At 60.8% G+C, this 114,145-nt stretch carries 107 protein-coding genes, 3 tRNA genes and 1 pseudogene (2 of these 111 running past the window's edge); 47 read left to right on the top strand and 64 right to left on the bottom strand.

Annotation, left to right across the window (positions count from 1 at the left end; all coding sequences use genetic code 11):
• Positions 1-173, top strand: partial view of a vanadium-dependent haloperoxidase gene (locus tag QQJ98_RS10230; protein ID WP_284325233.1) — the 3' portion only. 1,126 nt of this gene lie to the left of the window's left edge; 173 of the gene's 1,299 nt are visible here — the last part of the coding sequence; the start codon falls outside the window, past its left edge; its stop codon occupies positions 171-173.
• A gap of 2 nt (positions 174-175) precedes the next feature.
• Positions 176-1,735, top strand: coding sequence for a CRTAC1 family protein (locus QQJ98_RS10225; protein ID WP_284325232.1), 1,560 nt, complete (start codon positions 176-178; stop codon positions 1,733-1,735).
• Here QQJ98_RS10225 and QQJ98_RS10220 read toward each other — a convergent pair.
• The 11 genes from QQJ98_RS10220 to QQJ98_RS10170 all read right to left on the bottom strand — a co-directional run bounded on the left by QQJ98_RS10220 (position 1,732) and on the right by QQJ98_RS10170 (position 15,060).
• Positions 1,732-2,739: an aldose epimerase family protein gene (locus QQJ98_RS10220; protein WP_284325231.1), complete on the bottom strand. Its 1,008-nt coding sequence runs from the start codon at positions 2,737-2,739 to the stop codon at positions 1,732-1,734. The two genes, QQJ98_RS10225 and QQJ98_RS10220, sit on opposite strands and share 4 nt — an antisense overlap.
• Entirely contained in the window at positions 2,740-3,474 is a 735-nt protein-coding gene (locus QQJ98_RS10215) for a FadR/GntR family transcriptional regulator (RefSeq protein WP_284325230.1), read from the bottom strand.
• A gap of 1 nt (position 3,475) precedes the next feature.
• The gene (gene yjfF / locus QQJ98_RS10210; protein WP_284325229.1) at positions 3,476-4,453 is read right to left on the bottom strand and encodes a galactofuranose ABC transporter, permease protein YjfF; all 978 of its coding nucleotides are present in this window, start codon (positions 4,451-4,453) and stop codon (positions 3,476-3,478) included.
• On the bottom strand, positions 4,450-5,448 hold the full coding sequence (locus QQJ98_RS10205) for an ABC transporter permease (protein ID WP_284325228.1): 999 nt from the start codon (positions 5,446-5,448) through the stop codon (positions 4,450-4,452). The genes yjfF and QQJ98_RS10205 overlap by 4 nt, the downstream gene beginning before the upstream one ends.
• Positions 5,445-7,013 carry a sugar ABC transporter ATP-binding protein gene (locus QQJ98_RS10200; protein ID WP_284325227.1) on the bottom strand — a complete coding sequence of 523 codons (1,569 nt, stop codon included), beginning with the start codon at positions 7,011-7,013 and terminating at the stop codon, positions 5,445-5,447. Before QQJ98_RS10200 ends, QQJ98_RS10205 begins: the two co-directional genes overlap by 4 nt.
• A gap of 68 nt (positions 7,014-7,081) precedes the next feature.
• Complete coding sequence (ytfQ, locus tag QQJ98_RS10195; protein ID WP_284325226.1) at positions 7,082-8,050, bottom strand: galactofuranose ABC transporter, galactofuranose-binding protein YtfQ; 969 nt, start codon at positions 8,048-8,050, stop codon at positions 7,082-7,084.
• 511 nt (positions 8,051-8,561) lie between these two features.
• Complete coding sequence (locus tag QQJ98_RS10190; protein ID WP_284325225.1) at positions 8,562-10,088, bottom strand: indolepyruvate oxidoreductase subunit beta family protein; 1,527 nt, start codon at positions 10,086-10,088, stop codon at positions 8,562-8,564.
• Complete coding sequence (locus QQJ98_RS10185; RefSeq protein WP_284325224.1) at positions 10,085-12,229, bottom strand: thiamine pyrophosphate-dependent enzyme; 2,145 nt, start codon at positions 12,227-12,229, stop codon at positions 10,085-10,087. The genes QQJ98_RS10190 and QQJ98_RS10185 overlap by 4 nt, the downstream gene beginning before the upstream one ends.
• Positions 12,230-12,700 carry a MarR family winged helix-turn-helix transcriptional regulator gene (locus tag QQJ98_RS10180; RefSeq protein WP_284325223.1) on the bottom strand — a complete coding sequence of 157 codons (471 nt, stop codon included), beginning with the start codon at positions 12,698-12,700 and terminating at the stop codon, positions 12,230-12,232.
• Positions 12,697-14,268, bottom strand: a complete 1,572-nt coding sequence (locus QQJ98_RS10175) for a phytoene desaturase family protein (protein ID WP_284325222.1) — start codon at positions 14,266-14,268, stop codon at positions 12,697-12,699. Before QQJ98_RS10175 ends, QQJ98_RS10180 begins: the two co-directional genes overlap by 4 nt.
• 3 nt (positions 14,269-14,271) lie before the next feature.
• Entirely contained in the window at positions 14,272-15,060 is a 789-nt protein-coding gene (locus QQJ98_RS10170; RefSeq protein ID WP_284325221.1) for a cyclase family protein, read from the bottom strand.
• Between the two features lie 99 nt (positions 15,061-15,159).
• On the opposite strand from QQJ98_RS10170, the gene QQJ98_RS10165 reads away from it, so the two are divergent.
• The 6 genes from QQJ98_RS10165 (at position 15,160) to QQJ98_RS10140 (ending at position 21,917) form a co-directional block, all read left to right on the top strand.
• Positions 15,160-16,725, top strand: a complete 1,566-nt coding sequence (locus tag QQJ98_RS10165; RefSeq protein ID WP_284325220.1) for a phytoene desaturase family protein — start codon at positions 15,160-15,162, stop codon at positions 16,723-16,725.
• Between the two features lie 33 nt (positions 16,726-16,758).
• On the top strand, positions 16,759-18,279 hold the full coding sequence (locus tag QQJ98_RS10160) for an ABC transporter substrate-binding protein (protein WP_284325219.1): 1,521 nt from the start codon (positions 16,759-16,761) through the stop codon (positions 18,277-18,279).
• A 109-nt stretch (positions 18,280-18,388) separates the two neighbouring features.
• Positions 18,389-19,399, top strand: a complete 1,011-nt coding sequence (locus QQJ98_RS10155; RefSeq protein ID WP_284325218.1) for an ABC transporter permease — start codon at positions 18,389-18,391, stop codon at positions 19,397-19,399.
• Positions 19,392-20,243 (top strand): ABC transporter permease, encoded by an 852-nt coding sequence (locus tag QQJ98_RS10150; protein ID WP_284325217.1) that lies wholly within the window; start codon positions 19,392-19,394, stop codon positions 20,241-20,243. The genes QQJ98_RS10155 and QQJ98_RS10150 overlap by 8 nt, the downstream gene beginning before the upstream one ends.
• Positions 20,240-21,109 (top strand): ABC transporter ATP-binding protein, encoded by an 870-nt coding sequence (locus QQJ98_RS10145; protein WP_284325216.1) that lies wholly within the window; start codon positions 20,240-20,242, stop codon positions 21,107-21,109. The genes QQJ98_RS10150 and QQJ98_RS10145 overlap by 4 nt, the downstream gene beginning before the upstream one ends.
• Positions 21,102-21,917: an ATP-binding cassette domain-containing protein gene (locus tag QQJ98_RS10140; protein ID WP_284325215.1), complete on the top strand. Its 816-nt coding sequence runs from the start codon at positions 21,102-21,104 to the stop codon at positions 21,915-21,917. The genes QQJ98_RS10145 and QQJ98_RS10140 overlap by 8 nt, the downstream gene beginning before the upstream one ends.
• Before the next feature lie 59 nt (positions 21,918-21,976).
• On the opposite strand, the gene QQJ98_RS10135 is transcribed toward QQJ98_RS10140, so the two are convergent.
• The 4 genes from QQJ98_RS10135 to QQJ98_RS10120 form a co-directional block, all read right to left on the bottom strand.
• A complete protein-coding gene (locus QQJ98_RS10135; RefSeq protein WP_284325214.1) occupies positions 21,977-22,432 on the bottom strand; it encodes an RbsD/FucU family protein in 456 nt (151 codons plus the stop codon).
• Positions 22,433-23,365, bottom strand: coding sequence for a carbohydrate ABC transporter permease (locus QQJ98_RS10130; RefSeq protein WP_284325213.1), 933 nt, complete (start codon positions 23,363-23,365; stop codon positions 22,433-22,435).
• Positions 23,362-24,468 carry a carbohydrate ABC transporter permease gene (locus tag QQJ98_RS10125; RefSeq protein WP_284325212.1) on the bottom strand — a complete coding sequence of 369 codons (1,107 nt, stop codon included), beginning with the start codon at positions 24,466-24,468 and terminating at the stop codon, positions 23,362-23,364. Before QQJ98_RS10125 ends, QQJ98_RS10130 begins: the two co-directional genes overlap by 4 nt.
• A 91-nt stretch (positions 24,469-24,559) precedes the next feature.
• A complete protein-coding gene (locus QQJ98_RS10120; protein WP_284325211.1) occupies positions 24,560-26,197 on the bottom strand; it encodes an ABC transporter substrate-binding protein in 1,638 nt (545 codons plus the stop codon).
• Positions 26,198-26,449: 252 nt separating this feature from the next.
• On the opposite strand from QQJ98_RS10120, the gene QQJ98_RS10115 reads away from it, so the two are divergent.
• The 3 genes from QQJ98_RS10115 (at position 26,450) to QQJ98_RS10105 (ending at position 29,208) form a co-directional block, all read left to right on the top strand.
• Positions 26,450-27,502: an ABC transporter ATP-binding protein gene (locus QQJ98_RS10115; protein WP_284325210.1), complete on the top strand. Its 1,053-nt coding sequence runs from the start codon at positions 26,450-26,452 to the stop codon at positions 27,500-27,502.
• Between the two features lie 313 nt (positions 27,503-27,815).
• A complete protein-coding gene (locus QQJ98_RS10110; RefSeq protein ID WP_284325209.1) occupies positions 27,816-28,271 on the top strand; it encodes an RbsD/FucU family protein in 456 nt (151 codons plus the stop codon).
• A gap of 1 nt (position 28,272) precedes the next feature.
• Positions 28,273-29,208 carry a ribokinase gene (locus QQJ98_RS10105; protein WP_284325208.1) on the top strand — a complete coding sequence of 312 codons (936 nt, stop codon included), beginning with the start codon at positions 28,273-28,275 and terminating at the stop codon, positions 29,206-29,208.
• Between the two features lie 156 nt (positions 29,209-29,364).
• Here the strand turns inward: QQJ98_RS10105 and QQJ98_RS10100 are convergent, their stop codons facing one another.
• Complete coding sequence (locus tag QQJ98_RS10100; protein ID WP_284325207.1) at positions 29,365-30,096, bottom strand: GntR family transcriptional regulator; 732 nt, start codon at positions 30,094-30,096, stop codon at positions 29,365-29,367.
• 66 nt (positions 30,097-30,162) lie between these two features.
• Here QQJ98_RS10100 and QQJ98_RS10095 point away from each other — a divergent pair, with 66 nt between their 5' ends.
• The gene (locus QQJ98_RS10095) at positions 30,163-31,686 is read left to right on the top strand and encodes a UxaA family hydrolase (protein ID WP_284325206.1); all 1,524 of its coding nucleotides are present in this window, start codon (positions 30,163-30,165) and stop codon (positions 31,684-31,686) included.
• A 102-nt stretch (positions 31,687-31,788) separates the two neighbouring features.
• Here QQJ98_RS10095 and QQJ98_RS10090 read toward each other — a convergent pair whose 3' ends face one another.
• Entirely contained in the window at positions 31,789-33,162 is a 1,374-nt protein-coding gene (locus tag QQJ98_RS10090) for a phosphohexomutase domain-containing protein (protein ID WP_284325205.1), read from the bottom strand.
• A gap of 127 nt (positions 33,163-33,289) precedes the next feature.
• On the opposite strand from QQJ98_RS10090, the gene hisB reads away from it, so the two are divergent.
• The 3 genes from hisB to QQJ98_RS10075 are packed head-to-tail and all read left to right on the top strand — an operon-like array spanning position 33,290 to position 35,492.
• The gene (gene hisB / locus QQJ98_RS10085; protein ID WP_284325204.1) at positions 33,290-33,877 is read left to right on the top strand and encodes an imidazoleglycerol-phosphate dehydratase HisB; all 588 of its coding nucleotides are present in this window, start codon (positions 33,290-33,292) and stop codon (positions 33,875-33,877) included.
• Positions 33,878-33,935: 58 nt separating this feature from the next.
• Positions 33,936-34,586: an imidazole glycerol phosphate synthase subunit HisH gene (gene hisH / locus QQJ98_RS10080; protein ID WP_284325203.1), complete on the top strand. Its 651-nt coding sequence runs from the start codon at positions 33,936-33,938 to the stop codon at positions 34,584-34,586.
• Positions 34,587-35,492 carry a glutaminase gene (locus QQJ98_RS10075; RefSeq protein ID WP_284325202.1) on the top strand — a complete coding sequence of 302 codons (906 nt, stop codon included), beginning with the start codon at positions 34,587-34,589 and terminating at the stop codon, positions 35,490-35,492.
• An 89-nt stretch (positions 35,493-35,581) separates the two neighbouring features.
• Here the strand turns inward: QQJ98_RS10075 and QQJ98_RS10070 are convergent, their stop codons facing one another.
• The 3 genes from QQJ98_RS10070 to hisA all read right to left on the bottom strand — a co-directional run bounded on the left by QQJ98_RS10070 (position 35,582) and on the right by hisA (position 37,461).
• Positions 35,582-35,890 (bottom strand): phosphoribosyl-ATP diphosphatase, encoded by a 309-nt coding sequence (locus QQJ98_RS10070; RefSeq protein ID WP_284325201.1) that lies wholly within the window; start codon positions 35,888-35,890, stop codon positions 35,582-35,584.
• On the bottom strand, positions 35,887-36,648 hold the full coding sequence (gene hisF, locus QQJ98_RS10065; RefSeq protein WP_284325200.1) for an imidazole glycerol phosphate synthase subunit HisF: 762 nt from the start codon (positions 36,646-36,648) through the stop codon (positions 35,887-35,889). Before hisF ends, QQJ98_RS10070 begins: the two co-directional genes overlap by 4 nt.
• Positions 36,649-36,741: 93 nt before the next feature.
• Positions 36,742-37,461: a 1-(5-phosphoribosyl)-5-[(5-phosphoribosylamino)methylideneamino]imidazole-4-carboxamide isomerase gene (hisA, locus tag QQJ98_RS10060; RefSeq protein ID WP_284325199.1), complete on the bottom strand. Its 720-nt coding sequence runs from the start codon at positions 37,459-37,461 to the stop codon at positions 36,742-36,744.
• A gap of 132 nt (positions 37,462-37,593) precedes the next feature.
• On the opposite strand from hisA, the gene QQJ98_RS10055 reads away from it, so the two are divergent.
• From QQJ98_RS10055 to QQJ98_RS10045, 3 genes are all read left to right on the top strand, one after another.
• Positions 37,594-37,986: a DUF2147 domain-containing protein gene (locus tag QQJ98_RS10055; protein ID WP_284325198.1), complete on the top strand. Its 393-nt coding sequence runs from the start codon at positions 37,594-37,596 to the stop codon at positions 37,984-37,986.
• 79 nt (positions 37,987-38,065) lie between these two features.
• The gene (locus QQJ98_RS10050) at positions 38,066-38,938 is read left to right on the top strand and encodes a DMT family transporter (protein ID WP_284325197.1); all 873 of its coding nucleotides are present in this window, start codon (positions 38,066-38,068) and stop codon (positions 38,936-38,938) included.
• Positions 38,929-39,183 (top strand): Ada metal-binding domain-containing protein, encoded by a 255-nt coding sequence (locus QQJ98_RS10045; RefSeq protein WP_284325196.1) that lies wholly within the window; start codon positions 38,929-38,931, stop codon positions 39,181-39,183. Before QQJ98_RS10050 ends, QQJ98_RS10045 begins: the two co-directional genes overlap by 10 nt.
• Positions 39,184-39,303: 120 nt before the next feature.
• On the opposite strand, the gene QQJ98_RS10040 is transcribed toward QQJ98_RS10045, so the two are convergent.
• The gene (locus QQJ98_RS10040; RefSeq protein WP_284325195.1) at positions 39,304-39,738 is read right to left on the bottom strand and encodes a CoA-binding protein; all 435 of its coding nucleotides are present in this window, start codon (positions 39,736-39,738) and stop codon (positions 39,304-39,306) included.
• Positions 39,739-40,008: 270 nt separating this feature from the next.
• Positions 40,009-40,794: a 23S rRNA (guanosine(2251)-2'-O)-methyltransferase RlmB gene (gene rlmB, locus QQJ98_RS10035; protein ID WP_284325194.1), complete on the bottom strand. Its 786-nt coding sequence runs from the start codon at positions 40,792-40,794 to the stop codon at positions 40,009-40,011.
• Between the two features lie 142 nt (positions 40,795-40,936).
• On the opposite strand from rlmB, the gene QQJ98_RS10030 reads away from it, so the two are divergent.
• The 3 genes from QQJ98_RS10030 (at position 40,937) to QQJ98_RS10020 (ending at position 43,180) form a co-directional block, all read left to right on the top strand.
• Positions 40,937-41,020 (top strand) — tRNA-Tyr (locus QQJ98_RS10030).
• A 122-nt stretch (positions 41,021-41,142) separates the two neighbouring features.
• A complete protein-coding gene (locus QQJ98_RS10025; protein WP_284325193.1) occupies positions 41,143-41,934 on the top strand; it encodes a dimethylarginine dimethylaminohydrolase family protein in 792 nt (263 codons plus the stop codon).
• Positions 41,935-42,178: 244 nt separating this feature from the next.
• A complete protein-coding gene (locus tag QQJ98_RS10020) occupies positions 42,179-43,180 on the top strand; it encodes a hypothetical protein (protein ID WP_284325192.1) in 1,002 nt (333 codons plus the stop codon).
• Positions 43,181-43,258: 78 nt separating this feature from the next.
• On the opposite strand, the gene cydX is transcribed toward QQJ98_RS10020, so the two are convergent.
• From cydX to QQJ98_RS09975, 9 genes are all read right to left on the bottom strand, one after another.
• Positions 43,259-43,384: a cytochrome bd-I oxidase subunit CydX gene (cydX, locus tag QQJ98_RS10015; protein WP_284325191.1), complete on the bottom strand. Its 126-nt coding sequence runs from the start codon at positions 43,382-43,384 to the stop codon at positions 43,259-43,261.
• A gap of 19 nt (positions 43,385-43,403) precedes the next feature.
• Complete coding sequence (cydB, locus tag QQJ98_RS10010) at positions 43,404-44,567, bottom strand: cytochrome d ubiquinol oxidase subunit II (protein WP_284325190.1); 1,164 nt, start codon at positions 44,565-44,567, stop codon at positions 43,404-43,406.
• Between the two features lie 4 nt (positions 44,568-44,571).
• Complete coding sequence (locus QQJ98_RS10005; protein ID WP_284325189.1) at positions 44,572-46,182, bottom strand: cytochrome ubiquinol oxidase subunit I; 1,611 nt, start codon at positions 46,180-46,182, stop codon at positions 44,572-44,574.
• A gap of 121 nt (positions 46,183-46,303) precedes the next feature.
• A complete protein-coding gene (locus QQJ98_RS10000) occupies positions 46,304-47,941 on the bottom strand; it encodes an amino acid ABC transporter ATP-binding/permease protein (RefSeq protein WP_284325188.1) in 1,638 nt (545 codons plus the stop codon).
• Positions 47,938-49,641 (bottom strand): thiol reductant ABC exporter subunit CydD, encoded by a 1,704-nt coding sequence (gene cydD / locus QQJ98_RS09995; protein ID WP_284325187.1) that lies wholly within the window; start codon positions 49,639-49,641, stop codon positions 47,938-47,940. The genes QQJ98_RS10000 and cydD overlap by 4 nt, the downstream gene beginning before the upstream one ends.
• 74 nt (positions 49,642-49,715) lie before the next feature.
• Positions 49,716-50,873: an OpgC family protein gene (locus tag QQJ98_RS09990; protein ID WP_284325186.1), complete on the bottom strand. Its 1,158-nt coding sequence runs from the start codon at positions 50,871-50,873 to the stop codon at positions 49,716-49,718.
• Positions 50,866-52,650, bottom strand: a complete 1,785-nt coding sequence (gene mdoH / locus QQJ98_RS09985; protein WP_284325185.1) for a glucans biosynthesis glucosyltransferase MdoH — start codon at positions 52,648-52,650, stop codon at positions 50,866-50,868. The genes QQJ98_RS09990 and mdoH overlap by 8 nt, the downstream gene beginning before the upstream one ends.
• A gap of 4 nt (positions 52,651-52,654) precedes the next feature.
• Positions 52,655-52,870 carry a hypothetical protein gene (locus tag QQJ98_RS09980; RefSeq protein ID WP_284325184.1) on the bottom strand — a complete coding sequence of 72 codons (216 nt, stop codon included), beginning with the start codon at positions 52,868-52,870 and terminating at the stop codon, positions 52,655-52,657.
• A gap of 8 nt (positions 52,871-52,878) precedes the next feature.
• Positions 52,879-54,501, bottom strand: coding sequence for an OpgD/OpgG family glucan biosynthesis protein (locus QQJ98_RS09975; RefSeq protein ID WP_284325183.1), 1,623 nt, complete (start codon positions 54,499-54,501; stop codon positions 52,879-52,881).
• 156 nt (positions 54,502-54,657) lie between these two features.
• On the opposite strand from QQJ98_RS09975, the gene QQJ98_RS09970 reads away from it, so the two are divergent.
• Positions 54,658-55,038: a hypothetical protein gene (locus QQJ98_RS09970; protein ID WP_284325182.1), complete on the top strand. Its 381-nt coding sequence runs from the start codon at positions 54,658-54,660 to the stop codon at positions 55,036-55,038.
• Between the two features lie 417 nt (positions 55,039-55,455).
• Here the strand turns inward: QQJ98_RS09970 and QQJ98_RS09965 are convergent, their stop codons facing one another.
• A complete protein-coding gene (locus QQJ98_RS09965; RefSeq protein WP_284325181.1) occupies positions 55,456-57,213 on the bottom strand; it encodes an FAD-dependent oxidoreductase in 1,758 nt (585 codons plus the stop codon).
• Positions 57,214-57,238: 25 nt separating this feature from the next.
• The gene (locus QQJ98_RS09960) at positions 57,239-58,312 is read right to left on the bottom strand and encodes a maleylacetate reductase (RefSeq protein ID WP_284325180.1); all 1,074 of its coding nucleotides are present in this window, start codon (positions 58,310-58,312) and stop codon (positions 57,239-57,241) included.
• An 89-nt stretch (positions 58,313-58,401) separates the two neighbouring features.
• On the opposite strand from QQJ98_RS09960, the gene QQJ98_RS09955 reads away from it, so the two are divergent.
• A complete protein-coding gene (locus QQJ98_RS09955; RefSeq protein ID WP_284325179.1) occupies positions 58,402-59,352 on the top strand; it encodes a LysR family transcriptional regulator in 951 nt (316 codons plus the stop codon).
• On the opposite strand, the pseudogene pcaF reads toward QQJ98_RS09955, so the two are convergent.
• The 11 genes and pseudogenes from pcaF to mhpA all read right to left on the bottom strand — a co-directional run bounded on the left by pcaF (position 59,349) and on the right by mhpA (position 69,587).
• A pseudogene (gene pcaF / locus QQJ98_RS09950) lies at positions 59,349-60,538 on the bottom strand (3-oxoadipyl-CoA thiolase). The gene QQJ98_RS09955 and the pseudogene pcaF sit on opposite strands and share 4 nt — an antisense overlap.
• A 12-nt stretch (positions 60,539-60,550) precedes the next feature.
• Positions 60,551-61,216, bottom strand: coding sequence for a 3-oxoacid CoA-transferase subunit B (locus tag QQJ98_RS09945; RefSeq protein WP_284325178.1), 666 nt, complete (start codon positions 61,214-61,216; stop codon positions 60,551-60,553).
• A complete protein-coding gene (locus tag QQJ98_RS09940) occupies positions 61,213-61,947 on the bottom strand; it encodes a 3-oxoacid CoA-transferase subunit A (RefSeq protein WP_284325177.1) in 735 nt (244 codons plus the stop codon). The genes QQJ98_RS09945 and QQJ98_RS09940 overlap by 4 nt, the downstream gene beginning before the upstream one ends.
• 9 nt (positions 61,948-61,956) lie before the next feature.
• On the bottom strand, positions 61,957-62,292 hold the full coding sequence (locus tag QQJ98_RS09935) for a hypothetical protein (RefSeq protein ID WP_284325176.1): 336 nt from the start codon (positions 62,290-62,292) through the stop codon (positions 61,957-61,959).
• Positions 62,293-62,298: 6 nt separating this feature from the next.
• Positions 62,299-63,138, bottom strand: a complete 840-nt coding sequence (locus tag QQJ98_RS09930; RefSeq protein WP_284325175.1) for a dioxygenase family protein — start codon at positions 63,136-63,138, stop codon at positions 62,299-62,301.
• Positions 63,135-64,175 (bottom strand): branched-chain amino acid ABC transporter permease, encoded by a 1,041-nt coding sequence (locus tag QQJ98_RS09925; RefSeq protein WP_284325173.1) that lies wholly within the window; start codon positions 64,173-64,175, stop codon positions 63,135-63,137. Before QQJ98_RS09925 ends, QQJ98_RS09930 begins: the two co-directional genes overlap by 4 nt.
• Positions 64,176-64,184: 9 nt before the next feature.
• Positions 64,185-65,048, bottom strand: coding sequence for a branched-chain amino acid ABC transporter permease (locus QQJ98_RS09920; RefSeq protein WP_284325172.1), 864 nt, complete (start codon positions 65,046-65,048; stop codon positions 64,185-64,187).
• Positions 65,045-65,758, bottom strand: coding sequence for an ABC transporter ATP-binding protein (locus QQJ98_RS09915; protein ID WP_284325171.1), 714 nt, complete (start codon positions 65,756-65,758; stop codon positions 65,045-65,047). The genes QQJ98_RS09920 and QQJ98_RS09915 overlap by 4 nt, the downstream gene beginning before the upstream one ends.
• The gene (locus QQJ98_RS09910; RefSeq protein WP_284325170.1) at positions 65,755-66,474 is read right to left on the bottom strand and encodes an ABC transporter ATP-binding protein; all 720 of its coding nucleotides are present in this window, start codon (positions 66,472-66,474) and stop codon (positions 65,755-65,757) included. The genes QQJ98_RS09915 and QQJ98_RS09910 overlap by 4 nt, the downstream gene beginning before the upstream one ends.
• A 47-nt stretch (positions 66,475-66,521) precedes the next feature.
• Entirely contained in the window at positions 66,522-67,799 is a 1,278-nt protein-coding gene (locus QQJ98_RS09905) for an ABC transporter substrate-binding protein (protein ID WP_284325169.1), read from the bottom strand.
• Positions 67,800-67,961: 162 nt separating this feature from the next.
• The gene (mhpA, locus tag QQJ98_RS09900) at positions 67,962-69,587 is read right to left on the bottom strand and encodes a bifunctional 3-(3-hydroxy-phenyl)propionate/3-hydroxycinnamic acid hydroxylase MhpA (RefSeq protein WP_284325168.1); all 1,626 of its coding nucleotides are present in this window, start codon (positions 69,585-69,587) and stop codon (positions 67,962-67,964) included.
• A gap of 228 nt (positions 69,588-69,815) precedes the next feature.
• Between mhpA and QQJ98_RS09895 the strand changes: the two genes are divergently transcribed.
• Positions 69,816-70,457, top strand: a complete 642-nt coding sequence (locus QQJ98_RS09895; protein ID WP_284325167.1) for a TetR/AcrR family transcriptional regulator — start codon at positions 69,816-69,818, stop codon at positions 70,455-70,457.
• Between the two features lie 137 nt (positions 70,458-70,594).
• Here QQJ98_RS09895 and QQJ98_RS09890 read toward each other — a convergent pair whose 3' ends face one another.
• From QQJ98_RS09890 to QQJ98_RS09850, 9 genes are all read right to left on the bottom strand, one after another.
• Positions 70,595-70,798, bottom strand: coding sequence for a hypothetical protein (locus QQJ98_RS09890; protein WP_284325166.1), 204 nt, complete (start codon positions 70,796-70,798; stop codon positions 70,595-70,597).
• Between the two features lie 31 nt (positions 70,799-70,829).
• Positions 70,830-72,824: an RNA polymerase sigma factor RpoD gene (gene rpoD / locus QQJ98_RS09885; protein ID WP_284325165.1), complete on the bottom strand. Its 1,995-nt coding sequence runs from the start codon at positions 72,822-72,824 to the stop codon at positions 70,830-70,832.
• 118 nt (positions 72,825-72,942) lie between these two features.
• Positions 72,943-74,913 (bottom strand): DNA primase, encoded by a 1,971-nt coding sequence (dnaG, locus tag QQJ98_RS09880; RefSeq protein WP_284325164.1) that lies wholly within the window; start codon positions 74,911-74,913, stop codon positions 72,943-72,945.
• 204 nt (positions 74,914-75,117) lie between these two features.
• Positions 75,118-76,266, bottom strand: coding sequence for an amidohydrolase (locus QQJ98_RS09875; protein WP_284325163.1), 1,149 nt, complete (start codon positions 76,264-76,266; stop codon positions 75,118-75,120).
• Positions 76,266-76,805, bottom strand: coding sequence for a sarcosine oxidase subunit gamma (locus QQJ98_RS09870; protein WP_284325162.1), 540 nt, complete (start codon positions 76,803-76,805; stop codon positions 76,266-76,268). Before QQJ98_RS09870 ends, QQJ98_RS09875 begins: the two co-directional genes overlap by 1 nt.
• Positions 76,798-79,719 carry a sarcosine oxidase subunit alpha family protein gene (locus QQJ98_RS09865; RefSeq protein WP_284325161.1) on the bottom strand — a complete coding sequence of 974 codons (2,922 nt, stop codon included), beginning with the start codon at positions 79,717-79,719 and terminating at the stop codon, positions 76,798-76,800. The genes QQJ98_RS09870 and QQJ98_RS09865 overlap by 8 nt, the downstream gene beginning before the upstream one ends.
• Before the next feature lie 2 nt (positions 79,720-79,721).
• The gene (locus QQJ98_RS09860; RefSeq protein ID WP_284325160.1) at positions 79,722-79,988 is read right to left on the bottom strand and encodes a sarcosine oxidase subunit delta; all 267 of its coding nucleotides are present in this window, start codon (positions 79,986-79,988) and stop codon (positions 79,722-79,724) included.
• Between the two features lie 11 nt (positions 79,989-79,999).
• Entirely contained in the window at positions 80,000-81,250 is a 1,251-nt protein-coding gene (locus tag QQJ98_RS09855) for a sarcosine oxidase subunit beta family protein (protein WP_284325159.1), read from the bottom strand.
• 212 nt (positions 81,251-81,462) lie between these two features.
• The gene (locus QQJ98_RS09850) at positions 81,463-82,896 is read right to left on the bottom strand and encodes a Glu/Leu/Phe/Val family dehydrogenase (RefSeq protein ID WP_284325158.1); all 1,434 of its coding nucleotides are present in this window, start codon (positions 82,894-82,896) and stop codon (positions 81,463-81,465) included.
• 364 nt (positions 82,897-83,260) lie between these two features.
• Between QQJ98_RS09850 and QQJ98_RS09845 the strand changes: the two genes are divergently transcribed.
• From QQJ98_RS09845 to QQJ98_RS09770, 15 genes are all read left to right on the top strand, one after another.
• Positions 83,261-84,913, top strand: a complete 1,653-nt coding sequence (locus tag QQJ98_RS09845) for a pilus assembly protein TadG-related protein (protein ID WP_284325157.1) — start codon at positions 83,261-83,263, stop codon at positions 84,911-84,913.
• A 408-nt stretch (positions 84,914-85,321) separates the two neighbouring features.
• The gene (locus tag QQJ98_RS09840; protein WP_284325156.1) at positions 85,322-87,007 is read left to right on the top strand and encodes a TadE/TadG family type IV pilus assembly protein; all 1,686 of its coding nucleotides are present in this window, start codon (positions 85,322-85,324) and stop codon (positions 87,005-87,007) included.
• Positions 87,004-87,549, top strand: coding sequence for a TadE/TadG family type IV pilus assembly protein (locus QQJ98_RS09835; protein WP_284325155.1), 546 nt, complete (start codon positions 87,004-87,006; stop codon positions 87,547-87,549). Before QQJ98_RS09840 ends, QQJ98_RS09835 begins: the two co-directional genes overlap by 4 nt.
• Positions 87,550-87,559: 10 nt before the next feature.
• A complete protein-coding gene (locus tag QQJ98_RS09830; RefSeq protein ID WP_284325154.1) occupies positions 87,560-88,126 on the top strand; it encodes a TadE/TadG family type IV pilus assembly protein in 567 nt (188 codons plus the stop codon).
• Between the two features lie 120 nt (positions 88,127-88,246).
• Positions 88,247-89,158 (top strand): pirin family protein, encoded by a 912-nt coding sequence (locus QQJ98_RS09825; RefSeq protein ID WP_284325153.1) that lies wholly within the window; start codon positions 88,247-88,249, stop codon positions 89,156-89,158.
• 205 nt (positions 89,159-89,363) lie between these two features.
• Entirely contained in the window at positions 89,364-89,585 is a 222-nt protein-coding gene (locus QQJ98_RS09820) for a hypothetical protein (RefSeq protein WP_284325152.1), read from the top strand.
• Positions 89,586-89,703: 118 nt separating this feature from the next.
• Positions 89,704-91,008, top strand: coding sequence for a homoserine dehydrogenase (locus QQJ98_RS09815; RefSeq protein WP_284325151.1), 1,305 nt, complete (start codon positions 89,704-89,706; stop codon positions 91,006-91,008).
• Between the two features lie 1,356 nt (positions 91,009-92,364).
• Positions 92,365-94,107: a single-stranded-DNA-specific exonuclease RecJ gene (gene recJ, locus QQJ98_RS09805; protein ID WP_284325150.1), complete on the top strand. Its 1,743-nt coding sequence runs from the start codon at positions 92,365-92,367 to the stop codon at positions 94,105-94,107.
• A gap of 49 nt (positions 94,108-94,156) precedes the next feature.
• Positions 94,157-94,231 (top strand) — tRNA-Glu (locus QQJ98_RS09800).
• 105 nt (positions 94,232-94,336) lie between these two features.
• Entirely contained in the window at positions 94,337-95,131 is a 795-nt protein-coding gene (locus QQJ98_RS09795; RefSeq protein WP_431307812.1) for a lytic murein transglycosylase, read from the top strand.
• A 54-nt stretch (positions 95,132-95,185) separates the two neighbouring features.
• Positions 95,186-95,260: transfer RNA gene (locus QQJ98_RS09790), tRNA-Glu, on the top strand.
• 121 nt (positions 95,261-95,381) lie between these two features.
• Positions 95,382-96,278, top strand: a complete 897-nt coding sequence (locus QQJ98_RS09785) for a LysR family transcriptional regulator (protein ID WP_284325148.1) — start codon at positions 95,382-95,384, stop codon at positions 96,276-96,278.
• Between the two features lie 79 nt (positions 96,279-96,357).
• Entirely contained in the window at positions 96,358-96,771 is a 414-nt protein-coding gene (locus QQJ98_RS09780) for a DoxX family protein (protein WP_284325147.1), read from the top strand.
• A gap of 22 nt (positions 96,772-96,793) precedes the next feature.
• On the top strand, positions 96,794-97,603 hold the full coding sequence (locus tag QQJ98_RS09775; protein WP_284325146.1) for a VOC family protein: 810 nt from the start codon (positions 96,794-96,796) through the stop codon (positions 97,601-97,603).
• Between the two features lies 1 nt (position 97,604).
• On the top strand, positions 97,605-98,546 hold the full coding sequence (locus tag QQJ98_RS09770; RefSeq protein WP_284325145.1) for a glutathione S-transferase family protein: 942 nt from the start codon (positions 97,605-97,607) through the stop codon (positions 98,544-98,546).
• Between the two features lie 28 nt (positions 98,547-98,574).
• On the opposite strand, the gene QQJ98_RS09765 is transcribed toward QQJ98_RS09770, so the two are convergent.
• Positions 98,575-99,048, bottom strand: coding sequence for an Lrp/AsnC family transcriptional regulator (locus QQJ98_RS09765; protein WP_284325144.1), 474 nt, complete (start codon positions 99,046-99,048; stop codon positions 98,575-98,577).
• Between the two features lie 277 nt (positions 99,049-99,325).
• Here QQJ98_RS09765 and QQJ98_RS09760 point away from each other — a divergent pair, with 277 nt between their 5' ends.
• From QQJ98_RS09760 to QQJ98_RS09740, 5 genes are all read left to right on the top strand, one after another.
• The gene (locus tag QQJ98_RS09760; RefSeq protein ID WP_284325143.1) at positions 99,326-99,550 is read left to right on the top strand and encodes a hypothetical protein; all 225 of its coding nucleotides are present in this window, start codon (positions 99,326-99,328) and stop codon (positions 99,548-99,550) included.
• A 71-nt stretch (positions 99,551-99,621) separates the two neighbouring features.
• The gene (locus tag QQJ98_RS09755; RefSeq protein ID WP_284325142.1) at positions 99,622-100,743 is read left to right on the top strand and encodes a sulfate ABC transporter substrate-binding protein; all 1,122 of its coding nucleotides are present in this window, start codon (positions 99,622-99,624) and stop codon (positions 100,741-100,743) included.
• A gap of 4 nt (positions 100,744-100,747) precedes the next feature.
• On the top strand, positions 100,748-101,581 hold the full coding sequence (gene cysT, locus QQJ98_RS09750) for a sulfate ABC transporter permease subunit CysT (RefSeq protein ID WP_284325141.1): 834 nt from the start codon (positions 100,748-100,750) through the stop codon (positions 101,579-101,581).
• Entirely contained in the window at positions 101,574-102,443 is an 870-nt protein-coding gene (gene cysW / locus QQJ98_RS09745; protein WP_284325140.1) for a sulfate ABC transporter permease subunit CysW, read from the top strand. The genes cysT and cysW overlap by 8 nt, the downstream gene beginning before the upstream one ends.
• A gap of 11 nt (positions 102,444-102,454) precedes the next feature.
• A complete protein-coding gene (locus QQJ98_RS09740; protein ID WP_284325139.1) occupies positions 102,455-103,174 on the top strand; it encodes a sulfate/molybdate ABC transporter ATP-binding protein in 720 nt (239 codons plus the stop codon).
• Between the two features lie 13 nt (positions 103,175-103,187).
• Here QQJ98_RS09740 and QQJ98_RS09735 read toward each other — a convergent pair whose 3' ends face one another.
• The 5 genes from QQJ98_RS09735 to QQJ98_RS09715 form a co-directional block, all read right to left on the bottom strand.
• Complete coding sequence (locus tag QQJ98_RS09735) at positions 103,188-104,180, bottom strand: diguanylate cyclase domain-containing protein (RefSeq protein WP_348523131.1); 993 nt, start codon at positions 104,178-104,180, stop codon at positions 103,188-103,190.
• Positions 104,181-104,183: 3 nt separating this feature from the next.
• On the bottom strand, positions 104,184-104,771 hold the full coding sequence (locus QQJ98_RS09730; RefSeq protein WP_284325579.1) for a heme NO-binding domain-containing protein: 588 nt from the start codon (positions 104,769-104,771) through the stop codon (positions 104,184-104,186).
• A gap of 177 nt (positions 104,772-104,948) precedes the next feature.
• Complete coding sequence (locus tag QQJ98_RS09725; protein ID WP_284325138.1) at positions 104,949-106,508, bottom strand: trimethylamine methyltransferase family protein; 1,560 nt, start codon at positions 106,506-106,508, stop codon at positions 104,949-104,951.
• A gap of 123 nt (positions 106,509-106,631) precedes the next feature.
• Positions 106,632-107,318, bottom strand: coding sequence for an HAD family hydrolase (locus QQJ98_RS09720; RefSeq protein WP_284325578.1), 687 nt, complete (start codon positions 107,316-107,318; stop codon positions 106,632-106,634).
• 50 nt (positions 107,319-107,368) lie between these two features.
• Entirely contained in the window at positions 107,369-107,650 is a 282-nt protein-coding gene (locus QQJ98_RS09715) for a DUF3572 domain-containing protein (protein WP_284325137.1), read from the bottom strand.
• A 219-nt stretch (positions 107,651-107,869) separates the two neighbouring features.
• Between QQJ98_RS09715 and QQJ98_RS09710 the strand changes: the two genes are divergently transcribed.
• Positions 107,870-109,261, top strand: coding sequence for a diguanylate cyclase (locus QQJ98_RS09710; RefSeq protein WP_284325136.1), 1,392 nt, complete (start codon positions 107,870-107,872; stop codon positions 109,259-109,261).
• A 145-nt stretch (positions 109,262-109,406) separates the two neighbouring features.
• Here QQJ98_RS09710 and QQJ98_RS09705 read toward each other — a convergent pair whose 3' ends face one another.
• From QQJ98_RS09705 to QQJ98_RS09690, 4 genes are all read right to left on the bottom strand, one after another.
• Complete coding sequence (locus tag QQJ98_RS09705) at positions 109,407-109,919, bottom strand: periplasmic heavy metal sensor (RefSeq protein ID WP_284325135.1); 513 nt, start codon at positions 109,917-109,919, stop codon at positions 109,407-109,409.
• 3 nt (positions 109,920-109,922) lie between these two features.
• A complete protein-coding gene (locus tag QQJ98_RS09700) occupies positions 109,923-110,279 on the bottom strand; it encodes a dihydroorotate dehydrogenase (protein WP_284325134.1) in 357 nt (118 codons plus the stop codon).
• Positions 110,276-110,872, bottom strand: a complete 597-nt coding sequence (locus tag QQJ98_RS09695; RefSeq protein WP_284325133.1) for an RNA polymerase sigma factor — start codon at positions 110,870-110,872, stop codon at positions 110,276-110,278. The genes QQJ98_RS09700 and QQJ98_RS09695 overlap by 4 nt, the downstream gene beginning before the upstream one ends.
• 113 nt (positions 110,873-110,985) lie before the next feature.
• Positions 110,986-111,606 carry an EF-hand domain-containing protein gene (locus QQJ98_RS09690; RefSeq protein ID WP_284325132.1) on the bottom strand — a complete coding sequence of 207 codons (621 nt, stop codon included), beginning with the start codon at positions 111,604-111,606 and terminating at the stop codon, positions 110,986-110,988.
• A 264-nt stretch (positions 111,607-111,870) separates the two neighbouring features.
• On the opposite strand from QQJ98_RS09690, the gene QQJ98_RS09685 reads away from it, so the two are divergent.
• Positions 111,871-112,305: a DUF983 domain-containing protein gene (locus QQJ98_RS09685; protein ID WP_284325131.1), complete on the top strand. Its 435-nt coding sequence runs from the start codon at positions 111,871-111,873 to the stop codon at positions 112,303-112,305.
• 169 nt (positions 112,306-112,474) lie between these two features.
• Positions 112,475-113,101 (top strand): NUDIX hydrolase, encoded by a 627-nt coding sequence (locus QQJ98_RS09680; protein ID WP_284325130.1) that lies wholly within the window; start codon positions 112,475-112,477, stop codon positions 113,099-113,101.
• A gap of 205 nt (positions 113,102-113,306) precedes the next feature.
• Here QQJ98_RS09680 and murD read toward each other — a convergent pair whose 3' ends face one another.
• Positions 113,307-114,145 carry the 3' portion of a UDP-N-acetylmuramoyl-L-alanine--D-glutamate ligase gene (gene murD / locus QQJ98_RS09675; RefSeq protein WP_284325129.1) on the bottom strand. Its footprint extends 562 nt past the window's final position, so the window shows 839 of its 1,401 coding nt (coding positions 563-1,401); its start codon lies beyond the right edge, outside the window; its stop codon occupies positions 113,307-113,309.

Genomic DNA, 114,145 nt, shown 5'->3' with positions numbered 1-114,145 from the left:
ACGCCGATGATGGCATCAAACCGCGCCATTTCGCCGATTTCAACGCGGCAGCCGCCGAGGCCGCAATGTCGCGTCTGTATGGCGGCATCCATTTCCGCGCCGCGAACGAAAACGGCCTGCGCCAAGGCGCCGAAGTGGGATCTTTCATCAACGCTTTGAAAACATTGGCTTAAGCATGAAAATCCTCACACTCGGCCTTGCCCTGCTGCCATTCGCAGCGCATAGCGAAACCGCCCCGCCAGCGCCGTTGTTGCCCAGCTTCAGCGAAGAAACTACCACCGCAGGCGTTGATCAGATCTTCGCAGGCGATTGGGAGTATATGGTCGGCGGTGGTGTTTCGACCTTTGACTGCAACGCCGATGCCCGCCCCGATCTGATCATCGCGGGCGGCACCAATCCCGCGAAATTATTCGTGAACAACAGCGCCAAAGGCGGCGATCTTAGCTTTGCGGAAACCGCCAGCGGACTTGAACAGACCGCAGTGTTGGGGGCCTATGCCATTGATATTGATAGCGATGGCATCCAAGACATCGTGCTGTTGCGCCAAGGCGAAAACCAACTGATGCGCGGTTTGGGCGATTGCAAATTCCAGAACGCCAACAAAGGCTGGGGCTTTGACGGCGGCAACGCGTGGTCAGCCGCCTTCGCCGCCACCTGGGAAAAAGGCCAAAACTGGCCCACCCTCGCCATCGGCAATTACATCGACGTCACCCAAGACATGTTCCCATGGGGCAGCTGCACCGACAACTGGTTGCACCGCCCGGATGGCGACAAATTCGCGCCGCCAATCGCACTGAAACCCAGCTTTTGCGCGCTCTCGATGCTGTTTTCCGACTGGAACCGCTCTGGCACTCCCAGCCTGCGCATTGCCAACGACCGCGAGTATTATAAAGGCGGGCAAGAGCAGCTTTGGCACGTCAACCCCGGCGAGGAACCCCGGCTTTACACCGATGCCGAGGGCTGGAAGCGCCTGCGCATCTGGGGCATGGGCATCGCCAGCTATGATCTGAATTTCGACGGCTACCCCGAGTATTTCGTGACCTCGATGGCCGATAACAAGTTGCAAACATTGGCGGAACCGACCGATACGGCTTCGAAACCCGGCTTCAAAGACGTGGCTTTTGCCAAGCACGCCATCGCCCAACGCCCCTATACCGGCGACGATCTCAACCCCTCGACTGGCTGGCACGCCCAGTTTGAAGATGTGAACAACGACGGGCTGGCCGATCTGTTCATCGCCAAAGGCAATGTCGATGCGATGCCGGACTTCGCGCTGCGTGACCCCAACAACCTGCTGCTGCAACGCGCCGACGGCACGTTTGTAGAGGCGGGCGATCGCGCAGGCGTGGCCGCGATGGGGCTGTCACGCGGTGCAGCGCTTGCCGATTTCAACGCCGATGGCCTTGTCGATCTGGTGGTGGTGAACCGGCGCGAACCCGTGCAAATCTGGCGCAACACCACCCAAACCGGCAACCATTGGCTTAGCCTCAGCCTGTCCCAAACCGCCCCCAACCGCGACGCCATTGGTGCGTGGGTCGAGGTGAAAACCGGCGACCATATCCAACGCCGCGAGATCACCATTGGCGGCGGCCAAGCTGGCGGCAGCCTTGGTGCGCGCAATTTTGGCCTCGGCGATCTGACCGAAGCCGAGGTGCGGGTAATCTGGCCGGACGGCACCGAGGGCGCATGGAACATGCTTAACGCCGATGCTGCCTACAGCCTGCAAAAGCCCTAAGCGGCGACGAAAAACACAAACTCCATCTGGTGATCATAGACCCCGCCAGCCGTCACCACCGTCGAAGGATATTCCGGGTGGTTCGGGCTGTCGGGCCATTTTTGTGTCTCTAATGTGAACCCCGCCCGCGCGCCTGTCACTGCGCCGGCCTTGCCCGGCAAGCCTTCCGGCAGATAGCTGCCCGTGTAAATCTGCACCCCCGGCTGATTGGTAAACAGCCGCAATCCGCGCCCCGAGGCCGGATCAACTGCCACTACCGCAGGCCCCGCGCCGCCAGTCAAACAGAAGTTATGATCAAACCCACCCGCGGGCACATCCGAACCCAAAGTCCGCAACTCTCTGAAATCAAACGGTGTTCCTGCAACATCAGCAGGCGCCCCTAACGGCAGCAACGCCGCATCGACTGGCAGATACTGTGCGGCATCAACCTGCAACAGCTGCGCGTCCACCGCCCCGCTGCCCTGCCCCGCCATATTGAAATAGGCGTGGTTCACCAGATTAACCACCGTTGCCTGATCCGCCCGCGCCGTCATCACAATCTGCAACCGCCCCGGCCCGACAAATTCATAGCGCGCCTCAATCGCCAAAGCGCCGGGAAACCCCATCTCGCCATCGGGCGAGGCAAGCCCGAACACCACCCCGCGCGGATCGGCGCGCAGCACCTGCCACAGCCTTTTGTCAAAGCCGTGCGCACCGCCATGCAGATGGTTAACGCCCTCGTTGCAATCCAGCTGCACGACGCCGCCCGCCCACTCGAACCGACCGCCCGCGATCCGGTTGGCATAGCGCCCACAGGTCGCGCCAAAATAGGTCGTCGGATGGTCCAGATAGCCCTGCAAATCATCATGCCCCAGCACAATGTCTGCCAAAACCCCATCGCGCCCCGGCACCCACAACTGCGCCAACCGTGCCCCGTAACTGCTGACCACAGCAGAACAATTTCCACCGTCGCTGATGCTGAACACCTGCGCCATCCCGCCGTCCACCACGCCCCAATCGCCCATCTAAGCCCCCAAAATCCAGATCCGGTCGCTTGCCAAAATTGCCGCCATCGCCTCGGCGGCAGCGTCTGGCGCATTTCTGGCCACGGCATCCGCCAAAGCCTGATACAGCGCGGATTTCTGCGCCGCGAAATCTTGCGCCCCCGCCTTCACCTGCGGCGCAATCGCCTGCACCACGCCAAATTCCACCAAACCTTGCGCCGCGCGCAGAAATGGATTTTGGCTGGCCTCACATAAAATCCGGTGAAATTCGAACTCGGCCAGCGCGAAAGGTTCGGCCAAAGCCGCCATCGTGCTGCGCTGACTTAACCAATACAACAGCATCCGCAGCTGCTCAGCACTGCGCCGAGCTGCTGCAAAACGTGCCGTCTGCATTTCGATCACTTCGCGTAATTCGACATAAGATCGCAGAAAGGCCGCGTCCGGCCCCGCCTCTTGGATCCAGCCAAGCACTTGACGATCATATAGATTCCAGCGACTGCGCGACAGCACCCTTGTGCCGACTTTGGCGCGGGCCTCCACCAGCCCTTTGGCCTCAAGTGTCTTCAGGGCCTCGCGCAGAACCGTGCGCGACACGCCGTAGCGGTCCATCATCTCGGCGTCGTTCGGCAGAATAGCACCCACCGCCAGCCGCCCCGAGGCAATGCCGATGCCGATTTCACTGATCACATAGGAATGGAAGTTGCGCGCCACCAACCGCCCGGAAAGCGCGCGGACGAGGCTGCCGGGTTCGCTCATTTCAGGTCTTCCAAAACACTTTCCTGCGTGGAGATGCTGCCGAGAACACCAGCCTTTGCAACAAAATGAACAGGAAAAGCAAGCCGCCGATAACGATTTTGGTCCACCAACTTGAAAGGCTGCCGTCAAACACGATGTAGGTTTGCACTAAGCCTTGCAGCATTACGCCAATAAAGGTGCCCGCGACAAAACCATACCCCCCGGTCAGCAGCGTGCCACCAATCACCACTGCCGCGATGGCGTCCAACTCGACCCCCAAAGCCGACAGCGAATAGCCCGCCGAGGTGTAAAGTGAGAAGACGATCCCGGCGAGGCCCGCCAGAAACCCAGACAAAGTGTAGATCAAAATGGTAGTGCGCGCGACGGGCACCCCCATCAGTCCAGCCGAAACCTCCGATCCACCCAACGCGTAGACATAGCTGCCAAACCGCGTGCGATGCGCCAAAATCATCCCCAGCACAAAAACCACCAACATGATCATCCCGATCACCGTCAGCCGTCCACCGCCCGGCAGCAAGATGTAGCTTTTTGAAATCGTTGTATAAAGCTCGTGTTTAATGCCAATGCTGTCGGGCGACAACACCGAAGCCCCGCCCCGCGCCAAAAACATCCCGGCCAGCGTGACGATAAAACTGGGCACCTTCAGATAATGGATCGCAGCCCCCATCACCGCGCCAAAAGCCGCCGCGACGCCAAGGGAAATCGCAAATGCCAACAGCGGATGCAGCCCCAGCCACATGATCAAAACCGCATTGAGCACCGTGGTAAAGCCAATCACCGCCCCCACCGAAAGATCGATCCCGCCCGAGATGATCACGAATGTCATCCCCACCGCAGCAATGCCTAGGAAAGCATTGTCGGTCAGAAAATTGCCCAAAACCCGTGTCGAAAGCATCGCCGGAAACTGGATAATCGCGGCAATATAGGCCAGAGCGAAAATCGCCGTCGTGGCCACCAAAGGCCGTAAAGCGCGGTTCATTGGGCTTTCCTTTCCACAGTGCGGGCGCGCAGCCATTGGCTGACCATCGGCGCTTGCAGCACCAAAATCAGGATGATCACCCCGGATTTCACCACCAGATTAAACTCTGGCGAGAAGCCCGAAATCAGAATTCCGGTGTTCATTGCCTGAATGATCAGCGCGCCCACCACCGACATCGGGATCGAAAACCGCCCACCCAAAAGGGAAGTCCCGCCAATCACCACGGCCAAAATCGCGTCCAGCTCCAGCCACAGCCCGGCGTTATTGGCATCCGCTCCGCGAATATCCCCTGCCACGATCAGCCCGGCGGTCGCGGCACAAAAACCCGCAAACGTATAGACCACCAACAGCAGCAAGCCACTGGAAATGCCCGCAAAACGTGCCGCCGACCGATTGACGCCGACCGCCTCGATCAACAACCCCAGCGCAGTCTTGCGCACGATCAGCGTCGCCACCAAGGCCAGCACCGCCGCAATCACAATCGGCATTGGCATGCCAAACAGCGACCCCGTGCCTATGAAAATCAGCACAGGATCAGAGAATGTCACGATCGACCCTTCGGTCACCAACTGCGCCAAACCCCGCCCCGCCACCATCAGCACCAGCGTCGCGATGATCGGCTGAATCTCCAGATATGTCACCAGAATGCCATTCCAGAGCCCACACAGCAGCCCCACCAACAGCGCAGCCGCTACCGCGAAAATCGCCGAGGCACCACCCGTCACCAGTACCGCCGCCACCGCCCCGGCAATCGCCATCACGGCCCCAACCGACAGATCGACCCCCTTCGTCGCGATCACCGCAGTCATGCCAATCGCCAAAATCGCCACCGGAGCGCCGCGGTTCAGCACGTCAATCACGCTGCCAAACAGCCGCCCATCCTGCAAGGTGATGTCGAAAAACCCCGGAAACAGCAGCCAGTTGATCAGCAACACCGCTGCCAAAGCTGCAAATTGTGGCCGCAGCAGCGCGCCCCGCCAGTCGATCCGCTTCATGCGTTGGCCTCCATCTTCACATTCTGCCCGCCGGGATTATCCGCAATCGCCGCGACGATCACCGAGGGCGCAATATCCGCGCCGCTCAACTCTGCCACCATCTCGCGGTCGCGCATCACCACGATGCGGTTGGAGTAAGCCACCACCTCGTCAAGTTCCGAAGAAATCACCATCATCGCCATGCCTTCTTCGCGCAAACGATTGATAGTGCGTACAATTTCCGCATGCGCGCCCACGTCGATGCCCCGTGTCGGCTCGTCCAAAATCAGGAAATTCGGGTCAATCGCCAGCCAACGCGCCAAAATGACCTTCTGCTGATTGCCCCCCGACAGCAACTTCACCGGCATCTCGTGATCCGCCGCGCGAATGTCCAAAGCCTCGGCATAATTGCCCGCGATCTCGTTCTGCTCGTCGCGGTTCAGCGCGCGGAACCAGCCCAACTTGGCCTGAAGTGCGATGATAATGTTCTCGCGCACCGAAAGTTCGCCAAAAATCCCGTCCAGCTTGCGATCTTCCGGGCAAAAGCCAAACCCCGCCGCCACCGCCTGCGCCGGGTTGCGGATGCTGACCACCCGGCCGCCCACCGAAATCTCACCTCCATCCGCGCTATCGACACCAAACATCAGCCGCGCCATTTCCGTGCGACCAGAGCCCAAGAGCCCCGCCACTCCAACGACCTCTCCCTCGTGCAACGACAAGCTGAACGGAGCGACTTTTCCCTGCTTTCCCAGTGACTTGAACGCCACACGCGCCGGGCCCTGCACAGCTTCCGCCACACCGACACCGCCATGATCCAGCGCCAGATCCTTGCCCAGCATCATCCGCACCACATCCGTCGCCGTCACTTCTGGCAGCGCCTTGGTGCCGATCAGCTTGCCATTGCGCAGGATCGTCACCCGATCGGCGATCTCAAACACCTGATCCAGAAAATGCGTGATAAAAATAATCCCAAGCCCGCGCGCCTTCAGCCGCGCCACCACCTCGAACATCTTGGCGACCTCGTTGCGATCAAGGCTGGCGGTCGGCTCGTCCAGAACCAGCACCTTGCCCGATAACTCGACCGCCCGCGCAATCGCCACGATCTGCTGCACCGCCACCGAATAGCTGCCAAGCTCGGCCTTCACATCAATCTCAAGCCCGTAAGTCGCCAGCAAATCCCGCGCCCGCGCCTCAATCACCTTGCGTTGCACGATACCGAACCGCGTCGGCTGATGCCCCAGAAACAGGTTTTCCGCGACCGAACGGTTGGGCAGCAAGTTCACCTCTTGGTAAACCGTGCCAATGCCGTGGCCCTGCGCATCCAACGGGTCCGAGAACCGCACCGCCGCACCATTCAGCAAAACCTCACCGCCATCAGGCTGATAAGCCCCCGTCAAGATCTTGATAAGCGTGGATTTTCCCGCTCCATTCTCGCCCAGCAAAGCATGAACCTCGCCCGGGCGCACCTCAAAATCCACGCCGTCCAAGGCACGATGCTGGCCGAAAATCTTAACGATGCCGCGCGCTTGCACGACTGGCTGAACAGCCTCGACCATGCCCTTACCCCCCAGAATTCTGTCAGCCACTTTGGACCGTTGCACAGATAAAGCAACGCCGGCCAGATCGCTCTGGCCGACGTTTTGTTCAGATCAGATCAGTAACCCAGACCCTTGCGGCGATCATATTCGCCCTGCGCATCATCCGCTGGCGTATACAATTTCGACTCTGTGATGATGAATTTCTCAGGTTCGGTGCCGTCGGTCAGATAAGCATCCAGCGCCGCAAAAGCTGGGCCCGCCATGTTTGGCGTCAACTCCACCGTCGCGTTGGCCTCGCCCGCCACCATCGCCTGGAAGATATCCGGCACGCCATCAATCGACACCACCAGAATATCGCTGCCCGGCTTCAGGCCCGCATCCTTGATCGCCTGAATGGCGCCGACGGCCATGTCATCGTTGTGCGCATAAACCGCGCAGATGCCCTTGCCGCCGTCTTCGGCCTTCAGGAAACCTTCCATCACTTCCTTGCCCTTGGCGCGGGTAAAGTCGCCGGTCTGGCTGCGGATGATCGACAGATTGGCGTGGCCAGCGATGCCTTCTTCAAAGCCTTGCTTGCGGTTGATCGCAGGCGAAGAACCGACAGTGCCTTGAAGTTCCACAACTTTGCACTCTTTGTCACCAACCGCACCGACCAGCCATTCGCCAGCAACGCGGCCCTCTTTGACCTGATCCGACGCCACCGAGGTCAGATACAGATCTTGCGGCGCATCAATGCCGCGGTCCAGCAGGATCACTGGAATATTGGCTTCCTTGGCTTCGGTCAGCACTTCTTCCCAGCCGGTCGAAACCACCGGAGCCACCAAAATCGCCGCCACACCCTGCGCGATAAAGCCCCGGATCGCCTTGATCTGGTTCTCTTGTTTTTGCTGCGCATCGGCGAATTTCAGATCAATCCCCAGCTTTTCAGCCTCAGATTTCGTCACCGAGGTTTCAGCCGCGCGCCAACCCGACTCCGAGCCGATCTGCGAAAAGCCGATAACTTTGCCCGACAAGTCGGCATAGGCTGCCGAAGACAACAGGGCGCTGACACCCGCGGCCAGCGCGAGTTTTTTGATAATGGACATGATCCCTCCCTAGGATTTTATGGCAGGCGTCTTCCCTCACCGGCCTGTGTTGAGGCTAGCAAAAGTATTACTATATGTAAAATGCGAAGTTTGACGACGCATACTGCTACTATTTTAGGCACTAGGCGAAGCTAAGTCGTTGCGAAATCACAGATCCTTGATCGGCGGCCCACCAGTCGCATCCGCAGCATTTTAAGCCGCAGCGCAGCACGAACAGAGCCTGCGCTGCCATCAAGCGGGAAAAGAATCAGCGGCGCTACCTTCGTCCGTGCTGTTGAAAAACCACCTCAACCCGCAAACTTCGGCCTGCTGCAGAACAGCCAGAAGCCTCCGGCGGGAGTATTTCAGAAAGAGCAAATGCCAAAAGTGGCGCTTTGAATTGCTCCTTCTGAAATACTCCCGCCGGAGGCTTCGACGCTGGAAAAAGCCGCAAAGGTTAAAAATAGGTTAAATCAACCCTGTCAAGCTATTGTAATTAAATGACAAAATTTGGTCCCGAGTTGGGACCAGCTTAGACAAAACTGCGCACCGTTGCCAAAGCCCCGTCCAAAGCCTTGCCCTCTTCATCCTGCAAAGCCGCCTCTCGCAATCGCCGCGCCCAATCCGCCGCATCAGGACGCATGGCCACCAAAGCGATCCCCGCCAGCACCCGATCAAACTTGGAAAGCCCGCGCGCATGGGTGTCCGAATAGCCCTTCACCAATCGCCGACAGCGGATCACTTCTACCGCCAGATCATAATTCGAGGCCAGATAACTCATAGCCACGCCCAACCAAGCCTCAAGATGCGCGACCTCTTGGGCGTGCCGCAGCGACCCCAACCGCCGCCGCTTCATCCCGCCCAAAATATACAGCATCAGATAGGCCCGCAGACTATCCGTCCGCATCCGCCGTCCCTTGTTGAACCAGCGATCCAGCCGCGCCATCCAGACCGGGCTGGCTTCAATCTTGGTCCCCAACTTGGCAGGCATCAAGCCGACGATTTCTTCCGCCCGAGGATGCAAAAACTCTGTCAGCTGCACCACATTGCCCGGCTTCGCCCCCATCTCCACCGCAATCCGCTCAGCCCGCCCAGCCTTGGTTTTCAGATCTGCCACCCGGATCACATCATCATAAGCCATCGCGTTGGCGATATATTTCGCCGCCTGCTTTGACAACTCAAACGGCGCATGATCCCGGGCCAGCACTGCCTCAATCCGATCCAAATAGGCGGCGCCATAGGCCAGATCCTGAAACTCCACCAGCTTGCGCAGCCCCAAAACCGCCATCTCTGCCACCGCATCAGGCATCAGCTGCGCCCGATCCACCAAGGCAGACCAAGCCGCCAACAGCCGCGCCGACCCAACCGGGGCCGCAGCCCGCGCCTTCGCAACCACCGGCAACGCGACTGGTCCCTGCGCCGCCGCGAAGCCTGCCGCAAAGGCCCGCAAAGACGCTTCAGCCCCCTTTCCACCCGCCTTAATCGCCGCCTCAAACGCTTCACGCGGGAAGGGCAGCACTTCGGCCCCCGCAATCGCGCCAAACAGGCTGGCCGAAATCACCGAGCCTTGTGCAATCGCCAGAGTGTCAAAGTCCGCCGCAATAAACCGGCGCGCCGCCACCTCCGCCGCCGCAATCACTTCTTCGCTGGACGCAATTCCGTCCCCCGGCACCATCTTTTCCGACACCGCCAGCGCGCGATGGGTCGAGGTGATCAAAGTGGTGCGATCCGGCGTCACAAAGCCGCGGATGATCGAGCGCCCAGCTTCCATCATCTCGGCCGTCACCATGATATCGACATCGCCCGCTGCAGGCATCAGCGAGAAGACAGGCGCGCGTGGTCCCGCAGGCGCGATCTCAAGATAGTAAACCGTCGCACCCGTGCGCTGCGCCACGCCCGCCACCGAGGTCGCCTGCGCCACATAGCCATTCGCCCGCGCGACGGCCTCTAGCCAAGCCGTCAGCACGCCGCCGCCCTGCCCGCCCACCGCCAAAAGTGCCAGCTTGATCACGCCGTCCATGCCGCGCCCGCCCGCAGGAATTGCCTGATGCAAACTCATGCCACATCTCCGAACACCAGCCGTTTTGCGTCGCGCCGCCGTTGCAGCCAACCGATCACATAGGCACGAAAGCCAGCCAAACGCCGCTCAAACCCGGATGGGTTATGCACCACATCGGCGCGGTAAAATGACGGGCACAGCACCGCCGCGTCGGAAACTTCACCGCAGTTACCACAGCCAACGCAGGATTGGTCAATCGAGGCGACAGGATCATCGCGCAGCGGATCATCCAGCTTTTTCAACGACAAAGACGGGCAGCCCGACAGCCGGATACAGGCGTGATCGCCAGTGCACACCGCTTCATCAATGCCAAATCGCGGCACATCGACCCGCCGCCCTTGCTTGATCGCAGCTGCCCGCAATGGCTTTTCGCGCCGCTGTTTGTTCAGCATACACTCGCTCGAGGCCACGATCACCTTCGGCCCGGGCGCATCGGTGGTCAGCGCCTCGCGGATGGTGTCGCGCATCTTTTTCACATCATAAGTGTGGTCAATCTGGCGCACCCAATCAATGCCGATGCCGTTCAATGCCTTTGAAATAGGATTCCGCGTCGCCTTGGTGGCATTGTCGGCACGGCTTGACATCACATCCTGCCCCCCCGTAGCCGCCGAGTAAAAATTGTCGACCACAATCGCCACGCCGTCCGATTTGTTGAACGCCATATTGGTAAACGAGCTGCTCAGCCCGTTGTGCCAAAACCCACCATCGCCGATGATCGCCACGGGACGGCGCGCGCCACCGCCATCAAACGCGGCATTGGCGGCAGGCCCCAAGCCATAGCCCATCGTTGCCCCGCCAATCTCAAATGGCGGCAGGCTGGCGAACAAATGGCAACCAATATCGGCGGCAATCTGGTGCTTGCCCAGTTCTTTTTCCACCAGCTTCATCGCTGCAAATATGGGACGCTCGGGGCAGCCCGTGCAGAAGCCGGGTGGCCGGATCGGCACGGTTTTTGACAGATCGGGGATAGCGGGGCGATCCACATTCGGCGCACGGACCACTGCCGCCAACAGGCCGGGCGCTGCGGTTTTCAAGAACCCCGACACCGCATCCAGCATCACCTGGCCCGTGTATTCCCCCGCCAGAGGAAACAGGCCTTTGCCATGCAGCTTCACCGAAGATTCCGCGCGATAGAGGAAGCTTCCAAGTTGCGTTTCGATAAACTCCGGCTGGCCTTCCTCGATCACCAACACATGGTCCTTGCCCGCGCAGAACTCAAGAAACTCAGCCGATATCAACGGGTAAGTGACATTCAATACATAGATAGGAACATTGGAATCGCCATAGATATCCGCCAGCCCCAACCGCTGCAGCGACCGGATCAGGGTGTTATACATGCCGCCCTGCACCACGATGCCAAAGTCGGATTTCGGCCCGAACACCTCATTCAGCCCGCGCTCACGAATGAATTTTTCTGCTGCTGGCCATCGGTTTTTCACCTTGTCCTGCTCGTGCGCGAAGCTCATCGGCGGCAAAACCACCCGCGCGAAATCGCTGCGTGGATTCGACAAAGCGTCCTTGACCGACAGGCTTGGTCGCTGATTGTCCCGCGTCTGAAAAGACCCCGTCACATGGCACGACCTGATCCGCACCATCAACATCACCGGCGTGTTCGAGACTTCTGACAGCTCAAACCCGTCCGACACCGCTTGAACAATGCTGGGCAGATTCGGTCGCGGATCCAGCAACCAAAACTGCGACTTCATCGCAAAAGCATGCGTGCGCTCTTGCATGATCGACGATCCCTCGCCGTAATCCTCACCGACAATCACCAAAGCGCCGCCGGTAACCCCTGACGACGACAGGTTCGCCAAAGCGTCCGAGGCCACATTCACGCCGACGGACCCTTTGAACGTCACAGCACCCCGAATCGGATAATGCACGGATGCCGCCAGCATGGCCGCCGCCGCCGCCTCGTTCGCATTGGCCTCAAACCGCACGCCAAGTTCGCCCAGCAGATCCTGCGCATCGGCCAAAACATCCATCAGATGACTGATCGGCGCGCCCTGATAGCCGCCAACGTAGCCAACGCCATTCTCCAAAAGCGCCTTGGTCAGCGCCAAGATACCTTCGCCCGTGAAAGTTTCGCCCGCGCCCAAGCGCAGGTCTTCAACTTCGGCTTTGAAAGAACGCTCTGCCATCTAAATCTCGTGCTTTCTGATATTTGTCAGCATTTTCTGAAGGGTAGCCGTGAAGGCCCGGCGTTCGGCATCCGGGATTCCGCGAAACATCTTGGATTGCGCCTCGGCCATATGAGGCCAAAGCGTCTCAAACGCCGCGCGCCCTGCCTCTGTGATCAAAACCCGCACCGCGCGGCTGTCGCTGCTGTCAGCCTCGCGCCGGATCAAGCCATCGGCCTGCAATTGATCCAAACTGCGCGACAAAGTTGACGGGTCGATCACCGTGTAGACCGCAAGTTCGCGGATCAGCGGCGCCTCAATCACCGAAAGCACCGCCAAAGCCCGCATTTTCGGCGTGCTCAGGCCAAGATCGGCCATCTCATCGCGCAGGCTGGCGTTGTAGCGCCCCATGATGCGGTTCATCAGATAAGGGGCAAAGTTGGTTAATCCAATCTCGCCCAAACGCGGCACAATCGGCGTCTCATCGTTCATGCGCCCAACCTCTTTGCCGCGTTAAAGCCCGATCCGCCGCCCAAGCCCGGCCCGGGATGGGTGGAGGCACCGATATGGATCAACCCGCGCACCGGCCCCGTGCCATTGGTCGAATGGGCAAAGGGGCGCCAGATGAAAAACTGATCAAGACTGCACGCCCCACCATAGGGATCGCCGCCCACAAGGTTGCAATTCATCCGTTCCAGATCCGCCGGAGAATAGGCTTTGCGCGCCAGCTTGATCTGGTGGAAATCTTTGATATGGCTTGCTAAAATCGCCTCAATCCGCTCAGCAAAAGCCTCACGCGCATCGTCCCAATCTTGCGCCGTGATCTCGCCGCCGGCATCGCCTTTGATGATGCGCGGCGCGTCAGGGATCTGCAGCCACAAGATCGCCTTGCCGTCCGGGCATCGGCTTGGGTCCAGTTTGGACGGTTGGCCTACGCAGATTGTGGGCACTGCGGGCAGCATGCCACGCTCGGCCTCATTGGCGGACTTTGAAACAGCATCGATGCCGTCCGACAGATGGATCAGCGCCACATCTTCCAGCCCCGGCGTTAACCATTCGGGCACGCGGTCGAGCGCATAATGCAACTGAAAGTTGCCACGACCATGCCGGAATTGCCGCACCGCCGCCTGATCTTGCGGCAGGGGTACATCCAGCAATCGCCCATAAAGCTGCCCCGGCGCGACCGAGGCGAGCACAGATTTGCAAGCAACCGTCTCGCCCCCCGCCAGCCGCACACCGGTCACACGGCCTTCGCGCGTGGTGATTTTCTCAACCTCGGTCCCGGTGCGGATCACACCGCCCTGCGATTCAATCAGCCCGCGAAACGCCGCCGCAGCTTGCCCCGCGCCACCTTTCGAGATCGGCGCGCCCGCAGCCTCCAGTGCAAAGGCAATCACTTTGCCCATCTGGGCCGAATAGGCAGATTCCGGCGCCAGGCCACAATGCAGCACCCAAGGTGCCCACAAAGCCTGCACCAGCGGGCTTTGATAATTGCTTTCCAACCACCCCCGCGCCGGGGTCAAAGCGCTGCCCAGCCACGCCGCAAGCCCGCGCAATCCGCGCTTGCGCACCTGCCCGAACAACAGTTTCACTGTGCTCCAAGACCACAGATTACCCCCCAAAAGCGCGAACAAAAACGGCGCGTCTGCAGCAATACCGCCAACATCGCGGGCATGTTGATCCCCGTCGCCTGCTGCCAAAGTGTTAAATGCACTGACATTCCGGGCCTGATCCATCGACAGGACCAGCGCAGAGCCATCGGGCCGCAACACCGCTGTCGGGTGCGGGCTATGGCAATACTCAAAGCCATGCTTGGCCAGATGCGGTCCCAAAACCGCCCCGGCGGGCGAGGTCATGAACAACACAAACGTCGCCGCCATCACATCATGCCGGAACCCCGGCAAGGTGATTTCATCCGTGTAAAGACAGCCGCCGATCCGCGCCTCACGTTCCAACACCAGCACGCGTGCGCCCTTCAGCGCCAACATGCTGGCCGCCACCAGCCCGTTGATCCCCGAGCCGATGATAACGTGATCAAATTTCCCCAGATCGGCGGCCATTGGTTAACGCGCCACCAGCGCCAATGCGCGAATAGGAGAGCCTGTGCCGTTCTCGATCTTCAACGGTGCCGCAATCAGGATCGCGCCCTTGGCAGGCAGGCGGTCCAGATTGGCAAGGCTGGCCAAACCATAGCAGTTGTTCTTGTGCAGCAGGTTATGCGCCGGAAAAGGCGGTGTCATGCCCCCCGCCTGCCCCGCATCAGTGCCAATGCACTGGCTGCCCCAACCAACAATTCCCTTTGAAATCAAATACTCGATGACTTCTGCGGTCGGCCCCGGCGTGTGCGGCCCGGTCGCATCGGCATTCAGGAACAAGTCCTCGGAATGGCTGCGCTTGTCCCAATCAGACCGCAGAACGACCCATTCTCCCGCACCAATCGCACCGTGCTTGGCTTCCCAAGCCTTCACATGGTCGATCGTCAAAAGGAAATCCGGATTGGCACCACATTCCGCGGCAAAGTCCAAAACATTAACGGGGGCGACCAAACGCTGCACCGGCAGCGTGTCGGTGTAGCCGTCCGCGTAATCCTTGCCGGTGATCCAGTGGTGCGGCGCGTCGAAATGTGTGCCCGAATGCTCGCCAACCTTCAACCAGTTCCATGCCCAGAATGGCCCGTCTTGATCATATTCCGAAATCCGGTGAATCTCGATTTTCGGGGTGTCCTTGGCGAAATCCGGCGGCAGTTTCAACAGCGGCGTGTTCGGCCCCAGAACGCCAGTGCAATCCACCACTTCCACCCCACCCGAGGCGATCATCCCGGCCAGAGCGGCCAATACGTCAGCTGAACTCATCGCTATCTCCCTGATTGCGGCGGCTGCCCCGCCTTGAGGAATAAGACTAGACAGAATTAAATGCATTTGCAAATATCCCAACGTCAAGCGGAGCCAAAAATGTCAGAAAGCTACGACGCGGTTTTTATCGGTGCGGGCCACAACAGCCTGGCCTCTGCTTTGCACCTCGCCGCGAATGGCTGGAAGGTCGCGCTGTTTGAACAGGCTGCGGTGGCTGGCGGTGCGGTGAAATCAGACGCATACACCTTGCCCGGCTTTCGGCATGACTGGGCCGCGATGAACCTGTCTTTGTTCGCCGGATCGCCGTTTATGAAGCGTTATGGCGGTGAGTTGGCGGCAAATGGACTAGAATTTGCCCCGGTCGCCAACCCATTTGCCAGCGTTTTCCCTGATGGCAATTGGTGCGGCGTCTCGACTGATGCCGTCGTGACGCAGGCGCGGATCGCGGCGCTTTCTTCTGCTGATGCCGAAACCTGGGCCAAACTGACCAAAGCCTTTCCCACAGAGGCGCCACATATCTTTGCGCTTCTTGGCAGCAAGATGAAATTGCGTGCGATTGCATATTTCATGTTCAAAATACTTCGCGCCAAAGGCCTTGGCGGCACGCTTGATCTGGCGCGATTTCTGACGCAATCCCCCCGGCAATGGCTAGAGCAAACGTTCGAGCATCCGCAAGTTCGGGCGATGCTGGGCGCTTGGGGGATGCACCTTGATTTTGCGCCCGACATCGCTGGCGGCGCGGTTTTTCCGTATCTTGAAGGCATGGCAGGGCAAGCATTTGGCATGGTGCTGGGCAAAGGCGGCGCGGATACCATCATTCGCGCGCTGGTCGGCGCGATCACAGCGCGTGGTGGGCGGATCGAGGTTGGACAAACAGTCACCCGCATCCTGCATAGCAATGGCAAGGCCAGTGGGATTCTTCTGGCAGACGGACGCGAAATCACCGCCCGTCGAGCCGTCATCGCCAATGTCGCACCGCGTGCCCTGCCGCGACTGACTGGTGGCACCAGCGATTTCGATACCAAACTGACCGCCTTTAGCCATGCGCCCGGCACGATGATGCTGCATCTTGCCCTTTCAGATCTGCCAGAGTGGGCGGCGGGTAGCCAATTGAAATCTTTTGCTTATGTCCACCTCGCCCCCAGCCTTGACCAGATGGCGCGCACCTACCAGCAAGCGAAAGCCGGGCTTTTGCCGGATGAACCGGTGCTGGTCGTGGGCCAACCCACCACTGTGGACCCCTCGCGCGCACCCGAGGGCAAGCACACGCTTTGGGTGCAAATCCGCATGGCTCCGGCCGAGATCAAGGGCGATGCGAAAGGCGAGATCAGCGCCAAGACATGGGACGAGGCCGCCGCCCCCTTCGCTCAACGTGCCTTCGATATTCTGGAACGCTACGCCCCCGGCACCCAAGCCAAAATTCTGGCCAAACGCATCGTGGCGCCGACCGAACTTGAATCCGACAACCCCAACCTGGTCGGCGGCGATCAGGTTTGCGGCAGCCATCATCTGGCGCAGAACTTTCTGTTTCGCCCGCTGCGGGGCCATGCCGATGGATCGACCCCGATCCAGAACTTGCACCTGACCGGCGCCGCGGTTTGGCCCGGCGCGGGGCTTGGTGCTGGATCAGGCTATCTTCTCGCCCAAAAACTGACCGGAAAATAACTCCGGCTTCATCCATAACCACAGGGAAACGCTATGAAACTCAACCGTCGTGCTCTTTTGCAACTTTCCGCTGCCAGCCTTTCGCTGACGGCCTTAAGCCTGCCCGTTCGCGCGCAGGCCATCGAAGAATTGGTCATCGCCTATAATGTCAATCTGCCCGCATGGGATCCGACCACTGGGCCATCGGCGGTCAATCCGACCATTCAGGGCATCTACCAATCGGTGTTTGACCAGTTCATCCTGCAACAGCCTGATCTGAAACCCGCCCCCGGTATTCTGACCGATTGGGGCTGGAACGATGATAAAACCCAGGTCTGGATGACAGTGCGCGACGGTGTGACTTGGCACGACGGCAGCCCGCTGACCGCCGAAGATGTCGCGTGGAGCCTTGCGCGTGTCGCCGATCCAGCCACCGGCAGCCCGATCCAATTCGTCTGGGGAACCCTTACAAATCATCGGGTTGAGGGCAATAAGGTGCTGGCGGATGTGGCACAATTTGACCCCACTATTTTCAAATGGATGTATTTCCTGACCGGCTATGTGCTGCCGAAAGCCTATTACACATCGGTTGGCGCCGAGGGTTTTGAGGCGGCCCCGATCGGCTCTGGCCCCTATATGGTTGAGAAATTTGAGCGTGACGCCTTCGTGCGCCTGAAAGCCAACGCCAAGTATTGGGGCGGGGCGCCGGCTTTTGAAACTGTGACGATCAAATTTGTCACCGACGCCGCCGCCCGCGTGGCCGAGGTGGAATCCGGTAATTCTCATGTCACTTTGGAAGTGCCCTACGAGGAATACGATCGCCTGAAAGCCACTCTGACTGGCACCGCCACGCCGATTTCCGATATCGGCATGATCTTTTTGAACGACATCGACGTGATGCTTGACCCGAATGTGCGCAAGGCCGCAGCACATGCCATCGACAAGCAAACCATCATCGACCGGCTGCTGAAAGGCTACGGTGTGCCGATTGATACGTTGGAAACTCCTGAATACGACGCCTACGACGCCAGCATCAAGGTGCCTTACGATCCTGAATTGGCCGTGAAACTGCTGGCGGACTCTGGCTACTCTGTTGATAATCCTGTCAAATTCAAAATCCAAACCACCAAGGGTTTCAAGCCCAAGGATTACGAGATGATCCAGGCCATCGTTGGTCTGTGGCGCAAGGTCGGAATTGAGGCCGAGATCGAAACCTATGAGATCGCCAAGCATTACGAACTGCGTGCCGCCGACCAACTCGCCCCCGCTGCTTTCTACAACTGGGGCAATTCGGTCGGCGATCCGACCACTTCGACCGGCTTTGCGATGTTTGGCCCTTCGCCCCATTCGGTGTGGGATGGTCAGGATCTGATCGACATGATCGGCCCACTTTGGGGCGAAAAAGACGAGGCCAAGCGCATTGACGGTTGGAAAAAAGTCGATGCTTTCATCGCCGAGAACGCTTTGGTGATCCCGCTGCTGCAATATGTGCAGCCGATCCTGTCGGCACCGGGAGTGGTGGTGACGCCGCATGCCTCGGGGGCCTTGTTGCCCTATCTGATGAAACGCGCGTAACCCTCGTAAAGGCCGGGGGGCCGCCCGTCCCCCGGCCCCCCGGGCTATGTCAACCCATGTGAAAGCACGCGCTTGTCCAAAGCAGCGTCCGCTTAGGAAAATTGGATTTATGCTGTTTCTTCAATCGGTTACCCTGCGATTATGCACCACTTTCATAACGCTGTTCGGTGTGGCGCTGATCGTGTTTTTCGTGATCCGTGTGGTTCCGGGCAACCCGATCGCGATGATGCTGCCCCCCGGCGCGACCGAGGCTGATGTCGCACGGCTGACCGCGCTTTACGGATTGGACAAAAGCATCCCGCAGCAGTTTCTGATCTGGCTTTCTGGCGTGATGCAGGGGGATTTTGGCAATTCAATCACCACCAAGCAGCCAGTTTTACAGCTGGTTCTCAGCCGCCTGCCCGCGACTTTGGAGCTGTCAGTGATGGCTTTGTGCATCGCCATCGTGATCGGCGGCACCATGGCGTTGACCGGCACAAGGCTGCGCGGCAGCAAAACCGAGGCGGCAATTGATATTGGCAATGGCATGGCGCTGTCGGTGCCGGATTTCCTATGGGGGTTGATCCTGATCCTGACATTTGGCGTGTTGATGCCGGTATTTCATATCTCGGGGCGCGTCACGCCATCGCTTGCCCTGCCCTTCAGCACGAATTTCTACCTGACCGAGGCCGCCTTGCGCCTGCGCTTTGATCTGTGGCTGGATATTGCAGCACATATGTTCATGCCCGCCTTGGCGCTTGCGATACCTTTGGCTGCCATCATCGGCCAACTTCTTAAACAATCCCTTAAAGAAACCATGCATCTTGATTATGTCACCCTTGCCCGCACCAAGGGCTATTCGGAAACCCATGTCATCCTACACGAGGCGCTGCCGAATGCGATTCTGCCAACGCTGACTTTGGTTGGCGTGCAGTTTACTTTTCTGATCGGCGGCACAGTGATTATCGAGCGTCTGTTTTCCTACGAGGGTCTCGGCAATATGGCGATCGACGCGGTGATCAACCGCGATTTGCCGCTGATTCAAGGCATCGTCATCTTGTTTGCGGTGATCTTCACCGGAGTTAACCTGTTGGTCGACCTGACTTATGCCGCATTGAACCCAAGGTTGCGCCATGCTTGACGCCCGCAGCACAATCAAGCGCAGACTGCCGCTGCGGCTGATCCTCTCTGCCGGATGGCTTGGCCTTTTGACGCTGGCCGCAGTTTTCGCGCCGCTGATCGCACCGAAAGACCCGCTGGCTCAGGACTTGTTCCTCGGCCAATTGCCGCCATTTTGGTTGCAGGGCCACGAGCCCGGCTACCTGCTGGGCACCGATTCCTTGGGCCGCGACGTGCTCAGCCGCATCCTTTATGGCAGCCGTCTTGCCCTGACCGTGGCACTGATCGCGGGCAGCATCACTTGCATCGTCGGGGCTGCGATGGGCTTGCTTGCGGGTTTTTTGCGCGGCTGGGTCGATGTGGTGATCAGCCGTGCCATCGACATCTGGATGGCGTTTCCGCCGGTTTTATTCTCAATCCTGCTGATCGCCGTGCTTGGCCCCGGTCTGTCATCCATCATCATTGCCATCGTTGTTATCGACTGGACCCGCTTTGCCCGCGTCATCCGGGCCGAGGCGATGACCCAAGGCGCGATGGACTACGTTGCATCTGCGCAAATCGCAGGACGCACCCGGCTGTCCACCATGCTGACCGAGATTCTGCCAAACGTGCTGCCCACCATTGTCGTCCTTCTCACGCTTGAAATGGGAATATCCATCATCGTTGAAGCCATCCTGTCTTTCGTCAACCTGTCGATTTCCACCGACGACCCGACTTGGGGCGGCATGATCTCCGAGGGTCGAACCTCGATCCATCAAGCTTGGTGGGTGCTGGTGTTCCCGCTGATCACATTGTTTCTGACCGTTCTCAGCTTTTCGCAACTGGGCGAAGGGCTGAAAGACCGCTTCGATCCGGTGCTGCGATGAGCTTCCTGTCGATCCGCAATCTGTCGGCGCGGCTGAAAGGGCGATCCGATCAAATCCTGCGTCACGTCTCGCTGGAGGTCGCCGCTGGCGAAGTGCGCGGCTTGGTAGGCGAATCCGGCGCCGGTAAATCCATGATCGGCAAAGCTATTCTGGGAACCTTGCCACATTCGGTCGAGATCAGCGGCGGCGAGATCATCCTTGACGGCATCGATCTTCTGACCCTGCCCTCCGCCAAACGACGACAGCTGATCGGCGCGAAATGCGCGCTGATCCCGCAAGACCCTCTGACCGCGCTGAACCCGTCGCGCCGCATTGGCCCGCAGATCACCAACCGCTTGGTAGATATTCTGGGCTGGAGCCGAAGCGACGCCGAGGCCCGCGCCCGCGCCCTGCTTGCCGAAGTCCAGATCCAAGACACCGAGCGGGTGATGCGCAGCTATCCGCATGAACTGTCGGGCGGCATGCGCCAACGTATCCTGATCGCAAGCGCCTTTGCTGCCGAACCAAAGCTGATCATCGCTGATGAGCCGACAACCGCGCTGGATGTCACGGTGCAAAAGCAAATCCTGAAGTTGATCGCGGCACTGCAGGCCCGCCACGGCACCGCTTTGCTGTTCGTCACCCATGACCTTGGCGTGGTCTCCAAGGTTTGCCAAAGCCTGTCGGTGCTTTATGCGGGCCTTGTGCTGGAAGATAGCACGATCCCGGATTTCTTTCATGCCCCCAAACACCCCTATTCCCGCGCCCTGCTGGCCGCGACCCCGAAATACACTGATCCAGATGGCAGCCTGACTCCGGTGCCAGATGCCATCATTGAAACCACCCGCGCCGAAGTGGCCGCGTTTGACCGGAGCGCGCATGTCTGAAATCTATCCCGCCAACCTTTACCAAATTGATAACATGCGGTTGTCTTTGGCCGATATGACGCAAAAACCGCTGATTGGCGCAGCACCTCGGCTGGAAATCCTGAAGGGCCTGAGCTTTAACATCCGCAAGGGCGAGATTCTGGGCATCGTCGGCGGCTCAGGGTCTGGCAAATCTACGCTCGGCCGCGCCTTGGTGCGCCTGCTGGAACCATCCAGCGGCACGGTTACGTTCGATAACCAAGACATCACCCACCTCACGGAGGCCAAACTCCGCCCGCTGCGCCGCCGCTTTCAGATGATCTTTCAAGACCCGATGAGCAGCCTTAATCCACGCCACCGGATCAGCCAGATCATCGCCGCACCTTTGCGCCTGCACGGCCTGTCCGACCCCAAGCAGCGCGTGCTAGAGGCGCTTGATCACGTCGGCCTGCCGCGCAGTTTCGCCAGCCGCTACCCGCATGAATTGTCTGGCGGCCAACGCCAGCGCATCGGCATCGCCCGCGCGATTGCGCTGAAACCCGACTTTATTCTGGCAGATGAAATTGTCTCGGGACTGGATGTTTCAAGTCAGGCGCAAATCCTGAACCTGTTGGAATCCTTGGTGAAAGATCTTGGCCTGACGCTGGCTTTCATCAGCCATGATTTGTCAGTGATCCGGCGTTTGTGCAGCCGTATCATCGTGCTGCACCAAGGCAAGATCGTCGAAAATGCCGTCACTGCCGATCTGTTCAGCAACCCGCAAGCCAGCTACACACGCGATCTTCTGGATGCCATCCCATTGCCCGACCCGAACCAGATCTGGGCGTGAAGATCAGCTTTTGTGCGGGACGATCCGCGCCGGAGGCCGCCGACCTTCGCGCATGACCGCTAAAGCCGGGGCAAATCCACCACACCCTTTTTCACGATAAAGCAGCCATACGGCCCCGGATCAGAAGTTCGCACTATGGCAAACGCGCGGCTCGCCGCCTCGTAAAACGCAAACCGCTCCAGCGCCTGCATTTGAACCGTCCGGCCCTCGGCGGCGTCAATCACCGTCTGGACCAGCCCAAACATCGGCATCTGACCACCCGGATCGCCCACCACCTGCATCCGGCTGACGGGTGATTGTACGAATGTGTCCAGCGGCATCAGGGTTAAAATCGCGGCCAACCCGGTCGGAATATCACAGCCGACCATATCGACCACCCGGCCATGCACCGTTTTCGCGGCAATGGACGCCGCCGGATGGTTCACATCGCAAATCACCAACGTATCGCCATGCCCCATCAGCATCAGCACATGCAGCAGTTCCGCCGACAAATGTCGATCAATCCCTTTGAGCATCTACTTAATAGCCCCTGCAGCCATGCCTTTGATAATATACCGCTCCAACACCACCCCAATCACGATCAACGGCAGGATCGCCGCCCAAGACAAGGCCGCCATCGACCACCACGAAATCCCCTGACTGCCAGTTTGGCTTGCCACCATCACCGGCAGCGTGTTGGCATGGGTAGAGGTCAGCAGTGCCGCGAAGAAATATTCATTCCACGTCAACACTAAAGAAAGAATGAACGCCGCCACCATTCCCGGCAAAGCAATCGGTAAAATGATGGTGAAAAAAGCCCCCCAGATCGACAACCCATCGACCAAAGCCGCCTCTTCCAACTCTGTCGGGATAGAGGAAAACTGATCCCGCATGATCCAGATCACGATCGGCAGAACCGAAAGAGTATACAACAAAATCAAACCGATACGGGTGTCCAGCAACGCAAGCTCTTTGTACAAAACCAGCATCGGCAGGGCAAGAACGACAGGCGGCAGGATCAGTTGGCTGAGAAAGAAAAACGAGATGTCACTGTTTCCCATCCACAGGAATTTATAGTTGAACCGGCTTAACCCGTAAGCCGCCAAAGACCCCAAAGCCACCGCCAGAACCGAGGACGTGACCGCAGTGATCGCCGAATTGGTAAAGCGCTTCAGAAATTCGTCGCGCACCGTGCTGTCAGCGCCAATGGTATCGGGCGAAAGGCCCAAGGATTTCCAGCCCAGCCATTTCGGGGTGAAGTCCCACCACGGCACCAGATTGCCCTTCATCACATCGGGCGCCATTTTAAAGCTGGTGGTCAGCGTCCAATAGATTGGAAACAAACAAATAAATGCCCACAGCAGCAGCAACCCATAGACAAAAATCCGACCCGTGAACCATTTTGGGCGAAAGCTGCGATCCGCTGCAGAATCCTTGAAAATCTGCCCCGTCATCTGCGCGTCACTCATGTTCTGGGCCTCGCAAACCGATCCGCCAGTTTCATCAAAATCGTCATGAAAATGATGATCACCAGCAGATAAAACATCGCCAAAAGCGTGCCATAGCCGACATTCGAGCGGTCCCGATACTCGCGGAAAATGAACGAGGTCACCGTATCGGTGGCCCCCCCCGGCCCCCCGGATGTCACCGCAATCACGATATCGGCAAGCTTCAACTTGAAGATAATCCTGATCAGGATGGCAGTGATCGACACCGGCAGCATCATCGGGAAGGTCACTTCCCAAAATGCCCGCCAGCCATTCGCACCATCAACCTTGGCGGCCTCGTTCAATTCCTTGGGGATCGCCTGCAACCCGGCCAAAATCATGATCATCATAAACGGAATGAACGTCCAGGCATCCATCAGCATGATCGTCGCCTTGGCCACACCGGGGGTGCCGAAGAACGAGGGCGTCTCCCAGCCGAAAAACCGCGCAAGCCGCGCCACCGGGCCAAAACGTGCTTCCAGCATCGACTTGCCGATCATCCAGCTGACCGCCACCGGCGACAGCATCAACGGCAGCAAAAACGCCACCCGGAAAAACTTGCGCGCCCTTATCTCCGCGTTCAACGCCAAGGCCAGACCAAAGGCAATCGTATATTCCACAAGGATTGCAAGCACATACCACAGCATGTTCAACAAAGCGTTCCAATAGAACGGGTCCGCCCACATCTGCCGCAGATTGCTGAGCCCGTTGAATTGCCGCCCATCCGGGCTGGACAGGTTCCAGTCCGAAAACGCGATCACAAGGCCAAACAGCAGCGGAAACACCGTCAATGAGATCACAAACAACGCCGCAGGCAGCACGAACAGCGTGCGTTTGCCATGCTCGCCGTGCAGCAGAACTTGCCCCCAGCTGAGGCAAATCGCCCAAAGAATATAGGCATACAGCGTCGGGCGCCAACTGGTCAGGCCAAAGTCATGCACGCCTTGCAGTTGCAACATCTGCGCCAAGGCCACCAAAGCCATCAGCAAGGCCGAGCCCCAGATGATGCCTCGCCCCAGCGCGCGGCGCTGATCCGAGATATTGTCATTGCTGACAACGTGTAAAAGATCGCCTGAACCGCTCAAACCCTTGCCCCGCCTGCGAAAAGTAAGGTGCGTGCTACCACGCACCCTACGGTGTCATTGCAGGGTGCGTGGTTGCACGCACCCTGTTGGGTCACATCCCCAAGCTGGCCTTATACAGCTTGATCTGCGCATCGCGCCCGATCTGATCGGTGATCTTTTCCCAAGCGGCCGCAATCGCATCTGCGGTTTCCTGTGCCGATTTGTATTGGCCGGAATAGCCCTTGGCCAGTTCGTCCTCGGCAACCGAATAATACTGGAAGATGCCGGGGATACGCGGCTCAATCGCCGCATTGGGGTGGTTGTAGCTGTCAAGGTTCGAGCCAAGGTAATCCTCGATGAACGCCCGATCATACCCAGCCGCCACCCATTCATCATACTGGAACTGGCTGTTGCGATACGGTTGGAAGCCCGAAGGATAGGCTGCCATCCACAGCGAAATATCCTTGCCACCCAAGTGCGCCGCCGCCGACCATGCCGCCTTGCGCTTTTTCTCATCGGCCGAGACACGGTTGGTCACATAGACGCCCCAACCAAGGAAGGCCATGTTGGGGGATTCGTTGTAAGTCTCCTCCCAGGCGCTCGTCTGGGCATTATACACCTTGTCAGACCCACGGTTGATGCCAAAGCCCACCACATCGCCGACCACCGAAGTATCAGACGTGCGCGCGTTCGAGCCCACATCGCCCCACCACATCAGGCTGGAGCCCGTGCCGGCAAGGAACTGCGAGAATGCCGTCGTGCCCGGATCGGCGTTGATCTGGTCAGCCGGATAGGCACCCGGCGTCGCAATCAGGTCCATCACGTCCTGAATGGCCTGCACCCAGCCCGGATTGTTGACGCGCGGTTTCATCGTATCCGGGTCAAACAGCCAAGCCGGATCGGACGGATGCTTGACATAAGCCGCAGCGCGGTTTTCCAGGAAGTAGAACCCAAACCCGCCCCAGCCCTTCAGCGGGTCCAGATAGCCAACGGCAGGCTGGCCCGTCAAAGGATCGGTCTTGCCAACGATGGCCTTGGAATAGGCATTGACCTCTTGCCAAGTCTTCGGCGGCTCTGCCATGCCAGAAATAGCGCCCTCGCCAAAGTAATCGGTGCGATACGCAAAAGTATGGCAATCACCGTCAATCGAGATCCGGTACGTCTTGCCATCCCAAGTCCCAACCGGGGCCTTCAGGTAATTCACGTAATCATCCATGTCGATCTGAGTCTTGACCCAATCCGGCATCTCATCCAGCAAGCCCTTGCTGGCGGTATCACCCTCCAACGGCGCACCCATGGCCAGAATGTCGAAATCGACGGTACCGGTGGCAATGCTTTGCTGCAGGCGCGGGTTGTAATCGGCCTGAGCAAGGTCAACCCAGTTGATCTTGGCCCCAGTGTAAGTCTCCCAGCCTTTCAGCAGACCGCGGAACAGTATGTTGTGCAAGCCGTTGTTATTGATGCCAAAGAACGTAAGCTCAACCCCGGCAAACTCGCCCTCAGCGACATTTGCCTTGGTGCTGTCCAGGCACAATTCACCAACCTTCTGCCAATCGGCATCGGTCGGGCTGCCCTTGCCCACACCGGGAATCTGCAAAATCTGCGCGCGCACGGAATCCTGCGCCATCGCCGGGCCGTAGCCCATCACCTTCGGCATCAGCGCCAAAGCGGTCAAAGCGGTGGCACCCTGCAACATACGGCGACGGCTTAGCGTGGCCTGAACGGCCGCCTGATAAAGCTCTACTTTCAAGAACGTCTCCTCCCTTGATGCCCTTACGGGCCAAGGGCCACCGGGCTGTTATGTATGGAACCTGCGGAACTCCGGCGAAACCAACCTATACGCCGTGCAAGCAGGCCTCCCCTCCTGCTGCAAACACGTTCCTTAGGGTCAGCTTGGCCTGCGCCAATCCACCTGTCAAGATTCTAACATGTTAGTATGATCAGCCGATAGACAGAGCCCATGCGCTCGCCTAATCTTGCGGCAGTAACCGGGGGGAACCATATGGCCGAAGTCACAATCCGCGATCTGCGCAAGGCTTATGGCGGCGTGCAAGTGATCCACGGCCTGAACCTTGATATCAAAGACGGCGAGTTCGTGGTGCTGGTCGGCCCCTCTGGCTGCGGCAAATCCACCCTGCTGCGGATGCTCGCGGGGCTAGAGGAAATCAGCGCAGGCGACATCAACATTGGGGCCGCCCGCGTCAACAACCTGCCGCCATCAGAACGTGACATCGCGATGGTGTTCCAGAACTATGCGCTTTACCCCCATAAAACCGTCGCAGCCAACATGGGCTTTGCGCTGAAAATGCGCGGCATGGACGCAGCCGCGATCCGCGCAAAAGTGGAACGGGCGGGCGAAATCCTTGGCCTGACCCCTTATCTTGACCGCTTCCCGCGCGCTTTGTCCGGCGGCCAGCGCCAGCGCGTCGCCATGGGCCGCGCCATTGTCCGCGACCCAAAAGTGTTCCTGTTTGATGAACCGCTCTCCAACCTCGACGCCAAACTGCGGGTGCAGATGCGGGCCGAGATCAAAGAGCTGCATCAGCGCCTGAAGACAACCACCGTCTACGTCACCCACGACCAGATCGAGGCGATGACCATGGCCGATAAAATCGTCGTCATGCAGGGGGGCCGCATCGAACAAGTCGGCGCCCCGTTAGAGCTTTACGACCGCCCCGCCAATGTCTTTGTGGCCGCCTTCATCGGATCACCGTCGATGAACCTGATTGACGGCATGGTGACAGGCGGCATGGTCAACGTCGCAGGCGCGCGCCTCGCCCTGCCACCCGGATCGACCGCGACCGAAGGCCAGCAGGTCGTCTACGGCATCCGCCCCGAAACCTTCAGCATCGCCAGCGAAGGCTTGGCTGGCACCATCGCCGTGGTCGAACCAACTGGCTCTGAAACCCATGTCGTGGTGCGCATCGCGGGGCGCGAAATCACCGCCGTTTTCCGCGACCGCGTCACCTTCCGACCCGGCGACAGCATCACCCTCGCCCCCGACGCAAGCCAATCGCATATCTTTGACAAAACCAGCGGGCAAAGGCTGGCCTAAGGTCAGCAGGTTTATGCCCCGCTGATTCGTGCAAGCTTGGTTAACTGCCACGTCTCAGCCCAAAAAGCGGACGCGACATGGCCGCTTCCTGTATCAAAAATGGCCGCTTTCTGGGTCGTTAACCTTCGCTTAAAGCAGCCTTTTAACGCGGCGTTCTCAACAGCTTAGAAATCCGTCCAAGCCGCAAAAGACGCACCCTTTCCCGCAGCCCAAAAAACTGCCCCCCACAGGCTGCCATGACACCAGACCCCATACCACCGCACTTGACCCTGCGATCAAATCCGGCACAACTGACCACAAATGGGAGGGCACAATGCTCAAAGGAATTGACCCGCGCTTGAACGCGGAAGTGCTGCATTGCTTGCGGGCGATGGGCCACGGCGACGTGCTGATTTTGGCCGACACCAACTTCCCGTCCGACTCGGTCGCCCGCGCCACCGTCAGCGGCAAACTGCTGCGGATGGACAACCTGACAAGCGCCGAAGCCGCAGCAGCCATCCTGTCGGTCTATCCGCTGGATACTTTTGTCGCCGATTTCGCAGGCCGCATGGAAGTCGTTGGCGCACCCGATGAAATCCCACCAGTGCAGGCCGAGGTGCAGGCCGAAATCAACGCCGCCGAAGGCGCAGACCGCCCCATGCAACCCATCGAGCGTTTCGCGTTCTACGATATGGCAAAACAAGCCTATGCCGTGATCCAAACCGGAGAGCGCCGCTTCTACGGCTGTTTCAGCCTACGTAAAGGCGTCGTGCCACCAGAGGCGAAGTAACATGAACAAACCGATAAAACCAATTGTTAACCTTGGCATTTTTGTCGCAGACACCGCCTATCGCGCTGCCCGTCAACCCAAAATGGGCGAGACGATCTTGGGCAATTCCTTCGTGCTTGGGCCGGGTGGCAAAGGCTCAAACCAATCGGTCGCCTCGGCGATGGCGGGCGGCAAAACCCATTTTATCACGCGGCTGGGCGATGATGCCTTCGCCGATATCGCGCGCGCCACTTGGGCGAAAGCCGGCGTGATCCCCGAGGTGAAAATCGACGCCGAAAGCTACACCGGGGCCGCGTATATCTTCATCGAGGAAGCCACCGGCAACAACGCGATCATCGTCTCCCCCGGTGCCGCAGGCCGGGTTTCGGTGCAGGATGTCGAAGAGAAATCTGATCTGATCGGCTCTGCCGCAATCTTCATCACCCAGTTGGAACAACCGATCCCTGCCGCCAAACGCGGTCTGGAAATCGCCCGTGCCGCAGGCGTCACCACCATCCTGAACCCCGCCCCGGCGGCCACTTTGGGCGACGACATCCTCGCGCTGTGCGATTATGTGACCCCCAATGAGACCGAGACCGAGGCCCTGACCGGCCTGCCAGTCACCACCCTTGCCGAAGCCGAAGCCGCCGCCGACGCTTTGCTCGCCCGCGGTGTCGGCGCGGTGGTGATGACTTTAGGTGACAAAGGCGCACTCTACCGCGACCGCAACCGCTCGGTGCACATCCCGGTCATGTCGGCAGGCAAAGTGGTCGAAACCACCGGCGCCGGCGACGCCTTCAACGGCGGTTTTGCGGTGGCCTTGTCTGAGGGGCGCGATGTGGTCGAAGCGGTGCGCTTTGGCTGCGCCACCGCTGGCATCTCTGTCACCCGTGCAGGCACTGCCCCGTCAATGCCCTCACGTGCCGAGATCGACGCACTTCTGGCCAAGAACCTGTAATCGGAACAAGCAGTTGAGCCTCCGGCGGGAGTATTTCAAAAACAGCAAATACTGGTGCCTTGCATTGCTCTTTTTGAAATACTCCCGCCGGAGGCTTCTACATCACAGCAGGGCAACAGGCCGCAGGATCAGGACAAACCGCCGATCAAACGCCTGTTATGGGTTAAACAATTCTGGATGGTTGCGCTCCAAAGGCTCCAAATAGCTCAGCAGCTTGCGCAAATGCAGCCGCATTGCCAGCCGCGCCGCCACCGGATCGCGCGCCTCCAAGGCCGCCAAAATCGCGCGGTGCTCGGCCAAAGTTGCTGAGACGCGGCCATCCAGCGGCAGCAGCAAGCGCCGTGCGCGCTCGACATGCACCCAAGCCGTTTCCGCCACCACCGACAGCTTGCGATAACCGGTAAAGCTGCGGATCATCTCATGCATCTCGCCATCCAACTGGTAAAATCCGGGGAAATCCCCATCCGCCAACAAAGCCGCCTGCACCGTCAGATTGCGGCGCAAGACCACCAGTTGATCTTCGGTGATGTGTTCCGCAACTGTTTCAATCGCTTGCAGCTCTATCGCCTCGCGCAAAAACGCGCCTTCACGGATTTCTGCCATCGAAAATCGCGCCACATAGGTTCCCGCCTGCGGCACCACATCAACCAGCCCCTCGCCCGCCAAACGCGCCACCGCATCCGAGACCGGGCTGCGCGACACGCCCAATTCTGCGCAAATCTCGGGTTTGCGCAGAATTTCACCCGGACGATAGGCCAGCGACAAAATCGCGTGCCGCAGCGTCTGATACACCTTGGCACCCAAAGAGCCCGAGAACGCCTCCAATGGATGCAGGCGGCGATCCGGCAAGATCAACTCTTGTGAGACGGCGTCATCGGGCTGTAACATGCTAACATGTTAGCCGAGCGCCATCGTGGGATCAAGCGCTCGGGATCAAGCAAAGGCGCAAGCGAGATGTCGCAAAGCAATGACAGTGTCATCCGATTGAATCCAGCTGACAATCTGGTGATTGCCCTCACAGATTTGCCCAGCGGCGCACAGCCCGGCGGGCTTGAAGTCGCCACCACCCAAGCGATTCCGCGCGGCCACAAGATCGCAATCCAACCGATAGCCATGGGGGCGCAGGTGATCCGCTATGGCCAGATCATCGGGCAGGCATTGGCCGATATCCCCGCGGGCGCACATATTCACAGCCATAATCTTGGCATGGGGCCACACAGCAATGACTATGCCATGGGCTCGGAAAGCCATGCCCTGCCCGCCCTGCCTGCCCGCGCATTCATGGGCTATCACCGCGCCGATGGGCAGGTTGGCACCCGCAATTACATCGGGATTCTGACATCGGTGAATTGCTCGGGATCGGTCGCGCGCTTCATCGCAGAAGCCGCCGAAAAAGACCCCGTGCTGTCGGCAATGCCCAATATCGACGGCTTTGTGCCGATCGTGCACAACACAGGTTGCGGCATGTCGGGCGTGAACGAAGGCTATGACACCCTGATGCGTACCTTGAAAGGCTACGCCCGCAACGCCAATTTCGGCGGCATCCTGCTGGTGGGGCTCGGCTGCGAGGTGATGCAGGTGCCAGATCTGGTCGGCCAAGGCCGTCTGCGCCCCGATGGCAATTTCCGCTACATGACCATTCAGCAAACCGGCGGCACCCGCGCGACCATCGCGGCAGGGCTGAAGGTTCTGCGTGAGATGGCAGAGGTCGCCTCCAAAACCGCCCGCGCCCCCGCCCCGGTATCCAAGCTGATCATCGGCCTGCAATGCGGCGGCTCAGATGGCTATTCCGGCATCACCGCCAATCCGGCTTTGGGACATATGTCCGATTTGCTGGTGCAGATGGGCGGCACCACAATCCTGTCGGAAACCCCCGAGATTTACGGGGCCGAGCATCTTCTGACCCGCCGCGCCGTGTCGAAAGAAGTCGGGGACAAACTGCTGGAGCGCATCCAATGGTGGGAAGATTACACCGCCCGCAACGGCGGTGAGATGGACAATAACCCTTCCCCCGGCAACAAACGCGGTGGCTTGACCACGATCCTGGAGAAATCGCTGGGTGCGGTCGCCAAAGGCGGCACAGCCCCGCTTGTCGGCGTCTATAAATTTGCTGAACCCATCACCACCGCCGGCTTCACCTATATGGACAGCCCCGGCTATGATCCCTGTTCAGTCACCGGCCAAATCGCCTCGGGTGCCACGATGATCATCTTCACCACCGGGCGTGGATCGGTTTCGGGTTACAAACCCAGCCCCTGCATCAAGCTCGCCACCAACACCGAAATGTACAATCGCATGGCCGAAGACATGGATATCAACTGCGGCGACATCCTCACAAGCGGCGTGAGCATCGCCGCGAAAGGCGCTGAAATTCTTGAGAAAGTCATCGCCGTCGCATCGGGCGAGCGCACCTTTTCGGAAGAGCTCGGCTTTGGTGGTGCCGAGTTCGTGCCATGGCAAATCGGCGCGGTGATGTAAGAAAAAGCGCCTCCGGCGGGGATATTTAAGAACAGATGAAACACGCGCCACACTGCCATTTCATCCGTTCTTAAATATCCCCGCCGGAGGCATCCCACGCCTTCAGCCCGCCGCCCGGATCAGATCAGAAATCTCGGCCACCGCCTTCTCAACCAAATCCACCCGCCCGCGCGATTCCACATTCAGCCGCAAAAGCGGTTCGGTATTTGACGACCGCAGATTGAACCGCCAATCGCCGAAGTCCAGCGACAGCCCATCGAGATCATCGCGGGTCCGCGCCTGCGGCCCGTAAACCGTCTCAATCCGCGCCACCACGGCTTTTGCGTCGCTGACCCGAAAGTTGATCTCGCCTGAAGACGGAAACGCTGCCCGCCGAAGCGCCAGCAGATCGGCAAGCGAGTGCCCGGATCGCCCCATCAACTCGGCCACCAGCAGCCACGGGATCATCCCGGAATCGCAGGACATGAAGTCGCGGAAATAATGATGCGCCGACATCTCGCCACCATAAACCGCCCCGGTGTCGCGCAGCGCCTGCTTGAGAAACGCATGCCCCGTCGGGGCCGCCACCGTCCGCCCGCCCGCCTTTGCCACCACATCCTGAGTGTTCCAGATGACCCTCGGGTCGTGCACGATCACAGCCCCCGGCTCTTTCGCCAAAAACACCGCGGCCAACAGCCCCACAAGATATTCGCCCGCCACAAAGTTTCCCTGCGCATCAAACAAGAAGCAGCGGTCGAAATCTCCATCCCAAGCGACACCCATATCCGCACCCGCCGCAACCACCGCCTGCGCTGTAACAGGTTGGTTCTCTGGCAGCAGCGGGTTGGGGATGCCATGCGGAAAGCTGCCATCCGGCGCATGATGCATCCGCACAAACTGCAACGGGGCTCCCGCCGCTGCCAAAGCCGCGGCAATCGCATCAAATGTCGGCCCTGCCGCGCCATTGCCTGCATTCACCACAATCTTCAAAGGTCGCAGCGCACCCAGATCAACAAACGAGAGTACCCGTGCAACAAACGCCGCCCGCACGCCCGCGGCATCGACCACCCGCCCCCCGGCGCGGGCCTCGGCAAATGCCCCGCTTTCCGCCAAGGCCTTGATCCGCGCCAAGCCCGAGCCCGCATCCAACGGCGCAGAGCCCCGCCGCACCATCTTCATCCCGTTGTAATCCATCGGATTATGCGAGGCCGTCACTTCAATCCCGCCATCCGCATCCAGTGCCGTGGTGGCAAAATACATCTCCTCGGTGCCGCACAGCCCAAGGTCCAGCACCTCAACCCCTGCCGCCACCAACCCCTCGGCCACCGCTTGCGCCAATTCCGCAGACGAGGCCCGGCAATCCTGCCCCAGCACCACCCGCCGCGCCCCCAAGCCTTCAGCAAACGCCCGCCCCACCCGCCGCGCGATATCCGGGTTCAGCTCTTCGCCAAGCTTGCCGCGAATGTCATAGGCCTTGAAGCAGGTATAGGTCGTCATGTCTCACCAAATTGCCAGCAAATCTGCCGCCACAATAGGCAGCCCGCCGCAAAGGTCCAGCGACCTATGCCTTTCCAAACGCCCCCCTCCGCCCTATAAGGCCGCAACCCAATCCCCGGAGCCCGCGATGCGCATTGCCGAGATCACCCGCAATACCAACGAGACCAAAATCTCTGTCGCCATCAACCTTGACGGCACCGGCCAAGCCAAAATCGCCACTGGGGTCGGCTTTTTCGACCATATGCTTGATCAACTCGCCCGCCATTCGCTGATCGACCTGACCGTCAACGCCAAGGGCGATCTGCATATCGACGATCACCACTGCGTCGAGGACACTGGCATCGCCTTGGGCCAAGCCCTTGCCCGCGCTTTGGGCGACAAGAAAGGCATCCGCCGCTACGGCCATTTCCGCCTTGCGATGGATGACACGCAAGTCGGCTGCGCGCTTGATCTTTCGGCCCGCCCCTATCTGGTCTGGAATGTGCCCTTCACTGCTGCCAAAATCGGCAGCTTTGACACTGAACTGGTGCGCGAATTCTTCCAGGCGCTGGCCACCCACGGCGGCATCACCCTGCATGTCGATCTGATCCACGGCCTCAACAGCCACCACATCGCCGAGGCCGCCTTCAAAGCGGTGGCGCGTGCGCTGCGCGAAGCGGTCGAACCCGATCCGCGGATGGCAGGCGTGCTGCCGTCCACCAAAGGCGCGCTCTGACGCCGCGCCTTTGGTCATCCTCTCTGCTTAAATATCCCCGCCGGAGGCACATTCACACATGCTCACCGTCCTTGTAGACTACGACTCCGGCAACCTGCACTCCGCCGAAAAGGCCTTTCAGCGCATGGCGACTGAAACCGATGCAGGCCAGATCCTTGTGTCATCGGATCCAAAGGATGTCGCCCGCGCCGACCGCATCGTGCTGCCCGGCGACGGCGCTTTCCCTGCCTGCCGCCGGGCCTTGGGCAGCTATGGTGGCTTGTTTGACTCGATCGCAGAAGCCGTCACCATCCGCGCCCGCCCCTTTCTTGGCATCTGCGTCGGCATGCAGATGATGGCCAGCTGGGGCCGCGAGTATCAGGATACCGAGGGTTTCGGCTGGATCCCGGGCGAGGTCGTCAAGATCACCCCGGCCGACCCCGCGCTGAAAGTGCCGCATATGGGCTGGAATGATCTGGTGATCGACACCCAAGCCATCGCAGCCCACCCGGTTCTTGACGGGTTGAAAACCGGCGACCACGCCTATTTCGTCCATTCCTACCATTTCCGCGTCGAAAACCACGCGCATCGCCTTGCGCATGTCGATTACGCTGGCGATGTCACCGCGATCATTGGCCGTGACAACATGCTAGGGATGCAATTCCACCCCGAGAAAAGCCAAGCCAATGGTCTGCGCCTGATCAGCAATTTCCTGCGCTGGAAGCCCTGAATGCAGGCGCTGCTCGATCAGATTGCCGCAGAGATGGCGCAAGCCACCGATCGCGGCCGCGTCGCCGATTACATTCCCGAACTTGCCAAGATTGACCCCAACCAGTTTGGCATCGCCGTGGCTTTGCCCTCGGGCGAGGTGCTGACCGCAGGTGACGCCGAAACCCCGTTCTCGATCCAGTCGATCTCAAAGGTCTTCACCCTCGCCATCGCCTTGGGCCGCTTGGGCGATCAGATCTGGACGCGGGTTGGCCGCGAACCCTCTGGCCTTGCCTTCAACTCGATCCTGCAGCTGGAACAAGAAAACGGCATCCCGCGCAACCCTTTCGTCAACGCGGGCGCCATCGCCGTTACCGATGCCATCCTGCAAGGCCGTCAACCACGCGAGGTTTTGGCCGAACTCATTCGCTTCATCCAAGCCGCCGCCGAGGATGACAGCATCACCATCAATCAAGCGGTCGCAAAATCGGAACAAGCCACCGCACATCGCAATATCGCCTTGGCCGAATTCATGGCCGCGATGGGCAATCTGCGCAATCCGACAGCGCTCGCCATCGGCACCTATGTGCATCAATGCGCGGTCGAGATGACCGCCGCCCAACTCGCCCGCGCAGGCCGTTTCTTACTGGGTGCGCCCGGTTGCCCGCGCTTGGTCTCCATCGCCCGCATCCGCCGCATCAACGCCTTGATGATGACCTGCGGCCATTATGACGCCTCGGGCGAATTTGCCTACCGGGTCGGGCTGCCCGGTAAATCTGGCGTGGGGGGCGGTATTCTGGCGATTGCCCCCGGCAAAGCCTCCATCGCGGTGTGGTCGCCGGGGTTGAACGACTATGGCAACTCGAAACTGGGCGCATTCGCCATCGAGAAACTGGCGCGCGGCATGGGCTGGTCGGTGTTCGGCTGATTGCCCTGAACCGGCAGAGCCGTTTCATCTGTTCTTAAATATCCCCGCCGGAGGCTGCTTCGCGGCCCCCAAGTCCAGGCTTGGACATACTACCGCGTCGCTTTTTCAACGATGCCCGAGACCCCCTCGCGCCGCTCCAATTCCGCCGCCACATCGCCCCATGAAACATCGCGCGCAGCCAACATCACCAGCAGATGATAGACCACATCCGCCGCCTCAGCGGTCAGCTTGGCACGATCGCCCTTCACGGCCTCGATGATCGCCTCAACGGCTTCCTCGCCGAATTTCTCGGCGCATTTCTCTGGGCCCTTGGCCAACAATTTCGCCGTCCAGGAACTCTCCGGGTCGGCATTTTTGCGGGCGAGGATCGTCTCGCCTAACCTCTCCAGCGCGCTCATGCCAACCTCATCGGAATACCCGCCGCAGCCATATGCTGCTTGGCCTCGCCAATCGAAAACGCGCCAAAATGAAAGATCGAAGCCGCGAGCACTGCCGAAGCGCCGCCTTTGGTCACACCCTCGACCAGATGCTCCAACGTCCCCACCCCCCCTGATGCAATCACCGGCACCGAAACCGCATCCGACACCGCCCGCGTCAGCCCCAGATTGTAGCCCGCCTTGGTGCCGTCCCGGTCCATCGAGGTCAGCAGGATCTCTCCCGCGCCCTTGCCAACCATCAGCTTGGCAAATTCCACCGCATCAATCCCGGTGGCTTTGCGCCCGCCGTGGGTAAAAATCTCCCATTTGCCGGGGCTGACCGTCTTGGCATCAATTGCAACCACGATGCACTGGCTGCCAAACCGATCAGCGGCCTCGGCGACCACATCCGGGTTGGCGACGGCTGCCGAGTTGAACGACACCTTATCCGCCCCCGCCAGCAACAAGGCCCGCACATCTTCATGCGTGCGCACGCCGCCGCCCACGGTCAGCGGCATGAAACAAGCCTCGGCGGTGCGCGTCACCAGATCAAACATCGTGCCGCGATTCTCATGGGTGGCGTGAATATCCAGAAAACACAGCTCATCCGCGCCCGCCGCATCATAGGCGCGCGCGGCTTCGACAGGATCGCCCGCATCGCGCAAGCCCACGAAATTGACGCCTTTGACCACGCGGCCATCGGCGACATCAAGACAGGGGATCAGGCGGGTTTTCAGCATGATGTGACCTTAGCGCGTGTGGCAGAGCGGGGATAGGGGGCTCGCCCCCTCGGCTTCGCCTCACCCCGAGGATATTTTAGCAGAGAGGATGACCTAGAGGCTGAGGGCTTTCAGTGCTGCGCCGAGATCAATCGCGCCGTCATAAAGTGCGCGGCCCGAGATCGCCCCGGCAATCACGCCGGTATCACGCAAAGCGATCAGGTCTTCCATCCGGCTGACGCCACCGCTGGCGATCACCGGGAGCGAGACCGCGCGTGCGAGGGCCTCGGTCGCCTCAAGGTTCGGGCCCTGCATCGCGCCGTCGCGGTCGATGTCGGTGTAGATGATCGCGGCCACGCCCGCGTCTTCAAAGCTGCGGGCAAGATCGGTGACTTTGACGGTGGTTTCCGTAGCCCAGCCCTTGGTCGCCACAAAACCTTTTCGGGCGTCAATCCCCACGGCGACTTGACCGGGGAAGGCCTTTGCGGCTTGGCGCACGAGGTCAGGATTTTCCACCGCGACTGTGCCAAGGATCACCCGCGACAAACCCTTTTCCAGCCACATCGCAATCGTCGCCATATCGCGGATGCCGCCGCCGAGTTGCGCGGGAACCTTCACCGCCGCCAAGATCGCCTCGACCGCCCGGCCATTGACCGGAGCCCCCGCAAACGCGCCGTTCAGATCGACCAGATGCAACCAAGCGCAGCCGGCATCCTGAAATTTAAGCGCCTGCGCTGCCGGATCATCGCCGAACACCGTGGCCGCCGACATCTCGCCGCGCAGCAGCCGCACGCATTGGCCGTCTTTAAGATCAATCGCGGGGTATAGGATCATTGGAGACTCCCTCTTTGCTGCAGGCTTTAGGGTGCCCGGACGCGATTGCCAAGACCCGCGCGACCCGACGTCAGTGTTGATTTGCGCCAAATTGCGGGCAAGCTGCGATCAGTCCTTGAGGGAGGAAAGACTATGATCAAGAAAATGATACTCGCCTGCATGTTTTCGCTCTGTGCAGGGGTGGCCTTGGCCGACCCGGTCGAGGGGATATGGAAGACCAAACCCGATGATAACGGCAATTTTGGCTATGTGCAGATCAAGCCCTGTGGGCCCGCATTTTGCGGCACGCTGATCAAGGCGTTCGATTCTGCGGGCAAGGAAAAGGCCAGTGAAAATGTTGGCAAGAAGATCGTCTGGGATATGGTCGCTTACCCGGACGGGCTTTACGATGATGGTCAGATCTGGTCGCCCGACCGTGACAAGACATATAATTCCGACATGACCCTTGCGGGAAACAAACTGTCGGTACGCGGCTGCGTGTTCGGAATTTGCCGCGATGGCGGCACTTGGACCCGCGTGAAATAGACTTGCGCAAAACAGCATAAACCGGGTCGCCTTTGTGGGGCGTCCCGGTTTATCTGGCGGCTGAAATCGGGGGCCGCGGATGTCTGGTAAAGATTGGGTACGTCTGGCGATCCTGTCCCTGCTTTGGGGCGGGTCGTTTTTCTTTGTGGCGGTGGCCTTGCAGGGCCTGCCGACCTTGAGCGTGGTTTGGGGCCGGGTGGGATTGGGCGCGGGCTTTCTGGCGCTGGCGCTGCTGGCGACGGGCACGGCGTTTCCGCGTGGGGCTGGAGTGTGGCGGGCGCTGGCGGGGATGGGGCTTTTGAACAATGCGGTGCCGTTCACGCTGTTTGTGCTGGCGCAGGGGCGGATTTCGGGCGGCATGGCGTCGATCCTGAACGCGACCACACCACTTTGGGGCGTCGTTTTGGCGCATCTGTTGACCGAGGAAAAGATCACTGCGCCCAAAGCGGCGGGGCTGGCTTGCGGCTTTGCGGGTGTGGTGGTGATGATGGGCGGGATCAATCTGGGCGATGCCTGGGCCAGCCTTGCCTGTTTGGGGGCGGCGTTTTCCTATGGGCTGGCCGGGATCTGGGGGCGGCGGTTTCGCAGCTTGGGGGTGCCACCGCTGGCGACGGCTTTCGGGCAGGTGGCCTCGGCAGCTGTGATGTTGCTGCCGATCTGGCTGGTGGTGGATCAGCCTTGGAGCCTGCCTGCGCCGGGGATGGCGGTGGTGGGGGCGGTGCTGGCGATTGCGGCGTTTTCAACGGCGCTGGCCTATCTGATCTATTTCCGGCTGCTGGCCTCGGCGGGGCCGACCAATCTGCTGTTGGTGACGTTTCTGGTGCCGGTTTCGGCCTGCCTGCTGGGTGCGATTATCTTGGGCGAGGCGATCTCGACCCGGCAAATGGCGGGGTTTGCTTTGATCGCTTTGGGTCTGATTGCCTTGGATGGGCGGGTGTTGAAATGGCGTTGAACGGCGGGCAGATGGCCCGCGATCAGGATTGGGCGGATTTGCTGGCCAAGGTCGCGCGGGCTGGGTTTTATGGCGTGGCGAGCACCGGGATTTATTGCGATTTCGGCTGCCCGTCGCGGCCACCGCTGCGGAAAAATCTGCGGATTTTTGTGACGCTGGCCGAGGCTGAGGCGGCGGGCTATCGGCGCTGCAAGCGCTGTGCGGCACGGACTGTCCCCGCGGGGACAGCGCATAAGGCAGTATAATTCCCAGTTTGTCCCCGCGGGGACAGCTGGAAAACCTGTGCTAAACAAGGTTTGTCCCCGCGGGGACAAAATCTAAATCATTATAAATCAGTGCCTTAGGGAAAATTCCTTAAAATTTCCTTAAGTTTTTGGCGCGATCCCAAGCCGGGGGATTTCGATGGCGGGGCAGCGGTTCATCACCGCCACCACGCCGCGCGCTTCGGCGCGGTGTGCCGCCGCGTCATCGCTGACACCCAATTGCATCCATACGGCTTTCAGGTTTGGGAAAGCCGCCAAAGCCTCATCAACCACCGCCCCCGCTTCTTCCGAGCGTCGGAAAATATCCACCATATCAACGCCGCCCTCAATCTCGCCCAGACTGGCGCGCACGACCTCGCCATGGACGATCTGCCCCGCCTGCCCCGGATTTACAGCAATCACCCGGTAGCCCTGCTGCGCCAGAAAGCGCGCGACGCCGTGGCTGGGACGGTCGGGGTTGGGCGACCAGCCAACGACTGCGATGGTCTTCACATCGGTCAGGATCTGGCGGATTTCGGCGTCGGTGCTGGCGGGCATGGCGGGCTCCTCAATAGATCGCACAAAAAAAGACGTCCGGGGCACAGGATCAACCCGTGGGCCGGACGTCAAGGTGTGGAACGAGGGACAGTAAACAGGCACCGCGAGAGTTCCGGCTCGCGTGAGTATGATATGGATGCCACAGCCAGCCATTAAAGACCCGGTCGCGATTTTGTGATGCTGCGTCTGCGGCAAGGGGGCGGCGAAGTTGGGGGCTAGCCCCCAAACCCCCAGGATATTTGGGAACAGATGAAAGATTTTAGCGCAGGTCTAGCGAGTCGCCGCCGCGTAAAGCCCAACAGCCGCCGCGTTCGAGACGTTCAGACTGCCAAATTCGCCCACAAACGGGATTCGGGCGATCATATCGCAGGTCTCTCGGGTCTTTTCGCGCAGGCCCGGGCCTTCGGCACCCAAGACCAAGGCGACAGGGCGCTTGCCGACGCTTGCCATCGCGGCGGAAAGTTCGATCGTGCCGTCGCCATCAAGGCCGATCAGCGTGTAGCCCATCGCCTTCAACTCTTCCATCGCCTCGGCAAGGTTGGTGACTTTCAGGTAAGGTTGGCGTTCAAGCGCGCCGCTGGCGGTCTTCGCCAAGGCCCCGGTTTCAGGCGCGGAATGGTGGCGCGGGGCGACGACAGCGCGAGCGCCGAACACCTCGGCCGAGCGCAGGATGGCACCGACGTTGTGCGGGTCTGTGACGCGATCCAAGAGAACGATCAGCGGCTCGCCCGCGCCAGAGATCGCAACATCGGCAAGCTTGCCCCAGTTCAGCGCCTTGACTTCAAGCGCCGCACCTTGGTGGACCGAGCCTTCGTCAATCGGCACCGAAAAGCTGCGGGGATCAGAGAGTTCGGGTTCCATTTTCGAGAAGGCGACCGCCTCTTCCAGCTTGTCCAGCGCGTTTTTGGTGACAACGAGGCGGATTTTCTCACGCGCCGGGTTCATCAGCGCGTCGCGCACGGCATGCAGGCCGAACAGCCAGACGGTTTCGCGCGCCTCGGCCCGGCGGTTGCGTTCTTTGTCCACAACCCAAGTTGGTTTTTTATCACCCGACATCGCCGCAAGCCCCTTTTGATCCGGGCGCGACAATGCGGGTTGTGGGCTTTGGGCGCAAGGTGAAAGCTTTGGAAAAATCCCCCAGTGTTCCGCCTTTCCGCCCTTGACGCCCCCGACAGGCTTCGGTAATCACCGCCGCAGTGGGCGATATGCTGCAAGGTGCGGCAGCGGACTGTAACTCCGCCGAGGCGACTCATGCTTGGTTCGATTCCAAGATCGCCCACCAGTTTTCCAAAACATGAAGACAGACCAATGGCTTAGGCCTTGGTTTGCCAGTGCGTCGGGGCCCCGTTTGCGGGCGCGGATGCTTTGCGCTAGGGTCGGGAAAATTCGGATCAGGAGCCTTACATGCGGTCTTACACCTTCAGCCATGCCATCACCCGCCGCCCTTCGGCCAGCATCATCGCAGGCCTGCGCGCCGTCGATACTGGCACCCCAGATCTGGCGGTGATGCAGGCGCATCATGCCGATTACATCGCGGCGTTGCGGTCAACCGGGGCGCAGGTGCTGGAACTGGACGCGATGGAGGCTTTCCCGGATTCGGTGTTTGTCGAGGATACCGCGCTGTGCCTGCCCGAGGGCGCTGTTGTGATGCGGCCCGGTGCGCCCTCGCGGCTGGGAGAGGCGGCCGAAATGGCGCCGCATCTGGCAGCGCTTTACGGCGTGGTGCGCCGCATCGAGGGTGCGGACAGCTTTATCGAAGGCGGTGACATCCTGACCACCGAGCGCGAGATTCTGGTCGGCCGCTCGGATCGCACCAATGCCGCGGGCGTGGCAGAGCTTGCAAAGCTGGTGGCCGATTGGGGCTATACCGTGCGCGAAGTCTTCACGCCGCCGGGGGTGTTGCATTTCAAAACCGATTGCTCGCTTTTGGATGGCGACACCATCCTGTCCACCAAACGTCTGGCGGATTCGGGCTGTTTTGACGGCTACAAGGTGATCTATGTGGCAGATGGCGAAGAGGCTTGCGCCAATACCATCCGCTTTAACGATCTGGTGATCATGCCTGCAGGCTTTCCAAAGACCCGCGCGGTGCTGGTGCAGGCAGGCTACAAGGTCGTCGAGATCGGCAACAGCGAATGTGCCAAGATTGATGGCGGCATGTCGTGTTTGTCGCTGCGGTTTTCGCCGACACGCTGAGGATTTGCTCTTTTTAAAATACTCCCGCCGGAGGCTCCGGCAGAGAGTGCGGATGCCTCCGGCGGGAGTATTTTCGCCAGTGTGAAACCGGGGGCATCAGCAGTGCCTGGGGCGAGAGCATAAGTGCAGACATATTCAGGCAATTCCGTGGCATCTGACCCTGCTTTTGCTTTTGCTGGCGGGGGATTGTGCGTAATATGGAACCAATAGCAGCAGCACGGGGGCCTATCCCCGCGAGAGTAGCATGACCGATCCCCAACCCGCGCAGCAAGTTTTCAACATCGTCGCCGTGGTGCAATCGGGGCGGTTGCAATATGAGGCGCTGTTGCTGGCGGCATCGTTGCGCGCCACCAACCCGGATTTCGCGGGCAAATTGTATCTGGCCGAGCCGCAGCAGGGCGGGGCCTGGCAGAAATCGGTGGCGGTGACTGATCCTTCGGTGCGCGCGATGCTGGCCGAGCTGGGGGCCGAGATTTTGCCGTTTGAGGCGGTGCATTTCGGCCAAAGCTATCCGCATGGCAACAAGATCGAGGCGCTGACGGCGCTGCCGGATCAGCCGTTTTTGTTTCTTGATACCGATACGTTGATCACCGGGGAACTTGCTTCGGTGGGGTTTGATTTCGCGCGGCCTTCGGCCTCGATGCGGCGCGAGGGGACGTGGCCGGTGCAGGAATTGTATGGCCCCGATTTGGCAGCGCTGTGGCAATCGCTGTATGACCGCTTTGGGCTGACGTTTGAAGATACGTTGGATCTGGACCAGCCCGCGAATTACTGGCGACGCTTCCTCTATTTCAACGCCGGGTGGTTCTTTCACCAAAGCCCAAAGGCGTTCGGCCAGCGGTTTCTGGAATACGCGCTGGCGATCCGCGATGATCGCCCGGAGGCATTGGTGTGCCAGGAAATCTACCCGTGGTTGGACCAGATCGCCTTGCCTTTGGTGATCCACAGTTTTGGTGGCGGGCGTCCCGGCGCGGCGCTGGCTGGATTGGATGGCGCGGTGACCTGCCATTACCGCACCCTGCCCCTGCTTTATGCGCGCGAAAGCGACCGGGTGGTTGAGGTGTTGGAGCAGGTGGCCGGGCAGAAAGAACTGCGGCGGATTGTGCGCGATTACGAGCCTGCGCGGCTGATGATCTATCAAAACCGGGGCCGCAAGGTGCGCGCACTGTTTGACCGCGACGACCTGCCCCGGCGCGAGCAAGCGATCCGGTTTGTGTTGAAACGCGAGGGCTTGTGGCTGCGTTAAGCCCCAGCGCCGCGCCGCCCCGGACTTGATCCGGGGCCTCTGCTTAGCCCACGAGGCCCGGACACCTCAGGGGCGGCTTTACGCGTCGTCTTCGTCCAGATTGCCGATCTTGCGGCTGTCTTCCTGCATTTCCAGCCACATCGCATTGACCACCGCGAACATCGCAGCAAGGGGTAGGCCAAGCATCCAAGCAAAATACCACATGTCCTATCCTTTCAAACGCTTAGTAAAGACCGTGCGAGTTTTCCGACACATCTGCCTCCGTCACCTTGCCCCACAGCACCTTGTAAACCCATGCGGTGTACATCAGGATCAGCGGCAGAAAGATCGCCGTCACCACCAGCATGATGAACAAAGTCAGATGCGAGGATGAGGCATTCCAAACCGTCAGCGACGATCTTGGATCGCTGGATGAGGGCAGGATGAACGGGAACATCGTCAGGCCAATCGAGGCGATCATGCCGAAAATTGCAAGTTTCGACGCCAGCAGGGTGGTGACTTCGCGCCCTGCCCGCAGGCCAGCAAAGGCCAACACGCCGCCGACCACGCCAAGCACCGGCGCAAGGGCGATCCACGGACGCAGAGCATAGGCTTCCATCCAAGAGCCGCCCTTTGCCACTTCAAAATGCAGCGGGTTCGAGGGGCCGTCGGTGACGAAGTCTCCAACAATCTGGTAGCCGTCAAAGCCGTAAGCCAACCAGAGCCCCAAGCCCAGATAGCCGCAAACTGCCAGCAGCGCCGCGACCGATCCAATACGGCGGGCGCGGATTTGCACCGGGCCTTCGGCTTTCAATGTCAGCCAAGCCGCGCCGTGCATCACCAACATCGACAGGGACAGCAGGCCCGCACAAAGAGCAAAGGGGTTGAGCAGGCTGAAGAATTTGACATACCACACGCCTTCATAAATCGCGTGCAGATCGTCGGTGAAGTGGAACGGCACGCCTTGCAGCACATTGCCCACCGCCACGCCGAAGATCGTCGCAGGCACAGCGCCCCCCGCGAACAGCGCCCAATCCCAAGCCGCCCGCCAGCGTTTGTCATCGCGTTTTGATCGGTATTTGAACGCCACCGGACGCACGATCAGCGCCGCCAGCACCAACCACATCGCCAGATAAAATCCCGAGAAAGACACCGCATATAGCGGCGGCCATGCGGCAAAGATCGCGCCGCCGCCAAGGATGAACCAGACCTGATTGCCCTCCCATACCGGCCCCACGGTATTGATCGCCACGCGGCGCTCGGTATCGGTTTTGGCGACAAAGGGCAGCAAAGCGCCGACGCCCATATCAAAGCCATCGGTCAGCGCAAAGCCGATCAGCAGCACGCCGACCAACACCCACCAGACCAGACGCAGGGTTTCGTAGCTGATAAGTTCATTCAGGATCATGATATTATTCCCCTGCCACAGCGATTGGATCGGCATTTTTACGACCCGCAAGGCGCAATTCGTGCCGCACCATCCAAGCCTCGGTTTCGGCCACCTCAAGGAACGGGCCTTTGCGGATGTATTTCAACATCAGACCCATCTCGACCACGAACAGGATCGAATAAAAGATCACAAAACCCGCGAGGGTGATGGCCACCTCGGTCATCGACAGGGCAGATACCGAAAGCGCGGTCGGCAGAACGCCGTCCACCGTCCACGGCTGGCGGCCAAATTCGGCGACAAACCAGCCCATCTCGGCGGCGATCCAAGGAGCCGGGATCATCCAGACCGCCATATGCAGCGCCGGGCGCGGGAAGTTCATCCGCTTGAACGAGGCGCGGTAGAAGAAATACAACATCGTGCCGATGAACAGGAATCCCAGTCCCGCCATGATGCGGAAGGCCCAGAACAGTGGCCAGACGGTCGGCACGGTGTCATTCGCGGCCTGTTTGATCTGCGTCTCAGTCGCCAGATGTGGCATGTCGGTGTATTTGCGCAGCAACAGCGCAAAGCCAAGATCGGCAGAGTGCAGTTCGAACGTGTCTTTCACCAGTTGCGGCGTCGCGTCACGCTCGGCGCGCAGGGTCAACAAAGCCTCGTAGGCGATCATGCCAGAGCGGATGCGGACCTCTGCCTGTTCCACCAGTTCGGAAATGCCGGGAATTTCGGTGGTCAGCGAGCGGGTGCCGATCAGGCCCATCACATAGGGAATGTGGATGGCGTAGTGGGTTTCGCGGGCTTCCTGATCGGGAAAGCCGAAGGCGGTGATCGCGGCGGGGGCAGGTTCGGTGTGCCACATGCCCTCAATCGCGGCGAGTTTCATCTTTTGGCTGTGGGTGGCGTTGTAGCCGGATTCGTCGCCCAAAAGCACCACCGAGAACGCCGAGGCAAGGCCGAACGCGGCGGCCACGGCGATGGATCGCCGCGCCAGTTCAACATGGCGGTCGCGCAGCAGATACCATGCAGACACCCCCAGCACGAAGACCGAGGCGGTGACATAGCCTGCCGAGACGGTGTGGACGAATTTCGCTTGGGCCACTTCGTTGAACAGCACGGCCCAGAAATCGGTCATCTCCATCCGCATGGTCATCGGGTTGAATGCGGCGCCGACCGGGTCTTGCATCCAGCCATTGGCAATCAGGATCCACAGGGCAGAGAAATTGGAGCCGATGGCGACCAGCCATGCCACCACAAGGTGCTGGGTTTTGCTGAGCTTATCCCAACCGAAGAAGAACAGCCCGACAAAGGTGGCCTCAAGGAAGAAGGCCATCAGACCTTCGATGGCGAGAGGGGCGCCGAAGATGTCGCCGACATATTGGCTGTAATAGCTCCAGTTCATGCCGAACTGAAACTCCATGGTGATGCCGGTGGCGACGCCGATGGCAAAGTTGATGCCGAACAATGCGCCCCAGAATTTGGTCATCTGCCGCCAGATCGGCCGGTTGGTCATCACATAGACGGTTTCCATGATGGCCACGATGATCGACAGGCCGATGGTCAGCGGCACGAACAGAAAGTGGAACATCGCGGTGGTGGCGAATTGTAGGCGGGACAGTTCGACGATGCCGAATTCCATTGCATATGCTCCTGCTGATCGCGCAAGCCGAGTGGGCTGCGGATGTCGCGTGATGGGTCTTGTAAAGGGTCAGGCCGCTTGGCCCCAGCGCTATGGGTCATCCCATATCACAGATTTGAAGTTAGGTCAGTTGCAGCACAATGTCAGCCCAATCCAGCTCGGCAGGGCGATGTGACGCAGTGAGGATCGCGGCTTGCGGCAGATGGCGGCGGATGCCAGCCAGCACAAGGGCGGCGGTGTCGGCATCAAGGCCCTCGGTCGGCTCGTCCAGCAGCAGGATCGCCGGGCGCTTCAGCAAGGCGCGGGCAAGGCAAAGGCGGCGGGATTCGCCGCCCGACAAACCGCTGCCTTTGGGGCCAAGCTGAAATGACAGACCGCCCTTGGCCGCAATGACCTGATCAAGCTGCGTGGCCTGTAGCGCCGCCCAAAGGCTGGCGTCATCGGCATCGGGGGCGGCAAGCGTCAGTGCTTGGCGGATGCTACCCGCCATCAAGGCGCTGCGTTGCGGAACAAGGGTGATCTGGGCGCGCAAGGCGGTCTCGCTGCAGGTCTCAAGCGGGTCTGTGCCCAGCAGAACCCTGCCGCTGCTGGGCTGCAGCAACCCTGCGGCCAGCATCAAGGCGGTTGATTTGCCAACGCCGCTGGCCCCGGCAAGGGCGACGGTTTGGCCGGGGGCAAGGCTCAGCGTCAGCGGTGCCAGACTTGGGCGGCTGGCCCCCGCGCGGTGATAGCTGGCAGCTTCAAGGTGCAGCGTCGTCGCGGTCACTGCACTGCCCGTTTGCAAGGCGACAGGGGCAAGCCCGCCCATCACCCGGCGCGCGGCAAGCGCCATGCGGCCAAACTCGGCCATCGCCCGGCGCAAGGGGGCCAGAGTTTCCTGCAAGGCAAGGCTTGCGAAAAATCCGGTTGCGGCCAGTGCGGGGCTGAGCGCGCCCTGTTGTGCGGCCAGCATCCCCAGACCAAGGGCGGCACTGGACAGCAGCGTGCCAAGGCAAGCCAGCGCCGCGCCCGCCCGACGCTCGATCCGGTCTTGGTGCAGGCGGTCGATCTGGCGGCGCTGATCGGCGGCCAGAACGGCAGTCTGTTGCGCCACCAACTGGCCGTAAATTGCCAGATCGCCGCGCGCCTGCACCAAGTCGATCAACCGCGTGCGAAAGGCTTGCCCGGCAAGTTCAGCCCGGCGCGACGGAGCCAGCGCCGCCCTGCCGGCCCAGATCAGGATGCAGCCGCCCCCCGCCACAAAGCCCAAAGCCAGCATTGCCGCGATCTCAAACCCCAGTAGCGCCCAAAGCACCGCGAACGCCACGGCCTGCGCCAAAAGCCCCGCGATCAGGGGCAGAATCAGCCGCAACGGCACGCCATCCAGCGCGTCAATATCGGCGGTCAGCCGGTTCAGGACTTGCGGCCCGCGCAAAGCCACCAGCCGATCATAGGGCAGCCGCGCATAGGCCGACAGCAAGCGCACCCGCAGGCTGGCAAAGGCGCGCAGTGTCGCATCATGGCTGAGAACCCGCTCGCCATAGCGCGCGGCGGTGCGACCAAGCGCCAGAAACCGCACCATGGCCGAGGGGCGGAACACATCGAACACCGCCCCCGTCCCCGCCAATCCGGCGGCGGCGGCTGCGGTGATGAACCAGCCCGAAACCCCCAGCAAGCTGACCCCCGCCAGAAGCACCACCACGCCCAGCACAGCGCCGCGCAGCAAGGCCCGGCGCTGATCACGCCAAAGCAGGGCGAACACCTGCCAAAGTGCCGTCATGCTGCACCGACCCGGATCACGCGATCCATCTCTGCGGCCAGCCGTGGGTCATGCGTGGCGATGATCAAAGTGCAGCCGGTTGCCGCAAGGTTGAGCAATCCGGCACGCACGGCGCGCGCGGTTTCTGCATCCAGATCAGCCGTCGGCTCGTCAGCGAGCAACACATCGGGGCGGGCATAAAGCGCGCGTGCCAACGTCAAGCGCCGCGCCTCGCCGCCCGACAGGCCAGCGCCGGTTTCGCCCAAATGCGTGGCAAGGCCGCGCGGCAGGGCTGCGACCACATCCTGCACGACGGCGGCTTGCAAGGCGGGGCCTAAATCCGCGCCCGAATCCGCACCACCAAACGCCAGATTGTGCCGCAGACTGGCGTTCAGAAAATGCGGGTTTTGCGGCATCCAGCCAAGGCGCGCGCGCCACGCATCGGCGTTGGCCGCATCCAGCCGCTGCCCTGCGACGCTGATCTCGCCCGCGTCGATCTGCTGCATCCCCGCGATCAGCCGCAGCAGCGTGGTCTTGCCGGTGCCACTGGCCCCAACCAGGGCAATTTTCTCACCCGGTGCGATGCTGAAATCGGGAAGGATCAGGGTCTGGCCACCCAGATGCAGCCGCAGGCCGCTAGCCTCGATCCGGGCAGGCCCCGGCAAACGCGCCACCCGCGCGCCCTGCCCCAGCAGCGGCGCAGGGTTGGCCGCTTGCCACGCTGCAAGCTCTGCCGCCACCGCCAAAGCGGCCGCGCGGTCGTGCCATGCGGCGGACAGATCGCGCAGGGGCTGGTAGAACTCTGGTGCCAGCAGCAACAGGAAGATGCCAGCAGCCGGTGCCAGCGGCGTGCCATAGGTGCCAAACCCCAACAGACCCAGCAGCGAAAAGCCGACAAACACCGCGACCATGGCAACCCCTATGGCGGCAAACAGCTCTAACACCGCCGAGGACAAAAACGCCACCCGCAGCACCGCCATCGTCTGCGCCCGCAAGCCATCTGCAGCCTGTGCAAAGCCCGTGATCATCGCGCCAGAGGCCCCGAGCAACCGGATGTCGAGCAGTGCTGACAGCCGTTCAACCAGCACATCATTCAGGCTGCCAATCTCGGCCATCTGGCGCTGACTGGCGGCTTGCGCGGCCCAGCCGATCAGGGCCATGAACACCGGGATCAGCGGCCCGGTGATCAGAAAGACCACCCCAACCGCCCACGAGTGCCAGAACGCCAGCGCAAGGATCAACAGTGGCACCACAGTCACCCGCGCCCGCGCCGGGGCGTAGCGGCTGATATAGGGCAGCAGCGCATCCAGCTTTTCCGCAGCCAGTGCTGCGACTATGCCTGCGGCGGGGCCGTCAGTGTTGCGTGCTTCACGGGCGACAAGGTCTGCGCGGATGCGCGTCACCACGGCATGACCTGCGGCATAGGTCAGACCCTCGGCCCAAGTGTTGAGAAGGGCGCGCAGGATGCCCAGCAGCGCAAAGCCCAGCACATAGGGCCAGATCGGCGCAGGCGCGGCCGCCAGCAAGCCCGCCAAGGCCAGTGCCACCACCGCCGCCTGTGCGGGCCAGAGCGTGGCAGCTAGGGCCGAGATCAGCGCAGCCCGGCGCAAGCGGCCACGCTCGGGGGCCAGCAGGTCGCGCAGCGTCTGATCGTCTTGCCCGGCCATTGCCATCCCGTCATTGCTGACCAGATGCCTAAGTGCTGCGCTGCGCGATGGCAACGCACAGCCCGCCCCCTGCGGCAATCCGCGCCTGTTTCAGATTGGCCTTCCCACGTGTTCTGGCTGGGCCGCGTTCAAACGGGGCGGGCGGACTTCAGCTGCGCTGCACGTTTCTGGCCATCGCGCCACCATGCCACCGCGAACAGGATCAGCAGCCCCCCCGCCAGCAACGCCGTATCCAGCCAGAACGACGGCGGGTTCATCGCTTTGGCGACCTGAGCGCCATAGGCCAGCACCGTGCTGGTGGCAAACACCGGCAAGGAATGACGGCCCAGCAGCACGATCCCAGCGACTTTCGGGCTGTTTGCCACGGTTTTCAGCAACGGCAGCGCGCTGAGCGCATAGGCGAGCGCCAGTATGTGCAACAGCCGCGGGGCAAAGACATAGCTTTTCTCAAACGAGGTGAACACAGATGGGAAATGCGCATATTCATGCAGCAGCCACAGGGTATGCCCGCCATAGCTTGCCACCACGCCGACCTGCACCCAAAGCGCCGCAAGGATCAGAAACGCCCATGACACCCGCAAGGCCCATGTGCGGATCGGCAGCCAGCGTCGCCCTTGCCGGATCGCGATGCCCGTCAACATCCCCGCCACAAACAGCACCTGCCACGAGAACGGATTGAAGAACCAGCCATTGCTCAGCGGCCATGTCGGCATGGTGTAGCGAATAAGTCCGACACCAAACCAAAGCACCAAAGAGCCCGCCATCAAGGCGCGTGGCCAGCGCACCGCCAGCGCCAGCAACGCAGGCGCCCAAAGCATCAGCACCACATAAAGCGGCAAAATATCGGCATAGGCGAATTGATGGCCCAAGGTCGCAAGTGGCAGGCCAAAGCCGAATGTATCCTCCAAGGCCGGGGCGATGTTGCGCTTGACGGCCATTTTCGCCACCGCCGGATCATGCTGGGTGGCCAGAAATAACGCGACGATCAGCGCCACCACCAAGACATGCACCCACCACAAGGTGAACGCCCGCCGCCACGGCCTAAAGGCTTGCCGCCAGTTGGCCGCGCGCAGGAAAACGGGGCCGTAAGCCAACCCGGTTGCCATGCCCGACATCAGCACGAAGCCTTCGGCCCCATCGGAAAAGCCGAAGTTGCGCGAGGTGAAATTCTCCCACACCGTGCCGGGGATATGGTTGATGAAGATCATCACCAGCGCGACGCCGCGCAGGAAATCAATCCGGTAATCGCGGCTATGCGTGGCCGCCTGCGCTGCCAGCTCAGCCAAGGTTGGCCTCTGCCGCTGGTGCGACAACTGGCTGGGCCGCAGCCCAAGCCGAAAGCACAGCCGCGTGGCGGGTCAGGATCGCGGGCATGGCGCTATCTTCGGGCACAGTGAAGCGGCTGCGGCCAACACTGCGCGAGGTCCACCAGATCAACACGGGCGCCAGTGCCATCGGCAAAGCCACCGGCAACAGCCACAAGGTCAGCACTGGCGCCAGCAGATGCGTCATCACAATGCCGATCACGCCAAAATAGCTGATCCAGCCGCCCGCCGCCCAAGCCTCTGAAAAATCCAAACCGCCGTCCCCCCGGTTATTTGGCGGCCAGCCGCCATCTCGTCCCAGAAGCACCTGTAAAACAGAACGGCTTTGGAAAGCCATAAGAATTGGCGCGATCAGCGATGACAACAACAACTCGGCAAACACCGCGCGCAACACGCCCAGGATGCCACCAAAGCCACGCGCCCGCCCGGTGAAGATCGCATCAATCGCCACCAGCAGCTTTGGCATCACCAGAAGCCCGAACACCCCCACCGCAAGGCCGATGGCTTTGGGCGTCTGATCATTGGGAAACACCGGAAACGGCCAATTGGCCTCGGGGAAGTAATCGGGCACTTCGACCCAATAGACGGCAGCAACCGAGGCAATGATGAACGCAAGCCACAACAGTGGCGCGATATAGGCAAAGATGCCCTGCGCAAAGACAAAACGGCTCCACAGCTTGAGGCCGGGTGCTGCCAAGACCTTGGCGTGTTGCAGATTGCCCTGACACCAGCGGCGGTCGCGCTTGGCGTGGTCAATGATATTTTCGGGGCCTTCTTCGTAAGACCCGCGCAAATCATCGTCCAGCCGCACCAGCCAGCCTGCCCGCGCTAGCAGCGCCGCTTCGACGTAATCATGGCTCATGATATGGCCACCAAACGGCGCGCGGCCCGGCAGTTCCGGCAAGCCACAGCTTTCGGCCCAAGCCCTGATCCGCACAATGGCATTATGGCCCCAGAACGGCCCGGTCTTGCCTTGGGTCGCCGCCAATCCGCGCGCGAAAATCGGCGAGTGAAATCCCGCCGCGAACTGCATCGCGCGGCCAAAGCGGGTATGCGCCTGCACCACGATGGGCAAAGTCTGTAACAGGCCGAGCTTGGGCTCTGCCTCGATCCGGCGGATCATTTCCAGAATCGTCGCACCTTCCATCAGACTGTCGGCGTCAAGGATCACCGCGTAATCCCATGCTCCGCCTGAAGTGGTGATGAATTCTTCAATATTGCCCGCCTTGCGGCCAATGTTGCGGGCACGGCGGCGGTAAAACATCCGCCCCTCGGCCTGCTGACGCGCCAAAAGCTGCGCGAACCAGCGCTGCTCTGCCACAGCGATGTTTTCATCGCGGGTGTCAGACAGCACGGCAAAATCCAACTGCAACCCGCTGTTCAGCGCCCGAAACGAGTCGTCCATCGCGGCTATGCGGGCAAAGGTGATCAGCGGGTCTTCATTGTAGACCGGCACAATCACCACGGTGCGCCCCTTGATCGCGCCCACCACCCGCGCAACGCTTGGCCGCTGCCGCGAGGTCAGCCCCAGCAAAGCCGTCGCCGCCCCCCACGCCAACCACCAGGTTGAAAAGAAAATCAGCGTGCTGCGCAGCACATCCAGCACACCGACGCCATCGGCCGCACCGTAAATCTGAAACACCATGCCGGCAGCCGCAGCTGCAAGCACGCTGGCCGCAATAGCCAAAGCGCGGGCACCACTGGTCAGGTCCCGCGCAACAGGTTTCTGGTTGGTCATAGCGCTAGCCGAGGCGACGCGAGCCCGGCGCAATCGACAGCCAGACGCGCAGCAACCGCAACAGCCGGAACGGCTTGCGGGTCAGCACTTGTTTCGGCATTGCCAAAGCTGCACGCGGCGGTGCCATCACTTGGATAAGCTGCTCGGCCTGCAGGTGAGCGGTGTGCGAGCGGGGCATAGTAGAAGGGACCACGGGCAACGCGCCCTTCGTGTCAGCCATCTGCAAAGTCATGCGCTCACCCATTGATAAAGCCAGTTCTCGGACAGTTTACGGCCGTAGCCGGTGATATGTGCCCCCAACTCGACCGTCATGCCGGGTGCTACTGTAATGTCCAACACCAAACGCCAGAAATCGGTTCCCGGAATTTCTGACAAAGCTTGATGCACGATCTCGCCGCCGTTGATGGTGACCATGGCTTCGACCTTGGCATCGGCAGGCAGCGAGGCCAGAAGTCCGCCTTCAAAATCGACCACGATCTTGCGGCTGCCATCGGTGTTTTCCACCCCGGACACGCCCCCTACCCCGGTGCGGGTCTCTTTGACAAAAGCGATGTCCTGCGCGGTGTCGGCAGGCAAAGCCCCCCAATGCAAACGATAGCTGAATTCCGACATCACGCCGGGCACCGGTTTGGCATCTGGCACCCAGAACGCCACAATATTGTCGTTGACCTCAAGTTCAGACGGGATTTCGACCAGACGCACAGCGCCCTTGCCCCAATCGCCCAAAGGTTCGACCATCAAGGACGGGCGACGCTCGTAATGGGCGGCCGCATCCTGATAGGCTTCAAAGTTGCGATCGCGCTGCATCAGGCCAAAGCCATGCGGGCTTTGCTCGGCGAAATACGATTCCGACAGGCGCGGCGGATTGTTCAGCGGACGCCAGATCTTGTCGCCATCGCGGCGCTCGATCGCGAGGCCGTCGCTGTCATGCACATTCGGGCGATAATCGTCGAAATCCGTGCGGTTCTTTTCCGAGAACAAGAACATCGAGGTCAAGGGTGCGACACCGATCTGATCGACTTCGTTGCGGAAGAACAGCCGCGCGGTCACATCCATCTCGGTGTTGACGCCCGGACGGATCACAAAGCGGTAAGCGCCGGTGACGCTTGGGCTTTCCAGTGCAGCGCAGACCACAACTTCGCGCGCAAAAGGGGCCGGAGTTTCCAGCCAGAAGCGTGAAAAGCGCGGAAATTCCTCGGGCTTGCCCAAGGCGGTGTTGATCGCCAGACCGCGCGCCGAAAGGCCGTAAGCGTTGCCGCGACCCAAAGCCCGGAAATAGCTGGCACCAAGGAAAGCCACCACCTCGTCAAACAGATCGGCGCGGTTCAGCGGCGCGTTCAGCCGGAAACCCGCAACGCCCGGCAGCGGTTCATGCGCAGGGACGCGGGCCTTGACGCGATCATAGTAGCGGAAATCATCGGTCGAGAACCCCATCGGGCGGGCTTGGCCTTCTTTGACCTCGAACAGCTGGATCGGCTCGGCGAACAGCCAGCCCATATGGAAGGCCTGCACATTGAAGCCAGCCTTCGGCCCAGCCCAACGCGCGCGTTCCGGGTTATACTGGATCGCCTGATAATCGTCGTAGGTAAAGCTGCTGAAAAAGCCCTCAACCTTGGTCGGGGTCTGATGCGGTTGCGTCGCAAGCACCCGCATGTTTTCGGTAAGACGATCAAAATCAAACGGTTCGGCCGCATCAGGCGCGGCCGGCGCAGCGGCTGCAGGATCGGTCGCGGTTTGCGCCCAAGCCGCACCAGACAAGCTTGTGCTGCAATGCAGCAAGGCCCCAGCCCCGAGCAAAGCAAGGAAGGAACGACGGGCGACGCTGGCTGACAAATCCGGTTGACCCGGCATGATAACTCCTGCTCTCCGATTCGGAGGAAAACTCAATCTATCTCTCAGGTTATCGGGCTTCGCGCTAGTCACCATGCCATGCAGCCATGACATTCCTGCCATGCTGCACCTGCAAAGGAAACCCAACGCGCGGGGCCGACTCTGTTATGCGATCAGATGCGTGAGGACGGCGAAAAGGTCAATTCCCGTCGTGGTCGCACCGGGTCACAAAGCCGCCAGTTGCGCGAGATTGTGCCAGTTTTGTCAGCACTCGCCTGCTTTGCAATCATTTCCAGCCAGCTGTTCGCGTGGGTTAAAAATAATGGGAACTTTGAGGCAAGGCGCATCTTTCTGCAAATTCACAACGACGGCGAGGAAGAAGTCTGGGGCAGTTTGAGCGACGTCAACTTCCCCGTGGCGTTAGCGCAATCAAGCACGGGAAGCCGAACAGGTGCTCGCGGCAGCGTTGCGATGGCGCGTGGCGGGCATGATGGATTTGCATCTAAGCAGGTGAACGAGAGGACTCGTGTCTATTATCGACCGCATGTTTCATCTTAACATCGGGCGTTTTCGGTGGAATCCGGTGCGCACAGAACCTTGGCGTTGTTGGCGATGCGCCCTGCAACTTGCAGGGCGACCAGAATGTCAATCGACGCCGCGTTTGGGTTTGTTCTTTCAACCGCTGCCATGACGCAGGGGCGTTCGGACCGAGCACCCGATATCGCATGATAATCAGGCAAGGGCCAATCACCCGGCACGCCCGCCCGCCTCTCGGCAGATTGCTTTGCAAGCGCCTGCATGGCAACGGATGAGCCGCACTTTGGTGAAGCTGCTGCGGTTTATCTCTGGTCCGTTCGATTGGACCAGACCCTGCCTCAAACCGGATCAGGGCAAGGGGGCAAAGCCACAGACAGCGCAATTTGAACAGGTCAGAACAAGACCATGCACAACAGCTGCTGTCCAGCTTTGCCCAGCCTATCGGGCCAGCACCTTGCGCAGAACCCTTCCCAAATCCGCTGCCGGAGCTGCCGAAAGACTCTCGGCACGCCAGCAGACATGATGATCTGGCCGCACCAGAAGGCAGCCATTGTCGCGGATTTCACTGGCCCGCGCCCAGTCGCCGCTGTGATCAACATATGATTGACGCGGACCGATGATATGGGTTGTGATTTCGATCCCCAACTCCGCAGCGATTTTGGTTGCAGCGCTCGCCCAAGCCTCGCCGCCAAGCCCCGTCAACAGCGTGAAGCGGCCATGGCCGCACAGATCGAGCGTTGAAACTGCGGCCCCGCTGTCACGGCGGTAAACCCACGCATGGGGCAGCCGCGCGCCGGGCCAAGTGGTCGGCTGGTAGTGCAGATCAGCATCCAGCGCAAAGGCCGGTTCGATCTGGCCATCGGTCTCTATCGCAGCCGAGCGATAGCGCTGGTTCATCTCGACCCCGTGGGCGTCAAATTCGTATTTCTTGAAGGCGATGGCCTTGCGGATGGCTTCGCGCTGGCCTTCCGCCGCCGCCGTGCCTGCGCTGCGCGCACTCAGGTTCTTTTGCATCTGCTCGGGGTCCACACCTTCGCCCATGCCGAGCGATTCAAAGATCGGGCCAAATTCCGCGATTGACTGGTTGGCGCGGGTGACGATCTGTTTGGCGATGGGCGCGCGCTCGGCATCATAGCTTTCCAACAGCCGCTCGCCCGCTTGCCCCTTCAGCACCAGCGCCAGCTTCCACGCCAGATTGAACGCATCCTGAATAGAGGTGTTGGAGCCCAAACCATTCGACGGCGGATGGCGGTGGATTGCGTCGCCCATGCAGAACACCCGGCCATTTGAAGTGCGGGTGGCATAGCGGTTGTTCACCGTCCAGACCGAGGCCGACAAAAGCTCGATCTCAAGGTTAGGATCACCCACCAGTTGCCGCGCCACATCGGTCGCAAATTCGGGTGTCACTTTCGGCTCTGGCCCGTTGATGTCATAACCCCAGACGATCAGCCATTCGTTCCAAGGCCGCACCATGCGCACAAGACCCATGCCGATGCCGCCAACATCAGCGCCGGGCTGCATCACCCAATAAAGAACCGACGGCCTGTGCGCGACATAGCGGGACAGATCGGCGCGAAACAGGATGTTCATCGAGCCGCCAACGCCCATCTTGCCTTCAAAAGGCAGGCCCGCATGTTCGGCCACCAGAGATTTGCCGCCATCCGCGCCGATCAGATATTTTGAGCGGATCGTCAGATCTTTGCCGGTCAGGCGGTCGCGGCAGGTGGTGGTGACGCCGTCGGCATCCTGCTCGTGGCGCAGATATTCCGTCGACATTCGCGCTTGCGTGCCGCGCGAACAGGCGGTCTTGAACAGCAAAGGCTCCATCATCGTCTGCGGCAGGTCGTTCATCTTGGTGGGCGAGGACATCAGATGTTCAGCCCGTGACAGCGGATGGTTGCCCCAGGATTTCATGCGGCCGATTTCCTCGCCCGACAGACTTTCGCAAAAGATGTTCTCGCCCATCAGGTCTTGCCCGGTGGCAAAGACATAGGCCTCATCCTCGACATCGCGGCCCAGATCGCGCAGCACCTCCATGGTGCGTTGGTTGGTGATATGGGCGCGCGGGGTGTTGGCGAGCCACCGATAGCGGTTGATCGCCATGTTCTGGATGCCGTAGCTGGACAACAGCGCCGCTGTCGCCGCACCGGATGGGCCTGTGCCGATGATCAGCACCTCGGTTGTGATATCTGCCATGGTTTTCCTCCCTGTGGATTGTCGGTCAGACCTGCGGGGCGTCTCCGGCCCAGGCGGCCTGCAAAAGCTGGCGCAGTGCGGTGCGCTCAATGGGGCGCGGGTTCCAATATGGGTTTTGCACCGCAATATCGGCGGCGCGGTCCAGATTAGCCTCTGCCATCCCCAGATCGCGCAGCGCGGTGGGGGCGTTCATGCTTAACGCAAAGCGGTGCAGCGCCTCGCCCGGTGTGGGTCCGTCAAAGATCGTGGCGATGGGGGCCAGAAGATCGGCGGCTGCGGCCTCGTTATAGGCGATGGCATGCGGCAGAATCACGGCATGGGTCTCGGCATGCGGCAGATCGAAACTGCCGCCCAAGGTGTGACAAAGCTTGTGATGCAAGGCCATGCCGACGCTGCCCAGCACCGTGCCGCACAGCCAGGCCCCGTAAAGCGTCTCGCCCCGTGCGCGCAGATCATCCGGGTTGTCCAGCACCCGAGGCAGCGCGGCGCGGAATGCCCGCAGCCCTTCCAGCGCCATCAGTGTCGAGAGGGGCGAGCGGTTTTGCGCGTAAAGCGCCTCGGCGGCATGGGCCATGGCGTTCAGCGCGCTGGTCACGGTCATGCTGACTGGAAGGCTGCGGACAAGTTCCGCGTCATAAAGGATCACCTCGGGCTGCACCTTGGCCGAGGTCAGCGTGGTCTTGCGCCCGCCCTCGGTCTGGCCAAGGATGCCGGTGGCCTCTGACCCCGCATAGGTGGTTGGGATCACGATTTGCGGCAGATCGGTGCGCAGCGCAATCGCCTTGCCAAGCCCGGTCGTAGAACCCCCGCCCACCGCCACCACGCAATCGGCGCGCAACTCCAACGCCCGCGCGGTCGCGGATTCGCTGACCGCCACCGGGGTGTGCATCGTCGCACCCGCAAACACGCCAACCGCCCCCGCGCCCAGCGCTTCGGCAAATTCGGCCCCAGTGTCGGCCTGCTGTGGCGTGGTCAGGATCAGCGCACGCGAGACCCCCAGCGCCGTCATTTCGTCGCCCAGAAGATGCCGGACCCCTGCCCCAAAGCGCACCCTTACAGCGGGAAAGCTTGTCGCAAAGCTTTCTTGAAACAACGACATGGCAGGCACTCCTCTTCCGATCTGATCACCCTATCGCTGGAAAAGCTTTATATTGATCGGATCGCGCATTGGTTATATCGCTTTGCGTTATGAAGATTGACAGTGAATATCTGGAAATTCTGGCGATGATCGTCGCCAAGGGCGGTCTGACCGAAGGCGCCGAGGCGTTGGGCAAATCGCAGCCCTCGGTGTCGCGCACCATGGCGCTGCTGGAGCATCGCATCGGCACGCCGCTGTTCGAGCCGGGCAAGCGCCCTTTGCGCCCGACCGAGTTGGGCGACAGGTTGGCCAAGATCGGCGCGCGCATCCATGCCGAAAACGCCGAGGCCAGTCGGTTGGTGCAAAGCTACCGGATGGGCCACACCGGGCGGTTGCGCATCGCAGGCACGCCGATCTTTATGGATGGCGTCGTTTCAACCTTCATCGCCGATTTTCAGACCCGCCACCCCGAGGTGCAGATCGCGCAGTCCTACGGCTATGTGGATCAACTGACAGCCAGCCTGCGCAACGGCTCGCTTGATATGGCCATCGTGCCGCTGCACCGAACCAGCGTGCCCGCAGACATGAGCTTTGTGCCGCTGTTGCCGGGCCGCAATGTGATCGCGGCACGGGCAGGCCACCCCTTGATGCGGCGGGGTGCTATCACTTTGGCCGATATCGAGCCTTACCCATGGATCGCGCCACCGACCGACAGCCCGTTGTTCCGTGATCTGCAACAGGCCCTGAAATCCATCGGCAAAGAGGATTTCAGGGTCAGTTTTTCGGGCGGCACGCTGGCGTCTATCAACTCGATCCTCGCGGGATCGGATTCGCTGACCGTGCTGCCCTATTCGGTGGTGTTCTTGTCGCGCAAAGCCTCGGGGCTTGATGCGTTGCGGCTGAAGATCGAACATCCCGACCGCCAACTGGGCCTGCTGACTCTGACCGACGGCAGCAAGCCGCCCGCGCTGCGCCAGTTCGCGGGCTTTCTGACCGATGAGTTCACCCTGCTTGAGGCGCGCATCCAGCATGAAGATCAGGTGACGCGGCGGCGCGGTTAAACCCGCTCTAACGCGATGGCGATGCCTTGGCCGACGCCGATGCACATGGTGGACAGTGATTTTTGCCCAAGGCTCAGTTGCAGCGCAGCGGTGCCGGTGATCCGCGCGCCCGACATACCCAGCGGATGACCCAAGGCAATCGCACCGCCGTTGGGGTTCACGCGGGGGTCATCATCCGCGATGCCCAGCTGCCGCAGGGTGGCAAGGCCTTGTTCGGCAAACTCCTCGTTCAACTCGATCACCGCGAAATCGGCCTCGGTCAACCCTAACCGCGCCATCAGCTTTTGGCTGGCAGGTGCCGGACCAATCCCCATGATGCGGGGCGGCACGCCTGCGGTCGCACCGCCAAGGATGCGGGCGATGGGGGTCAGGCCATGCGCCTTGATTGCGGTCTCGGACGCCAAAAGCAGCGCCGCCGCCCCGTCATTCACACCGCTCGCGTTGCCCGCCGTGACCGAGCCGCCCGCAAACAGCGGCTTCAATTTCGCCAGCGCCTCAAGCGTGGTGGCGCGGGGGTGTTCGTCGCGATCCACCACCAGCGCGTCACCTTTGCGCTGCGGCATGGCCACGGGCGTGATCTCTTGCGCAAGACGGGCGAAGGCAGCAGCGGCTTTCGCTTGAGAAGCCAGCGCCATGGCATCCTGTGCGTCGCGGCTGATGCCGTAATCATCCGCCACATTCTGCCCGGTCTGCGGCATAGACTCTGTGCCATAGGCCCGCTGCATCGCCGGGTCGATGAACCGCCAGCCGATGGTGGTGTCGTAAATCTCGGCCTGCCGTGAAAAGGCGCTGTCGGCCTTGGGCATCACGAAGGGCGCGCGCGACATGCTTTCCACGCCGCCCGCGATCATCAGATTGGACTCGCCTGCGGCAATGGCGCGGGCGGCGGTCAGGACCGCATCCATGCCAGAGCCGCACAACCGGTTGATGGTGGTGCCGGTGACGCCAACTGGCAGCCCTGCCAACAGCGCAGCCATGCGGGCGACGTTGCGGTTGTCCTCTCCGGCCTGATTGGCGCACCCCAAAATAACATCATCCACCGCCGCCCAATCAACGCCCGCGTTTCGCGCCATCAAGGCCCGCATCGGCACCGCAGCAAGATCATCGGGGCGCATCCCCCCGCAAGCGCCCCGCCATAGCGCCCGATCGGCGTGCGGATATAGTCGCATATGAAAACGGGGGTGATGGGGGCGTTCATTTACAACTCCGGAACGATAAGGTCAGCAACCGCGCCCTGAACATGCAGCGCGGCACCGGTCACGGCCTGCAAGGCGTCAAGCGAAAGGCCGGGCAGCTTTTCGCGCAGCACAAACTGACCGCCTTCGATGTCGATCACCGCAAGCGATGAATACACCCGCGTCACGCAGCCCACCCCAGTCAGTGGCAGGGTGCAGCGCCGCAGCAGTTTCGGCTGGCCGTCTTTGGTGACATGGTCGGTGATCACCGCCACGCGCTTGGCACCGTGCACAAGGTCCATCGCGCCGCCCACCGCCGGAACGCCTTTCGGCCCGGTTGACCAGTTGGCCAGATCGCCGGTCTCGGCCACCTCATAGGCGCCAAGGATCGCCACATCCAGATGACCACCGCGCACCATGGCAAAGCTGTCGGCATGGTGAAAAAACGCCGTGCCAGGCTTGATCGTCACCGCCTTTTTGCCAGCGTTGATCAGATCCCAATCCTCTAGCCCCGCCTCTGGCGCTTCGCCAAAACCCAAAATCCCGTTTTCGGTGTGAAAGATCGCCTTTCGGCCCGGGGGCTGGAATTTCGCCACCATCTCGGGCAGGCCAATACCAAGGTTGACATAGGCACCGTCGGTGATGTCCTGCGCCGCGCGCCAGGCCATTTGCGTGGGGGTCAATCTCATTTTGCCACCTCTGGGTAACGTGCGCCTGCGCGGTTCAGGGTTTCTTCCTGCGCGGGGTTTGCAATCTGCACCACGCCTTGCACAAAGATCCCGGGGGTGATCACCGCCTCGGGGTCGATCTCGCCGGGGGCCACGATGCGCGAGACCTGCGCCACGGTAACAGCCGCCGCCATGCACATCAGCGGGTTGAAGTTGCGCGCGGCCATCCGGTAGGTAAGGTTGCCCAACCTGTCGCCCAGATGCGCCTTGACCAGCGCGTAATCGGCCTTCAGCCAGCGTTCCTGCACATAAGACCGGCCCTCAAAAACCTCGACCGGTTTTCCGCGGGCCAGATCGGTGCCAAAAGAGGTCGGCGTGTAAAACGCTGGAATCCCTGCACCCCCTGCCCTGATGCGCTCGGCCAATGTGCCTTGGGGCACCAGTTCCAATTCGATCTTGCCCGCAAGATAGGCCTCGGTGAACACGACCGGATCGGCGGACCTTGGGAAAGAGCAGATCAGCTTGGCGACCATGCCCACCTCGATCAGCGCGGCCAACCCAACATGGCCATTGCCAGCGTTGTTGTTGATCACCGTTAGGCCCTTGGGGTGCCCGGTGGCGATAAAGCGGTCGATAAGCGCATGGATCAGCTCGATGGGCGCGCCCGAGCCGCCAAAGCCGCCGATCATCACCACCATACCATCTGCAATGCCCGCCACCGCTGCGGCGGGATCGGTTACGGTTTTGTCCATCGGGGGCTCCTATTTCAGGGCGATGTAGGTTTCAGGGTCCAGCGCGGTCATCCGCACGGCGACATGGGTTCCGGTGGCGTGCCCGACCATGCTGCGCAGGTTGGTGCAAACCGCCAAAAGCCGCTCTCGGGTGCGCTCGGGGCGCGGCATGATGGCAAGCTCGACATTGACCAACGGCAGATCGGCCATGCCGCCCACCGCCATCACCGCAAACTGGCAGGCCGGGACATCGACGGCCAATTCATGGCACAGCATATCGCGGATCGGCCCAAGTGCGGTTGCAAGGGGCGCGCTGACCGCAGGATACAGGTTTTGATCCACAAAGATCTTCACATTCGGCATCATGCCACCTCAGACCGGAGTCAGCACAAAATCGAACGGCGAGCGCCACAGCGTCTCGGCCCCGCTCAGCCGCTCGAACGGCGCAATCAGGGTCTTTTTCACGCCGAAAACCGCATCGCTTTCGAGGTAAGTGTCATCCCCGACGAACGTATGCGTCACCACCCGCTGAAAGCCCGGTGCGGTGATCAGAAAGTGCATATGGGCTGGGCGGTAGGGATGACGGCCAAGCAGCGCAAGCAACTGGCCCACCGGGCCATCGTCCGGGATCGGATAGGAAATCGGCTTGATGCCACGGAAAGCATAGGCCCCATCGGCACAGGTAAAGAACCGCCCCCGATTGTTCCACTTTGGCTGAACACCGGGCTGCTGCACGTCATAAAAGCCATCGGCATTGTCCGACCACACATCGACGCAGGCATTCTCAACCGGGTTGCCGTGCAGGTCGATGACCTTGCCCTCGAACAGACAGGATTCGCCCTTGCCATCCAGCGAGATATTATCGCCCATCGCCCGGATCGGGGCATCTTCGACATGAAAGGGGCCAAAGACGGTGTTTTCCGTGGCCCCCGCCGGGCGGCGGTTGCCAATCGCATCGACCAGCATCGACAGGCCCAGCACATCGGACAGCAGAATGAACTCTTGCCGCTCTCCCGAGCAGATCTGGCCGGTGCGGGTCAGAAAGCCGATGGTAGCCTCCCATTCGCTTTGGGTCAGTTGGATGTCCTTGGCAAAGGCGTGCAGGTGGTGGACCAGACTTGCCATAACCTCGGCAATGCGCGGCGAAACAGGGCCGCCCATGCGGGCATTGACCGTCTCGACCGATTTGTCTTCGGTAAAATAGTTCATCATTTGAGGTCTCCATGGCGCAGGGCGAGGCTTGTGGGCGGACGGTGGGTCAGCGGGAATGGGTCAATTCCGCTGCGGTCAGTGAACAGACCCCAAAGCCCACGGCGGGCAAACAGCATGACCGCGATGCCAAGGCAGCCCAGCACGATCAGATAAACCGTGCCGTAATCCGCCAGCAGGCGTTGCAGGGCATAGAACACGATCACGCCGACGATGGGGCCGGGCAATGTGCCGATGCCACCGATCACGGTGATGAAGATGACAAAGGCCGTCCAGTCGATCACCGAAAACGCCGCATCCGGGGTGACGCGGGTGATCTGGATGAAGGCCAAAGCGCCGCAAAGCCCCGTGACAAACCCTGCCAGCACGAACACCGCAGCCTTGATGCGCAGAGGATCAACCCCGACCGAGCGTGCCGCATTCTCGTTGTCGCGGATCGCCTGCAAACCCAGCCCCATGCGCGAGCGCAAGAACACATAGCTTGTCGCCAGCATCGCCACCGCCAGCGTCAGCATCAGCCAGAACGTCAGCGCATCGGCAGCAGCGGCGGTTGACACACCCAACGCCTCTTTGATCGGGCCGACGAAAGCCATGTCTTTGGCGGTGCCTTTGGGCAGTGACGTGCCGGTGCCGCCGCCCAGCGCCTTCCACTGGCTGATCGCCAGCCGCGCGATGTCTGCCACGACCCATGTGCCAATGGCAAAGTAAGCGCCGTTCAGGCGGAAGGCAAAGAAGGCCATTGGCACTGCGAAAGCTGCCGCCGCAAGGCCGCCAATCAGCACACCTACCAGCGGATCAAGCCCCATCAGGATGACGGCTGCGAACATCGCATAGGCTCCGATGCCAACAAAGGCTTGCTGGCCGACGGAAACAAGGCCCGCAAACCCCGCCAGCATGTTCCAGTTCATCGCCAGAACCAGCAGCGTCAGGATGCCGAACAGGTCTTGCACCATGGCGCGCGGGGCAAAGGTGGGCAGCGCATAAAGCGTGGTCAGGGCCAGCAGGGCCGCGATCAGACCAAGGGGACGTGAGAGGTTCATCGGTTCACCTTAATCATTCGCCCGCGGGAACAGCCCGCGCGGCCGGATCAGCAGCACCAGCACAAAGGCCAGATGGCCGGACAATATCTGCCACTCGGGGTTGACCGAGGCGCCTATCGCCTGCGCCAACCCGATCACGACGCCGCCCGCAAGCGTGCCCCACAGGCTGCCAAGCCCTCCGATGATCACCGCCTCAAATGCGTAAAGCAGGCGGGCCGGACCGATGGAGGGATCAAAATTCGCCCGCGTCCCCAGATAAAGTGCGGCGATGGTCGCCACCACCATGGCAATCCCCGTGGCCATGGCAAAGACGCGCTGCGGATGGATGCCCATAAGCTGCGCCGTCACCGCATCATCCGAGGTTGCGCGAAAGGCACGCCCCAAGGCGGTGCGGTAAAACAGCTGGTTCAAGGCAAAAACCACCGCGACCGCCGAGGCAAAGGTCAAGACCGGCATGACACCCAAGGTGACGATGCCAAGATCCATCGACTGCGCCTCAATCGCACCCGCAGTCAGTTTCTGGCTGTCGGCGGTAAAGGCTGACAGCAGGCCATTCTGGATCACCACCGACAGGCCGAACGTGACCAAAAGCGGCGGCAGAATATCATTCCCAAGCACCCGGTTCAGCAGAAACGTCTGCAACGCCCAGCCCAAGCCAAACATCAACGGTGCGGCCAACAGCACGGCCACGAACGGATGCAGACCCGTGGCATGGGCAATCGTCAGGATCAGATAGGCCCCCAGAATGATCAGATCGCCATGCGCCAGATTGACCAGCCGCATGATGCCGAACACAAGGCTGAGCCCCGCCGCGAACAACGCGTAAAGCCCGCCCAAAAGCAGCCCTTGCGCCAAAGTGTCGATCCAGATCATGCGTGGCTCACTCCGAAATAGGCGTCGTGGATGGCGTCGCGTGACAGCGTGTCTGGGCGGCCCGACAGGGTGATGCGGCCCTCCATCATGCAGTGAACATGATCGGCCACCCGCAGGGCCTGGCCGATGTCCTGCTCGACCACGATGATCGAGGTGCCGGATGATTTGATCTGCGGAAACGCCGCGTAAATCTCTTTGATCACCACCGGGGCCAGTCCAAGCGACAACTCGTCACACAGCAGCACTTGCGGATTGCTCATCAATGCGCGTCCGATGGCCACCATCTGTTGCTGGCCACCCGAAAGGGCCGTGCCGGGGCTGTGGCGGCGCTCTTTCAGGATCGGGAACAGGCTTTGCACACGCTCCAACGTCCAAAACCCGTTGCCCTGCCGGGCATGCGCCCCGATCAGCAGGTTTTCCTCGACGGTAAGCGAGGCGAACAGCTTGCGGCCCTCGGGCACCATGGCGATGCCACACACCAGAATATCAGGGGCGGAAAGGCGGGTGATGTTATCGCCCGCCAGCGTGACGGCACCTGCGGTGACGCGGGCCACCCCGGTCACAGCGCGCATCAGCGTGGTCTTGCCTGCGCCATTGGCCCCGATGATGGCGATGGTCTCGCCCTGCCCCAACGTAAGATCAACCCCGAACAGCGCCTGAAAGTCACCGTAATGTGCGGTCAGACCCGCGATCTGCAACAGCGGGCTCATGCCTCGATCCCCAGATAGATTTCGCGCACCTCGGCCGAGGCCATCACCTCATCCGGCGCGCCGATCATCAGCATCCGGCCAAAGTTCAACACCATCAGCCGCTCGACCACCGAGGTCAGCGCGTGCAGCACATGCTCGATCCAGATGATCGCGGTGCCCTCGGCGTGGATCGCCTTGATCGTGATCACCAATTGGCTACATTCGGCGTCGGTCAGCCCGCCTGCAATCTCGTCCAGCAAGATCACCCTAGGCCGCGTCGCCATCGCGCGGGCCAGTTCTAACCGCTTGCGCTGCAACAGCGACAACGCACCCGAAGGCTTTTCCGCCACCGCCGCAAGACCAGTCCGGGTCAGGATATCCATACAAAAGCCGGGTGCTTCTGCCCCCGAAACCGCACCACCAAAGCGCGCGGCAACCAGAAGGTTTTCGTACACCGACAGATTGCCAAACGGCTGCGGGATCTGGAACGACCGCCCAACGCCTGCCCGCACCCGCTCCATCGGTGGGGCGCGTGTCACGTCGCGGCCATCCAGAAACACCCGGCCCGCACTGGGTGCAATATTCCCGGTGATCAGGTTGAACAGCGTCGATTTCCCCGCGCCATTCGGGCCGATGATGCCCAAAGCCTGACCCGCCTCAAGATCAAAGCTGACGCCGTCGGTGACTTTCAACGCCCCGAACGACTTTGAGACATCTTGCAGCGAAAGGATCGGCATGGCGGGCTCCTAGGTGGGCCCCGGCGGCTGCGCCGGGGCCTTTGATGTCAGGACAGGGTTTCCAGCGTGCCACCCAGCGGGATATTGGGGGCATTGGCGTTTTCGACGATCACAAGATCAAAACTGCCATCCGCCTGCTTGCGCCATTGGCCGCCGACCAACGGCGTCTTCGAGATGTTCTTGCGGGCAAATTCCGGCACATTGTCACGACCCCACTGAATTTTGCCCACCACGCTGTCGATGTTGGTAGAGCCGATCGCCGCCGCCAGTGCCGCACTGTCGGTGGGATCATCGGTGCGTTTGATCGCATCGGCGGCCACCTCGAACAGCGCATGCACAAAGCCCACCGGCATGGTCCATTGCCGCTTGGCCGACGCCTCGAACGCCATCGCCAGATCGGCGGCAGATTCACCGGTCAGGCTGGATTTGAACGGATGGTTCGGCGACCACCACACCTCCGCGGTCAGATTGTGGCCCAGATCGCCCAAAGCCGCGACGCTTTCGGGGAATAGCAGCGCCTTTGCGACCGAGACCAGCTTGGGGTTGAAGCCTTGCTGCTTGGCCTGCGTCCAGAAAGTGGTGAAGTCGGGCGGGATCGGGATGCCCGTCATGATCTCGCAGCCCGCCTGTTTGAAAGCGTTGATCTGCGCGCTGAAATCGTCCGTCAGGTTCTGATAGCGGCCCGGATCGGTCAGCGCATAGCCCTGTGCTGCCAACGCCGGGGGCATCCCCACATCGGGCGAGGCCCAAGCATTGCCATCGCCATCATTCGGCCAAAGGGCCGCGACCTGTTTGTTGGTCGAAACCGAATTCCACATGTTCATGAAGGTCGAGATATTGTCCTCTAGTCCCCAGAAAAAGTGATAGACATAGTCGAATTCCTGCCAGCTTGCCGGATCGCCGGGGTTGCCTTGCTGGCCAATAAACCACGGCTGCCAAGGGGCCACGGTAGAGATCACCGGAATTTCCTCTTGCTCGGCAATCGAACACACCGGGTTAGTGGTCTCGGGTGTCGAGGCCACAAGGATCAGGTTGACCTCGTCGCGGCTGATCAGCTCTTTCGCCACCTCGGCGGCGCGGTTGGGGTTGGATTGGCTGTCCTTGACGATCACCTCAACATCCAGCCCAAGGCCGGGCGCTGCGGCAAGAAACTTTTCCACCATAAAGCTGTCTGCGGCGGAAAATGCCGACAGTGGCCCGGTCTGCGGGCTGACATAGCCGATCTTCAGGCTTTTGGTCTGGGCATAGGCCGGCAGCGCAAGCCCTGACGAGGCGACGGCAAAAGCAGTTCCGCCCGACTTGAGCAGTTTACGACGCGTGATCATTCTGTCCTCCCTGTGGTGTGATGTGCAAAGCGGGCAGCGCCCCTTAGATTGCCGAACCGCCTCCTCCTGACGGTTCGAACCTTTGACGGGTAAAGGGTAAGCCGCCTTTCCGGTTCTTTTGATCGCATGAACCCGGCATAATATGCTGTTGGGATATGTTATTCAGGCGATCAGGTGCAAAGCCTGCATGACAGTGGCAAAGCGGTCTTGCAGGGTCTTGGTGCTGTCAGCGGTCAGCGCCACATAGAAATCCGGACGGATCAGCACATATTGCGCCGAAATCCGGGTCAGCCATGCGCCGATCGTGCCGTTCACGTCGATCACATCGCCAGCCCCTCCGGCCGGGGCAAGCCGGACGCTGATCCCGCCCAAGGCCGCAAACTCAAGGCGCTGATTGGCCGTCAGCGCGGCCAAAGGATCGCAGCCATAGCCCAGCAGCACCCAGCCCTGCCCGACGATCTGATCAAAACGGTCGCGCTTGCCGCCCGCCTCAACCACATCCTGCACCGACAATTCTCCAGCATGGGCGCTGTCAGCGCACCAAGCCCCCGCCCCCAACTGGCAGATATCCGTCGGCACCGGAGTGCCCCCCCGCGCAGCAAGCTCGGCAATCATCCTTGCGTCGCGCTCTGCCGCCACATCGGCATCTGCGATGCAGATGATCTGGCCCAGCTCCTGGCTGAAGTTGATGTAATGCTTGGCATGTTCGATACGCTCGGATGTGTAGCTGTCCAGAACGCCCATCCCCATGCGACCCTCGAGAAGACCATTCAGCCGCCAGCCCATCGCCACCGCATCGCGCAACCCGGCACACATGCCCTCACCCGCGAAAGGCGGCATCAGATGTGCCGCATCGCCCCCGATCAGACAGCGCCCCTTGTGCCATTGCTTGGCCCAGCGCGCCTGAAACCGGTAAACCGCGCTGCGCTCCAGTTCAGAATTTTCAGGCGTCAGACCCCACGGCTGCAGCAACTCCCAAGCGCGTTCGGGCGTGGCAAGGTCTTGGGCGGATTCGCCCGGCAGCACCATGAACTCCCACCGCCTGCGCGCAGGGCCACCGGGGATCGGGCCGGGACCGCCCGGAACGATGGTCGTCGGACGGCTGGGGTCGCAAAGTTGCCACTGCGCGGGCGCGTCACCCCGGCTTGCAACGTAATCGAACTGCGGGATCATATCGAGGATCAGCCAATCAAAGAAGTAACCCTTGTTCTCGGTCTCAATCCCCAAAGCATCGCGCACAAAACTGTTGGCGCCGTCGGTGCCAACCGCGAAACGCGCGCGCAGCGTCTGCCCCTCGTCGCTTGCGCCGACCTCATCGACATTGCGCCGCAGCGCAAGCGTCACACCCTCTGCATCCTGATCCAGCGCAACCCCCTGCCAGCCGCGCAAAAGCGTGACCGAGGGCAAGGTTGCCGCAATTTCCAGCAGGCGGCGTTCCATCATCGGTTGGTTGAACCAATAGCGCACCCGCCAGCCGCTGGCCGACTGGCTTTGCCAGTCCACAATTTGCAGGTTCTGACCGTCTTTGTTTTTCCAATAATACAACTCGTCATGAAAACTGATCGCAGGGTCGGCTTCGGAATCGATGCCCAAGGTCGCCAAAATGCGCGCAATTTCATGATCATACGTCACCGCGCGGGGCAAAGCATAATGCGTGGTCCAGCGTTCGATCAGCGTCACCCGCTTGCCGCGCTGCCCCAGCAGGATCGCCAGCAAGGTTCCGACCGGACCCGCACCCACGATGGCCACATCAGCGTCGAACCCCTGCGGCTCTGTAAATCCCGTCATCCTTGTATCCCCCCCCGGTTTAGCACGGCGCCGATCCACGACAGTCTGACCCTCTACAGTCTGACATGACGCAATGCGGTGCGGCGCAATATGCCTTTTCGCCAAAAATGAATGATCGTCAACTATGAAATTAATTCATCTCTGCTGAATCTTTCCCGTTGCGGCGCCGTGCGCAGCGAAGTGCATGGATTGGTTGAGCTTTGCCGCGAAAGTGAATAGGGTTCGTATATGACGAACAATGCCCCTTCCCCGCCCCCAGATGGCCGCGTGGCCCGCCGCCAACGCCGCAACCGCGATGCGCTGATCGAGGCCGCGCGCGATATCATGATGGAAAAGGGCGTCGATTCAGCGACCATGCTGGAAATCGCCGCGCGGGCCGATGTTGGGGCCGGCACGGTCTATAACTACTTCAAGTCCAAGGATGAGCTGGCCATTGCCGTGCTGGAAACGCTGATGCACCAGCTTGGCCTGCGCATAGAGGCGGTGACCAAAACCTTCGACGATCACGCGCAGGTCTATGCTTATGGCATCCGCACCGTGCTCGACACTGCCATTCAGGATGTCCGCTGGGCGCAGATGCTGCACCGCTCTGAAGTGATCGCCGATGCGATGTTCCGCATGATGGGGCCTTTCGCGATCCGCGACCTGCGCCTCGCCTCGCAAGCGGGCAGGTTTCAGGTGTCACATGCCGATCTCGTCTGGCGACTGACAACGCATGCCCTGATCGGTGCATCCCTTGCCATCACCACCGGGCAAGTGCCCGCCAGTTCTGCCGATCAGATCATCGCGCAACTGCTGTGCATGACAGGCATTGGACCAGAGGCGGCCCTAGAGTTGGCAGGGCGATCACGCCCTCCACTCGGGGTCTAAAACACCGGGCAATTCAGGCAATCCAGCCCCAGTCGCGCTAGCCTTCCGCAGAGGGTGGGCGGCAGTTGGGCTGGCCATCTCGCCCCGCGTCCACTCAAGTGTGGCACCCGGATCTGGTCAGGGTCGCAAGATTTCGCTTAACCGAACGAAGCGCCCAGCCCATAGGCCATTGCCGTTACCGCCAAAGACAGCAGCGCGCGCAACATCCAGCCGATGCGACCAATCAGGGGTATAAAGCGGCTGATCAGCACCAAAGCGCCCGCGAACGGCAGAATAAGCCAAGCCGGAGCCTGCACGAAGCCCGCAGCCACCAAGGCCAAAAGAAAAAACGCGCCAATCATGGCGCGCTTCTCGAAGTAAAACCAACCGATGTCACTGGTCGAGGAACGACCGCAATTTGCGCGAGCGGCTTGGATGTTTCAACTTGCGCAACGCCTTCGCCTCGATTTGACGAATACGTTCGCGGGTCACGCTGAACTGCTGCCCGACTTCTTCCAGCGTGTGATCGGTGTTCATGCCAATGCCAAACCGCATCCGCAGAACCCGTTCTTCGCGTGGCGTCAAAGAGGCCAAAACCCGCGTGGTGGTTTCCTTCAGGTTTTCCTGAATAGCGCTGTCCAGCGGCAGAATCGCGTTCTTGTCTTCGATGAAATCGCCAAGCTGGCTGTCTTCCTCGTCGCCGATCGGAGTTTCCAAGGAAATCGGTTCCTTGGCGATCTTCATCACCTTGCGCACCTTTTCCAGCGGCATTTGCAGCTTTTCGGCCAGCTCTTCCGGTGTCGGCTCGCGGCCAATCTCGTGCAGCATCTGCCGACCCGTGCGGACCAGCTTGTTGATCGTCTCGATCATATGCACCGGAATACGGATGGTGCGGGCCTGATCGGCGATCGAGCGCGTGATCGCCTGACGGATCCACCACGTCGCGTAAGTGCTGAATTTATAGCCGCGCCGATATTCAAACTTATCGACTGCTTTCATCAGACCAATGTTGCCTTCCTGAATAAGATCAAGGAATTGCAAACCGCGGTTGGTGTATTTCTTGGCAATCGAGATCACCAAACGCAAGTTGGCCTCGACCATTTCCTTCTTGGCCTGACGGGCTTCTTTCTCGCCCTTCTGCACTTGGTTCACGATGCGGCGGAATTCTGAAATATCCACGCCGATATAGGTGCCGACCCGCGCCATATCCGCGCGCAGCTCTTCAACCTTTTCGCGCGACCGCTCCATCAGCGCCTGCCAACCACGGCCCGATTTCGCAGCCATCCGGTCCAGCCACGACGGATCAAGCTCGTAGCCCTGATATTCGTCGATGAATTCGCGGCGGTTGATGCGGGCCGCATCGGCCAGCTTCACCATGCCCGAATTGATCGTCATGATGCTGCGGTTGATGCCGTAAAGCTGGTCGATCAGCGCTTCAATCCGGTTATTGTGCAGATGAAGCTCGTTCACCAACACCACGATTTCGCTGCGCAGTTTCTGATAAGCCGCTTCTTCGGTGGCCGAGAACCGCGATTTCTCGGACAAAGTCGCCGACATCCGCAGATCCTGCATTTCCGACAGCTTGCCGTAATCGCGCGCGATCAGATCCAGCGTTTCCAGCACTTTCGGCTTCAACGCAGCTTCCATCGCCGCCAACGACATCGAGGCGCCATCATCCTCGTCTTCGTCGTCATCCGAGCGCATCAGCGGATTGCCGTCAGCGTCCAACTCAGGCTCATCGCCACCCGCACGACGCGGAGCCGCCTCGACATCGACGCCTTCCAGATCGGCGCCAACCAGACCTTCTTCGCCATCCAAAGACCGCCCGAAAGTGGCCTCAAGATCAATCACATCGCGCAGCAGAATGTCTTCCGACAAAAGTTCGTCGCGCCAGATGATGATAGCCTGGAACGTCAGCGGGCTTTCGCAAAGCCCCGCGATCATCGTGTTGCGGCCAGCCTCGATCCGCTTGGCAATCGCAATCTCGCCTTCACGCGACAGCAACTCAACGCTGCCCATCTCGCGCAGATACATCCGCACCGGGTCGTCGGTGCGATCCAGTGCCTCTGTCGTGGTGGTCACCACCGCGACATCGCGCGCGCCCGACGCGGTTTCCACCAGATCGCCGCCGACGACAGCCTCGCCCTCTTCCACGTCTTCGTCTTCAATGACGTTGATGCCCATTTCGGACAGCATCGACATCACATCTTCGATCTGCTCGGACGACACCTGCTCGGGCGGCATCACATGATTGAGCTGTTCGTAGGTGATGTAGCCCCGCTCGCGCGCGTCGGCGATCATCTTCTTGACGGCCGCTTGGCTCATATCAAGGGAAACATCCGCTTCATCGGCTTCGGGTTTGCCGTCGTCGGTGTCTTTCGAGGCCATGAACATTCCTTGGTCAAAACGAGGTGGGCGGGTGGTTTTAGGCGAATCACAGGCAGTCAATCGAATCAATAGCGCGAATCACGGCGGGGGAAAGCCGAATCAGTCATATTCCCCTGATCTAACGCTTGGGTGCGTCCTTACTGAACTGGATGCTGTCCCACAAGTTGCGCGCGCCCTCCAGCTCATCCTTATCCATCTGCACGCCATTGCTGGCGAGAACCGCTTCGGCCGTCTTGCCTTTCGGGCCAGCAGACGCACTGAACCGCGCCACATTGGCTTGTGCAATCCGCCAGGTCAGACCCTCATCGGCAAGGCCTTCGATGTCCTCCATCGCTTCGGCGATCTCGCGTCGCGCCCCCCGGCTGGCCTCCAGATGGGCCAAACCTTCGGCAATGCAAAACTCGGCAAGATCGCTGTCAGCGCGGTTTCTCACTGGCGGCGCGATCTGAACATGGGGGCGCGACAGCAAAGCATCAAGTGCAGCGGGCGCTGCCTGTTGAATTTGGTCATAAAGTCTGGCGGCTTCTGCATCATGGCCAATCAACAACTGTTGGCGCAAATCGTGATGGCCCGCGCCGATCAAATCCATCCGCTCCAACGACGTCTCAAAGCGGCGGATCAAGTGCGGATGAAAGATCAAGGCGGCCAGAATAACCGCCTCGCGCAGAACCTCTTCAGCGCGTTCGGGCGCTGCTGCCAGCGTGGAATCCTTGGTCGAGGCCACGGGCGGCATCTCAATCGTCGGCCCAAAGCGGCCCTTCTGCCCCGGCGCGCGGGGCACAAACGGCTTGGCAGTTCGGCCACGCTGACCGAACAATTCAAGGCGTAACTGCCTGATATCCTCGCCATAATGGCTGCGGATCGACGGATCAGTGATGCGCTTCAGATGCACGCGCAGCGATTTGTCCAAAGCCGCCTTGCGCTCGGGGCTGTCGAACTGCTTGCCCTCGATTTCACGCTGCCACAGCAGCTTGACCATCGGCACAGCGCCGTCCAGCACCGCCTTCATCGCGGCCGCACCCTGCGCCTTGATAAGATCATCCGGGTCCATCCCCCCCGGCATCACCGCAAAACGCAGGCCCTTGCCCGCCTCCAGCAGCGGCAAAGCCAGATCAATCACCCGCAACGCCGCCCTTATCCCTGCCGTATCGCCGTCCAGTGCGATGATCGGCTCGTCGGAAATCCGCCACATCAGCCGCAACTGATCTTCCGTCACCGCCGTGCCCAGCGGCGCGACCGAGGCTTTGAACCCGGCCTCAGACAGGGCGATCACGTCCATATAGCCCTCGGCCACCACCAAAGCGGCCCCCTTGCCCGAGGCTTCCCGCGCCGGCGCATGGTTGAACAGATTGCGGCCCTTGTCGAACAGCTCTGTCTCCGGCCCGTTCAGGTATTTCGCCCGCGCGTTCGGGTCCATCGCCCGCCCGCCCAGCGAAATCGCCCGGCCCCGGCCATCGCGAATCGGAAAAATGATCCGCCCCCGAAAGCGATCATAGGGAGCGCCGCCATCATCCGGTTTTGCACAAACGCCGGAAGCCACAATCAAATCATCCGCCACGCCCTTTTGCCGTAGCGCCAGATACAAGGCCTGCCGCTGATCGGGCGCAAAGCCGATCTCCCAGCGCTCCTGCGCCTCAACCGACAAACCACGCTTGGCCAGATAGGCCCGCGCGTCTGACGCCGCCGAGGTGCGCAGTTGCAGCCGAAACCACTTCACCGCCTCTTCCATCACCTCAACCAGCTGCGTGCGCCTGTCCGCCACTTGCGCCGCCCGAGGATCGCGCGCAGGCATCGGCATGCCCGCTTCCCGCGCCAAAACCTCCACCGCCTCCATGAAGCTGAGATTGTCGCTTTCCTTGATAAACGTCACCGCGTCGCCTTTGGCATGACAGCCAAAGCAATAATAAAACCCTTTGCGATCATCGACGTGGAAGCTGGCGGATTTTTCCTGATGGAACGGGCAAGGTGCCCACATGTCGCCCTTGCCCTGATTGGATTTGCGCGGGTCCCATGTCACTTTCCTGCCCACAATCGAGGACAGCGAGACGCGGGTGCGCAGTTCGTCAAGGAAACCGGGTGGTAGACTCATGCCCTGTTATATCAGGTCAGACACCCGGCCTGTCCAGTAGCGCCCGACAGGCTATTTCACCTGTTCTTAAATATCCCCGCCGGAGGCTTCCGACGCCAGCGGCAAGCGGCTCCGGTGGACAAAACTTAACAAAGTATGAATCTGGCACCGATAACCCGTTGATTCATATAGAACACGGCTTTTGTCCACGCGTGGACAAAAGCCTCACCCCAGCAAATCCCGCATCACCTGATGGAAAATCCCCACCCCCGGCGCGATCAGCGCATCGGGAAAATCATAGTCCGGGTTATGCAGGGCCGGATGCCCCTCCCCCACGCCCAGAAACAACATCGCCGACCGCGTGCCACCCTGCCCAAACCGCCCGAAATCCTCAGACGCCCGCATCGGCAGATCGCCCTCATCGTGGGCCATCCCCAAGGCGTCCAACGCGCGGGCAAGATGCGCCACCGCCTGCGCATCATTGACCGAGGCCGCGAAATCATCGTGATGCCTGAACCGGATGCCAAGCCCCTGCCCCGCAGCCTCCGCCCGCGCCAGATCCATCGCAGCCTGACGCAAGGCCGCCATCTGACCATCTTCCATCGTGCGCAACGTGACCCACAGCTCGGCCTCTCCGGGCGCAATCCCGAACGCCGCCTCCCCCAACCGCGCATGGGTGATCGTGACCAACCGATAGTCCGGCCCAAGCGGCCCCACCTGCCCCAAAGCCGCAATTGCCGGGATCAGCCGCGCCAAAGCCAGCGCAGGCGACAGCCCGGTTTCCGGCAAAGACGCATGCGCGGTCTTGCCCGTCAGCGTGATCTTCAACCCTTGGCTGGCGCAATTCACCGCCCCCGCCTTCAGCGCCGACACCCCAAACGGCAGACCCGGCATGTTGTGGATCGCAAACGCCCAATCGGGACGCAGCGCTGCAAAGCGTGGGTCAGCAACCACCGCCGCAGCACCCGAGCCATCTTCCTCTGCCGGTTGGAACATCAGCACCACCCGCCCCCGCGCAGGTCGCGCCCGCGCAATCAGCCGCCCCAAACCTAACAGCAAAGTCATATGGCCGTCATGTCCACACAGATGCCCCTTACCGGGGATGGTCGAGCGGTGGCCTACCTCAGACAATTCCTCAATCGGCAAAGCATCCAACTCGGCGCGGAACATCAGCGTTGGGCCGGCACTCAGCCCATTGAACACCGCCGCCACGCCATGACCGCCAAGCCCCGTCACCACCTGATCGGCGCCCAGTGGAGCCAAAGCCTGCACAATCCGCGCCGCTGTCGCAGTTTCGTGGCGCGACACTTCCGGGAAACGGTGCAGCTCTTGCCTGAACGCCGTCAAATCGGCCAGATCGCCCTGCGTCAGCATCACGCCGCCCGCGCCGCCAAGGTTTTCAGGGCCACTTCGATCTCATGCCACGCGGTCCGCGCCATCGAGCGGAACAGCATCAGCCGGAAGCCATCCTCGGCCACCCGCATGAGCACCATCGACATATGATACAGCGGCGTTCGGGCCGCAGCACCGACCGGAAACGCCGCCAGCCGCATATCCATCGGCACATAGCGTGCCAGGGCTTCGACCGCCAAAGGCCCCTGCAACGACAGGCTAACCCAGCCGCCAGATTGATCGGTCACCGCTGCAAGGCCGCCCAAATCCGGGCAATCCGCCCCGATCAGAAACGCCTGCTCACGCCCAGCCCAGGCAATCAGCGCGCCATCTTTCTCGGCAAAGCTGTTCACCGCCGGAAAGCCAAAGCCCAACGGCAGCAGCGCCTGCCCCACCGCCAATTCCTGCCCCGGATAGGGCGCGATGGAACGCACCGCGCCATGATCGATCTCGGCAAGCGTCGTCCCCGCCACCACCAGCTTTTTCCCCGCCAAAGCGGTCTTTGCGATCAGTTCAGGCACGCAACTTCTCCCCGTCTTTGTCGTGGAACACCGGATCACAGACCTCGGCCAACACATCAATATCGCGCAGACGGTCGATCACCCGCACCGTCTCGCCATGCCGCGCCCGCCCGTTGACCAAGAAGCCCAACCCCAGATCGCGGTCGAACATCGGCGAATAGCCGACCGAGCTGATATGGCCTTGGCTGTTCACCCGGCTCAGATCCGCGCCCGGAATGAACAGATGCGCGCCCGAGGTGATTTTCTGCGCCGACAGTGGCTTCAGCCCGACCATCTGCGCGCGTTCCGGCCCATGCAGACCGGGCCGCGTCGAGGCCAGCTTGCCGATGCAATCTTTCTTGGCCGACACCATCTTCGCCGCACCAATATCGAACGCCGTCACCCGGCCATCAATCTCGGCATGAGTGATCAGGCCCTTTTCGATGCGCAACACGTTCAAGGCTTCCATGCCATAAGGCCCGCCGCCCATGGTTTCGGCCCGCGCCACAAGATCACGGAACAACGCCTCGCCGTAGCGCGTCGGCACCGCAATCTCATAGCCTTCCTCACCCGAAAAGCTGATGCGGAACAGCCGCGCCGCAACGCCGCCCACCGACACAGTGCCCGCCGCCATGAATGGGAAATCCCCCAAGGGCTGATCGAGATAGCCGTTCAGCAATGCGCGCGCCTGTGGCCCCGCCACCGCAAACTGCGCCCAGCTTTCGGTGACAGAGATAAACCGCACATCCCAATCGGCACATTCGCTTTGATGCACGAAATCCAAGTGCCGCATCACCAGACCCGCCGCCGCCGTCGTGGTGGTCATCAGATAGTGATTTTCGCCCAAACGCGCGGTGGTGCCATCGTCCAGCACATAGCCATCCGCCCGCAGCATCAAGCCATAGCGCACGCGCCCCACCGCCAAGGTGCTAAACATGCTGGTATAAACCAGATCAAGGAAGCGCCCTGCATCCTTGCCCTGAATGTCAATCTTACCCAAGGTCGAGACATCGCAAACCCCAACCGCGCCGCGCACATACCCGATCTCGCGGTTACACGACTCCAGCCATGTCGTCTCACCCGGCTTTGGGAAATAGCTGGGGCGATACCACAACCCGGCCTCGATCATCGGCGCACCGCGGTCGCGGCTGGCCTGATCCGAGGTCAGGAAGCGTTGCGGCGCAAAGCCTGCACCGCGCCCGCCCGCGCCCATGACAGCAATCGAGGTCGGAATGAACGGCGGCCTAAAGGTCGTTGTCCCAGTCTCGGGTATTCCCCGCCCGGTGGTATCGGCCAGCACCGCCAGCGCGCCCACGTTCGAGTTCTTGCCCTGATCCGGCGCCATGCCTTGCGTGGTGTAGCGCTTCATATGCTCGACAGAAGAATACCCCTCCTGCGCCGCCAGCTTCACATCCTTGGTCGTCACATCATTGGCAAAATCAAGCCAAGCCCGCCCCTTGCCTGCAACCTGCCACAGCGGGGCGATCACATAAGGCATCCCTTCGGCAGTCGGCAAAGCCGCATTGGCCGCAGCCACGCCCAGCGCCGCCAAAGCCGCGCGCGCCGCCGCAGCACCTTCGGTCAGACAGGTCAAAGTGTCAAACGCGCCATTGCACGCCCCTGCCGCCGTCAGGTTCGGCACCGCATCGGCCAAAGGCACAAAGGCCGCCAAAGACGCCTCCCACCGGGGCCGCCCGTTCAGATGGCAGGTGATATGCAGCGTCGGATTCCAGCCCCCCGACACCGCCAAAAGGTCGGTTTCCAGCGCAAACTCGCCGCCAACATGGGTGCCGGAAATCGCACGCAGCCCCAAACGCCCTTTGGTATCCGTCACTTGCGCGCCCAGATAGACCGGGCAATCCTCCACCGCCGACGCGTCGCTGCGGCTGTCCAAAATCGCAGCCACCGAAACCCCCGCCGCCATCAACTGCCGCGCCACCGCCCGCGCGCCGTCATTGTTGGCAAACAGAGTGACGCGCTTGCCCGGCACCACGCCAAACTTGTTCAGATAAGACTGCACGGCGCTCGCCAGCATGATCCCCGGCCGATCGTTCATCGGAAACGCGATCGAGCGCTCCAACGCCCCCGCCGCCAGCACAGTCCGCGCCGCCGTGATCCGCCAGAAACACTCGCGCGGCAGATCAGGACGCGGGCCTTTGTGCAAACCAACCCGTTCAACCGCCGAATACTGGCCGCCGTCGTAAGCCCCGGTCACCGTGGTGCGCGGCATGATGCGCACATTCGGGCACGCGCGCAACTCAGCCTCAACCGCCGCCACCCATTCCGCCGCAGGCTTGCCATCCAGATGCGCGTCATCACTCAGCAACCGCCCGCCCAGCAGGCGATCTTCCTCGCACAGGATCACATCCACGCCCGCCCGCGCCGCCTCAAGCGCCGCCATCAGACCCGCCGGACCCGATCCGATCACCAACAGATCGCAGAACGCAAAAGCCTTTTCGTAATGCCCCTCGTCATGCTTGCCGGACAGAGAGCCAAGCCCCGCCGCCCGCCGAATGATCGGCTCGTAAATCGCCTCCCAAAACGCACGCGGCCACATGAAGGTCTTGTAGTAAAATCCCGCCGACAGGAACGGCGACACCATATCGTTCACCGCCATCACATCAAAGCGCAACGACGGCCAGCGGTTCTGGCTGCGGGTGTTCAGCCCCTCAAAAATCTCTTGCACCGTGGCGCGGACGTTCGGGGTCTGGTTGCTGGTGCCCACAACCTCGATCATCGCATTGGGTTCTTCCGAACCAGCCGTCAGAACCCCGCGCGGGCGGTGATATTTGAACGACCGGCCCACCAGCTTGACCCCATTGGCGAGCAGTGCCGATGCCACCGTGTCGCCCTTGAAGCCCTGATAGGTCTTGCCATCAAACTTGAAATTCACCGGCTTTGAGCGGTCAATCAGCCCCTTACCTGCAATCCGCATGATCAGGCCCCCTTCTTCTTGGCGACGAGTTCCGATCCCAGAACCTCGTGGCTGACCGTGTTGCGCGTGACCACCATCCAAGCCCCACATCCCGCCTCGTGATACCAGACATCCCGCGTCACCCCCGCCGGATTGTCACGCAGGAACAACTGGTTATCCAGATCGTCGATGCTGCCCTGATCCGAGGGCCGCTTCAGATAATCTTCCGATCCATAGTAGTAAAACTCACGCCGATCACGGCTGCCGCACAGAGGGCAAGGTATACGCATGTCTGTCTCCCTCAGTGCAAATTATGTTGGCTGCCGGTGGCTTCTTCATCCATCACATGCCCGGTGCGGAAACGGTCCAGACGGAAGCGCCGGGCAACCTCGTGAGGCTCTCCGGTGGCCATCAGATGCGCCATGCACCAGCCCGACGCCGGAGCCGCCTTGAAGCCGCCATAGTTCCAGCCCGCATCGACAAACAGTCCCTCGATATGGGTTTTGTCAATGATCGGGCTGCCATCCACCGACATATCCATGATCCCGCCCCAAGACCGCAGCACCTTGGCGCGGCCAATCATCGGCATCAAAGTCATCGCGGCTTCCATCACATGTTCAACCATCGGCAGGTTGCCCCGCGCGGCGTAGCTTGCGTAGAAATCGAGATCACCGCCGAACACCAAGCCGCCCTTGTCGGACTGGCTGATATAAAAATGCCCCATCCCGAACGAGATCACGGAATCAATGATCGGCTTCAGCCCTTCGGTGACAAACGCCTGCAACACATGGCTTTCAATCGGCAACCGCATCCCCGCCATTGCCGCGACCTGAGACGAGCGCCCCGCCACCAGCATGCCGACCTTCTTCGCCCGGATCGCGCCGCGCGTGGTCTGCACGCCCTTGACGACGCCGTTTTCAATATCAATGCCAGTGACTTCGCAATTCTGGATCAGATCAACCCCACGCCGATCCGCCCCGCGCGCATAGCCCCAAGCCACCGCATCATGCCGCGCCGTGCCGCCCCGCTTGTGCATCAATCCGCCATAGATCGGGAACCGCGTCTGCGCGAAATCCAAATAGGGCGCGAAATCCTTGACCTGATCCAGAGTCCACAACTCCGCATCATCGCCCTGATTGATCATCGCATTTCCGCGCCGCGCCAGCGTATCGCGCTGGCCATCCGAATGTGCCAAAATCAACTGGCCGCGCTGCGAGTGCATGACGTTATAGTTCAGCTCGGCCTCAAGCCCTTCCCACAGCTTCAACGAATGGCTGTAGAACTCGCTGTTGCCCGGCATGTAATAATTCGCCCGCACAATCGTGGTGTTGCGCCCGATATTGCCGCTGCCCAGATAGCCCTTCTCCAACACTGCGATGTTGGTAAGCCCGTGGTTTTTCGCCAGATAATAGGCGGTCGACAGCCCGTGCCCGCCACCACCAATGATGATCGCATCATATTCGGCTTTCGGAGCCGGATTGCGCCAAGCAGGGCCCCAGCCTTTGTTGCCGAACAACCCTTCGGTGATCACCTTTAACCCGGAATAACGCATGAGGGGCTCCTGACATAGCTTGCGGGCAAGTGAACCCGCTTTGCAGGCGTTATTCAACAGCCAAACCCGAATAACTGAGCCATCCGCGACAAATCGTGTCGCAAGTCTTGCAAGCCATCGGTGTTTCACATTGGTCTAAATACTCCCGCCGGAGGCTCTTGCTGTGACAACAGAAGCCTCCGGCGGGAGTATTTTTGCCAGTATGAAAGCCCTTACAGACCCTTTGACTTATAGGTCGCAGCAATCCGGCTGATCGAGACGATATACGCCGCCACCCGCAGATCGCCGACCTCGGGCCGACCGTGCCAGATTTCGCGCATCGCCTGATAGGCCGTGCGCATGGTATCATCCAAGCCTGATCGCACCAGCGCCAACTCGTCCGAGCCTTGCAGGAACTTCTTCTTGAAATCCGGCGTCAACTCCCACCCCAGATGTTGGTCGTTCGACAACCGCTCCAATTCTTCGACCAGCAGGCGCGAGCGGGATTCTTCGGCGCGGCGTTGCATGCGGCCAAAGCGGATATGCGACAGGTTCTTCACCCATTCAAAATAAGACACCGTCACGCCGCCCGCGTTGGCATACATATCGGGGATGATCACGCAGCCTTTGGCGCGCAAAACTTCGTCCGCGCCGTAGGTGATCGGGCCGTTCGCGGCCTCGATGATCAATGGCGCTTGGATCCGTGCCGCATTGCCAAGGTTGATCACACCTTCCAGCGCCGCCGGGATCAGGATGTCGCAGGCCATTTCCAGCACCTTGGCACCATCAACGACATGCTGCGCTTTGGGATAGCCTGCCAGCATACCGCCGCTGCTGTTCATCCATTGCCGCACGTCTTCCACGTCTATGCCCGCTTCATTCACCAAAGCACCGTCGCGCTCGATGATGGCAACCACTTTGGCACCGTCTTCTTCTGACAAAAACTTCGCGGCATGATAGCCAACGTTGCCCAATCCCTGCACCACCACCCGTTTGCCGTCGAGATCACCGGAAAGCCCGGCGATGGCCGCGTCTTCGGGGTTACGGAAGAACTCACGCAAGGCATATTGCACGCCGCGCCCGGTCGCCTCGACGCGGCCTTGGATCCCCCCTGCATGCGGCGGCTTGCCGGTCACGCAGGCCTTGGCGTTGATGTCGGTGGTGTTCATCCGTGCATATTGATCGGCAATCCATGCCATCTCGCGCTCTCCGGTGCCCATATCCGGGGCGGGCACGTTTTGCGCCGGGTGGATCAGGTCGCGTTTGATCAGCTCGTAGGCAAAGCGGCGGGTGATCTGTTCCAGCTCGTGTTCGTCCCAAGCGCGCGGATCAATGCAGAGGCCACCCTTGGAGCCACCGAACGGCGTTTCCACCAGCGCGCATTTATAGGTCATCAGCGCGGCCAAAGCTTCAACCTCGTCCTGATTGACGCCCAGAGAATAGCGGATGCCCCCCTTCACAGGTTCCATATGTTCGGAATGAACCGAGCGGTAGCCAACGAAGGTTTCGATCTTGCCGCGCAAGCGGACGCCAAAGCGCACGGTATAGGTGGAGTTACAGACCCGGATTTTCTCCTGAAGACCCGGGCCAAGGTCCATCAGCGCGGTCGCCCGCCGAAACATCATATCTACAGATTCCCGAAAGCTCGGCTCGCCTGCAACGCTCATCATCATCCTCCCTGAATACCGTCTCTCCCCGGCAAAGCGCATGTCACGCTTGCCCCGAACTTACTGCCGTTTGATTAACAAAACAGCACACATTCTAGCCGAATTTGAGCAGCTTTTGACCGAAAGTGATTCGCGATTAGACAATTTGGGCGATAGTTGGGCAGAACGCACAATCTATGCGTGTGCCGATTATCCCGGGCCGTAAAACAGTCTGATCGCGGCATGCTCAGTGTTTCCAGCGCGGCCCACAATGCCCCCGGCTTGCCAAGGTTGCCACATTTCTGCCATAACTTCTGGGCAGCAAAGTGGCGAAAGGATGTGTTTGCGGGGGCAGCATCCAAGTCGTCTGGTTAAGGATTGTATCATGAGTTTTGCCCCCTCTGCCCGCGCGAATTCGCGCAAACTGCTTAACGCCGCCCTGCGGTTTCGCCGCGACGAAGACGGCGCGCTGATCATCTTTGGTCTGGTGCTGTTCTTGTTGATGGCGATGATGGGCGGGGTCGCAATCGATGTCATGCGCTACGAAGCCGTGCGCACCAATCTGCAAAACAGCTTGGACCGCTGCACCCTGATGGCGGCAAGCCTCGATCAGCGGCTTGACCCCGAAAGTGTGGTTGATGACTGCATCGCCAAAGCTGGCTTTGCCGAAAATCTCGAAAGCGTCGAGGTGGTGCAATCCCTGAACGCGCGCAGTGTCGTGGCCAACGGCCGTGTCGACACCAAACCGTTCTTTCTGCACATGATCGGCATCAATGAATTTGACGCATTGGGGGCTTCCGGTGCCCAGCAGATGATCACCAATGTCGAGATTTCGCTGGTGTTGGACGTGTCAGGCTCGATGGCGGGCGCAAAGCTGGCCAATCTGAAGGTCGCTGCCGCCGAATTCGTCGATAACATGCTGGCCAACGATCCGAACCACCGCATTTCGATCTCGATCGTGCCTTACAACGCGCAGGTCAATCTGGGCTCTGTGCTGCGCGCCAAATATCAGGCGACCAATCTGCACGGCGTGGCCGATGTGAACTGCCTAGAGCTGCCAACCTCGGTCTTCAACGCCCCCGGCATCCCGCGCAACATCAATCTGCCGATGATGGCCTATGCCGATTATGCCTATGGCACCAATCAGACCAATGCGGCTGTCTCGCCGACTGGCAGCTACGCGCTGCCGAATTACAGCAATGTGTTCTGCACCAAAGCGCCGTCGAACATTGTGCGCCTGCCCAGCCAGAACGCCACCGCTCTGAAATCGCAGATCAACGGTCTGGTCGCTGGCGGCAACACTTCGATCACCTTGGGGATGAAATGGGGTCTGGCCCTGCTCGATCCGTCGGCGCGCGGCATGTACAGTGAGTTGATCGGCGCAAACCAGATGGGCGCAAACCTGTCGGGCCGCCCATTTGCCTACACCGACCCCGAGTCGATCAAGGTCGTCGTGCTGATGACCGATGGCGACCATGTCGCCCACGCGCGCATTGTCGACAGCTACAAGACCGGGCCGACCAGCGCCAAAACCAACACCATCTTCAAAAGCACCACCGACGGACAGTATTCGGTCTATTATCCCACCCGTGCGGGCAACAAATACTGGGTGCCGCATCTCAGCACTTGGTCTGCAACGCCTTATCCTTCCGTGGCCAACAGCCGGGCACAGGATTGGCAAGACATCTGGAGCAATCTGAAAGCCAGCTATGTCGCATGGCAATTCTTTGCCCGTCCCCAAGGCGCAACCTCATCCGACCGTACCACCATCTATAACAACAAGATGAGCGATATGGCGCAGACCTATGCTTCGGTGGCCGGGATGAACAACTCGCTGCAACAAAGCTGCACCCTTGCCAAGCAAAACAATGTGCTGGTCTATGGCATCGCGTTTGAAGCCCCACCCGGCGGCCAAGCCCAGATTTCGCAATGCGCCAGCTCGGAGTCGTATTACTTCGACGCGCAGAACGGCACAGAAATCAGAGCGGCCTTCCGCACCATCGCCTCAAATCTCAGCCAGCTGAAACTTACGCAGTAGTCCATGCCCTCCCTCAATGCTCCCGGCCTGATCTGGTCCGGGGGCAGCATTTCCCGTCTGACACAATTCGCACGCCCCCGTCTCATCGTATCTGGAACGGCGCAACTGCCATGCCCCATCCCGCCAAAACACCCGATTCGCTCAATGCTACTTGGCCAAGCAGCCCTGTTAACCAATACAACCACAGGGTGAGTAGCCCTTACAACCCCCTTTTCGCTTTCATCAACAATCCCGCCAATCAAGGCAGATTGTTCAGAAATTCCGCGCATCCGCCACATCCTGCACACATTCCAAACCGCCCAAGCCTTAGTTTTGCCCCAGCCCACGCGCCATATGCGGCTTCGTTAGAGGTTTCTTTGTCTTGTCACCCGGTGTCACCCGCCGCCCGTGCCAAGCAGGAGTTGGGATATGATCAGCGCAATGCTTGGAAATCAGCGTCAGCACGACCGCAAAGCCCGCAATGCGGTGTTGCAAAGGTTCTGGGCGGCGCAGGATGGCACGCTGACCATGCTGGCGCTTTGTCTGTTCATGCTGATGGTGATGATGGGGGGCCTCGCGGTTGACCTGATGCGCTACGAGCAAAAACGCACCACTCTGCAAAACACCCTTGACCGCGCCACGCTGGCCTCGGCCGCATTGACCCAAGAGCTTGATCCGGAATCCGTGGTCCGCGACTATATCGGCAAAGCCGGGATGACGAGCTATCTCAAAGGCGTCACCGTCAGCGAGGGCTTGAACTTCCGCAACGTCGAAGCGGATGCGTCGGCGGCGACGGACCCCTATTTCCTGCATCTGATCGGTCAAAAAGAGATGGACGCCAGCGGCCACTCGATGGCTGAACAGCGCGTCAACAATGTCGAGATCATGCTGGTGCTCGACGTGTCCGGCTCGATGGCCTCGAACAGCAAGTTGGTCAACCTCAAGGTCGCCGCAAAGGAATTTGTCGATACCGTGCTGTCCAGCGACGCCGATCACAAAATCTCGGTGGGTCTGGTGCCGTTCAACGGTCAGGTCAACATTGGCGCAGACCTGCGGTCTAAATTCACCAACCTCAGCGATGATCCGGCAGTCACCAACGTGCAATGCGTTGACATGCCCAGCAACGTCTATAACTCGACCGCGCTGCCCACCAGCACGGCGATGTCGATGACCGCGCATGCCGATACCTATTCCTCCACCAATCAGGTGACATCTTACGTTGCCTTTAACGATACGAACTATGGCATCGGCTACAGTGCCAGCTACAACGCCGGCAACGTCTGGTGTCCGCCGGTTGGCGGCAACATCATCCGCTTGCCAACGCAAACCATCGCAACGCTGAAAACGCAGATCGACGGGCTGAGTGCGGTTGGCGCAACCTCGATCAACGCCGGGCTGAAATGGGGGCTGGCCCTGATGGATCCGGCGGCTCAGACGATGTACACCCAGTTCATCACCGCCAAGAAAATGCCGTCGACTTTGGCAGGCCGCCCGTTTGGCTTCACCGACCCCGAGTCGATGAAGGTGATCGTGCTGATGACCGATGGCGAGCATTTCGCAGAAGAGCGCGTGAACACTGCCTATAAATCCGGTCTCTCCCCGATCTATAAAAGCGTGAATGACGGTCTGTACTCGATCCGCCACACCACGGGCCGCCCGACAACCGCTGGCACCAACCAGTATTGGGTGCCGTCGCAAAACGCTTGGCAAGCCGGACCTTGGACCAACAATAAAACCACTGGCGCTGTGCAGCAAACCTGGCCGCAGGTCTGGTCACAGATGCGTCTCAGCTATGTGGCGTGGCAATTGTATGCACGGGCCTTGGGCACCAACCCGACCACGCGCACCACCCAATTCAACACTGCAATGACCGCGTTTCGCAGCCAGACTCCCACCGGAACGATGGACAGTCAGTTGCAACAGATCTGCACCTTGGCGAAAAACCAGCGCGTGATCGTCTATGGCATCGCGTTCGAGGCACCGACCGCCGGGCAGACCCAGATTCGCAACTGCGCAACCTCGACCGCGCATTATTTCAACGCAGCGGGCCTGCAGATCCGCACCGCCTTCCGTGCCATCGCCAGTAACATCAGCCAGTTGAGATTGACCCAATGACCCGCCCGATCTCTCGTATCATCACCCGCTTACGCGACGCTTTCCGGCGCGAAGACGGCACCGCGGCGCTTGAGTTCGTGATCTCGGTGCCGCTGCTGCTGATGATCTTCATGGCTTCGTTTGAAAGCGGCCTGATGATGACGCGTAAAATCATGCTGGAACAATCGGTAGACCGCACCATGCGCGAATTGCGGCTGGGTCACTACCCGCTGGCCGATGCCGCGTTGCTGAAAACCGAAATCTGCAACCGCACGGTAATCTTCAAGGACTGTAACGCCAACATCCTGATCGAGATGACCCGGGTCAGCACCTCAACCTGGGTGATGCCTTCGACTGGCGTGCAATGCGTTGACCGCGCCGAGGATGTCCAGCCCGTGACAGCCCTGCAGATCGGCCAACAGAATGACGTCATGCTGGTGCGCGTCTGCATCGTGCAGGATGCGATGTTCCCCACCACCGGCATCGGCCTTGGCCTGCCGAAAGACGGCAAGGGCGGCTACGGCGTCGTCGCGGTTTCAGCTTTCGTCACAGAACCGACCTAAGGATAGTCAGATGCGTGCGCTCCGTAACATGTTCCGCCGATTTGGCCGCGATGAAAATGGCGCGGTGATGGTCGAAGCGATCATCGTGCTGCCCATGATGCTGTGGGCCTATCTTGCCCTGTTCGTGTATTGGGACGCCTATCGCTCAGTCAACACCGCGCAAAAGGCATCCTACACGATTTCTGACATGATCTCGCGTGAGATGAACACCGTGCCGCTGCCGACCACCTATGTCCCCGGCATGCGCACCCTGATGCGCTATCTGGTGGACAATGATCAGACCGTGAAAATCCGCGTCACCTCGGTGGCATGGTCAGAAACCAATCACCGCTTTGAAGTGGATTGGTCTCGCTCACCCGATAACGCAATGGTGCAGCTGACCACTGCGTCGATTGCCACCCTTGCGACCCGCATCCCCGCGATGGCCGATGGCGACCGCGCGATCCTTGTCGAAACCGAGGTGACCTATCGTCCCGCCTTCAACGTCGGCGTGGGCAATGACGTGATCAAGCAGTTCATCGTCACCCGCCCGCGCTTTGTGCCCAAGCTGTGCATGACAGGGGTGACCTGCTCCTGATCGCCAAGCGCGATCAGGCCCCACCCTCGCAAATCCGCACAGAACACCTGTGCAGGCGCTGCTTGTCGCAGCACGGCCCTGCCTCTACCTTTGCAGCAACCGCCAGCAAAGGAGCCACCGATGTCCCTCCGCCCCGTTCTCAGCCAAACCACCGCACAGCCGCATGTCGAAGGCGCGGGCGTGCATCTGCACCGCGCCTTTGGCTTTGCCGACCCCAGCCAGTTCGACCCGTTCCTGCTGTTCGACGATTTCCGGGGTGACTCCCCGCGCGACTATATCGCAGGCTTTCCCTGGCATCCGCATCGCGGCATTGAAACCATAACCTATGTGCTGTCCGGTGCGGTTGAACATGGCGACAGCCTTGGCAATCGCGGCACGCTGAAGGGCGGCGATGTGCAATGGATGACCGCAGGCTCCGGCATCCTGCATCAGGAAATGCCAAAGGGGAACGCCAAAGGCCAGATGCACGGCTTTCAGCTCTGGGCCAACCTGCCCAAAGCGCTCAAGATGACCAAGCCGCGCTATCAGGATGTCAAAGCCAATGACATCCCCGAAATCATGGATGATGACGGCTCGATAGTGAAAGTGATCGTCGGCAGCTTCTGGGGCAAAACCGGTCCGGTCGATGGCATCGCCGCCGATCCGCAATATCTCGATGTGTTTGTGCCGCCCGAGCGCAAAAAGACCTTCAAGATCGACACCCGCCGCCATGCCTTTGCCTATATCTTTGAAGGCGCTGGCAAATTCGCCGACAGCTCGCGCCCGCGCGGCGTGCTGCTGGAAAAGGAATACAAGGGCGAGGAACTCAATATCCGCGATCTTTCCGGCAACCGAACCCTGATAGAATTCGGCAAAGGCGACGAGATCACCGTGCAGGCGGGCCCGAACGGCATCCGCTTTCTGCTGGTCTCAGGCGCGCCGATCCAGGAACCTGTGGCTTGGCACGGCCCGATCGTCATGAACACCAAGGCCGAGTTGCAACAAGCCATGGCCGAACTGCGCAACGGCACATTTATCAAGCCCGCGCATTAGCGGGCAGCCTGCGCATTAGCGGGCAGCCTGCGCCTCAACAGACACCCCCCGCGCCCCCGCACCCCACGCCGCCCCGGACTTGATCCGGGGCCTCACCCTCCCCCACCAACCCACCGATCAACCCCCACGCACCGTGACGCGTAGTGCCAGCCCGCCAAAACCGCCCCCGATTGCCCTCGCCCAAAGCGCACGTTATGCTCCCTGCATGATGCGCGCTGTTTTCCTTTTCCTCGCCCTCTCGGCCTGTGCCCAATTCCCCGAAGTGGATGCGGCCGCGCCGACCCATTTGCCGACGCCATCGCTGTTGCCCACCGATCAACTGATCGCAGGTGTCGATCAGAGCACCCCCGCCGATCCTTTGGCAGGCCCGGTGTCCGGTCTGAAGGCCCGCGCTGCCGCCCTGCGCGCGCAAACCGCCAGCCAATAGCCCGCCCAAAACCTGCCAGACTCAATCCTGCCAGCCTTCAATCCTTGCCAGCCTCTCGTTGCACCCCGGCGCACCATCGGCTAACACCCGCTCAAGCAATCTGAAACGGAGTCCGCCCATGTCCGCCGCGCCCCTCTCTGCCAAACCCCTGCGTATCGGTCTGGCTGGTCTTGGCACCGTCGGCATCGGCGTGGTGAAAATCGTCCAGCAACACGCCGACCAGATCGCCCTGCGCACCGGACGCGCCGTGCAGATCACCGCCGTTTCCGCCCGCGACAAATCAAAAAACCGCGACGCCGATCTCTCCGCCTATGCGTGGGAGGTTGACCCGATAGCCCTTGCCAAACGCGACGACATTGATGTGTTTGTCGAAGTGATGGGCGGCCACGAAGGCGCCGCCAAACTGGCGACCGAGGCTGCAATCGCCGCAGGCAAAGACGTGGTTTCCGCCAACAAGGCCCTGCTCGCCCACCACGGCCAAGCCCTCGCGCTTGCTGCCGAAGCCGCAGGTCGGGTTATCCGGTTTGAAGCCGCCGTCGCAGGGGGCATCCCGGTGATCAAGGCCCTGACCGAAGGCTTGGCAGGAAACCAGATCAAACGCGTCATGGGCGTGATGAATGGCTCTTGCAACTACATCCTGACCCGCATGCAAAACGAGGGTCTGTCCTACGCCGAAGTGTTCGACGCCGCCCAGCAGCTTGGATATCTGGAGGCTGATCCGAACCTCGACGTCGGCGGCATTGACGCGGGCCACAAACTTTCCCTGCTCGCCGCTATCGCCTTTGGCACCCAAGTCAGCTTTGATGCGGTCGAACTGGAAGGCATCGGGGCCATTTCCATCGACGACATCAACCTTGCCGCCGATATGGGCTACCGCATCAAACTTTTGGGCGTCGCCCAGATGACGGGACGGGGCTTGGAACAACGCATGACCCCCTGCTTGGTGCCCGCCGACAGCCCGCTTGGGCAGTTGCAAGGCGGCACCAACATGGTGGTGCTGGAAGGCGATTCCGTTGGCCAGATCGTGCTGCGCGGCCCCGGCGCGGGCATGGGGCCGACCGCCAGCGCCGTGATGTCTGATGTGCTGGATATTGCGCGCGGCCTGCGCCTGCCGACCTTCGGCCAACCGGCGTCCACGCTGGCGCTGCCGCAAGCCGCACGCTCCTCTACCCCGGCGGGCTATTACCTGCGCATGACCCTGCTCGACAAACCCGGCGCTTTGGCGAAAATCGCCACCTGTCTGGGTGAGGCTGGCGTCTCGATTGACCAGATGCGCCAGTATGATCACGAAGGCGACAAGGCCACCGTGCTGATCGTCACCCACAAAGCCACCCGCGCCGATATTGACCACGCGACGGGCCGCTTTGCCGCAACTGGCGTGATGGTTGGCGACCCCGTGGCCTTGCGGATCGAGGAAGTCTGACCCCGATTCGACAGGCTTGGTTAACGGCCTGACAGCCCGTAGCGCGTATGGCCGTTTCCCAGACGCTATATGGCCGCTTTCCATACGACCCAAAACCGCCGAATTCGTCAAATTAACGCAGCGCGCCCAATGTGTTAGCGCCACCATCCTTGCCGCCTGCCGCAGCCCCGGCTAGACGAAACAAAACGCCCCTCTTCCCGCAAGGATACCCCATGGCCGATGTCACCGAATTTCAAGACCGCCTGCTGTCGCTCGGCCTCGCCCGAGTGTCCGAAGCCGCAGCCCTCGCCTCGGCCAAGCTGATCGGACGCGGCGACGAGAAAGCGGCAGATCAGGCGGCGGTCAATGCGATGCGTGACCAGTTGAATTTGCTGGATATTGCCGGCGTTGTGGTGATCGGCGAGGGCGAGCGGGACGAGGCTCCGATGCTCTATATCGGCGAAGAGGTCGGCACCGGCAACGGCCCGGCGGTGGACATCGCGCTCGATCCTTTGGAAGGCACCACGCTTACCGCGAAAGACATGCCCAACGCGCTGACCGTGATTGCGATGGCCCCGCGCGGCACCCTGCTGCACGCCCCCGATGTCTATATGGAAAAACTCGCCATCGGCCCCGGCTACGCCCCCCACACCGTCACCCTAGACATGCCCCCAGCCACCCGCGTCCGCGCCCTCGCCCGCGCCAAAGGTGTCGCCGCAGATGAGATCACCGTCTGCATCCTTGAACGCCCGCGGCACGAGGATCTGATCGCCGAAGTCCGCTCCACCGGGGCTGCGATCCGCCTGATCACCGATGGCGATGTGGCAGGCGTAATCCATTGTGCGGAAAGCGAAATTACCGGCATCGATATGTATATGGGATCGGGTGGCGCCCCCGAAGGCGTGCTGGCCGCAAGTGCTTTGAAATGTATGGGCGGCCAGATTTACGGCAAGCTTTTGTTCCGCAACGACGATGAAAAAGCCCGCGCCTACAAGGCTGGTATCACCGATCTGAACCGNTGGGCGGCCAGATTTACGGCAAGCTTTTGTTCCGCAACGACGATGAAAAAGCCCGCGCCTACTTTTTTAATGATACGGCGACCACCGAGATCTACACCCGCGATGAGATGGTCACCGCCGACGTGATCTTTGCGGCCACAGGCGTCACCCAAGGCTCGATCCTGCAAGGCATCAAGATCGAGCCGGGCTGGATCACGACCGAAACCATCCTGATGCGCTCCAAAACCGGATCGGTCCGCCGGATGATCTACAAAAGCCCGATGAAGTAACGCGCAATCCGATCTCTGACCCGGAAAACCTGCACGGAATTTATCAAATTCCGCCTTGCTCCCAATCGTTGGGTCAGGCACACCAAGCCATGTCCCAACGCGCCTTTCTCTCGGTTGAATCCTCGCTGACCCAGCGCCGCTGGATCGGCCCCAGTGACGAGTCTGAACGTCTGGCCGAGGCGATGGCGCAGCTGACCCGCCTGCCCCTCGCCCTCTGCGCGACGCTGGTTTCGCGCGGTGTCACCCCGCAAGATGCCCCGGCTTTTCTTGCGCCACAGCTGCGCGATCTGCTGCCTGATCCGTTGAAACTGCGCGATATGGCCCGCGCGGCTGCCCGCTTTCTGCATGCCGTCAAAACCCGGCAACGCATTGCAATCTTTGCAGATTATGATGTAGATGGCGGCTCTTCTGCCGCACTTCTGATCATCTGGCTACGCGCGATGGGTGCGACAGCCACGCTCTATATTCCCGACCGCATCGACGAAGGCTATGGCCCAAACGTCCCCGCCATGGCCGAATTGGGGGGCAAACACGACCTGATCCTCTGCGTCGATTGCGGCACCCTCAGCCATGATCCTATCGCCGCTGCGGGCTGTGATGTTGTGGTGCTGGATCACCATTTGGGCGCGGAAACCCTGCCGCCCGCCTATGCCGTGGTGAACCCCAACCGTCAGGACGAAGACGGTGATCTCGGCCATCTTTGCGCGGCCTCGGTTGTGTTCCTGATGCTGGTCGAAGCCAATCGGCAACTGCGCGCTGAGAACGTGCAAGGCCCTGATCTGATGTCACTTCTTGATCTGGTCTCTCTTGCCACCGTGGCTGACGTGGCCCCGCTGATCGGCGTTAACCGTGCCTTTGTGCGTCAGGGGCTAAAGGTGATGGCACGGCGCGAACGTGTCGGCCTGCGCGCCCTCGCCGATATCGCCCGGATGGATCAGGCCCCGACGCCCTATGCTTTAGGGTTCCTGCTTGGCCCCCGCATCAACGCAGGCGGTCGCATCGGCCAAGCCGATCTTGGCGCGCGCCTGCTTTCGACAGACAGCCCAAGCGAAGCCGCCGCCTTGGCCGAACGCCTCGACCTGCTTAACTCTGAGCGCCGCGATATCGAATCCCGCGTCCGCGAAGAGGCCCTTGCCCAAGCCGAAATGCGGGGTTTTGACGCGCCACTGGTCTGGGCAGCTGGCGATGGCTGGCACTCCGGCGTGGTCGGCATTGTGGCCGCCCGTTTGAAAGAGGCCAGCCACCGCCCCGCCGTGGTGATCGGCTTTGACGGAAATGAGGGTAAAGGCTCCGCCCGCTCGGTCTCGGGCGTTGATCTCGGGGCGGCGATTCACCGTCTTGCGTCCGAAGGGCTGCTGCTGAAAGGCGGCGGGCACAAGATGGCCGCAGGTCTTACCGTTGCCCGCGACAAGCTGGAGGCCGCGATGGAGCGGCTTTCTGAACTGCTTGCCAAACAGGGGGCCGGAACAGGCGGCCGCGAGGATCTGCGCATCGACAGCCTGCTGATGCCCACCGCCGCAACCCCCGAATTTGTCGAGCAAATCGACGCCGCTGGCCCCTTCGGCGCATCGGCCCCCGCCCCGCGCTTTGCCTTCGCTGCAACCCCCGTCACAACCCGCCGCGTTGGCGACAAACATCTGAAAATTTCATTCGGCGACAGTATGGGCGCGCGATTGGAAGGCATCGCTTTCGGCGCATTTGACACCGATCTTGGCCCCGCTTTGGAAAACGCGGGCCATCAACAGTTTCATCTGGCGGGACGACTAGAGTTGAACACATGGGGCGGCAAAACCCGTGTGCAATTTCGTCTGGAAGATGCGGCAAAAGCGTGATTTTTCCTCTTGCGAAGCGCGAAATCAGGCCTTAAATACCGCCCTCAGTGGCCCGTTCGTCTATCGGTTAGGACATCTGGTTTTCAACCAGGCAAGAGGGGTTCGACTCCCCTACGGGCTGCCACTTCTTTCCAACACCAAGATATCGCTGATAAATTTCAGCCCCCTTGCGCCGCGCTGCCACCCGGCTATTCTGCCCGTCGAATTTACTTGATGGGTGCCAAACGTGTTGACCAAATCCTTGACTGCATTGCTCTTTTCACTGGCTTTGGCCTCTCCGGCACTGGCCGCGACCTGTGGCGATACCTCTGCCGGATTTGAAGGCTGGAAAACCGATATGGCGCGCGAGGCCAAGGCCGAAGGTATCGGCAAAGCGGGCATCGCGGCATTGATGGGGGCAAGCTATTCCAAAGCCACGATCAGCGCCGACCGCAACCAGAAAAGCTTTAAATACACGCTGCAAAAGTTCCTTTCGGTCCGTGGTGCCGATGCGATCATCTCGCAGGGTCGCGCACGCGAGAAAAAGAATCGCGATTTCTACGCAGGGCTGGAGGCACAATATGGGGTGCCTGCGGGCGTCTTGCTGGCCATTCATGGCATGGAAACGGGCTTTGGCAATTTTATGGGCGATACCAATGTCGTCTCGGCCATCGCCACGCTGACCTATGATTGCCGCCGCACGGATTTCTTCCGGCCGCATCTTTTGGGCGCGCTGGTGCTGGTTGATCGCGGATCGATCAGCTCAAAATCCATCGGTGCGAAACATGGCGAGCTGGGTCACACTCAATTCTTGCCCGGCAACGCGCTGACTTACGGTCAAGATGGCAACGGCGATGGCCGGGTTGATCTGGCGAACCTGAGCGATGCGATGGCCACAACCGCAAATTACCTGCGCCAAAAAGGTTGGCAGCCCGGCAAAGGCTATCAAGAGGGCGAGCCGAACTTCGCCGTGATCAAAGAATGGAACGCTGCGACGGTGTATCAGCAAGCGATTGCGCTGATGGCTGCAAAAATCGACAGCTAAGGCGCTTTTCCCCTCTTGATCCTTGCGCGCCAACCCCTTAGGAGAAGCCGCAGTGGCCCGTTCGTCTATCGGTTAGGACATCTGGTTTTCAACCAGGCAAGAGGGGTTCGACTCCCCTACGGGCTGCCACTTTCAAAATTTTTACCAATGATCATTGCGGGTTAGCGCGACGCCTTGCGCGATTTGCCTTGCTTTCAAACCTGCGGAAATCACGCTACTTTGGGTCATATTCCCTAGCTGGGTGGCGCAAATGGATCGGCTGATTTCGGAACGTATGTTCGTCACCGTGCTGGAAACCGGCAGCTTCGCCGCTGCGGCGCTGCGGCTGGGGACAAGCTCGGGCCAAGCCTCGAAACTGGTATCAAAGCTTGAAGCTGATCTCGGCGTGCGGCTGTTGCACCGCACCACGCGCGCTTTGGCCGCGACAGAGGCTGGGCAGGCCTATTTCGACCGTTTGCGTGGGCTTTTGGATGAATTTGACGCGCTGGACACCCAAACCCGCAACGCCGCTTTGCTGCCACGCGGCAAAATCCGGCTGTCCGCGCCGCTCAGTTTCGGCACGATTCGGCTTGCCCCCAGCCTTGCCGAATTTGCCAAAGCCTACCCCGATATAGCCTTGGATGTGCATTTCTCGGATCGTCTGGTGAACCTTGTCGATGAAGGTTTCGATATGGCGATTCGCGTCGGCAAACCCGGCGATACCACGTTGATCGCGCGGAAACTTTGCACCTCGCAGCTGATCGTCGCGGCGTCTCCTGCCTATCTGGCAGAACATGGTCATCCGAAAACCCCGCATGATCTGAGCCAGCACGCCTGCCTGATCGACACCAACTACCGCGAGCCGCACCGCTGGACATTCGCGCAGAATGAGCGGGTTGCGGTATCAGGGCGGCTGACGTTTTCAAACGCGTCCGCCTGCATGAGCGCTGCAGAAGCGGGGCTTGGCATTGCCTCCTCCCCCGATTTTGTGCTCGCCGATAGCCTAAGGGCGGGGCGCTTGATCCGCTTGCTTGCCGCGTTTGCGGAACCGCCGATGGGGGTCTTTGCGATCTATCCCTCGGGCCGCCATCTGGCACTGAAGATGCGGGTGCTGATTGATTTTCTGGCGCTTAACCTTGCGCAATTCGTGCCAAAAGGGATGGAATGATCTTCCAGACGGCATGATTATCAACAATACGGGAATGAACCATATTGCCATCATCACGCAATTCCACAGGATGATCGCCATGACCGCGCTACCCAGCCAAACCAGCCGCCCCGACCTTGCAGCCCTGATCCTGCGCGTCGCCTTGGGCATTTTGTTTCTTGCCCATGGCGGCTTGAAGTTGTTCGTTTTCACCCCCGCAGGCACCGCTGGCTTTTTCCAAAGCCTTGGCCTGCCCGGCCCGCTTGCTTACCTCATCATCGCGCTCGAAATCTTGGGCGGCATCGCTTTGATTGCAGGCTACCGCACCCGCATTGTCTCGCTTGTGCTGATCCCGGTGCTGCTCGGCGCGATTGTCACCGTGCATTTCGCCGCTGGTTTCTTCTTTTCCAACGCCAATGGCGGCTGGGAATTTCCAGCGTTCTGGATCGTGGCCCTTGTGGTGCAAGCCTTGCTCGGCGACGGTGCTGCATCGCTTGGCCGTAAACTGACCTGAACCTGATCAACGGAGAATCAACATGTCCACCGCATCAGCCCCTATGGAAATCGGCCGCGTCGCCCTTGTGGTGAATGACATCGGGCTGGTCGGTTCCTTTTACAAACAAGCACTTGGCTTGGCCGAGCTTTCAAATGACGGCGAAACCATGCGGCTGGGTGCGGGCAGCACCACCTTGCTGGAGTTGCGCGCGGACAAAGCCGCCCGCCGCCGCAACCCGCAAGAAGCCGGGCTGTTTCACACCGCCTTTCTGCTGCCCAGCCGCGCTGATCTGGGTGCTTGGTTGCTGCATGCCTCTGACTCGCGTCTCCCGCTGGAAGGCGCGTCCGATCATCTTGTCAGCGAGGCAATCTATCTGTCCGACCCAGAGGGCAACGGCATTGAAGTCTACATCGACCGCCCACGCAGTGGCTGGAAAACCCGCAATGGCCAAATTCAGATGGCCACCAACGGGCTTGATCTGAACGATCTTGCCGCAGCCGCCAAAGCCCCGTTCACCCAAGCCCCCGAGGGCACGGTGATCGGCCATGTCCATCTGCAGACCGGATCGGTCCCCGAGGCCGAGGCGTTCTACAGCGGCGATCTGGGCTTTGCGATCTCGACCCATTATCCCGGCGCTGCGTTCTACGGATCGGGCGGCTATCATCATCACCTTGCCACCAACACCTGGAACAGCCGCGGGGCGAGCCTTCGCAAATTTCCCTCAACCGGACTGGCCGATCTGCAAATTCTGGTGGATGCCGAACCACTTGCTGCCCTGCGCGCCAAACTGCCCGCCGCGCTGAGCGATCCGTGGGGCACCCCGATCACTCTATCCCCAAAGGCGGCATAGCATGCTTGTCGATGGCAAATGGACGGAAAACTGGCAGCCGGTGCAAGCGAAAGACGCAGCGGGAGGCTTCGTGCGCCAGCAATCCACCTTCCGCAACTGGGTCACCGCTGATGGATCGTCCGGCTTCAAGGCCGAGGCTGGGCGCTATCATCTTTACGTGGCCCTGATCTGCCCTTGGGCGTCCCGCACGCTTATGGCGCGCAAAATCAAAGGCTTGGAACAAGCAATCACTGTTTCAGTGGTCGAACCCGCCTTGACCGACCAAGGCTGGCGCTTTGGCACCTACCCCGGCAGCACGCCCGACCATCTGCACAACGCCACCTATATGCACGAAATCTACACCCGCGCCGATCCGCATGTTTCGGGCCGCGCCACCGTGCCGGTTTTGTGGGACAAACACACCGACAGCCTTGTAAACAACGAATCCGCAGACATTCTGCGGATGCTGAACGCGGGCTTTGGCAGCCTTGCCTCTGGCCCCGATCTTTATCCCGAAGCCCTGCGCGCCGAAATTGACGCGCTGAACGATGCGATTTACCCAAATCTGAACAACGGTGTCTATCGCGCCGGATTTGCAACCACGCAAACCGCCTATGAAACAGCCTTTGCCGATGTGTTCGCCAGCCTTGGTGACCTCGAATCTCGCCTGTCCGACAGCCGCCTATACCTGCATGGCGATGCGTTGACCGAGACCGATATCCGCGCCTTTGTCACCCTGATCCGCTTTGATGCGGCCTATCACGGCCTGTTCAAAACCAACCTGAAGCGCATTGCAGATTATCCGCATCTGCAAGCCTACATGCTGCGCATCCTCGGGCTGCCGGGTGTGCGCGAGACGGTCAGCATCGACCATATCAAACACGGCTATTATTCGATCAAAACCCTCAATCCGCTGGGGCTTGTGCCGCTGGGCCCAGCGCTCGGCTGGGATCAGCCCGGCTAAGCCAATCAGGCTGAAATAGTAACCACATCTATCGTCGCTGCGTATCCACGGGATAGGCGGTGCCGTATTTCATCCGCTCCATCACGAAATGCGAGGTGAAGTTCTTGATCGCCACCGCATCGGTCAACCGCTTGTAAAGTGCATCAAAATCGGCGGTATCGCCCACGGAAATCCGCATCAGATAGTCCATCTCGCCGGCCATCCGGTAAACTTCCATGATCTCGGGGATGGCCTCGGTCGCCTTCATAAACGCCTCACGCCATTCGGCGGAATGATCCACGGCTTCGACCTCGACAAATACCGTCAGCCCGAATCCCAGCCGCGCCGGGTCCACCATCGCCACCCGCCCAGTGACGATTCCCGTCGCCTCCAGCCGCTGAATCCGCTTCCAGCACGGCGTCTGCGACAGCCCCACCCGGTCGGCAATCTGCGCCACCGGCAGCGTGGCATCCTGCATCAACGCGGCAACAATCTTGCGATCAATCTGGTCAAGCTCGGCCATAACGGCTCCCCTTCTGGTTCTACATTCAGGATGAGGCAAAAATTCTAAATGTCTACCATGTTTATCGTGATATTTTCCAAAACTCATCTAAGCCTTTGCAATAAATAGATTAATTTCTAAATTTCTCCAAAAACCCACCCTAACCCATTGAAAAGATGTGCAAGAGAATATCCTTCTACAATCACGACCAAAAAGAGCGTTATTTTTCTGTTGCCAAACACGATCAACTCTGTCGTTATTAAGGGTATCGACATACTCGATCCCAAAGGAGACCAAAATGTTCGCAGCACCCCAATCAGCTTTCCGCAACGCGGCGCCGATGTCCTGCGCCTACCAAGTCTCGTTGATCGACCGCCGCACAGGCCGCGCCCACCGCGTTGCTGGCAGCCCGTTGGTCCGCTTCACCCGCGATCCGCAATCTGCGGTGCAAGAACTGCTCGATGGCCGCGACGCCCGCTTGTGGGAAGCCCGCATCGAGCCGTTGGACGCCTACGCAAGATGAGCCCGATCCTTGGATTGATCCCCGCCCTTCCCTTTCCGGCCAAGCGCCACCCGATATTGCAGGAGACCACCATGCTCACCACCGTAACCGTCGCAGGCAGCATCACCGCCCAAGGCACCATCACCCATCGCCATGACGATGGCCGCGTCACTGTCACCACCGGCGAGCGCGAATTCACTGGCTTTCCGGTGCGCGAAAACTGGCTGGGCAAGGCAACATTGATCGCGCTTTCGGCATTGTATCTGACTTTCAGCGCAGCGCAGGATGCCCGCGCCGAAACCCTGCTGAACGTCAGCTACGACCCAACGCGCGAGCTGTATAAAGATCTGAACGCCGCCTTCATCGAAAGCTACACCGCCGCAGGCAACCCCGCCCCGACGATTGAGGCCAGCCATGGCGGTTCAGGCGCCCAAGCCCGCGCCGTGATCGAAGGCCTTGATGCGCAAGTCGTCACCCTCGCCCTTGCCGCTGACATCGACAAAATCGCCAAAGAGGGCAAATTGCCCGCCGATTGGCAGTCGAAACTGCCGCACAATTCCTCGCCCTACACCTCCACAATCGTGTTTCTGGTGCGTGAGGGAAACCCCAAGGGCATCAAGGATTGGGGCGATCTGATCAAGGATGATATAGAGGTGATCACGCCAAACCCGAAAACCTCGGGCGGTGCGCGCTGGAACTATCTGGCCGGCTGGGCATGGGCGGAAAAGAACGGCACCGATCCGCAGGCCTATGTGAAAGCGCTGTTTGAACACGTCCCCGTGCTCGACAAAGGTGCGCGCGATGCCACCACCACCTTCGCCCAGCGCGGCATCGGTGATGTGCTGCTGGCTTGGGAGAACGAGGCCTATCTGGCCCAAAAGGAACTTGGCGAAGATCAATTCGACATCGTCGTGCCTTCGGTGTCCATCCTAGCCGAGCCCCCCGTCGCCTTGGTCGAAGCCAACATCCACAATGACGATCAGCGCAAACTGGCCGAGGCTTATCTGAACTTCCTCTATACCCCCGAAGCGCAAGCCATTATCTTCAAAGACTTCTACCGTGGCTGGGATACCTCCAAGGCCGATCCTGCAGATGTCGCACGCTTCCCAAAGCTTGATCTGGTCGACATCACCCATTTCGGCGGCTGGTCCAAGGCCCAGAAAGACCACTTCGCAGACGGCGGCATCTTCGACCAGATCTATACCGCGCAGTAACCCGATGCGCCCGCTGATCAACCGCTCCCCGCTTCCCGGCATGGCACTTAGTGCCGGGATCACCCTAACCCTGTTATCTCTGGTGGTTCTCCTCCCCATTGGCGCCCTTCTCTTGAGGGGCGCCAACGCCGGTCTGCCAACCTTGTGGACCGAGGTGAACACCCCCCGCATCTGGGGCGCGCTTTACCTGTCGTTCCGCCTGTCCTTCATCGCCGCGCTGATCAACCTTGTGTTCGGCGTCGCCCTCGCATGGGTCTTGGTGCGCTACCGCTTTCCCGGCCGCCGCCTTTTGGACGCCGCCGTTGATCTGCCCTTCGCGCTGCCCACCGCCGTCGCAGGCATCGCACTAACTGCCCTCTACGCCCCGAACGGCGCATTCGGCTCCATCGCCCGCGACCTCGGCTTCAAGATCGCCTACACGCAATGGGGCATCCTGATCGCCCTGATTTTCGTCGGCCTGCCGTTTGTGACCCGCACTGTGCAGCCCGTGGTCGAGGAAATCGAGCGCGAGGTCGAAGAAGCCTCCGCCACCCTCGGGGCCACCCGCGCCTACACCCTGCGCCGCGTGGTTCTACCGATGCTGACCCCCGCCGCCCTGACCGGCTTCGCGCTCTCCCTCGCCCGCGCCGTCGGTGAATACGGCTCGGTCATCTTCATTGCGGGCAACATCCCCTTGAAAACCGAGATCGCCCCCCTGCTGATCGTGATCAAGTTGGAAGAGTTCAACTACACCGGGGCCACCGCCATCGGCATCGCCATGCTGTTGATTTCCTTCGCAATGCTCTTGCTGATCAACGCCATCCAAGTCTTCAGCCGCCGGAGGATTGGCTATGTCTGACACACCTCACATTCAAAACCGCCACCGCCCTGTCACCACCGAAACCCCCGCCTTTCGCGCAGCCCTGATCTTGGTGGTCGTGCTGTTCCTCGCCCTGCTGCTGTTCGCCCCCCTCGTCGCCGTCTTTGCCGAGGCGCTGTCGAAGGGCACGGTTGAAGCCGTCAAATCGCTCGCCAATCCCGAGGCCGCTTCAGCCATCAAACTGACCCTGATCGTCGCAGCCGTCGCCGTGCCACTGAACGCCATTTTCGGCATCGCGGCCGCATGGTTCATCACCAAATACGATTTCCGCGGCAAAGCCCTGCTGATTACGCTGATCGACCTGCCGTTTTCCGTCTCACCCGTCGTAGCAGGCCTCTGCCTTGTGCTGACCTTTGGCGCCAACACCGCCGTTGGTGGCTGGTTGGTCGCCCAAGGCTACCCGATCGTCTTCGCTCTGCCCTCGATCATCCTCGCCTCGATGTTCGTGACCTTCCCCTTCGTCGCCCGCGAATTGATCCCGGTGATGATCGAGCAGGGCCGCGCCGAGGAAGAAGCCGCCCTCACCCTCGGCGCGTCTGGCTGGCGCATTTTCTTCACCGTCACCCTGCCCAACATCCGCTGGGCGTTGCTGTATGGCGTCCTTCTCTGCAACGCCCGCGCCATGGGGGAATTTGGCGCAGTCGCCGTGGTTTCCGGCAAGATACGCGGCCAGACCGCCACCATGCCGATCACGATTGAGATGCTGTATAACGAATACCTCTCGGTCGCGGCCTTCAGCCTTGCCGCTGTGCTGGCGCTGCTGGCGCTGCTGACCCTCACCCTGAAAACTCTGCTTGAATGGCGCTTTGCCGATCAGCTTGCCGCAGCCCATCGCCCGTGAAAGGCCAAGCCATGCAAATCGAAATTGACCATATTTCCAAAGAGTTCGGCAGCACCGCAGCCCTGCATCCCGTCTCGCTGTCCATCCCTTCCGGGGCGCTGGTCGCCCTGCTTGGTCCATCAGGTTCCGGCAAAACCACGCTGCTGCGCATCTTGGGCGGGCTTGAATTCCCCACCGCAGGCCGGGTGCTGTTTGACGCAGCCGACGCCACCAACATGACCGTGCAAGACCGCCGCGCCGGCTTCGTGTTTCAATCCTATGCCCTGTTCCGCCACATGACGGTGTTTGAAAATATCGCCTACGGCCTGCGCGCCCGCTCCCGCGCCCAGCGCCCCGCAAAAGCCGAAATCGCCCGCCGCGTCACCAAATTGCTCGAACTGATCCAACTGCCCGATATCGGTGCGCGCTATCCCAGCCAGTTGTCGGGTGGCCAGCGCCAGCGCGTCGCCCTCGCCCGCGCCTTGGCGATCGAACCCCGCATGCTGTTGCTGGACGAGCCGTTCGGCGCACTTGACGCCCGCGTGCGCAAGGAACTGCGTGCGGGTCTGCGCGAGATCCACGATACCACCGGCCTCACCACCGTGTTCGTCACCCATGATCAGGACGAAGCGATGGAGTTGGCCGATCTGGTCGTCGTGATGTCTATGGGCCGGATCGAGCAAATCGGCCGCCCGCAAGATATCCGCGCCCGTCCAGCCACGGCCTTTGTCAAAGAATTTCTGGCGGTCTGACCGCCAGAAATTCTCACGCCGACAAAAGATCATCCCCCTTGGTCGCGTGAAACTGCGCCTGCCCGCGCCCCGCCCGTTTTGAGGCATAAAGTGCCGCATCCGCATCGTTTAACATCCGCTCACCATCGGGCGGATCGTAAAGCGTTGAAATCGTCAGCCCAATAGAGGCCGAAATCCGGCAAGCGCGGCCGTCAAAATCAATCGGTTGCATCAAACGATCAATGATCCGCCGCGCGATTTGCTGCAAACGCGCAGGGTCGGAAAGCCCCGGCAACAACACCACAAACTCATCACCGCCAACCCGCGCCACGATATCTGATGTCCGGGTTTCCTCGACCAACGCCTTGGCCACTTCGCGCAGCACCAGATCGCCCGCCGCATGGCCCATGGTGTCATTGACCTGCTTGAAGTAATCCAGATCAATATGCATCAGGCCAAAGGCCAAACCCTGCCCGATCAGCGCGGGCAGCGCGACATCCAGCGCGCGCCGGTTGCGCAACCCGGTCAGCGTGTCGGTCAGCGCCTGTTCTTCTGCGGTCGCCTTCGCACCCTGCAAACGCAGGTTCAGCCGCCTGAGTTCGGTCATCACCGCTTGCTTGACCTCAACCAGATACAGCATTTCGACCGCCATATCGGTCGCGGCAAAATCGGCATCGGTCAGCGAGTGTTGGCGCACGGCGTCAATCAAACGAATGCCAAACGACAGGTTCAACAGCAGCCCGCCGTCAGCCGTCGGCACCGCAAGCCCCCGAAATGTATCGCCTTTTCCGCGCAGATCGACATGCAACCTGACCCCCGCCCGCGCCCGCAAATCCTCCATCGAGGTGATGCCCGCAGGTCTGCGTACCGCAAACACCTTCAGAAATGCCACGCCTATCGGGCTTGGCCCCTCAATCAGCTTGGCCAGCGTCGGCCCTATCGAGTTGATCTTGCCCCCTGCCGTCAGCCCGATATGCATCGGCATCATCCGCGAAAGCGCAGCTTTGGTTAATGTTGCGCCGGGCACTGCTTAGCCCCCCGGCATGGCGAGTTCAAACCGCCGTCCTTCGGCATAGGCATGGTCCAGCAGATGCACCGAAACCACCTCGCGCCCAGCCTCGACCCCGCCATGCTCCAGCACCACCAGCGCGCCATAATCATCCGCCATCGCGCGCAAAAGCCCGACCGTCACATGCCCGACGCCGTCGATCAGTTGCGACACATGCAGCAAAAACCGTCCCTCGCCCTGATCGGTCAGGGTAAAATCGGGCACTTCCAGATCTGGCAGGCCCAACCGACCATGTTCCGGCAGATCTTCCATCGAGTGCAGAAAATCCAGAAAACTGACCCCGCCAAAGCGCAACAGCCGCCGCAACGCCTCAAGGTTCGGATGTGAGACCAGATAGGTGCCCAAATCCTCCAACACAGTTTCGCGCGGGCGTTGCAAATAGCCCGCCGCCGCCGCGATAACCTGTTCGGTCAGCCCGGTGTCATAGATCAGAAGCGGTTCAAAATTGTCAAAGCCAAGCCCCGCCGCGCCCGAAATCGCCGACCAACTGGCATTGCCATAGGTGTCGCGCAGAAAACACTGGATCGAGCGGTTGATCAGGCCGTGCATCGGTAAACTCACCATTTGATTCGCCCCCAAGTTTAGGGGCTTGGCATTAACAATTACCAAACCGCGCTGGCAGCTTTGCGCGCAACCCCAAAGTTTTCGCATCGAACCCCTTGGGCAGAAAAACGTAAAAGGCCCGCGCGATGTGTCGCGCGGGCCCAGATAACCTCTTGTCAAAGCTTAGAAATCAGTTGGTGCGCCACCCTCTTGCTTGCGCTTGGCGACGAATTGGCGCAGCGCCTCTTGGTGATCGCCATTCATCGCTGGCGGCTCAAATTCTGCAATAATCTGTTTATAGATGCGGTGCGCGCGCTCGACCGTCCAGACCGAACCATCCTGCTGCCACGCCTCATAGTTCCGCCAATCCGACACGATCGGCGCATAAAACGCGGTCGCATAGCGATCCTGAGTGTGCTGGCAGCCAAAGTAATGCCCACCAGGGCCGACGCCTTTGATCGCCTCGAACGCCAGATCGTCCGGGGTTGTCGCAACGACCGACTCTTCAAAATAGCGCTGGATCATCTGCAAAACTTCGCAGTCCATGATGAACTTCTCGGGGCTTGCAATCAGCCCTCCCTCAAGCCAACCCGCTGAATGATAGACCATATTGGTGCGCGACTGCACCGCCGCCCACAACGAATTCGAGGTTTCCCACATCGCCTGACCGTCCGGCACATTCGCCGCGCAGGTGCCAGAAGAGCGCATCGGCAGCTTGTAATAGCGCACCAGTTGCCCGGTCATTTGCGTCGCGCGCATGTATTCCGGGGTGCCAAACGCGGGTGCCCCGGATTTCATATCGACGTTGCTGGTAAAAGTGCCCAAAGCCACCGGGCAGCCCGGATTGATGTATTGCAGCAAAGCGACCGCTGCGAGACCTTCAGCCAGCGACAAGGACACCGCGCCCGACATCGTGACAGGGGCCATCGCCCCCGCCAGGGTAAACGGCGTGATCACCACGGGCTGGCCGCGTTTCGCCAACCGCATCGCCCCGTCCAGCATCGGGTAATCATGCTGCAACGGCGAGACAGAGTTGATGTTGGTGTACATCCGGGGCTTGGCGTCGAATTCCTCGTGGCTCAGACCGCCCGCAAGCCGGGTCATCTCCATCACATCCTCGACCCGCTCGGCGCCCAAGCTGTAGGCATGCACGACCTTGTCCGTCAGCGTCAGTTTTTCGTAAAGGCAATCCAGATGCCGCACGCTTGCATGGATATCCACGGGCTCAACCGGATAGCCGCCCGCGATATGGATGCAGTTGAAATACTGCGTCAACTTCATGAATTCTTTGAAGGTTTCAAAATCTCCGGTGCGCTTGCCACGCTCCAGATCCCAAGCGTTCGGCGGGCTCGACACATTGACGAACAGCATGTGCTTGCCGCCCATGATCAGCTCGCGCTCGGGGTTGCGCGGGGTGATGGTAAAGCTTTCCGGCGCATGGGAAAGCATCTCCATCACGAAATCTTCGTCCATTTTCACATTGGTGCCGTTGACCACACAGCCCGCCTGCTTGAGATAGGCCACGGCTTCCGGGTTCAGAAATTCGATGCCTATTTCCTTCAGAATCCGCATCGTCGCCTTATGCACCGCCTGCACGCCATCTTCGTCCAGCGGTTCAATCGGGCGATCCGGGTTGACCGGGATCCGCCATGGCATCTGATCAATCACCGCCGAGCCCGCGCGGCTTTTGTTGCCCGCCCGGCCTCCGGCACGGCTGCGTTTGCGGTTTGCGTCATCGCTCATCTGGCGTCTCCATTCCCTGCGACCAGACCTATGGCCACTGCTGGAGTGCAAGATGAACGAAACACACGCGATTGGCGCACCACGTTTGCGACGAAAATGCGTCGTTTTTACCCGACGGGCCGCTTAAGCCGCCGCCAAACCGTCAATCCATTCCGCCAAACCGCTGATATTGGCCAACACCACATCCGCATGTGGGGCCAGATCGCCCCGCGTTGCAATGCCAGTCAATACCGCCACCGCCTTCATCCCCGCCGCGCGTCCGGCATCCAGATCATGCAAACTGTCGCCCACCATCGCCACGCGCGCAGGCGTCAAACCACAATGCGCAACAAAGCCCAGCAACTGTCCCGGTGCAGGCTTGCCGCCATAGCCGGAATCGCAACCGACGACAAAATCGAACAACTCCAACACCCCCGCGCCCGCCAGATGCCGCCGCGCAGGAACCTCGGTGTCGTTGGTCGCAAGCCCCAGCTTCAGCCCGCGCGCCTTCAGCGCCCCCAGCACGGCGGGCAAATCCACCGCTGGCACCATCGGCGCATCGGCGGCCAACTGGTTCATCCGCGCAAGCAGAGTGTCCAACGCCATCCCCGGCAGATGCGGCAACAAAATGTCGGCAATCTCGGGCGTGGTCATTGCGATCACAGGGCTGTCGGGTGCAAAATCATTCCGCGCGCCATCATAGCCCAGCACCCGCGCAAGCAGGCCATCGCTGTCGCCTAACTCGGCCAGCAAGGCCCGTGTCCACGCCCCCCAAGACAGCCGGAAGTCAAACAACGTGCCATCTTTGTCGAAAATCAGCGCTTCAATCATTGCGTCCCCCATCATGCCCGCACCCTGCCGCGCCAAAAGCGAAAACGCAATCAGGTCCAGTGCTGCAGACTGCCGCCCGGCAATTCCTGCCGCGCCTGCATGACAGCCGTGTAAGGCAGCGCACTGGCATCGCAAAATCCGATCACCCGCGCGTCATCTTCCAGCAGAAAATCCAGCACAGCGCCCAGAAACACCGGATCAGCCGCAAGCGCGGCCAATTCGCCCTGCCCGGCGCCCGTCGCGTTAAGAAACACCCCGACCAGATCATCCTGACCCAAAAGCCAGGAAAACGCCTGCAATGCCAGAGTCTCAGCAGATTCCCGCCTATTCATGCCCTGTTTCCTTGGGTTTTACGCCGCATCTGCGGAAAAACGCAGCCGATGTGTGCCAGTTTAGAAAGGATTTCTTAACCCTTTTGTAAGCAAACTGTAACCAACGTTAACACGCAGCTTACCACTATCTTTGTTCCCGAATTCTACCCAATGCCCCGCCCCTCTGAACTTAAATGGCCCATCTCTGCGGGCTTAACCCATAAGGCAGGCGTTTCCGCCATGATCGGCAAGATACTCATTGTTGACGATGTTGCGACAAACCGCATCGTCCTGAAGGTCAAGCTGGCAGCCGCCGGATATACGCCGCTGGTCGCCAGCACTGGCCAAAACTGCCTTGCGCTGGCCTTGGCGGAATCGCCCGATCTGATCCTGCTTGATCTGAACCTGCCCGATATGTCGGGCCTGCAGGTGCTGGAACGTCTGCGCGCCGAACCGGGCCTGCGGCATGTTCCGGTGATCATGGTCTCGGCTAACCTTGAAACGCAGGCGCGCTGTGCGGCCTTCCGCGCCGGTGCGGATGACTTCTTGCTCAAACCTCTGGATGATCAGACCCTGCTTGCCCGCATCCGCAGCTTTATGCGCGCCCGCGATCTGGTCGACAGCTACGCCCCGCATCAGGGCGGCATTGCGCTGTTGGGTCTGGCAGAGGCGCAGGCCAGCTTTGAGCTGCCCGGCATCATCGCCCTGATCACCGCGCGCCCCGATCATGCGCTGAAACTGCGGCGCGAGATTGCGCCACATTTGTCTGACCGCCTGCTGACACTGACCCCGGAAGAGGCGATGGCCGAAGGCAGCCACCCCGGTGCGACGCCGGATGTGTTCTTGATCGAATCCGATTTCAACGGACCGGGCAGCGGTTTGCGGCTGATGTCGGAATTGCGCAGCCGCACCCACACCCGCAATGCCGCTTTTGCGGTGCAATCCAGCCAAGGCTGCAGCACGGGGGCCGCAGTCGCCTTTGATCTGGGTGCGCATGACATGATCACCCACAGCATCACGCCCGAAGAACTGGCGCTGCGCCTCGCACGTCTGCTCTATCGCAAGCGCGAGGCTGATGGCCTGCGCGCCTCGGTGCAGGATGGCTTAAGGCTGGCTGTGACCGACAGCCTGACCGGGTTGCACAACCGCCGCTATGGCATGGCACAGCTGGCAGCGATTGCCGAAGTGTCGCGCCGCTCGGGCCTGGATTACGCAGTGATGGTGGTGGACCTTGATCGCTTCAAATCGGTCAATGACCGCTGGGGCCATAGCGCAGGCGATGCCGTCCTGATCGAGGTGGCCGACCGGCTAAGCCGCAATCTGCGCAACGGCGATTTGCTGGCGCGGATTGGCGGCGAAGAATTTCTGATTGCCCTGCCCCAAACCAGCCTGAACGACGCCCGCACCATTGCCGAGCGGCTGTGCCACGCCGTCGAAGAAACCCCGGTGCGGCTGGGCGGCCACGTCAGCTTGCACGTCACCGTGTCAATCGGGCTTGCCGCGTCAATGGATGCAACCGCGCAGGCGGGAAAAGACAGCGTCGCCGACCTGATTGATCGCGCCGACCGCGCCCTGCTTTACGCCAAATCCGCAGGCCGCAACCAAGTCACCATCAGCCGCACCGCCGCCTAAGGCCCGGTGCAGCCTGAAATCCAGTGCTGCGTAAAATCTTAACGGCTGGTCTTGGCAAACCAAAAAGCCGGGCCGCACCAGCGTCCCGAACCAACCAACCGCCCCAAATTCTCAGGCCCAAAATTCTTGAGAAACGCCACGCCCGTTACGGCTTTGGCCCGCCCTTTTCCTTAACGTCTTTCTGCAAATGCGCCTCCAGCCGGTCGGCAAAAGCCAACCGTGCCTCGGGGGTCATCGCCACCAGCAGATCGCGCATCAGCCCTTGGCCAACCTCGATCCGCCCGGTCATCCGCAGCCTTTGCGCCTCCATCACCGCCGAGACTTGCGCCGGATCAAACGGCAAGGCCCGCAGCGCTGCCAGCAAATTCCGCGCATCCTGCCCCGCCTCTTGCCGCGCCTGCCGCATCTCGGGCATCCGCGCCAACAGCGCTTTGCGCAACGCCTTGCGATCCTCGTGGCTCAGCGCCTCATTGAACGGACCAAAGCCGATTTCGCGCGGCCCGCGCTCGTGCTCTTTCAGGAAAGAGCCCGCAAACATCCCCGCTACCGCCAGATTAAGCGCCACCGACACTGCCAGCGCGATCCGCAATCCCCGCCCCGGCGCTTTGACAACCGCAGTTTTAGGGGCCTCGGCTTGACTGGCCTCACTCTCGCGCATCACCTATTCCTCCGCCAAAAGCGCATCCAGCTGCGGGATCATTTCAACCTGATCCACCGAAGCCTGCGCCCACAAATCCGCAACCGAGCCCAACCCATCCGGCTGCACAAAGCCCAAAAACAACCCCGCCACCGCAGCCGAGCCTACGCCCACCAAAGACCCCGCACCGCCAAACAGCGCCGCCAAACTGGCCAGCCAGCCAACCCGCCGCACCTGCGCCACAGCGACCACAGGCCGAACCTGCCGGGAAACCGCCTGCTCGGCCACAGCATCCGCCAAGACCCGCGCCATCAACCCATCCGACGGCTGCATCCTGACCGCCTGCGCACTGGCAAAAAGATCGTCCAGATTATCCATCATTCAGCCCCTTCATAGCCCAGCTCGACCCGCTGCCCTGACAAAATCGCAGCCAATGCCCGCTTGCCCCGCGCCGTCAAACTTTCCACCGCTTCCACCCCGATCTGCAAAATCTCTGCAATCTCGGGGTTGCTCAGACCTTCGATATGCCGCAACACCACCGCCTCGCGTTGCCGCTCTGGCAGCAAGGCCAAGGCGGCATCCAAAGCCGCGATCCGGTCGGCCTCGATCATGCCCGCAACCACACCCGCCGCACCATCGGCAGGCTCGGCCACATCATCCAGCGCCTCGGCCCGCCTGCGCCTGCGCGCGCGCAAGCGATCAGTGCACAGATTGACCACCACCCGATACGCCCAGGTGGATACCTTGGCCTCGCCCTGCCGCCAGTCCGGCGCCACCTTCCACAGCCGCAACATCGCCTCTTGCGCGACATCCTCGGCCTCGGTCCGGTCGCTTAACATCCGCCCGGCAAAACCCAGAACCTTCGGCACCAGCCGCTTGGACAGCAGGCGTGCGGCATCCGGGTCTCCATTGGCATAGAGCACCACCAACGCCTCGTCGGCCAAATCTGCAAGGGTATCGCGTGGCATCATCATCCTGCTATCGGCTTACCCGGCTTGCTCCGGGCTGGCAATCTTTGCGTAAACCAACGGCCTCAGCCAACCGGACGCCCAAGCAGTTGCCTGCCCGGGCGCCCAGATCGGACCGATCAGTTGGCCGGATCGTCACCAGCCGGACCAGCATCGGGGCCGCCGTCGGGGCCATCATCCGGCCCGCCCATGTCATCTTCCATCGGCGGTTTGTGCTTGCCACCATGCTTGCCCTTGCCATGCTTGCCGTGGCGCTCGTGCATCGCCTTCATCGCGGCATCAACCTCGTCTTGCGTCACAAAGCCGTCGCTGTTGGCATCCACCCGATCAAACATCTGCTCTGGTCCCGGACGCACCGCCAACTCGGCCGCACTCAGCAAACCATCGCCATCGCTGTCCATCCGCTTGACCATCTCGGCAGAGCGTTCGTTGATCCGCTTGGTTGCTGCCGCGATCCGCGGAGCCGCCATTTCCTCGGCAGAAAGTTTGCCATCGGCATTGGCGTCAATCGACTTGACCTTGTCAGCGCGGTACGCGTCGATCTCGGCCTTGCTGACCTTGCCATCCTTGTCGGTATCAAATTGGGTGATATCGAACGGGCCAGGCGGTTTTGGCGGCTTGGCGTCCTGCGCATAAGCCGCAACCCCCATCAAAGCCACCGCCACAATCAGCGCCGAGCCTGCCAGCTTGGCCTTGTCGGCGTTTTTCGCTTTGGTCACCAAAGTGCTCTTGATCATCATGTTCTCCTCAATCTCACCAACAGTCTGTGCTGTGGTGTTCATGTCAGAGTAAACGCCGCAGCTTCCGGTTTCCGTCGCAAGTTTTTTGGCGCAAATTTTTTTGGCACAAGTTTTTCGGCGCGAGTTCTTTGGCACAACTCTTCTGCCCACCCCGCAAACCCCAGCAACAGCCAGCGTTGCGACAAAGCAGCACCCCCCTAGCATCCCCCCTCAACTTCCGCGATCAGATCGTCTATATGATAAGGACGCAATCAGGATAATCCGATGACTGACGCCGCCCTGCACCTTGCCCCTGACAATGACGCACAAGCCACCCCTGTGGCCGAGCGTCCCATCTGGCCAGCTTTGCGCCGGGGTTGGGCACGCCGCTGCCCGTGCTGCGGCGCAGGTCCGCTGCTGAAAGGCTATCTCAAAGTCCGCGAAAGCTGCCCGGTGTGCAGCGAGGATTTCACCGCCCAGCGTGCCGATGACGGCCCTGCTTACCTGACCATCCTGATCGTCGGGCATCTGATGGCACCAATCCTGATGTTTGTGTTCGTGAAATACCGCCCCGAGCCGATCACCCTGATCACAATGTTCTCGATCTTCACCGTGGCGCTGTCGCTCTACCTGCTGCCCCGCCTGAAAGGCGCGCTGGTGGCACTGCAATGGGCCAACCGCATGCACGGCTTCGCCCGCCCCGGCCCCAAAGAAGCCTGATCTCAAAAGGGTGCATGATCACACGCACCCCACCGCCCAAACCCAACCGTTACACTACCTGCGCCCCTGACCTCGCACCCAAAAATCCGCTGGCGTTCCACCGCCCGCCGCGCTCAACTGGCGCATCGCATCCTGATGCGGCACAGTCCCTCGCAAGGCCAAACCCGACATGACCGACGCAATCCGCCCCGCCGCCACCATTGTGCTATGGCGGCCCGCCGCAGCCGCAACAGACACCAATACCACCCCGGGGTTTGAGGTTCTGATGGGCCAGCGCGGCCATGCCGCAGCCTTCATGCCATCGAAGTATGTGTTTCCCGGAGGTGGCGTTGATGCCGATGATGCCACCACAACCCTGCCCGGCCTGACGCCAGACTGCGCCCACCGTCTGACGCTGCAATGCACGCCCGACGCCCCAAGCCCCGGCACCATCGCCGCCGCCGCCCTGCGCGAACTGGCCGAGGAAACCGGCCTCACCCTGCCAAACCCCGCACCCGGCACCCTGCGTTTCATCTTCCGCGCCATCACCCCACCGGGCCGCACCCGCCGCTTTGACGCGCGCTTCTTCCTCGCCTCTGCCGCCACCGCCAGCGGCGACACCGCGCATTTCGCCGCTACATTGACCGAGCTTTCGCACCTGCACTGGATCAACCTGACCCAAGCCCGCGCTTTGGATTTGCCCTTCATAACCGAGGTGGTCCTCGCCGAAGTCACCGCCTTGCTCAACGGCCAACCGCAGCCCGGCGTGCCGTTCTTCGACAACTCCGGCCCGGTGCCAACCTTCCGCAGGCTGTGAAAAGCGCCCGTTGGGCAACCAGATTTTGGTCATCCTCTCTGCTAAAATATCCCCGCCGGAGGCTTACGCGGTTGTCGGCGGATGCCTCCGGCGGGAGTATTTTAGAAAGAGCAAATCCCAGAAAGGTTAAAGTTTCCTAAACGTGGATTCATAACCGTTTGAAATAAAGCCATAATAAACGGTCCCGAGTTGGGACCACCCCAAATCACCCCAACCAAGCCTTCACCCGCGCCGCAAAATCATCGCCCCGCACCTCAAAGTTCGGATACTGATCAAACGAGGCCGCCGCCGGGGCCAGCAAAACCACCTCCCCCGCCACAGCCTCCTCAGCCGCCCTCAAAACCGCCCGCTCCATCGTCTCACAGATCTCATGGGGCGTGTCGCCCAATTCCAGCGCAAAATCCCGCGCCGAATGGCCGATCAGATAGGCTTTCACCACCGATCCCAGATGCGGCAGCAATCTCGAAATCCCACCCTCTTTGCCCATCCCCCCCGCAATCCAGCGGATCTTGGGGAACGCCTGCAAAGCCTTTTCCGCCGCATCGACATTGGTGGCCTTGCTGTCATTGATGAAACGCACCCCGGCCTTTTCCCCCACCAGCTGACTGCGATGCGGCAATCCGGCAAAAGATTGAAACGCCGCCTCGATCAGTTTCGGCCCGATCCCCAAAGACCGACAAGCCGCATAGGCCGCGCAGGCATTTTGATGATTATGCGCCCCCGGCAAGCCCACCACCTCGCGCAGATCAATCGAGGCCACCTGCTTGCCGCGCCGCCATTCGGCCAGAAACCCCTTGCGGGCAAACACCGCCCAGCCGAACTGCTCCAGCTTCTGCCCCGAAGAAATCCGGATCACCCGATCATCCTGCGGCCCCTCTGACAGCTGATTGGCCAGAAACCGCCCCTCAACCTCATCCACCCCGATCACCGCACGATCTGGCCCACCTTCGGCAAACAGCCGCCGTTTCGCCGCGAAATAGCCGCCCATGCCAGCGTGGCGGTCCAGATGATCCGGCGACAGATTGGTGAACACCGCCACATCCG

Source organism: Cypionkella aquatica, from assembly GCF_030161095.1.
Taxonomy (GTDB): domain Bacteria; phylum Pseudomonadota; class Alphaproteobacteria; order Rhodobacterales; family Rhodobacteraceae; genus Cypionkella; species Cypionkella aquatica.
The sequence above is the reverse complement of the archived record's forward strand: the minus strand, read 5'-3'. Positions and strand labels throughout refer to the sequence as shown.

Excerpts from the sequence above, each read along its gene's own strand:
- QQJ98_RS09930 (WP_284325175.1), bottom strand. The coding sequence starts at position 63,138 with ATGATGAACTATTTTACCGAAGACAAATCGGTCGAGACGGTCAATGCC.
- QQJ98_RS09705 (WP_284325135.1), bottom strand. The coding sequence starts at position 109,919 with ATGCGCGAGAGTGAGGCCAGTCAAGCCGAGGCCCCTAAAACTGCGGTT.
- QQJ98_RS10140 (WP_284325215.1), top strand. The coding sequence starts at position 21,102 with ATGTCTGAAATCTATCCCGCCAACCTTTACCAAATTGATAACATGCGG.
- QQJ98_RS10095 (WP_284325206.1), top strand. The coding sequence starts at position 30,163 with ATGTCGCAAAGCAATGACAGTGTCATCCGATTGAATCCAGCTGACAAT.
- cydX (WP_284325191.1), bottom strand. The coding sequence starts at position 43,384 with ATGTGGTATTTTGCTTGGATGCTTGGCCTACCCCTTGCTGCGATGTTC.
- QQJ98_RS09935 (WP_284325176.1), bottom strand. The coding sequence starts at position 62,292 with ATGATGCCGAATGTGAAGATCTTTGTGGATCAAAACCTGTATCCTGCG.
- QQJ98_RS09695 (WP_284325133.1), bottom strand. The coding sequence starts at position 110,872 with ATGATGATGCCACGCGATACCCTTGCAGATTTGGCCGACGAGGCGTTG.
- QQJ98_RS09955 (WP_284325179.1), top strand. The coding sequence starts at position 58,402 with ATGAAGATTGACAGTGAATATCTGGAAATTCTGGCGATGATCGTCGCC.
- QQJ98_RS10055 (WP_284325198.1), top strand. The coding sequence starts at position 37,594 with ATGATCAAGAAAATGATACTCGCCTGCATGTTTTCGCTCTGTGCAGGG.
- QQJ98_RS10075 (WP_284325202.1), top strand. The coding sequence starts at position 34,587 with ATGCAGGCGCTGCTCGATCAGATTGCCGCAGAGATGGCGCAAGCCACC.
- QQJ98_RS09690 (WP_284325132.1), bottom strand. The coding sequence starts at position 111,606 with ATGATGATCAAGAGCACTTTGGTGACCAAAGCGAAAAACGCCGACAAG.
- QQJ98_RS09850 (WP_284325158.1), bottom strand. The coding sequence starts at position 82,896 with ATGAGCGTTGCAGGCGAGCCGAGCTTTCGGGAATCTGTAGATATGATG.
- QQJ98_RS10100 (WP_284325207.1), bottom strand. The coding sequence starts at position 30,096 with ATGTTACAGCCCGATGACGCCGTCTCACAAGAGTTGATCTTGCCGGAT.
- mhpA (WP_284325168.1), bottom strand. The coding sequence starts at position 69,587 with ATGACGGGATTTACAGAGCCGCAGGGGTTCGACGCTGATGTGGCCATC.
- QQJ98_RS10185 (WP_284325224.1), bottom strand. The coding sequence starts at position 12,229 with ATGGCAGAGCGTTCTTTCAAAGCCGAAGTTGAAGACCTGCGCTTGGGC.
- QQJ98_RS09775 (WP_284325146.1), top strand. The coding sequence starts at position 96,794 with ATGTCCACCGCATCAGCCCCTATGGAAATCGGCCGCGTCGCCCTTGTG.
- QQJ98_RS09960 (WP_284325180.1), bottom strand. The coding sequence starts at position 58,312 with ATGTCGTTGTTTCAAGAAAGCTTTGCGACAAGCTTTCCCGCTGTAAGG.
- mdoH (WP_284325185.1), bottom strand. The coding sequence starts at position 52,650 with ATGACCAACCAGAAACCTGTTGCGCGGGACCTGACCAGTGGTGCCCGC.
- QQJ98_RS10205 (WP_284325228.1), bottom strand. The coding sequence starts at position 5,448 with ATGAAGCGGATCGACTGGCGGGGCGCGCTGCTGCGGCCACAATTTGCA.
- QQJ98_RS09910 (WP_284325170.1), bottom strand. The coding sequence starts at position 66,474 with ATGCCGATCCTTTCGCTGCAAGATGTCTCAAAGTCGTTCGGGGCGTTG.
- QQJ98_RS09970 (WP_284325182.1), top strand. The coding sequence starts at position 54,658 with ATGCGTGAGGACGGCGAAAAGGTCAATTCCCGTCGTGGTCGCACCGGG.
- QQJ98_RS09760 (WP_284325143.1), top strand. The coding sequence starts at position 99,326 with ATGTTCGCAGCACCCCAATCAGCTTTCCGCAACGCGGCGCCGATGTCC.
- QQJ98_RS10225 (WP_284325232.1), top strand. The coding sequence starts at position 176 with ATGAAAATCCTCACACTCGGCCTTGCCCTGCTGCCATTCGCAGCGCAT.
- QQJ98_RS09815 (WP_284325151.1), top strand. The coding sequence starts at position 89,704 with ATGTCCGCCGCGCCCCTCTCTGCCAAACCCCTGCGTATCGGTCTGGCT.
- QQJ98_RS09770 (WP_284325145.1), top strand. The coding sequence starts at position 97,605 with ATGCTTGTCGATGGCAAATGGACGGAAAACTGGCAGCCGGTGCAAGCG.
- QQJ98_RS09895 (WP_284325167.1), top strand. The coding sequence starts at position 69,816 with ATGACGAACAATGCCCCTTCCCCGCCCCCAGATGGCCGCGTGGCCCGC.
- QQJ98_RS10000 (WP_284325188.1), bottom strand. The coding sequence starts at position 47,941 with ATGACGGCACTTTGGCAGGTGTTCGCCCTGCTTTGGCGTGATCAGCGC.
- cysW (WP_284325140.1), top strand. The coding sequence starts at position 101,574 with ATGTCTGACACACCTCACATTCAAAACCGCCACCGCCCTGTCACCACC.
- hisH (WP_284325203.1), top strand. The coding sequence starts at position 33,936 with ATGCTCACCGTCCTTGTAGACTACGACTCCGGCAACCTGCACTCCGCC.
- hisB (WP_284325204.1), top strand. The coding sequence starts at position 33,290 with ATGCGCATTGCCGAGATCACCCGCAATACCAACGAGACCAAAATCTCT.
- QQJ98_RS10145 (WP_284325216.1), top strand. The coding sequence starts at position 20,240 with ATGAGCTTCCTGTCGATCCGCAATCTGTCGGCGCGGCTGAAAGGGCGA.
- QQJ98_RS10045 (WP_284325196.1), top strand. The coding sequence starts at position 38,929 with ATGGCGTTGAACGGCGGGCAGATGGCCCGCGATCAGGATTGGGCGGAT.
- recJ (WP_284325150.1), top strand. The coding sequence starts at position 92,365 with ATGTCCCAACGCGCCTTTCTCTCGGTTGAATCCTCGCTGACCCAGCGC.
- yjfF (WP_284325229.1), bottom strand. The coding sequence starts at position 4,453 with ATGAACCGCGCTTTACGGCCTTTGGTGGCCACGACGGCGATTTTCGCT.
- cydB (WP_284325190.1), bottom strand. The coding sequence starts at position 44,567 with ATGATCCTGAATGAACTTATCAGCTACGAAACCCTGCGTCTGGTCTGG.
- QQJ98_RS09845 (WP_284325157.1), top strand. The coding sequence starts at position 83,261 with ATGAGTTTTGCCCCCTCTGCCCGCGCGAATTCGCGCAAACTGCTTAAC.
- QQJ98_RS09835 (WP_284325155.1), top strand. The coding sequence starts at position 87,004 with ATGACCCGCCCGATCTCTCGTATCATCACCCGCTTACGCGACGCTTTC.
- QQJ98_RS09945 (WP_284325178.1), bottom strand. The coding sequence starts at position 61,216 with ATGAGATTGACCCCCACGCAAATGGCCTGGCGCGCGGCGCAGGACATC.
- rlmB (WP_284325194.1), bottom strand. The coding sequence starts at position 40,794 with ATGTCGGGTGATAAAAAACCAACTTGGGTTGTGGACAAAGAACGCAAC.
- QQJ98_RS10090 (WP_284325205.1), bottom strand. The coding sequence starts at position 33,162 with ATGACGACCTATACCTGCTTCAAGGCCTATGACATTCGCGGCAAGCTT.
- QQJ98_RS10135 (WP_284325214.1), bottom strand. The coding sequence starts at position 22,432 with ATGCTCAAAGGGATTGATCGACATTTGTCGGCGGAACTGCTGCATGTG.
- QQJ98_RS09875 (WP_284325163.1), bottom strand. The coding sequence starts at position 76,266 with ATGCTGACGCAGGGCGATCTGGCCGATTTGACGGCGTTCAGGCAAGAG.
- QQJ98_RS09905 (WP_284325169.1), bottom strand. The coding sequence starts at position 67,799 with ATGATCACGCGTCGTAAACTGCTCAAGTCGGGCGGAACTGCTTTTGCC.
- QQJ98_RS09915 (WP_284325171.1), bottom strand. The coding sequence starts at position 65,758 with ATGAGCCCGCTGTTGCAGATCGCGGGTCTGACCGCACATTACGGTGAC.
- QQJ98_RS09700 (WP_284325134.1), bottom strand. The coding sequence starts at position 110,279 with ATGATGGATAATCTGGACGATCTTTTTGCCAGTGCGCAGGCGGTCAGG.
- QQJ98_RS09820 (WP_284325152.1), top strand. The coding sequence starts at position 89,364 with ATGATGCGCGCTGTTTTCCTTTTCCTCGCCCTCTCGGCCTGTGCCCAA.
- QQJ98_RS10040 (WP_284325195.1), bottom strand. The coding sequence starts at position 39,738 with ATGCCCGCCAGCACCGACGCCGAAATCCGCCAGATCCTGACCGATGTG.
- QQJ98_RS09710 (WP_284325136.1), top strand. The coding sequence starts at position 107,870 with ATGATCGGCAAGATACTCATTGTTGACGATGTTGCGACAAACCGCATC.
- QQJ98_RS10025 (WP_284325193.1), top strand. The coding sequence starts at position 41,143 with ATGCGGTCTTACACCTTCAGCCATGCCATCACCCGCCGCCCTTCGGCC.
- QQJ98_RS09890 (WP_284325166.1), bottom strand. The coding sequence starts at position 70,798 with ATGATTGGCGCGTTTTTTCTTTTGGCCTTGGTGGCTGCGGGCTTCGTG.
- QQJ98_RS10160 (WP_284325219.1), top strand. The coding sequence starts at position 16,759 with ATGAAACTCAACCGTCGTGCTCTTTTGCAACTTTCCGCTGCCAGCCTT.
- QQJ98_RS09925 (WP_284325173.1), bottom strand. The coding sequence starts at position 64,175 with ATGAACCTCTCACGTCCCCTTGGTCTGATCGCGGCCCTGCTGGCCCTG.
- QQJ98_RS09730 (WP_284325579.1), bottom strand. The coding sequence starts at position 104,771 with ATGCACGGCCTGATCAACCGCTCGATCCAGTGTTTTCTGCGCGACACC.
- QQJ98_RS10115 (WP_284325210.1), top strand. The coding sequence starts at position 26,450 with ATGGCCGAAGTCACAATCCGCGATCTGCGCAAGGCTTATGGCGGCGTG.
- QQJ98_RS10050 (WP_284325197.1), top strand. The coding sequence starts at position 38,066 with ATGTCTGGTAAAGATTGGGTACGTCTGGCGATCCTGTCCCTGCTTTGG.
- QQJ98_RS09765 (WP_284325144.1), bottom strand. The coding sequence starts at position 99,048 with ATGGCCGAGCTTGACCAGATTGATCGCAAGATTGTTGCCGCGTTGATG.
- QQJ98_RS10215 (WP_284325230.1), bottom strand. The coding sequence starts at position 3,474 with ATGAGCGAACCCGGCAGCCTCGTCCGCGCGCTTTCCGGGCGGTTGGTG.
- QQJ98_RS10190 (WP_284325225.1), bottom strand. The coding sequence starts at position 10,088 with ATGAGTTTGCATCAGGCAATTCCTGCGGGCGGGCGCGGCATGGACGGC.
- QQJ98_RS09940 (WP_284325177.1), bottom strand. The coding sequence starts at position 61,947 with ATGGACAAAACCGTAACCGATCCCGCCGCAGCGGTGGCGGGCATTGCA.
- QQJ98_RS10170 (WP_284325221.1), bottom strand. The coding sequence starts at position 15,060 with ATGAGTTCAGCTGACGTATTGGCCGCTCTGGCCGGGATGATCGCCTCG.
- QQJ98_RS10070 (WP_284325201.1), bottom strand. The coding sequence starts at position 35,890 with ATGAGCGCGCTGGAGAGGTTAGGCGAGACGATCCTCGCCCGCAAAAAT.
- dnaG (WP_284325164.1), bottom strand. The coding sequence starts at position 74,913 with ATGAGTCTACCACCCGGTTTCCTTGACGAACTGCGCACCCGCGTCTCG.
- QQJ98_RS09725 (WP_284325138.1), bottom strand. The coding sequence starts at position 106,508 with ATGAGCGATGACGCAAACCGCAAACGCAGCCGTGCCGGAGGCCGGGCG.
- QQJ98_RS09855 (WP_284325159.1), bottom strand. The coding sequence starts at position 81,250 with ATGCGTTATTCCGGGTTAAAGGTGATCACCGAAGGGTTGTTCGGCAAC.
- rpoD (WP_284325165.1), bottom strand. The coding sequence starts at position 72,824 with ATGGCCTCGAAAGACACCGACGACGGCAAACCCGAAGCCGATGAAGCG.
- hisA (WP_284325199.1), bottom strand. The coding sequence starts at position 37,461 with ATGATCCTATACCCCGCGATTGATCTTAAAGACGGCCAATGCGTGCGG.
- QQJ98_RS09740 (WP_284325139.1), top strand. The coding sequence starts at position 102,455 with ATGCAAATCGAAATTGACCATATTTCCAAAGAGTTCGGCAGCACCGCA.
- ytfQ (WP_284325226.1), bottom strand. The coding sequence starts at position 8,050 with ATGTCCATTATCAAAAAACTCGCGCTGGCCGCGGGTGTCAGCGCCCTG.
- QQJ98_RS10180 (WP_284325223.1), bottom strand. The coding sequence starts at position 12,700 with ATGAACGATGAGACGCCGATTGTGCCGCGTTTGGGCGAGATTGGATTA.
- QQJ98_RS10110 (WP_284325209.1), top strand. The coding sequence starts at position 27,816 with ATGCTCAAAGGAATTGACCCGCGCTTGAACGCGGAAGTGCTGCATTGC.
- QQJ98_RS10005 (WP_284325189.1), bottom strand. The coding sequence starts at position 46,182 with ATGGAATTCGGCATCGTCGAACTGTCCCGCCTACAATTCGCCACCACC.
- QQJ98_RS09825 (WP_284325153.1), top strand. The coding sequence starts at position 88,247 with ATGTCCCTCCGCCCCGTTCTCAGCCAAACCACCGCACAGCCGCATGTC.
- QQJ98_RS10155 (WP_284325218.1), top strand. The coding sequence starts at position 18,389 with ATGCTGTTTCTTCAATCGGTTACCCTGCGATTATGCACCACTTTCATA.
- QQJ98_RS09975 (WP_284325183.1), bottom strand. The coding sequence starts at position 54,501 with ATGCCGGGTCAACCGGATTTGTCAGCCAGCGTCGCCCGTCGTTCCTTC.
- QQJ98_RS09755 (WP_284325142.1), top strand. The coding sequence starts at position 99,622 with ATGCTCACCACCGTAACCGTCGCAGGCAGCATCACCGCCCAAGGCACC.
- QQJ98_RS09715 (WP_284325137.1), bottom strand. The coding sequence starts at position 107,650 with ATGAATAGGCGGGAATCTGCTGAGACTCTGGCATTGCAGGCGTTTTCC.
- QQJ98_RS09860 (WP_284325160.1), bottom strand. The coding sequence starts at position 79,988 with ATGCGTATACCTTGCCCTCTGTGCGGCAGCCGTGATCGGCGTGAGTTT.
- cysT (WP_284325141.1), top strand. The coding sequence starts at position 100,748 with ATGCGCCCGCTGATCAACCGCTCCCCGCTTCCCGGCATGGCACTTAGT.
- hisF (WP_284325200.1), bottom strand. The coding sequence starts at position 36,648 with ATGCTGAAAACCCGCCTGATCCCCTGTCTTGATGTCGCCGATGGCCGC.
- QQJ98_RS10105 (WP_284325208.1), top strand. The coding sequence starts at position 28,273 with ATGAACAAACCGATAAAACCAATTGTTAACCTTGGCATTTTTGTCGCA.
- QQJ98_RS09785 (WP_284325148.1), top strand. The coding sequence starts at position 95,382 with ATGGATCGGCTGATTTCGGAACGTATGTTCGTCACCGTGCTGGAAACC.
- QQJ98_RS09980 (WP_284325184.1), bottom strand. The coding sequence starts at position 52,870 with ATGGCTGACACGAAGGGCGCGTTGCCCGTGGTCCCTTCTACTATGCCC.
- QQJ98_RS10130 (WP_284325213.1), bottom strand. The coding sequence starts at position 23,365 with ATGAGTGACGCGCAGATGACGGGGCAGATTTTCAAGGATTCTGCAGCG.
- QQJ98_RS09865 (WP_284325161.1), bottom strand. The coding sequence starts at position 79,719 with ATGCGGATTGCAGGTAAGGGGCTGATTGACCGCTCAAAGCCGGTGAAT.
- QQJ98_RS10165 (WP_284325220.1), top strand. The coding sequence starts at position 15,160 with ATGTCAGAAAGCTACGACGCGGTTTTTATCGGTGCGGGCCACAACAGC.
- QQJ98_RS09965 (WP_284325181.1), bottom strand. The coding sequence starts at position 57,213 with ATGGCAGATATCACAACCGAGGTGCTGATCATCGGCACAGGCCCATCC.
- QQJ98_RS10175 (WP_284325222.1), bottom strand. The coding sequence starts at position 14,268 with ATGGCCGCCGATCTGGGGAAATTTGATCACGTTATCATCGGCTCGGGG.
- QQJ98_RS09830 (WP_284325154.1), top strand. The coding sequence starts at position 87,560 with ATGCGTGCGCTCCGTAACATGTTCCGCCGATTTGGCCGCGATGAAAAT.
- QQJ98_RS09920 (WP_284325172.1), bottom strand. The coding sequence starts at position 65,048 with ATGATCTGGATCGACACTTTGGCGCAAGGGCTGCTTTTGGGCGGGCTT.
- QQJ98_RS09685 (WP_284325131.1), top strand. The coding sequence starts at position 111,871 with ATGACTGACGCCGCCCTGCACCTTGCCCCTGACAATGACGCACAAGCC.
- QQJ98_RS10020 (WP_284325192.1), top strand. The coding sequence starts at position 42,179 with ATGACCGATCCCCAACCCGCGCAGCAAGTTTTCAACATCGTCGCCGTG.
- QQJ98_RS10150 (WP_284325217.1), top strand. The coding sequence starts at position 19,392 with ATGCTTGACGCCCGCAGCACAATCAAGCGCAGACTGCCGCTGCGGCTG.
- QQJ98_RS09840 (WP_284325156.1), top strand. The coding sequence starts at position 85,322 with ATGATCAGCGCAATGCTTGGAAATCAGCGTCAGCACGACCGCAAAGCC.
- QQJ98_RS10220 (WP_284325231.1), bottom strand. The coding sequence starts at position 2,739 with ATGGGCGATTGGGGCGTGGTGGACGGCGGGATGGCGCAGGTGTTCAGC.
- QQJ98_RS09680 (WP_284325130.1), top strand. The coding sequence starts at position 112,475 with ATGACCGACGCAATCCGCCCCGCCGCCACCATTGTGCTATGGCGGCCC.
- QQJ98_RS09720 (WP_284325578.1), bottom strand. The coding sequence starts at position 107,318 with ATGATTGAAGCGCTGATTTTCGACAAAGATGGCACGTTGTTTGACTTC.
- QQJ98_RS09780 (WP_284325147.1), top strand. The coding sequence starts at position 96,358 with ATGACCGCGCTACCCAGCCAAACCAGCCGCCCCGACCTTGCAGCCCTG.